The organism is Rhodococcus sp. 14-2470-1a (assembly GCF_002259425.1).
In the GTDB taxonomy this organism is placed as follows: Bacteria; Actinomycetota; Actinomycetes; order Mycobacteriales; family Mycobacteriaceae; genus Rhodococcoides; species Rhodococcoides fascians_E.
In genome coordinates, this window is record NZ_NPFZ01000028.1 from 1 (window position 1) to 112,181 (window position 112,181).

At 64.3% G+C, this 112,181-nt stretch carries 112 protein-coding genes, 1 pseudogene and 1 riboswitch (1 of these 114 running past the window's edge); of the genes and pseudogenes, 65 read left to right on the plus strand and 48 right to left on the minus strand.

All coding sequences use genetic code 11. The features are described 5' to 3' along the window. Positions 1 to 157: 157 nt before the first annotated feature. The 6 genes from CH292_RS15645 to CH292_RS15670 form a co-directional block, all read right to left on the minus strand. A complete protein-coding gene (locus CH292_RS15645) occupies positions 158 to 475 on the minus strand; it encodes a hypothetical protein (protein ID WP_179275287.1) in 318 nt (105 codons plus the stop codon). Between the two features lie 223 nt (positions 476 to 698). Then, positions 699 to 1,580: an alpha/beta fold hydrolase gene (locus CH292_RS15650; protein WP_094655189.1), complete on the minus strand. Its 882-nt coding sequence runs from the start codon at positions 1,578 to 1,580 to the stop codon at positions 699 to 701. Between the two features lie 88 nt (positions 1,581 to 1,668). Next, positions 1,669 to 3,057, minus strand: coding sequence for a dihydropyrimidinase (gene hydA, locus CH292_RS15655; RefSeq protein WP_094655190.1), 1,389 nt, complete (start codon positions 3,055 to 3,057; stop codon positions 1,669 to 1,671). Further along, positions 3,054 to 3,440, minus strand: a complete 387-nt coding sequence (locus CH292_RS15660; RefSeq protein WP_094655191.1) for a gamma-glutamylcyclotransferase — start codon at positions 3,438 to 3,440, stop codon at positions 3,054 to 3,056. Before CH292_RS15660 ends, hydA begins: the two co-directional genes overlap by 4 nt. Positions 3,441 to 3,467: 27 nt before the next feature. After that, complete coding sequence (locus CH292_RS15665; protein WP_256978157.1) at positions 3,468 to 4,616, minus strand: FAD-binding oxidoreductase; 1,149 nt, start codon at positions 4,614 to 4,616, stop codon at positions 3,468 to 3,470. Further along, positions 4,606 to 5,571: a dihydrodipicolinate synthase family protein gene (locus CH292_RS15670; protein WP_037107872.1), complete on the minus strand. Its 966-nt coding sequence runs from the start codon at positions 5,569 to 5,571 to the stop codon at positions 4,606 to 4,608. The genes CH292_RS15665 and CH292_RS15670 overlap by 11 nt, the downstream gene beginning before the upstream one ends. 194 nt (positions 5,572 to 5,765) lie before the next feature. Here CH292_RS15670 and CH292_RS15675 point away from each other — a divergent pair, with 194 nt between their 5' ends. The 4 genes from CH292_RS15675 to CH292_RS15690 all read left to right on the plus strand — a co-directional run bounded on the left by CH292_RS15675 (position 5,766) and on the right by CH292_RS15690 (position 9,397). After that, on the plus strand, positions 5,766 to 6,782 hold the full coding sequence (locus CH292_RS15675) for a LacI family DNA-binding transcriptional regulator (RefSeq protein WP_019667569.1): 1,017 nt from the start codon (positions 5,766 to 5,768) through the stop codon (positions 6,780 to 6,782). A 196-nt stretch (positions 6,783 to 6,978) separates the two neighbouring features. Beyond that, a complete protein-coding gene (locus CH292_RS15680; protein ID WP_094655192.1) occupies positions 6,979 to 7,857 on the plus strand; it encodes an ABC transporter substrate-binding protein in 879 nt (292 codons plus the stop codon). Between the two features lie 5 nt (positions 7,858 to 7,862). Continuing rightward, complete coding sequence (locus tag CH292_RS15685; RefSeq protein WP_019667571.1) at positions 7,863 to 8,603, plus strand: amino acid ABC transporter permease; 741 nt, start codon at positions 7,863 to 7,865, stop codon at positions 8,601 to 8,603. Then, a complete protein-coding gene (locus CH292_RS15690) occupies positions 8,600 to 9,397 on the plus strand; it encodes an amino acid ABC transporter ATP-binding protein (RefSeq protein ID WP_019667572.1) in 798 nt (265 codons plus the stop codon). The genes CH292_RS15685 and CH292_RS15690 overlap by 4 nt, the downstream gene beginning before the upstream one ends. A gap of 156 nt (positions 9,398 to 9,553) precedes the next feature. Here the strand turns inward: CH292_RS15690 and CH292_RS15695 are convergent, their stop codons facing one another. After that, the gene (locus CH292_RS15695) at positions 9,554 to 11,908 is read right to left on the minus strand and encodes a pyruvate dehydrogenase (RefSeq protein WP_094655193.1); all 2,355 of its coding nucleotides are present in this window, start codon (positions 11,906 to 11,908) and stop codon (positions 9,554 to 9,556) included. Positions 11,909 to 12,164: 256 nt separating this feature from the next. On the opposite strand from CH292_RS15695, the gene CH292_RS15700 reads away from it, so the two are divergent. The 5 genes from CH292_RS15700 (at position 12,165) to CH292_RS15720 (ending at position 15,140) form a co-directional block, all read left to right on the plus strand. Further along, on the plus strand, positions 12,165 to 12,437 hold the full coding sequence (locus CH292_RS15700; RefSeq protein ID WP_255122830.1) for a hypothetical protein: 273 nt from the start codon (positions 12,165 to 12,167) through the stop codon (positions 12,435 to 12,437). A gap of 128 nt (positions 12,438 to 12,565) precedes the next feature. Beyond that, positions 12,566 to 13,459 carry an NYN domain-containing protein gene (locus tag CH292_RS15705; protein WP_037108678.1) on the plus strand — a complete coding sequence of 298 codons (894 nt, stop codon included), beginning with the start codon at positions 12,566 to 12,568 and terminating at the stop codon, positions 13,457 to 13,459. A gap of 26 nt (positions 13,460 to 13,485) precedes the next feature. Then, complete coding sequence (locus tag CH292_RS15710; protein ID WP_094627967.1) at positions 13,486 to 13,827, plus strand: DUF2200 domain-containing protein; 342 nt, start codon at positions 13,486 to 13,488, stop codon at positions 13,825 to 13,827. A 49-nt stretch (positions 13,828 to 13,876) separates the two neighbouring features. Then, complete coding sequence (locus tag CH292_RS15715) at positions 13,877 to 14,458, plus strand: FKBP-type peptidyl-prolyl cis-trans isomerase (RefSeq protein ID WP_094627966.1); 582 nt, start codon at positions 13,877 to 13,879, stop codon at positions 14,456 to 14,458. Between the two features lie 112 nt (positions 14,459 to 14,570). Further along, complete coding sequence (locus CH292_RS15720) at positions 14,571 to 15,140, plus strand: hypothetical protein (protein WP_094655338.1); 570 nt, start codon at positions 14,571 to 14,573, stop codon at positions 15,138 to 15,140. Between the two features lies 1 nt (position 15,141). On the opposite strand, the pseudogene CH292_RS15725 reads toward CH292_RS15720, so the two are convergent. Then, positions 15,142 to 15,417 (minus strand): annotated as a pseudogene (locus CH292_RS15725) (MarR family winged helix-turn-helix transcriptional regulator); the annotation flags it as partial. Between the two features lie 504 nt (positions 15,418 to 15,921). Next, positions 15,922 to 16,869 (minus strand): NAD(P)/FAD-dependent oxidoreductase, encoded by a 948-nt coding sequence (locus tag CH292_RS15735; protein ID WP_094655195.1) that lies wholly within the window; start codon positions 16,867 to 16,869, stop codon positions 15,922 to 15,924. Between the two features lie 51 nt (positions 16,870 to 16,920). Here CH292_RS15735 and CH292_RS15740 point away from each other — a divergent pair, with 51 nt between their 5' ends. Continuing rightward, entirely contained in the window at positions 16,921 to 17,409 is a 489-nt protein-coding gene (locus CH292_RS15740; protein ID WP_094655196.1) for a MarR family winged helix-turn-helix transcriptional regulator, read from the plus strand. A 24-nt stretch (positions 17,410 to 17,433) separates the two neighbouring features. Here CH292_RS15740 and CH292_RS15745 read toward each other — a convergent pair whose 3' ends face one another. Both CH292_RS15745 and CH292_RS15750 read right to left on the minus strand, forming a co-directional pair. Then, positions 17,434 to 19,839 carry an ABC transporter permease gene (locus CH292_RS15745; protein ID WP_256978158.1) on the minus strand — a complete coding sequence of 802 codons (2,406 nt, stop codon included), beginning with the start codon at positions 19,837 to 19,839 and terminating at the stop codon, positions 17,434 to 17,436. Then, positions 19,839 to 20,597, minus strand: a complete 759-nt coding sequence (locus CH292_RS15750) for an ABC transporter ATP-binding protein (protein ID WP_094655198.1) — start codon at positions 20,595 to 20,597, stop codon at positions 19,839 to 19,841. The genes CH292_RS15745 and CH292_RS15750 overlap by 1 nt, the downstream gene beginning before the upstream one ends. A 108-nt stretch (positions 20,598 to 20,705) precedes the next feature. On the opposite strand from CH292_RS15750, the gene CH292_RS15755 reads away from it, so the two are divergent. Both CH292_RS15755 and CH292_RS15760 read left to right on the plus strand, forming a co-directional pair. Continuing rightward, complete coding sequence (locus CH292_RS15755) at positions 20,706 to 21,929, plus strand: sensor histidine kinase (protein ID WP_094655339.1); 1,224 nt, start codon at positions 20,706 to 20,708, stop codon at positions 21,927 to 21,929. Beyond that, entirely contained in the window at positions 21,914 to 22,561 is a 648-nt protein-coding gene (locus tag CH292_RS15760; RefSeq protein WP_019667586.1) for a response regulator transcription factor, read from the plus strand. The genes CH292_RS15755 and CH292_RS15760 overlap by 16 nt, the downstream gene beginning before the upstream one ends. Before the next feature lie 118 nt (positions 22,562 to 22,679). Here CH292_RS15760 and CH292_RS15765 read toward each other — a convergent pair whose 3' ends face one another. Beyond that, complete coding sequence (locus CH292_RS15765; protein ID WP_094655199.1) at positions 22,680 to 24,104, minus strand: PLP-dependent aminotransferase family protein; 1,425 nt, start codon at positions 24,102 to 24,104, stop codon at positions 22,680 to 22,682. On the opposite strand from CH292_RS15765, the gene CH292_RS15770 reads away from it, so the two are divergent. Next, on the plus strand, positions 24,103 to 25,044 hold the full coding sequence (locus CH292_RS15770; protein WP_094655200.1) for a DMT family transporter: 942 nt from the start codon (positions 24,103 to 24,105) through the stop codon (positions 25,042 to 25,044). The genes CH292_RS15765 and CH292_RS15770 overlap by 2 nt on opposite strands. Positions 25,045 to 25,046: 2 nt before the next feature. Here CH292_RS15770 and CH292_RS15775 read toward each other — a convergent pair whose 3' ends face one another. Further along, on the minus strand, positions 25,047 to 25,553 hold the full coding sequence (locus tag CH292_RS15775) for a GNAT family N-acetyltransferase (RefSeq protein ID WP_094655201.1): 507 nt from the start codon (positions 25,551 to 25,553) through the stop codon (positions 25,047 to 25,049). Positions 25,554 to 25,577: 24 nt separating this feature from the next. Then, positions 25,578 to 25,658: riboswitch (ZMP/ZTP riboswitch) on the minus strand. Between the two features lie 42 nt (positions 25,659 to 25,700). On the opposite strand from CH292_RS15775, the gene CH292_RS15780 reads away from it, so the two are divergent. From CH292_RS15780 to CH292_RS15790, 3 genes are all read left to right on the plus strand, one after another. Continuing rightward, a complete protein-coding gene (locus tag CH292_RS15780) occupies positions 25,701 to 26,204 on the plus strand; it encodes an N-acetyltransferase (protein WP_256978160.1) in 504 nt (167 codons plus the stop codon). 48 nt (positions 26,205 to 26,252) lie between these two features. Then, the gene (locus CH292_RS15785) at positions 26,253 to 27,611 is read left to right on the plus strand and encodes an FAD-binding oxidoreductase (protein ID WP_094655203.1); all 1,359 of its coding nucleotides are present in this window, start codon (positions 26,253 to 26,255) and stop codon (positions 27,609 to 27,611) included. 143 nt (positions 27,612 to 27,754) lie between these two features. Beyond that, a complete protein-coding gene (locus CH292_RS15790; protein ID WP_094655204.1) occupies positions 27,755 to 28,414 on the plus strand; it encodes a hypothetical protein in 660 nt (219 codons plus the stop codon). A gap of 751 nt (positions 28,415 to 29,165) precedes the next feature. Here CH292_RS15790 and CH292_RS15800 read toward each other — a convergent pair. Further along, the gene (locus CH292_RS15800) at positions 29,166 to 30,035 is read right to left on the minus strand and encodes a helix-turn-helix transcriptional regulator (protein ID WP_256978161.1); all 870 of its coding nucleotides are present in this window, start codon (positions 30,033 to 30,035) and stop codon (positions 29,166 to 29,168) included. Positions 30,036 to 30,159: 124 nt separating this feature from the next. Between CH292_RS15800 and CH292_RS15805 the strand changes: the two genes are divergently transcribed. The 3 genes from CH292_RS15805 to CH292_RS15815 are packed head-to-tail and all read left to right on the plus strand — an operon-like array spanning position 30,160 to position 32,613. Then, positions 30,160 to 31,215 carry an aldo/keto reductase gene (locus CH292_RS15805; protein ID WP_037183290.1) on the plus strand — a complete coding sequence of 352 codons (1,056 nt, stop codon included), beginning with the start codon at positions 30,160 to 30,162 and terminating at the stop codon, positions 31,213 to 31,215. A gap of 42 nt (positions 31,216 to 31,257) precedes the next feature. Then, positions 31,258 to 32,118, plus strand: coding sequence for an SDR family NAD(P)-dependent oxidoreductase (locus tag CH292_RS15810; RefSeq protein ID WP_094655206.1), 861 nt, complete (start codon positions 31,258 to 31,260; stop codon positions 32,116 to 32,118). A gap of 27 nt (positions 32,119 to 32,145) precedes the next feature. Beyond that, complete coding sequence (locus CH292_RS15815) at positions 32,146 to 32,613, plus strand: MerR family transcriptional regulator (RefSeq protein WP_094655207.1); 468 nt, start codon at positions 32,146 to 32,148, stop codon at positions 32,611 to 32,613. A 13-nt stretch (positions 32,614 to 32,626) separates the two neighbouring features. Here CH292_RS15815 and CH292_RS15820 read toward each other — a convergent pair whose 3' ends face one another. Continuing rightward, positions 32,627 to 33,937, minus strand: a complete 1,311-nt coding sequence (locus tag CH292_RS15820) for an aspartate aminotransferase family protein (RefSeq protein WP_094655208.1) — start codon at positions 33,935 to 33,937, stop codon at positions 32,627 to 32,629. A gap of 206 nt (positions 33,938 to 34,143) precedes the next feature. On the opposite strand from CH292_RS15820, the gene CH292_RS15825 reads away from it, so the two are divergent. Continuing rightward, entirely contained in the window at positions 34,144 to 34,428 is a 285-nt protein-coding gene (locus tag CH292_RS15825; RefSeq protein ID WP_094627928.1) for a hypothetical protein, read from the plus strand. Positions 34,429 to 34,554: 126 nt separating this feature from the next. On the opposite strand, the gene CH292_RS15830 is transcribed toward CH292_RS15825, so the two are convergent. After that, positions 34,555 to 35,448, minus strand: a complete 894-nt coding sequence (locus CH292_RS15830; RefSeq protein WP_094655209.1) for a LysR family transcriptional regulator — start codon at positions 35,446 to 35,448, stop codon at positions 34,555 to 34,557. Between the two features lie 73 nt (positions 35,449 to 35,521). Between CH292_RS15830 and dapA the strand changes: the two genes are divergently transcribed. Beyond that, on the plus strand, positions 35,522 to 36,403 hold the full coding sequence (gene dapA / locus CH292_RS15835) for a 4-hydroxy-tetrahydrodipicolinate synthase (RefSeq protein WP_094627926.1): 882 nt from the start codon (positions 35,522 to 35,524) through the stop codon (positions 36,401 to 36,403). 8 nt (positions 36,404 to 36,411) lie between these two features. Here the strand turns inward: dapA and CH292_RS28640 are convergent, their stop codons facing one another. Continuing rightward, entirely contained in the window at positions 36,412 to 36,606 is a 195-nt protein-coding gene (locus tag CH292_RS28640) for a hypothetical protein (protein ID WP_141215417.1), read from the minus strand. A gap of 135 nt (positions 36,607 to 36,741) precedes the next feature. Here CH292_RS28640 and CH292_RS15840 point away from each other — a divergent pair, with 135 nt between their 5' ends. The 4 genes from CH292_RS15840 to CH292_RS15855 all read left to right on the plus strand — a co-directional run bounded on the left by CH292_RS15840 (position 36,742) and on the right by CH292_RS15855 (position 40,590). Next, positions 36,742 to 38,046 carry a lipase family protein gene (locus tag CH292_RS15840; protein ID WP_033190036.1) on the plus strand — a complete coding sequence of 435 codons (1,305 nt, stop codon included), beginning with the start codon at positions 36,742 to 36,744 and terminating at the stop codon, positions 38,044 to 38,046. A gap of 53 nt (positions 38,047 to 38,099) precedes the next feature. Beyond that, complete coding sequence (locus CH292_RS15845) at positions 38,100 to 38,696, plus strand: YoaK family protein (protein ID WP_141217840.1); 597 nt, start codon at positions 38,100 to 38,102, stop codon at positions 38,694 to 38,696. A gap of 68 nt (positions 38,697 to 38,764) precedes the next feature. After that, positions 38,765 to 40,189 (plus strand): MFS transporter, encoded by a 1,425-nt coding sequence (locus CH292_RS15850; protein ID WP_094655210.1) that lies wholly within the window; start codon positions 38,765 to 38,767, stop codon positions 40,187 to 40,189. Next, on the plus strand, positions 40,186 to 40,590 hold the full coding sequence (locus tag CH292_RS15855) for a MarR family winged helix-turn-helix transcriptional regulator (protein ID WP_037183275.1): 405 nt from the start codon (positions 40,186 to 40,188) through the stop codon (positions 40,588 to 40,590). The genes CH292_RS15850 and CH292_RS15855 overlap by 4 nt, the downstream gene beginning before the upstream one ends. A 15-nt stretch (positions 40,591 to 40,605) precedes the next feature. Here CH292_RS15855 and CH292_RS15860 read toward each other — a convergent pair whose 3' ends face one another. From CH292_RS15860 to CH292_RS15875, 4 genes are all read right to left on the minus strand, one after another. Next, positions 40,606 to 42,591, minus strand: coding sequence for a hypothetical protein (locus tag CH292_RS15860; RefSeq protein ID WP_094655211.1), 1,986 nt, complete (start codon positions 42,589 to 42,591; stop codon positions 40,606 to 40,608). Between the two features lie 41 nt (positions 42,592 to 42,632). Further along, a complete protein-coding gene (locus CH292_RS15865) occupies positions 42,633 to 43,874 on the minus strand; it encodes an acetyl-CoA carboxylase biotin carboxylase subunit family protein (protein WP_020111081.1) in 1,242 nt (413 codons plus the stop codon). A 120-nt stretch (positions 43,875 to 43,994) separates the two neighbouring features. Further along, entirely contained in the window at positions 43,995 to 44,336 is a 342-nt protein-coding gene (locus CH292_RS15870; protein WP_020111080.1) for a DUF1801 domain-containing protein, read from the minus strand. Between the two features lie 9 nt (positions 44,337 to 44,345). Continuing rightward, on the minus strand, positions 44,346 to 44,843 hold the full coding sequence (locus CH292_RS15875; RefSeq protein ID WP_094627923.1) for a hypothetical protein: 498 nt from the start codon (positions 44,841 to 44,843) through the stop codon (positions 44,346 to 44,348). Positions 44,844 to 44,922: 79 nt separating this feature from the next. On the opposite strand from CH292_RS15875, the gene CH292_RS15880 reads away from it, so the two are divergent. The 5 genes from CH292_RS15880 (at position 44,923) to CH292_RS15900 (ending at position 50,509) form a co-directional block, all read left to right on the plus strand. Next, positions 44,923 to 46,332: a diguanylate cyclase gene (locus tag CH292_RS15880; RefSeq protein WP_094655212.1), complete on the plus strand. Its 1,410-nt coding sequence runs from the start codon at positions 44,923 to 44,925 to the stop codon at positions 46,330 to 46,332. A gap of 86 nt (positions 46,333 to 46,418) precedes the next feature. Beyond that, positions 46,419 to 47,633 (plus strand): acyl-CoA dehydrogenase family protein, encoded by a 1,215-nt coding sequence (locus CH292_RS15885; RefSeq protein ID WP_019662785.1) that lies wholly within the window; start codon positions 46,419 to 46,421, stop codon positions 47,631 to 47,633. Continuing rightward, positions 47,630 to 48,652: a phosphotransferase family protein gene (locus tag CH292_RS15890; protein ID WP_094655213.1), complete on the plus strand. Its 1,023-nt coding sequence runs from the start codon at positions 47,630 to 47,632 to the stop codon at positions 48,650 to 48,652. Before CH292_RS15885 ends, CH292_RS15890 begins: the two co-directional genes overlap by 4 nt. Then, positions 48,649 to 49,380 carry an SDR family oxidoreductase gene (locus tag CH292_RS15895; protein ID WP_037183266.1) on the plus strand — a complete coding sequence of 244 codons (732 nt, stop codon included), beginning with the start codon at positions 48,649 to 48,651 and terminating at the stop codon, positions 49,378 to 49,380. Before CH292_RS15890 ends, CH292_RS15895 begins: the two co-directional genes overlap by 4 nt. Before the next feature lie 154 nt (positions 49,381 to 49,534). Continuing rightward, a complete protein-coding gene (locus tag CH292_RS15900; RefSeq protein WP_019662788.1) occupies positions 49,535 to 50,509 on the plus strand; it encodes an alpha/beta hydrolase family protein in 975 nt (324 codons plus the stop codon). Here CH292_RS15900 and CH292_RS15905 read toward each other — a convergent pair. After that, positions 50,481 to 51,920 (minus strand): PLP-dependent aminotransferase family protein, encoded by a 1,440-nt coding sequence (locus CH292_RS15905; RefSeq protein WP_218830183.1) that lies wholly within the window; start codon positions 51,918 to 51,920, stop codon positions 50,481 to 50,483. The two genes, CH292_RS15900 and CH292_RS15905, sit on opposite strands and share 29 nt — an antisense overlap. 23 nt (positions 51,921 to 51,943) lie before the next feature. On the opposite strand from CH292_RS15905, the gene CH292_RS15910 reads away from it, so the two are divergent. The 16 genes from CH292_RS15910 to CH292_RS15985 all read left to right on the plus strand — a co-directional run bounded on the left by CH292_RS15910 (position 51,944) and on the right by CH292_RS15985 (position 69,715). After that, the gene (locus tag CH292_RS15910; protein WP_019662790.1) at positions 51,944 to 52,405 is read left to right on the plus strand and encodes a carboxymuconolactone decarboxylase family protein; all 462 of its coding nucleotides are present in this window, start codon (positions 51,944 to 51,946) and stop codon (positions 52,403 to 52,405) included. Positions 52,406 to 52,569: 164 nt separating this feature from the next. Then, the gene (locus tag CH292_RS15915; RefSeq protein ID WP_094627919.1) at positions 52,570 to 53,925 is read left to right on the plus strand and encodes an MFS transporter; all 1,356 of its coding nucleotides are present in this window, start codon (positions 52,570 to 52,572) and stop codon (positions 53,923 to 53,925) included. 115 nt (positions 53,926 to 54,040) lie between these two features. Next, on the plus strand, positions 54,041 to 55,144 hold the full coding sequence (gene pdhA / locus CH292_RS15920; RefSeq protein WP_094655214.1) for a pyruvate dehydrogenase (acetyl-transferring) E1 component subunit alpha: 1,104 nt from the start codon (positions 54,041 to 54,043) through the stop codon (positions 55,142 to 55,144). Further along, complete coding sequence (locus CH292_RS15925) at positions 55,141 to 56,142, plus strand: alpha-ketoacid dehydrogenase subunit beta (RefSeq protein WP_094655215.1); 1,002 nt, start codon at positions 55,141 to 55,143, stop codon at positions 56,140 to 56,142. Before pdhA ends, CH292_RS15925 begins: the two co-directional genes overlap by 4 nt. Beyond that, on the plus strand, positions 56,139 to 57,374 hold the full coding sequence (locus tag CH292_RS15930) for a dihydrolipoamide acetyltransferase family protein (RefSeq protein ID WP_094655216.1): 1,236 nt from the start codon (positions 56,139 to 56,141) through the stop codon (positions 57,372 to 57,374). Before CH292_RS15925 ends, CH292_RS15930 begins: the two co-directional genes overlap by 4 nt. Next, entirely contained in the window at positions 57,371 to 58,711 is a 1,341-nt protein-coding gene (gene lpdA, locus CH292_RS15935) for a dihydrolipoyl dehydrogenase (protein ID WP_094655217.1), read from the plus strand. Before CH292_RS15930 ends, lpdA begins: the two co-directional genes overlap by 4 nt. A 153-nt stretch (positions 58,712 to 58,864) precedes the next feature. Beyond that, a complete protein-coding gene (locus CH292_RS15940; RefSeq protein ID WP_230594343.1) occupies positions 58,865 to 59,584 on the plus strand; it encodes an SDR family NAD(P)-dependent oxidoreductase in 720 nt (239 codons plus the stop codon). Further along, positions 59,581 to 60,336: an SDR family NAD(P)-dependent oxidoreductase gene (locus CH292_RS15945; protein ID WP_230594342.1), complete on the plus strand. Its 756-nt coding sequence runs from the start codon at positions 59,581 to 59,583 to the stop codon at positions 60,334 to 60,336. The genes CH292_RS15940 and CH292_RS15945 overlap by 4 nt, the downstream gene beginning before the upstream one ends. A gap of 25 nt (positions 60,337 to 60,361) precedes the next feature. After that, positions 60,362 to 61,240: a carbon-nitrogen hydrolase family protein gene (locus CH292_RS15950; protein ID WP_094655218.1), complete on the plus strand. Its 879-nt coding sequence runs from the start codon at positions 60,362 to 60,364 to the stop codon at positions 61,238 to 61,240. A gap of 16 nt (positions 61,241 to 61,256) precedes the next feature. Further along, positions 61,257 to 62,099 carry a polysaccharide deacetylase gene (locus tag CH292_RS15955; RefSeq protein ID WP_094655219.1) on the plus strand — a complete coding sequence of 281 codons (843 nt, stop codon included), beginning with the start codon at positions 61,257 to 61,259 and terminating at the stop codon, positions 62,097 to 62,099. 28 nt (positions 62,100 to 62,127) lie between these two features. Next, positions 62,128 to 63,156: a sugar ABC transporter substrate-binding protein gene (locus CH292_RS15960; RefSeq protein ID WP_037107975.1), complete on the plus strand. Its 1,029-nt coding sequence runs from the start codon at positions 62,128 to 62,130 to the stop codon at positions 63,154 to 63,156. 9 nt (positions 63,157 to 63,165) lie between these two features. After that, complete coding sequence (locus CH292_RS15965) at positions 63,166 to 64,674, plus strand: sugar ABC transporter ATP-binding protein (protein WP_094655220.1); 1,509 nt, start codon at positions 63,166 to 63,168, stop codon at positions 64,672 to 64,674. Next, positions 64,671 to 65,672 (plus strand): ABC transporter permease, encoded by a 1,002-nt coding sequence (locus CH292_RS15970; protein ID WP_037107980.1) that lies wholly within the window; start codon positions 64,671 to 64,673, stop codon positions 65,670 to 65,672. Before CH292_RS15965 ends, CH292_RS15970 begins: the two co-directional genes overlap by 4 nt. A gap of 8 nt (positions 65,673 to 65,680) precedes the next feature. Beyond that, entirely contained in the window at positions 65,681 to 67,078 is a 1,398-nt protein-coding gene (eutB, locus tag CH292_RS15975; RefSeq protein ID WP_094655221.1) for an ethanolamine ammonia-lyase subunit EutB, read from the plus strand. Then, positions 67,078 to 67,908: an ethanolamine ammonia-lyase subunit EutC gene (gene eutC / locus CH292_RS15980; RefSeq protein ID WP_080732915.1), complete on the plus strand. Its 831-nt coding sequence runs from the start codon at positions 67,078 to 67,080 to the stop codon at positions 67,906 to 67,908. Before eutB ends, eutC begins: the two co-directional genes overlap by 1 nt. Before the next feature lie 46 nt (positions 67,909 to 67,954). Then, positions 67,955 to 69,715 carry an ABC transporter substrate-binding protein gene (locus CH292_RS15985; protein ID WP_094655222.1) on the plus strand — a complete coding sequence of 587 codons (1,761 nt, stop codon included), beginning with the start codon at positions 67,955 to 67,957 and terminating at the stop codon, positions 69,713 to 69,715. Here CH292_RS15985 and CH292_RS15990 read toward each other — a convergent pair. Continuing rightward, positions 69,705 to 71,078 (minus strand): FAD-binding oxidoreductase, encoded by a 1,374-nt coding sequence (locus CH292_RS15990; protein ID WP_094655340.1) that lies wholly within the window; start codon positions 71,076 to 71,078, stop codon positions 69,705 to 69,707. The two genes, CH292_RS15985 and CH292_RS15990, sit on opposite strands and share 11 nt — an antisense overlap. Positions 71,079 to 71,149: 71 nt before the next feature. Here CH292_RS15990 and CH292_RS15995 point away from each other — a divergent pair, with 71 nt between their 5' ends. Then, positions 71,150 to 72,898: a GAF domain-containing protein gene (locus CH292_RS15995; protein WP_094627916.1), complete on the plus strand. Its 1,749-nt coding sequence runs from the start codon at positions 71,150 to 71,152 to the stop codon at positions 72,896 to 72,898. Here CH292_RS15995 and CH292_RS16000 read toward each other — a convergent pair. Continuing rightward, positions 72,884 to 73,696: an alpha/beta fold hydrolase gene (locus CH292_RS16000; RefSeq protein WP_094627915.1), complete on the minus strand. Its 813-nt coding sequence runs from the start codon at positions 73,694 to 73,696 to the stop codon at positions 72,884 to 72,886. The genes CH292_RS15995 and CH292_RS16000 overlap by 15 nt on opposite strands. A 77-nt stretch (positions 73,697 to 73,773) precedes the next feature. Continuing rightward, positions 73,774 to 74,184: a rhodanese-like domain-containing protein gene (locus CH292_RS16005; protein WP_019662799.1), complete on the minus strand. Its 411-nt coding sequence runs from the start codon at positions 74,182 to 74,184 to the stop codon at positions 73,774 to 73,776. Between the two features lie 94 nt (positions 74,185 to 74,278). Here CH292_RS16005 and CH292_RS16010 point away from each other — a divergent pair, with 94 nt between their 5' ends. Then, positions 74,279 to 74,740, plus strand: coding sequence for an Lrp/AsnC family transcriptional regulator (locus tag CH292_RS16010; RefSeq protein WP_026347373.1), 462 nt, complete (start codon positions 74,279 to 74,281; stop codon positions 74,738 to 74,740). Here the strand turns inward: CH292_RS16010 and CH292_RS16015 are convergent. Genes CH292_RS16015 through CH292_RS16025 form a run of 3 tightly spaced genes read right to left on the minus strand, consistent with a single transcriptional unit; the run spans position 74,721 to position 77,759 of the window. Next, entirely contained in the window at positions 74,721 to 75,677 is a 957-nt protein-coding gene (locus tag CH292_RS16015) for a helix-turn-helix domain-containing protein (protein WP_094655341.1), read from the minus strand. The genes CH292_RS16010 and CH292_RS16015 overlap by 20 nt on opposite strands. A gap of 17 nt (positions 75,678 to 75,694) precedes the next feature. Continuing rightward, positions 75,695 to 76,699 (minus strand): phenylacetaldoxime dehydratase family protein, encoded by a 1,005-nt coding sequence (locus CH292_RS16020; protein ID WP_094655223.1) that lies wholly within the window; start codon positions 76,697 to 76,699, stop codon positions 75,695 to 75,697. Further along, positions 76,692 to 77,759, minus strand: a complete 1,068-nt coding sequence (locus CH292_RS16025; protein WP_094655224.1) for a carbon-nitrogen hydrolase family protein — start codon at positions 77,757 to 77,759, stop codon at positions 76,692 to 76,694. The genes CH292_RS16020 and CH292_RS16025 overlap by 8 nt, the downstream gene beginning before the upstream one ends. 285 nt (positions 77,760 to 78,044) lie before the next feature. Between CH292_RS16025 and CH292_RS16030 the strand changes: the two genes are divergently transcribed. Beyond that, complete coding sequence (locus CH292_RS16030) at positions 78,045 to 79,157, plus strand: NDMA-dependent alcohol dehydrogenase (protein ID WP_094655225.1); 1,113 nt, start codon at positions 78,045 to 78,047, stop codon at positions 79,155 to 79,157. A gap of 13 nt (positions 79,158 to 79,170) precedes the next feature. Beyond that, entirely contained in the window at positions 79,171 to 80,643 is a 1,473-nt protein-coding gene (gene styD, locus CH292_RS16035; protein WP_094655226.1) for a phenylacetaldehyde dehydrogenase StyD, read from the plus strand. Positions 80,644 to 80,685: 42 nt separating this feature from the next. On the opposite strand, the gene CH292_RS16040 is transcribed toward styD, so the two are convergent. From CH292_RS16040 to CH292_RS16090, 11 genes are all read right to left on the minus strand, one after another. Continuing rightward, positions 80,686 to 81,588 (minus strand): helix-turn-helix domain-containing protein, encoded by a 903-nt coding sequence (locus tag CH292_RS16040; RefSeq protein ID WP_019662806.1) that lies wholly within the window; start codon positions 81,586 to 81,588, stop codon positions 80,686 to 80,688. A gap of 11 nt (positions 81,589 to 81,599) precedes the next feature. Then, entirely contained in the window at positions 81,600 to 82,904 is a 1,305-nt protein-coding gene (paaK, locus tag CH292_RS16045) for a phenylacetate--CoA ligase PaaK (RefSeq protein ID WP_094655227.1), read from the minus strand. Positions 82,905 to 82,921: 17 nt separating this feature from the next. After that, positions 82,922 to 84,016 carry a 1,2-phenylacetyl-CoA epoxidase subunit PaaE gene (paaE, locus tag CH292_RS16050; RefSeq protein WP_094655228.1) on the minus strand — a complete coding sequence of 365 codons (1,095 nt, stop codon included), beginning with the start codon at positions 84,014 to 84,016 and terminating at the stop codon, positions 82,922 to 82,924. Continuing rightward, the gene (gene paaD / locus CH292_RS16055) at positions 84,016 to 84,513 is read right to left on the minus strand and encodes a 1,2-phenylacetyl-CoA epoxidase subunit PaaD (RefSeq protein ID WP_094655229.1); all 498 of its coding nucleotides are present in this window, start codon (positions 84,511 to 84,513) and stop codon (positions 84,016 to 84,018) included. Before paaD ends, paaE begins: the two co-directional genes overlap by 1 nt. Before the next feature lie 5 nt (positions 84,514 to 84,518). Further along, positions 84,519 to 85,436, minus strand: coding sequence for a 1,2-phenylacetyl-CoA epoxidase subunit PaaC (gene paaC / locus CH292_RS16060; RefSeq protein WP_094655230.1), 918 nt, complete (start codon positions 85,434 to 85,436; stop codon positions 84,519 to 84,521). Positions 85,437 to 85,444: 8 nt separating this feature from the next. Then, the gene (gene paaB / locus CH292_RS16065) at positions 85,445 to 85,807 is read right to left on the minus strand and encodes a 1,2-phenylacetyl-CoA epoxidase subunit PaaB (protein ID WP_019662811.1); all 363 of its coding nucleotides are present in this window, start codon (positions 85,805 to 85,807) and stop codon (positions 85,445 to 85,447) included. Continuing rightward, entirely contained in the window at positions 85,804 to 86,748 is a 945-nt protein-coding gene (gene paaA, locus CH292_RS16070) for a 1,2-phenylacetyl-CoA epoxidase subunit PaaA (protein ID WP_094655231.1), read from the minus strand. The genes paaB and paaA overlap by 4 nt, the downstream gene beginning before the upstream one ends. Before the next feature lie 82 nt (positions 86,749 to 86,830). Further along, on the minus strand, positions 86,831 to 87,589 hold the full coding sequence (locus CH292_RS16075; RefSeq protein ID WP_094655232.1) for an enoyl-CoA hydratase-related protein: 759 nt from the start codon (positions 87,587 to 87,589) through the stop codon (positions 86,831 to 86,833). Continuing rightward, positions 87,586 to 88,437: a 3-hydroxyacyl-CoA dehydrogenase family protein gene (locus CH292_RS16080; RefSeq protein ID WP_033190550.1), complete on the minus strand. Its 852-nt coding sequence runs from the start codon at positions 88,435 to 88,437 to the stop codon at positions 87,586 to 87,588. The genes CH292_RS16075 and CH292_RS16080 overlap by 4 nt, the downstream gene beginning before the upstream one ends. Beyond that, complete coding sequence (locus tag CH292_RS16085; RefSeq protein ID WP_019662815.1) at positions 88,434 to 89,153, minus strand: enoyl-CoA hydratase/isomerase family protein; 720 nt, start codon at positions 89,151 to 89,153, stop codon at positions 88,434 to 88,436. The genes CH292_RS16080 and CH292_RS16085 overlap by 4 nt, the downstream gene beginning before the upstream one ends. Then, positions 89,150 to 90,328 carry a thiolase family protein gene (locus CH292_RS16090; protein WP_019662816.1) on the minus strand — a complete coding sequence of 393 codons (1,179 nt, stop codon included), beginning with the start codon at positions 90,326 to 90,328 and terminating at the stop codon, positions 89,150 to 89,152. Before CH292_RS16090 ends, CH292_RS16085 begins: the two co-directional genes overlap by 4 nt. 112 nt (positions 90,329 to 90,440) lie before the next feature. Here CH292_RS16090 and CH292_RS16095 point away from each other — a divergent pair, with 112 nt between their 5' ends. The 5 genes from CH292_RS16095 to CH292_RS16115 all read left to right on the plus strand — a co-directional run bounded on the left by CH292_RS16095 (position 90,441) and on the right by CH292_RS16115 (position 94,874). Then, positions 90,441 to 91,058 (plus strand): TetR/AcrR family transcriptional regulator, encoded by a 618-nt coding sequence (locus tag CH292_RS16095; protein WP_026347377.1) that lies wholly within the window; start codon positions 90,441 to 90,443, stop codon positions 91,056 to 91,058. A gap of 75 nt (positions 91,059 to 91,133) precedes the next feature. Next, entirely contained in the window at positions 91,134 to 93,161 is a 2,028-nt protein-coding gene (paaZ, locus tag CH292_RS16100) for a phenylacetic acid degradation bifunctional protein PaaZ (RefSeq protein ID WP_094655233.1), read from the plus strand. Continuing rightward, positions 93,158 to 93,481 carry an EthD family reductase gene (locus tag CH292_RS16105; protein WP_033190554.1) on the plus strand — a complete coding sequence of 108 codons (324 nt, stop codon included), beginning with the start codon at positions 93,158 to 93,160 and terminating at the stop codon, positions 93,479 to 93,481. Before paaZ ends, CH292_RS16105 begins: the two co-directional genes overlap by 4 nt. A gap of 2 nt (positions 93,482 to 93,483) precedes the next feature. Continuing rightward, positions 93,484 to 93,891 carry a hydroxyphenylacetyl-CoA thioesterase PaaI gene (gene paaI, locus CH292_RS16110; RefSeq protein WP_037164484.1) on the plus strand — a complete coding sequence of 136 codons (408 nt, stop codon included), beginning with the start codon at positions 93,484 to 93,486 and terminating at the stop codon, positions 93,889 to 93,891. A gap of 50 nt (positions 93,892 to 93,941) precedes the next feature. Further along, entirely contained in the window at positions 93,942 to 94,874 is a 933-nt protein-coding gene (locus CH292_RS16115) for an aldo/keto reductase (protein ID WP_256978163.1), read from the plus strand. Positions 94,875 to 94,876: 2 nt separating this feature from the next. Here CH292_RS16115 and CH292_RS16120 read toward each other — a convergent pair whose 3' ends face one another. Next, entirely contained in the window at positions 94,877 to 95,485 is a 609-nt protein-coding gene (locus tag CH292_RS16120) for a GNAT family N-acetyltransferase (RefSeq protein ID WP_037143132.1), read from the minus strand. Positions 95,486 to 95,538: 53 nt separating this feature from the next. Here CH292_RS16120 and CH292_RS16125 point away from each other — a divergent pair, with 53 nt between their 5' ends. After that, positions 95,539 to 96,660: a GAF domain-containing protein gene (locus CH292_RS16125; protein WP_020111069.1), complete on the plus strand. Its 1,122-nt coding sequence runs from the start codon at positions 95,539 to 95,541 to the stop codon at positions 96,658 to 96,660. Between the two features lie 64 nt (positions 96,661 to 96,724). After that, a complete protein-coding gene (locus CH292_RS16130) occupies positions 96,725 to 97,249 on the plus strand; it encodes a gamma carbonic anhydrase family protein (RefSeq protein ID WP_094655342.1) in 525 nt (174 codons plus the stop codon). A 14-nt stretch (positions 97,250 to 97,263) separates the two neighbouring features. Here the strand turns inward: CH292_RS16130 and CH292_RS16135 are convergent, their stop codons facing one another. Next, on the minus strand, positions 97,264 to 98,013 hold the full coding sequence (locus CH292_RS16135) for an IclR family transcriptional regulator (RefSeq protein WP_020111067.1): 750 nt from the start codon (positions 98,011 to 98,013) through the stop codon (positions 97,264 to 97,266). A gap of 151 nt (positions 98,014 to 98,164) precedes the next feature. On the opposite strand from CH292_RS16135, the gene CH292_RS16140 reads away from it, so the two are divergent. Genes CH292_RS16140 through CH292_RS16155 form a run of 4 tightly spaced genes read left to right on the plus strand, consistent with a single transcriptional unit; the run spans position 98,165 to position 102,158 of the window. After that, positions 98,165 to 98,926, plus strand: a complete 762-nt coding sequence (locus CH292_RS16140) for a CoA transferase subunit A (RefSeq protein ID WP_026347379.1) — start codon at positions 98,165 to 98,167, stop codon at positions 98,924 to 98,926. Further along, positions 98,923 to 99,552, plus strand: coding sequence for a 3-oxoacid CoA-transferase subunit B (locus CH292_RS16145; RefSeq protein WP_094655235.1), 630 nt, complete (start codon positions 98,923 to 98,925; stop codon positions 99,550 to 99,552). Before CH292_RS16140 ends, CH292_RS16145 begins: the two co-directional genes overlap by 4 nt. A gap of 48 nt (positions 99,553 to 99,600) precedes the next feature. Next, the gene (locus CH292_RS16150) at positions 99,601 to 100,476 is read left to right on the plus strand and encodes a dioxygenase (RefSeq protein ID WP_020111065.1); all 876 of its coding nucleotides are present in this window, start codon (positions 99,601 to 99,603) and stop codon (positions 100,474 to 100,476) included. A gap of 20 nt (positions 100,477 to 100,496) precedes the next feature. Continuing rightward, complete coding sequence (locus CH292_RS16155; protein ID WP_094655236.1) at positions 100,497 to 102,158, plus strand: dihydroxyacetone kinase family protein; 1,662 nt, start codon at positions 100,497 to 100,499, stop codon at positions 102,156 to 102,158. Positions 102,159 to 102,240: 82 nt separating this feature from the next. On the opposite strand, the gene CH292_RS16160 is transcribed toward CH292_RS16155, so the two are convergent. The 5 genes from CH292_RS16160 to CH292_RS16180 form a co-directional block, all read right to left on the minus strand. Next, positions 102,241 to 102,726, minus strand: coding sequence for a GAF domain-containing protein (locus CH292_RS16160; protein ID WP_033190052.1), 486 nt, complete (start codon positions 102,724 to 102,726; stop codon positions 102,241 to 102,243). Positions 102,727 to 102,735: 9 nt separating this feature from the next. Beyond that, positions 102,736 to 103,398, minus strand: coding sequence for a DUF998 domain-containing protein (locus tag CH292_RS16165; RefSeq protein ID WP_094655237.1), 663 nt, complete (start codon positions 103,396 to 103,398; stop codon positions 102,736 to 102,738). 76 nt (positions 103,399 to 103,474) lie between these two features. Further along, positions 103,475 to 103,921, minus strand: a complete 447-nt coding sequence (locus CH292_RS16170; protein ID WP_094655238.1) for a very short patch repair endonuclease — start codon at positions 103,919 to 103,921, stop codon at positions 103,475 to 103,477. A 21-nt stretch (positions 103,922 to 103,942) separates the two neighbouring features. Beyond that, positions 103,943 to 104,770: a hypothetical protein gene (locus CH292_RS16175; protein ID WP_019662833.1), complete on the minus strand. Its 828-nt coding sequence runs from the start codon at positions 104,768 to 104,770 to the stop codon at positions 103,943 to 103,945. After that, positions 104,767 to 105,930: a DNA cytosine methyltransferase gene (locus tag CH292_RS16180; RefSeq protein WP_052062098.1), complete on the minus strand. Its 1,164-nt coding sequence runs from the start codon at positions 105,928 to 105,930 to the stop codon at positions 104,767 to 104,769. The genes CH292_RS16175 and CH292_RS16180 overlap by 4 nt, the downstream gene beginning before the upstream one ends. Before the next feature lie 224 nt (positions 105,931 to 106,154). Between CH292_RS16180 and CH292_RS16185 the strand changes: the two genes are divergently transcribed. Both CH292_RS16185 and CH292_RS16190 read left to right on the plus strand, forming a co-directional pair. Further along, complete coding sequence (locus CH292_RS16185) at positions 106,155 to 107,951, plus strand: ABC transporter ATP-binding protein (RefSeq protein WP_094655239.1); 1,797 nt, start codon at positions 106,155 to 106,157, stop codon at positions 107,949 to 107,951. Continuing rightward, positions 107,944 to 109,788 (plus strand): ABC transporter ATP-binding protein, encoded by a 1,845-nt coding sequence (locus CH292_RS16190; protein ID WP_020111057.1) that lies wholly within the window; start codon positions 107,944 to 107,946, stop codon positions 109,786 to 109,788. The genes CH292_RS16185 and CH292_RS16190 overlap by 8 nt, the downstream gene beginning before the upstream one ends. Positions 109,789 to 109,794: 6 nt before the next feature. Here the strand turns inward: CH292_RS16190 and CH292_RS16195 are convergent, their stop codons facing one another. Further along, a complete protein-coding gene (locus CH292_RS16195; RefSeq protein ID WP_027498681.1) occupies positions 109,795 to 110,118 on the minus strand; it encodes a hypothetical protein in 324 nt (107 codons plus the stop codon). Positions 110,119 to 110,295: 177 nt separating this feature from the next. Here CH292_RS16195 and CH292_RS16200 point away from each other — a divergent pair, with 177 nt between their 5' ends. After that, a complete protein-coding gene (locus CH292_RS16200; RefSeq protein WP_037143148.1) occupies positions 110,296 to 110,811 on the plus strand; it encodes a putative glycolipid-binding domain-containing protein in 516 nt (171 codons plus the stop codon). Here the strand turns inward: CH292_RS16200 and CH292_RS16205 are convergent. Further along, positions 110,784 to 111,752 (minus strand): prephenate dehydrogenase, encoded by a 969-nt coding sequence (locus tag CH292_RS16205; protein ID WP_019662839.1) that lies wholly within the window; start codon positions 111,750 to 111,752, stop codon positions 110,784 to 110,786. The two genes, CH292_RS16200 and CH292_RS16205, sit on opposite strands and share 28 nt — an antisense overlap. A gap of 54 nt (positions 111,753 to 111,806) precedes the next feature. Here CH292_RS16205 and CH292_RS16210 point away from each other — a divergent pair, with 54 nt between their 5' ends. Further along, a protein-coding gene (locus CH292_RS16210; RefSeq protein WP_019662840.1) for a tRNA adenosine deaminase-associated protein crosses the window boundary here: on the plus strand, positions 111,807 to 112,181 show its 5' portion. The gene runs 189 nt beyond the window's last position; the window shows 375 of its 564 coding nt (coding positions 1–375); the start codon lies at positions 111,807 to 111,809; its stop codon lies off the right edge, out of view.

Here is a 112,181-nt window from a genome sequence, read left to right on the forward strand (position 1 = left end):
GGCTACGGCCACCATTCCGCCGCATCACTGACAGCAATGATCTATCTCAACCTCGGCGGAATCGAGGTCAAGCTACCCACACAAAAGTAAGGAGGGGCACATACTTTCGAATATACGGCGGGGGTCCGACAGGTTCACTCAAACAGCTGGTCAGGCATCACTGAAGCACCCGGTCGAGGAGGTGTTCGATGAGTTGCTCAGCGGAATGCCTTGTGCTGTAACCCTGCAGCATGCCTTGTGCGAGTCCGCCGACGGCCATGAGCACGAGGTCGGCATCGAGTTCGGCAGCTACTGAACGAGATTCGGCGTCACCGCGCGCACCTGCGAGCTGGTCGGTGACGAGTGTCGCGAGTGCTCGCGGTGCGGCGAAGGTGTCCTCTGACGCTCCAGTCTTCGCCAGACCGCGGATCGGTCTGCTGCTGAAGTTTTTCTCGGCGGGAATTGCGCCGACGGAGAAGCGGATGCGGAAGCTCATTGAATGGCTTCTACCTCGTACCGTGCTCAGCGACGAGGAATACGCTCTTGCACTGGCCGCGGTGAAGTTTCACGGACGCGGAGTTCGGCGCGATCACTGCACCGAACCTTGTGCTCTTCGGTGCGGAGACGGTCGTCGCCGATCCGAACCTTCTGCGGCCCGGGCTCGTCGACACATCAGGCCTTCACCGATAGCCATGGTCCGGTTCGTGCCTGACCGAGCGTCACCAGTTCCGTAGGTACTCGAGTGCGCGTGCTTGGGCGGCGTCGGATTCGGGGTGGGTGTAGAACGCGAAGTGGGTGCCGCGGTCAAGGGTCAGCAATTCGGACTCGGCGATACCCGCGTGTGCGTGCTCGCTGTTCTCCGGCAGTACGTCCGAATCCGCGCTGCCCTGCACCAGCAAGGTGGGCGCTTCGATCGCTCCCCATCCCGGGTCGGCGGATTTGGCGAATTGCACCAGATCGTTGTCCCAGCCCGCTTTGCGCCTGCCCACCTGTGAGGCGGTGAGGGCCATGTCGAGGACGAACTGCTTCTTCACCGGATCGGAGTCGATGTATTTCACGTGTTCGTCGAATTCGTCACCACTGAGGGAGCTTTCGTCCGACACGGCGCCCTGGATCACCTGAAGCGGTTGATGCGCAACGAGTTTACGCATCAACCAATCACCGATCCTGGTGGTCTGAAAGATGCGCGACGCGATGTCCGGAGTCGGGTTGACCCAGTGTTGGCTCAGGCACGCAATGGCCACGAGCGCACCGGTTCGGTCCGGGTGGGTGGCCGCGAACTGGTAGGCCGACGGCCCGCCTCCCGACCATGCCAGCACGCCCACCTTGGCGATCCCCAACTCGTCGAGCAGCGCGGCGTACAGATCAGCCTGCTCTCGCGGCGTCGCGCGATCGCCCAGTTCGGTTCCGAGGTAGCCGGGCCTCGACACCAAGATCGCCTGGAACTCGTCGACGGGGAGGAAGCCCGCCATCGCGGCGGCGGCGTCGATCCCGCCCGGCGAACCGTGCAGCACCAACACCGGTTTTCCGGAGCCTTTGACTGCGTACTCGATGGGCCCACGCGCAGTGGAGATCACCTTCACATCGACCAGTTGTTCCATGGCTCCTCATCAGCGCTCGGCGACTGAGGATCAATTCTGCTCGCCTGCTGACCTCGTCGCTTCGCCCGAATCGTGTGAGAACAGGGCTCTACATACTGAACGCGCCGCTGAAGTCGAGGGGCGCGGCTTCGACGTGCCGTCCGCGGGGCGTTGCGTCGACCAGTGCACCGCCGTCGACGACGATGTCACCGCGGACGAGGACCGTGACGGGCTTCCCTCGCAGCGGTATCCCTTCGTAGGGTGTGTAGTCGGTTGCCATGTGCAGGGTGTCCGTCCCGGCGGTCCATTCGAGGTCCGGGTCCCAGATGGCGATGTCTGCGTCGGCCCCCGGCATCAACGATCCTTTGCGGGGATACAGGCCGTTGGTGCGGGCGGGATTGGTGGAGGTGAGCTCCACGAATCGGCTCGGGGTGAGTCCATGGCCGTTCACGAACGTCGAGAAGATCACCGGCAATCTCGTTTCGACGCCGGGTAGCCCGTTCGGCATATGCCTGACGTCGTGGCTGTGCACCTGCTTCTGGGCGGTGTCGTAGCAGCAGTGGTCGGATCCGATGGTGGTGATGTGGCCGGTGAACAGGTGCTGTCCCAATTCCTCGACGACATCGGCTGCACGCAACGGAGGGCAGCACACGAAACGTTCCGGGTGCTCGCCCTCGTACGCGGAGTCGTCGAGAATCAGGTGGTGTGCGACGGCTTCGGTGAAGGCGACGAGCCCACGCTTGCGGGCGTCGGCGACGAGTTCCACGGCTGCCGAACTGGATTGGTGGACGAAGTAGACGGGTGCCTGCTGTGACTCTGCAATCGCGAGAACGGCGGCGACCGACGCGGTTTCCGCCAGTTCGGGTCGTGTCTGCGACATGTGGGCCGCGTCCACACCGTCGGATGCCGCGGCAAAGTTCTGGGCGTCGGTGACGATCGCGTCGGATTCGCAGTGGATGATCACCATTCCGCCGAGGTCGCGTGTGGTCTGCATCGTGTTGAGGATGGTGTGTTCGTTCGCCATCGTCTCACCGGCGTAGGTGGTGAACATCTTCACCGTGCGGATGCCGGCGTCGGCCATGGTCGCGAGCTGATCGGCCGTCGTGTCGTTCCAGTCCACGACGCATGCGTGCAGCGCGGAATCGCACACACCTTCCTCGGCTTTGGCGCGTTGCTTCTCCGCTGCATCCAGCGGTTCCTGGCCGGGACGGGGAATGGCGAAGTCGACGATCGTCGTCGTTCCACCGAACACCGCAGCTGTCGTGCATTCGAGATAGGAATCGAGGGAGGTGAACTCACCGGAGGTGAAACCGACGTGGCAGTGCGGATCGACACCGCCCGGCATGACGAGTTTTCCGGTCGCATCGATCGTTTCGGCTGCTTCGTCGACCTCGCTGCCGGGGCTGAGTACGGCGACGATCTTGCCGTCGTCGATGAGTAGGTCCGCCGGGCCCGCCCAATGGGGCTCGACGAGAGTTCCGCCGCGGACGACCTTCATCGCTGTGCCTCCAGGTATGCCAACCAGCCGCCGCGGTCGCTGATGTCGACGACTCCCGCTGCCGTGAGGGAGTTCTCGCGCATCCGCATCGACAACGATCCCGTGCCGTCGACCAATTCGATGACACCGAGTTCCAGTTCGGCGGGCTCACGCGGCAACAGTTCGTCGCGGAGCACGTCGTACTCGACCTCGTACAGTTCGCCTGGGACGACGAAGCCCGCGGTCGTCACCGGATGGAGTCCAGGAAACTCGTCGCGCACGGAGTAGAAGCGATACTTCGGTGCGGTGTCGACCGCGCCGAGAAACTTCGCGCGATTCAAGGCGTCGTTGAGCGTGCCACCGGACATTGCCTGCCCGTTGACGAACATGGTGACCAGAGCCATCGTCTTCCTTCTTTCGGGGTGGAGCGTTCAGTGAGCGGTGAGTTGGGTGAGTCGTGCGGGCGAGAAGGTGGAGACGTCCAGCTGCGGGGTCGATCCGTGCACCAGAGCGGTCAGGACATCCGCCCACAGTGGCGCGAACGTGAACGAATACGTCCCGCCTGCCACGAACAGTCCGGGTGCACCGTCGAGTTCGCCGATGACGGGCATCTCGTCCGGAGTGGTGACGACAGGTCCGGTCCAGGTGTCCGTGGGCGTGTCGCGATGCAGGGACGGCAGCAGCCGCGCGACCTGTGCGAGGTTGCCGACGGTGCTCTCGGCCAGCGTCGGCGCTGCATCATGGTCGTGGAACGGCCCCGCCGGCCAACCGCCTCCGAGGACGAGACGACCACGTCGGTCCTGCTTGATCGACATTCCCTCTCCCACATGCTGAACCAGCACCTCGAGTGTGCCGGGCGCGGCGTCCAGGGAGTGCATCTGAAGGGATGTCGGAACCAGATCGAGCGAGACGCCGGCCATGGCGGCGATCCGAGCCATCCACGGTCCGGCCACATCGACGACGACGGGCGCGGTCCACGTGCCTGACGGGCTGGCGACGTGCCACACACCGTCGACGCGGTCGAGTCCGGTGACCGGGGTCTCGGGGTGCAGGACTGCGCCTTCGGCGACAGCTTGGCGCAGCAATGCCGGTCCGGCGAGGTCCGGTTCGGCGAACCCGTCCCACGCGCACCAGGTGGCTGCCGTGACGCTCGGCCCGAGCAACGGGAGGGCGCGGCGTGCTTCGTCGCCGGTCAGCACCTCGGTCGGGATCCCTGCTGCGTCTTCCCAGGTGTGCTTCGTCTGCAGCGTGAGGGCCTGTTCGTCGGTCTCCGCGACCATGAAACCGCCGCAGCGGTTCAAGCCGAGGCCAGGAACACTCTCGCCGAGAACATCCCACAGTGCGCTGGTCGACTTCTGCAGTGGCAGCAGCTGTTCGACGTCGACGGCCGTTCCCTGACCGGGGCGTCGGGTGTGAATGGTCTGAATGTGCAGATTGCCGGCGGTCGTACCGGATCCAGCGGTGTTGGGCAGCGTTCGATCCAGCACGGCGACGCGGGAGCCGGCCCGCGTGAGTGCAAGGGCTGTCGCGGCGCCGACGATTCCGGCACCGATGACGACCACGTCGACCTCAGAGTGCATGACTTGCCCCTACCGGCCGCGCGTACGCATCTTGAATGCCGGACTGCACGACGATGTTCTGCAGCACGTCGAGGGTCTCGGGATCGGTGACCGGCAACAGTGGGTCGCGAACGTATCCGCCGGGTTGTCCGAGCAGATTCATCACGGCCTTCAGCTGAGGAATCGGAGATGCGTGAATTCCGCTGTAGTCGCCGTTGATCAGGCTTCCGGAGAACGCGCGGTACTTGTCCACCCAGCCGCGTGCGGAGTCGGCGTCACGTTCCGCGACCGCTCGATAGAAGGGAACGGCGAACGGGGCGCCGACGCCACCGCCGTCGATGTTGCCGTCGCCACCGAGCTCGAGCAGCGTGGCCAATCCTCGGCGGTGCAGGAAGCTCCCGAACACGCGCACTCGATCGGATACTGCTTCGACGGTGTCGAGCATCCTCAGCCAGTCGCCGGTGCTGTCCTTGATCGCCACGACGTTGTCCAAGTCGGCGAGGCGTGAGAACAAGCCTGGTACCGCAGCCATGTCGACGGCCACACCGCGTGGCCAGTTGTACGCCATGAACGGTAGTTCGGTTGCTGTGGAGACTTTTTCGTAGAACCGGAAGGTCTCCTCGCCGGAGGTGTGCACGTACGGCGGGGGAGTGGACAGCACACCGTCGGCGCCTGCCGATGCGGCATGCGCCGCGAGTTCACTCGACTCGCGTGCGGTGTAGGCGCTGACGCCGATGACCACGGGAAAGCGTCCGGCGACGGCGTCGATCGCGATCTCGGCGACCTGTCGGCGTTCGTCGTCGGTCTGGCTGAACCATTCACCGGTGCTTCCGTTGACGAGGACTCCGTCCACAGCGACATCGGCGTAGAGGTTCATCAGGTCGCGGAGACCGTCGGCGTCGACGGCGCCGGACTCGGTGAACGGGGTGGGGGATGCGGGCCAGTAGCCGGACCACGCGACATCATCGCGATTCATGATGGAGACCTTTCGAACGAGATCGGTCGGACGAGCGCCCGTCTCGGAGAAGTTTTGGGATCGATTGCATAGACTGCCGTCGGGTGGCCGCGATCGTCAAGCCGGAAACGTACTTGTAACGAGCGCACTGTCCAATATCCCTACCGGCCACCGAGAATGTCCGAGTGAACAGCGAGAGGAAGGTGAGGCGACCGATGGCGGTCACCTTGATCGACGTGGCCGACGCCGCCGGAGTGTCACGGAGTACGGCGTCCCGCGCGCTGAGCGGATCGTCGTTGATCTCGGCCGAGACTCGCGCTGCAGTGCAGGAGGCGGCGCGCTCGCTGGGATATCGACCGAATCGTGCCGCGAGTGCCCTCCGGTCCAATCGTTCGCATCTGATCGGCCTGGTCATGAACAACCTGATCAACGCCTCGTTCCACACTGTTGCCGAAGTGGTGCAGAAGCGTGCGTCGGCGAGCGGCTTCCAGGTTCTGCTGTGCATCACCGACGCTGATCCGGCTCGGGAGAACGACGTGCTCGCGATGCTCGGCGACCACGGAGTCGACGGCACCATCGTCATCGGCAGTGGCCGAAGCGCTGCGGCGTCGAACGCGCTGCTCGCCGAGGGCCGAGCCGTGGTCAACCTCATCAGGTCCGTGCAGGGCAGCAAGGCGTCGACGGTCCTCGCCGACGATCTCGACGGTGCCCGTGATGCCATCGCTCACCTCGTGTCGTTGGGACATCGCCGGATCGGTTACATCGGCGGCACCGAGGACGCGACATCGGGCCGGGAGCGCTACGAGGGATATCGGTCTGCGTTGTTCGACGCGGGCATCGACGTCGACCAGGCCATCGTGAGGAAAGGGCCGTTCACGACCGAGTTCGGCGCCGAGGCCGTGAACTCGCTGTTGGACGGGCCCGAGCCCATGACCGCGCTCTACGCGGCCAACCATGAGGCGGTGTTCGGGATTCTGCCGACCCTGGCGTCGCGAGGGGTTTCCGTGCCCGACGACTTGTCCCTCATCTGCCACGAGGACATGCCCTGGTTGGCGTTGTGGCAGCCGGCGATCACCGTGGTCGACAACGGTGCGGCTCAACTGGCGAATGTGGCGATGGATCTGCTGTTCCAGCAGATCAACGGGGCCGCGGTGCCGGACAGGCGGACCTACAGAGTCGGGGCCCAGCTGGTCGAGCGTGCCTCGTGTGGCGCGGTGACGGGTACAACATGAGCGGCGCGGTACGTAGGGTCGCCACCCTCGAATGGTTAAAACTTCATGTATCGCGTGTCATCCGTGTTAACCACGTTGACGCTGACGAAATGCTCTGAGACGCTTTATGCAATCGATCCCATCGGGATCGGCTCGCACCTCGCGAACATTCGAATGGTCACTGCTGCAGTGCAGTTGACGAACGAAAGGCACACCCATGCGCAGGATCATCACGCGGACTCCGCTCCTCGGAATCGCCGCCGCGGCCGTCGTGGCAGCAGGGCTCACCGGCTGCAGCTCCGCTGCGGACGAGCAGGCAGCGCCGACGGACTGTACGCCGACGCTCGGGGCCTCCGATCTGGCCGAGGAGGGTGCGTTGACGATGGCGACGAACGCCACGCTGCCTCCCATGCAGTACGTCGACGCCAATGGCGACGTCGTCGGAATGCGGGTCGAACTGGGCAAGGAAATCGCCAAGCGTCTGTGCCTGACGCCGAAGTTCGTCAACATCGAGTTCGAGGCGCAGATCCCCGGAGTGCAGAGCGGACGCTGGGACATGATCGACACAGGCATGTTCTACACACCGGCGCGTGCGGAGACGATCGACCTGGTGCCGTACGAGGTTCAGGCGGTGTCGATTTCGGTGCCGTCGGGTAATCCCGAGTCGATTTCCAGCGTCGACGATCTGGCCGGCAAGACCATCGGCGTCGAGGCGCCGGGTTACGAGTTCGACACGCTCACTGCGTTGTCCGAGCAGTTCGCGTCCGAAGGCAAGCCGCCGCTGACGGTCCAGACCTTCAAGACCAATGCCGATGCTTACCAGGCTCTTTCGGCTGGACAGCTCGACGGAACGTCCATCGTGGAATCGGTCACGTCCTTCTACCAGGAGGACGGACGCTTCGAGACGGCCGTCGGTGGAATCAACGAGGCCCCTCTCGCAATGGGATTCGCCAAGGGCAGCGCGTCGTCCGCCGAGGTCGCACGTGTGCTGACGGAGATGCGTGAAGACGGCTACCTTCCCGAGTTGTTCGAGCAGTACGACGTCACCGGGTACGAGAGCGACATCGCCGTCAGTACCGGGCCGCTGGACAGCTGATCCACATGTGGTCCTGGGACGCCTTCTTTTCCATTCTCACCAGCACGCAACTCCTCGAGGGTGCGTGGGTCACGATCTGGCTCACCGTCGTCAGCATGATCCTCGGTTTGATTCTCGCGGTCGTCGTCGCCGCGGCGAGGTCGTCGAAGCTGATGCCGCTGCGCGCGATCGCCGGGTTCTACGTCTGGCTCATGCGCGGAACACCGCTGCTGGTGCAGCTGGTGATCATCTACACCGGCCTACCTCAGGTCGGAATCAAACTCGGTGTCATCGAAGCGGCGTTGCTCGGCTTGGTGCTCAACGAGGCCGCGTACCTGTCGGAAATCGTTCGGTCCGGTTTGCTCTCGGTTCCGACCGGTCAGACCGAAGCAGCGCGTGCGCTGGGAATGTCTCCGACAAAGGTCTTCCGCGTCGTGGTTCTGCCTCAGGCTCTACGGGTGATGATTCCGCCGCTCGGCAACAGTTTCAACGGTCTGCTCAAGACCACGACGCTCGTGTCGGTCATCTCGGTGCAAGAGTTGCTCCGCCGCACCCAGTTCCTGGTGCAGATCAATTTCCGGGTGTTGGAAGGACTGTGTGCCGCCGCGCTGTACTTCCTCGTCCTCACGACGCTGTGGGGCTTGATTCAGCGCATGATCGAGGTCCGTGTGGGTCGGGGCTACGACCGTGACTACCGACGCAAAGGTGGCACGAAGACCGACAAGTTGGACGACAGTGTGATGGAAGCCGAGGCCGTGAACCGATGATCGACGCAGCGAAAGTGATCGACGCCAGGAAAGTCACCACGACGATGGTCGAGGTGCGCAACATGACCAAGGCCTACAACGATCTGGTCGTCCTCGACGACATCGACTTCACCGTCGACAAGGGCGAAGTAGTGCTGCTTCTCGGCCCGTCGGGCAGTGGCAAGAGCACGTTGTTGCGGACGTTGAACTGCCTCGAGACCATCCAGTCCGGCACGGTGCGTGTCTGTGGGGAGATGATGGGCTTCTCCGACAATGCGAATCGAACTCCGTTGTCCGAAGCACAGATTGCGAAGCAACGTCACCACACGGGCATGGTGTTCCAGAGCTTCAACCTGTTTCCGATGATGACGGCACTGGACAACGTGGCGTCCGGCCCTCGGCACGTGCTCGGCACACAGAAGGACCGTGCGCGTCGCCAAGCCCGAGAACTACTCGATCTGGTGGGCTTGGCGGACAAGGGCGAGAACTATCCCTCGCAGCTCTCCGGTGGGCAACAGCAGCGCGTCGCCATCGCCCGAGCACTTGCCATGAAACCCGAAGTGATGCTGTTCGACGAACCGACCTCGGCTCTGGACCCGGAGATGGTCAACGAGGTGCTCGACGTGATGCTTCGCCTGCGCGACGAAGGCATGACGATGGTCGTCGTCAGCCACGAGATGGGTTTCGCCAAAGCCGCAGCGGATCGTGTGGTCTTCATGAGCGACGGCAAGATCGTCGAGGAGGCGCCCCCGAACGAGTTCTTCGACAACCCGAAGAACGCTCGTACCCAACAATTTCTCAGCCGGATTCTCTGACCGCTGAGGAGCCGATGTTTCGATCCGCACGATCGGTGGAAGACAAGACCGAGTTCGGACGTGATCGCCCGGGCACCGCGGTCGAGCCAGGGCCCGGAGGTTCAAAAACTCGTGCCTCCGGGCCCGCCGCTGCGGGTATTCGATCCCCCCGATGAATCAGTGACCGATGACGTCCAAGGCTGCTCCGATGATGGAGTCCGTGTCGATGTGGTGGTACTTGTACACCTCGTCCAGTGAGCCGACCTGACCGAAAGTGCTGACGCCCAACGACGTCGAAGCGACTTTGTTGACGGTGGCCAGAAATGCGAGGGTGTGCGGATGGCCGTCGAGCACGGTCACCAGCGGGGTTGCTCGATCTGCTGGTAGCAGCTGGTCGAGGATCCAGGTGTCGCCCGAACGGTGCCCCTGGCGTGCCTGGAGCGCGCGGTAGAGCTCGCCGGGGCTGGTGATGCACAGGACGTCGGCGACGACGCCGATGCCGTCGAGTCGTGCGGCAGCCTGGAGTGCCTCGGTCATCAGCGCCCCCATCGCGGCGATCGTGACCGTGGCACCGTCGCGCCTGACGAGGGGGTATCCGCCGGCGACGACCTGGCGTCGGCGCCGTTCCCGAGCAGCGGGGTCGGCGGGCACGTCGGCCAGTGTCTGATCGACGGGGCGGGTGGACAACCGCAGGTACGCGGAGCTGCCGTCAGGCCTGCCGAGGCGGCCGATGCTGGCGAGCAGCGTCCACTCGACATCGATGGCGAACGCAGGCTCGTAGGTGATGCACCCCGGTTGTTCCAGGCCGATCGACGGAGTCTTGATCGACTGGTGCGCGCCGCCCTCCGCAGCAAGAGTGACACCGGATGGAGTGCCGACGAGAATCGACTGGCCACCTGCATAGATGCCGTAGGACCAGGGTTCGAGTGCGCGTTCGACGAACGGGTCGTACATGACCCCGATCGGGAACAAGGGCTGTCCCCACCGACTCCACGTGGCGCCGAGTTCGCCCATGAGTCCGACGAGGTTGGTCTCGGCAATGCCCAGTTCCATGTGCTGGCCGGTGGGCTTTTCCCGCCAATGCATGATCGTTTCGGCGTCGTCCTCGAACCAGTCGCGACGCTCGGCCGAGGACCAGACCCCGACCTTGTTCACCCAGCCACCGAGGTTGGTGGTGGAACTGACATCGGGGCTGACGGTGACGACCCTGCTCGCGGCGTCCGGGGCATCCCGCGTCAGATCGATGAGCACGCGCCCCAGTGCAGCCTGAGTGGTGGCTGTGCCCTTCGGTGTCCGGCCGATGTCGACCGGCACGGCGGGAGGCTCGGATACAGGGACGGGATCGCGACGAAGGCGAGCAGCTGCCGCCTCGCACACCAGGTCCGACGGGCTGCCCGGGGCGAACGTCGCCCACGGATCGGCCGGATCGACGCCGAGGGATCTACCCAGAGCCTCGTACTCGTCGACGGTCAGAAGCGACGAATGATTCTGCGGGTGACCCTGGGTCGGCAGGCCGAATCCCTTGACGGTGTAGGCGATGACGACGGTCGGCCTGGTGTCGTCGATGCGGGAGTACGCGTCGCGCAACGCCGCCATGTCGTGGCCGCCGAGATTACGGATGGACTCGGTGAGCAGTGCGTCGTCGAGATCGGAGATCAGGTCCGCGATCGCCGACGCGTCCTGGCCTGTCCCGGGAAGCCGGGATCGGAGTTCGTCCGCGGTGCAGCGGAGGAGCCGCTGGTACTCGGGGTTGGGCATATCGAGAATTCGGCTGCGCAGTGCTTCCCCGTCTGGACGGGCGAAGAGATCCTCGAGGAGGCGGCCGAACTTGACGGTGATCACTTGCCAGCCGGCGGCGTCGAACATCTTCTCGAGGCGCCGTGCGGCGATGTTGGGCACCACCCGATCGAGGGATTGCCGGTTCAGATCGACGATCCACACGATTTCGCCGAGCTCGGCGATGCCCGGATCGATGATCGCCTCCCAGACGGCACCCTCGTCGAGCTCGGCGTCTCCGACGAGTGAGTACTGGCGCCCGGAGAAACCCGACGGTCGTGAAGTGCCGTCGGAGTCACCGAAGCTCGTCTCGACGTATCGACGCGACATCGCACCCCAGATGGGCGCAGTGGCACCGATTCCGACCGAGCCGGTGCTGTAGTCCACCGGGTCGGGGTCCTTGGCTCGCGACGGATAGGACTGCAGTCCACCGAACGATCGCAAGGTGGTGAGGTACTTCTCGTCGAGCTCACCCAGCAGGTAGTTGATCGCGTGGAGGACCGGGGATGCGTGCGGCTTGACCGACACGCGATCCCCGGCTTCCAGCTGCTCGAACCACAGCGAGGTCATGATCGAGACCATCGACGCACAGGAGGCTTGGTGACCACCGACTTTGAGTCCCGACGGGTTGGGCCGAACTCGATTGGCGTGATGGATGATCGACGTCGACAGCCACAGCACCTTCTCGGCGATCTCGTGCAGATCGTCACGAGCGCCCCGGGGCGAATGATGTTCGGCGGGAGTGATGCTGGTCATGACTGCTCAGTCGATCAGACATCGATGTACCGCACAATGCATGAACGGGAGACTGAGCACGATGCACGGTTGCAGGCGTATCAGGCGGCGTCGGATTGGTCGAAGTGGTCAGTAGCGGCTATGACATCTGTCATCACGTTTTCATGGAGAAGTCACTGCACAAGATGATGAGGCGCACTGTTTTTCGTTTCCGATGAACGACAGAGTCGTAGATGGAAAGAGCATCTGGCTCACAGCATCCACGAAGGAGACGAAGATGAGGAATTCGACCAAGTTCGCGTTGACCACCCTGGCCGCTGCAGCACTCTTCGGGACCGCAGGTGCCGTCGGGACTACTGCAGCATCGGCGGACACCATCGAGAACCTGACGCCGCGAGCGAACGACGGCGCGCATTGCGTGGTGGTGGACGACCACGGTCGTGAGCAGGATTTTCTGTACAGCCCCTTCGACTGCTCCAGCGCTCAGTCGGATATCGATCGCGAGGAGCGCCGCGAAGAACGACGCGAGGAGCGCGCGTCCGCGGAGTGAGGCGTGAGGCGTTCACCGTGAGATAGTGGCCCATGCGGCCGACCTGTTCTGTGTACGTCGACACCGGTTATCTCTTGGCATCTGCCGCGACTCGGAGGACAGGCACGTCTCTGCGGAGCGGAATCTTCGTGGATTACGCAACGTTGATCGCCGCTCTGGTCGACGCCGCAGAGACTCGATCGGGGTTACCGATACTCCGTGTGTACTGGTACGACTCCGCGCGGAACGGAGTTCCGGATGCCCAACAGGAGCGGATCGGTGAACTGTCCAAGGTCAAGCTCCGGCTCGGCCGGTTCGGTGTCAACGGGGAACAGAAGGGCGTCGACCTGCGCATCGGACTCGACCTCGTCGCTCATGCGAGAAGCAATGCGTCGGACGTGTTCTTCCTGGTGTCCGGAGACGACGATCTGACCGAGGCCGTCGAGGAGGCACAGGCACACGGTGTGCAGGTGCTGCTTCTGACCGTCCCGACGAACGACGGCAAACCCCACGGCGTCAGTCGCCACTTGATCCGAGCGTCCGACGGGCTCGACTTCTTCGACGGCGCCGCCGTGGATGCGGCCGTCATGAAGATCGATCGGCAGCCCGCTCCCGTCGTCGTCACCGACCCGGTGAGCGTCCCCAAGCCTGCACCCCGGCCGGGACCCAAGCCCGGCCCACGCGTGCCCACCCCGCTCGACGTCGCGTCGACCGCGCAGGCACCCGCTCCCGTTCGACCCGCGAACGTTCTCGTCTACAGCGGAACCACCGGATCAGGTAGCACCGTCCAACCCGAGTACGTCATGGCGGGTGAGGAAACCGAACTGATCGACGAGGTGGTCTCTCGCGTCCTGGCATCGTTGGAAGCGAGCAGCACACCCGAGGACAAGCTGAGCCTGCAACGCACCAGGCCGAACATCCCACCGGACATCGACCGGGCGCTCCTGCTCGACGCCTCCGACGCCATGGGACACCACGACCTCGACGAGGGAATCCGATACCGCCTGCGCGCGCGATTCTGGGAGAAGTACGACGAACAGTGACGGCCGACGGGCCCTACACTCGTCGCATGCATCGCATCTTCACCACCAGCGTCGCTTCGGTGTATCCGCATTACGTCACCAAGCTGGAACGCAAGGGACGCACGGAAGAAGAGTTGCGTGAGGTCGTCGAATGGCTGACCGGATTCGACAGTGTCGCACTGCAACACCACCTCTCCACTGAAACCACGTTCGAGGATTTCTTCGCCGAAGCCCGGCTCAATCCGGGCACGTCGCTCATCACCGGTGTGGTGTGCGGGGTGCGCGTCGAGAACGTCGAGGATCCCCTGATGCAGAAGATTCGTTATCTGGACAAGCTGGTTGACGAGCTGGCCAAGGGAAAGAAGATGGAGAAGGTGCTGCGGACCTGACCGGACGGGTGTATGTACCGTGGCAGCGGTGAAATCAACTCGTGTTTCGGTGTCCGGTGTCCTCGTGTCCAGCGCGGCACTCGTATTGACCTTGGCTGCATGTGGATCCGACTCGGATGCTCCGGCGACCTCGACGACGTCCTCGGCTGCATCGTCGGTAGCGGAGGCAGCGACGTGCCCCACCGCGGAACCCGAAGACGCGGGCGACCCCGAATGGACTCTGGCGGGGGATACCGGCAGTGTGTCGGTCATCGGTTCCACGGATTCTTCGGCCCCCGTGGTGGACATCGAGGCGCCGTTCAGCGTGGCGCAGACACAGGTGCAGACATTGCAGGCCGGTGACGGACCCGTCGTGGCGGACGACGCCGAGGTCTCAGTCTGCTACATGGGCGTCAACGGACGCGACGGATCGGTGTTCGACAGCAGTTACGAGCGCGGCGCGCCCGTGGAGTTCCCGCTGACCGGCGTCGTCCCCGGATTCCAGAAGGCAATCGCAGGCCAGACGACGGGGTCGACCGTGGCTGTGGCGATGAACTCCGCCGACGGCTACCCGGACGGTCAGCCCCGCGCCGGAATCGAGGCAGGCGACAGCCTGGTGTTCGCGATCAAGATTCTGGGCGTCACCGGATAACTTCCCGGTGCGTGGCACGAATAGTTGCGTGCTGTGACCGATGTTCAGCGCCACCTACCCGCGGCAGAATCGAAGATGTCAGATCGAGGACTTCGGCGAAGGGCGGCCCGGGATGCGCTTGCCTGGTCTTGCACTCGGATTAGTGCCGTGGGCGCTGTTCCTCGTGATGCCGCATCGCGGAGGCGACCAGGCGCTGCTCTTCTCGAGCATCCTCACCGGGTTCGTTGCACTGGTGCTCACTCACTGGACTCGTGGGCGGGCGGGAATCAAGTGGCTCGGCGCCGCTGCGGTGCTCACCTTCGTGGGCTTCGCAGCAGCGTCGCTGCTGTCGGTCCCGTCGACGACGTGGCTGCCGGAGTACGCGTCGGGAATCGCGCTGTTCGTGCTCGCAGTCGTGATGGCGACGTCGACCCTCGGCGTCACCTTCACCGAGCAGTACGCGCGTGAAAGTCTGCCGAAGGAGTACTGGGGCGCCCCGCGGCTTCGCTCGCTGAACGTGCGGATCTCGGCCACGTGGGCAGTGTGCACCTTCGCGGCCGCCCTGAGTACGACAGTTGCGGCAGTGGTAACCGACCCGTTCTCGAAGTACTTCGCCCTCACATGGATCGTCCCAGTGTGCTTGGTGCTCTTCGCTTCTCGATACACGGCGACGTCGCTGGGGGCACTCACCTCGCGCACATGAGCAGCGTCGACGCGGCCCCGGCCTGCGCCGTGCCGTCGTCGACCAGGCCGGAACTGACAAACCCGGCTACCGCACTGTGCGCGCTCTGCACAGTGATGCGAGAGCGACGCGCAAGTTCGCTGAACGAAATCCCAGGCGTACCGCGAATATGGCCCAGCAGCCCGTACTTCCGCGTCGTCAGCCCAAGCGGCTTCAGCGCCTCCGCGAACGCCGCATCCCACACCCTCGCCACCGTGAGCAACGTGATCGTGGGACTGAACGGAACGGGCGCGGACATACCGGCAGATTACCGAGGGCCGAGTTGGCCAATGTGGTGCGGTTCGAGAATTCGTGCTCAGTTGGTCAGATGCCTTGTATCACTGAGACGAACTATCTGGCGATTGTGAAAGTAAACGTCTTCGTGCAATGTTCTGGCGCAGAACATCATCGACAGCCGAGTAGACACGGCGGGCAAAGACCTCCATGGTCCCGGCGCCATCGATCCCTTCGTCGTGAGCTGATCGAGCCCCGAATTCCGGGGGCGGTATGAAGCGTTCATCGAGCCAGCTCCGAGGCTTTCCCTCTGCACGACCGTACGACTTCTCCCGAAAGCGCGAATCGAGAGCAAGCGTGCCCCCCAGAACTGCGCAGATCGAACCATCCTCCGACTTTTTGCTCCACGTGATGAGTCGCCTCGGGATGGGTCACCACGAATATTGTTCTCACCGCATCGTCCTCGAAGTGTTCGGTCTCGCTCGGTTGCCATGATGGTCAGGGCGAGGCCGGCCGCAGGTGCAGGGTGTCATGGAGATTGCCGGTCGAGAACTGACATGTCTTGCTCGAGCAACGAGCGATTCACTGCAATTCCTGTCCGTGTTCCCTGCGCCGCAGCGTGAACCAGTTGAGCGAGTGAATCCACGACGTTTCCCGCTGCCCAAACACCCGCCACCGATGTTGCACCGTTCTGGTCGACGGTAATCCACCCGTCGTCGTTGTGCGTGCATCCCAGATCGAACAACAGTGCGTGGTTGGGTGAGAATCGTGGTCCGACGAACACTGCCGTTCGATCCACATCCTCGCCGTTCACGAGTTGGACGGTGAGCTTGCTGTCGACCGAGCGAACGCGTCGAACACGACCGTCGACGATCCGAACCCCCCACTGAGACAGGCTGGCCCGTTCGGATGCTGCGAGATCGATCGCGTCGGGAAAGAAGATCACGTCGTCCGACCAGAGCCGGAGCAACTCTGCCTGATGTAGGGAGAACGAGCGGTTGGGGCCGGCGAGGACACCGATGTGGCCACCACGAACTTCGTATCCGTGACAATAAGGGCAGTGCGCAATATTTCCACCCCACGAATCCTCTATGCCCTCCACTTCGGGTAATTCGTCTCGCAGGCCCGTTGCGACGACAACGGCACGTGCTCGGTGCACGCTGCCACTGCGCTCTACGAGTTCGAAAGTGCCGCCACTGTGCCGCCGGACTGAATCGATGGCTCCGGCTTTCCAGGTGCACCCGTAATGCTCCGCCTCATGACGACCTCGGCGATGCAACTCATCGGGTGAAATTCCGTCTAGTCCGAGGTAGTTGTGCACATGTTCAGCGGATCCGTTCCGGGTTTTTCCAGCATCGACGACCAAGACGCGTCTCATCGAGCGCGCCAGGAGTATCGCTGCGCTTGCACCTGCGGGGCCACCGCCGACGATGATCGCGTCATATGTCGGGGAGGCATTTGTCGGGGAGTTCGGCATGTCTGGCAGACTAGACACTTGTCAACTAGTTAACAAACTTGGTAGGTGTCCATGGCTTCTCTTCGTAAGCGCACCGAGCAAGCGTGGATCAACGCTCGCCCGGACTTGGATCTGAGTCCGATGGAGGTAGTCGGACAAATAAACAGGATTGCCGCGGCGCTCGAGTTGGCAGTGGAGCCGATCTATGCAGACGCAGGCGTGTCAGCTACCGAGGTACAGCTGCTCGTTCCTCTCCGGTATTCCCCAGAACAGACGGCAATTCGGATCGCGGAGCAACTGGGTATGACACGAGCGGGCGTCTCCAAAGCGCTGAGTGGTCTCGAGCGCAGGGGATTCGTGGAACGGATATCGAACCCGTCCGATCGTCGAAGTGCGTTCGTCCGGTTGACTGATTCAGGCAGGGCTGTCATCGACGAAGTGTTCCCCAAGGAAATACGAGCGCACGCGGTTCTGCTGGAGGCGTTGGGTGGTGAGCGCCGCCGAATCCTGTCCTCCTTGAACCTGCTTGCTGACGCGGTGGATGCCGACACAGCGCGATGATCGCGGTTCGTGCGTACTGGGCAACTATCGGAACTTACCCTCTGGCCGAGGCCTCAGGGTGCGCCGCGTGACGATTGCAGTGGAGCCCGATGCCAGTACCAGGCAACCGGTCACGACCCAGGCAATGGTCCGCCAGGGGAGATGCAGTCCAACCTCGGTGCCGGTCAGTTGGCCCAACCCGGCGGCCATGCCCAGCAAGGGTGGGATGGTCACGATCGAACCGAGTGCAGAACCGATGAGGACGATGATTACCGTCTCGAAGACTGCCGTCGACAGCAATTGTCGTGACGAGCCGCCGGAGGCTTGCAGAGCCGAGATGTCCGGCCCACGACGGTACGCTGACACAGCCATGACGTTCGCGACGGCAAGCCCGCAGTAACCAACAGCCATCGCAATGAGTGTCGCTGCAAGCCAATTGGTGAGCCGAGCGTCGACCTCGTAGTCCTGCAGAGCAAAACTGTAGGCATCCTTCACCGTGGCGCCCGGAGGAAGTTGTGAAGGTGTCTTTTCCTGCGGCAGGAAGACGACATCGGTCAGGGCTGATGGATCGTGCTTGCGCACCAGGTCCCGCGGCAAGACAAAGGCCCCACGCGCGGGATCGAGTGGAAGTACCTGCGAGATGGTCACGTTTTCGGACATCCCGTCCGCAAAGCGCACCGTGATCGTCCGACCGACCTGCACATCGAGCAGTGTCGCAGTCGCTTCGTCCACGACAGCGTGTCCTGCTCTGGCATAACGTTCGTCGAGGCTGCCGATGGCGTCGACGACAGTGGTGTTGCCCTGTATTCCAGGCACGAACAACCGGGTCGGTAGGCCTGCTCTAGTCCCGAGCGGGCCCGCTCCTGACTCCGCCACCACCTGGTCGCTGAGGCCCGGGGTGCCGTCGGACGTCACGAGCACCATTCCTTGCAGTTGCTCGGTCTGCTCGGCGGGATATGCCACTGCCATCGTCTCGACCATCCCGCTCAACAGCACCGCGAATCCGACGGCTGCGATGACAGGAGCAGCCGTGCCGGCGGCACGTCGCGTACTCGTGGTGAGTTCTGCTCTGAGGAGCATCGGTCCTGCCGAGCGGGATGAACGCGCGAAGGGCCATGTCACCAGCTGTGCGATCGGACCGATGACGATGGGCGCGAGCAGCGCGGCCGAGACGGTGAACAACATGGCTGCTCCGATTGCGTTGGTTGTCCTGCTGTCCGGTGCCGCGCCCGCGGTCAACGCAGTCGCGCCCACACCGCCGAGGAGTGCGGCGATTCCCGATACCCAGCGCACCTTCGTCATGGGATGTCGCTCGACGGCGGCGGCGAGCAGTGCTTCTATCGGAGCCACCCTGGTTGCGGACTCGGCAGCCGTCCAGGCGCCGATCACCGCCACGGCTACTCCGATGGCCACTGCCACTATCACTGGCCAAGCGGAGATGCGCAGATGAAAGTCAGGAGGCTGAACGTCGAGACTCGACAGCACGATTCGCAGTACCGGAGCAAGTGCGAGACCGACTGTAGCGCCGATGATTCCACCGATACAACCGATGGCAGCAGCTTCACCGAGAACCATGCGCCGAACCTGCCCCGGTGAGGCGCCGACGGTTCGAAGCAAACCGAGTTCCCGACGGCGTTCGGCCGTAGCGAGCGCAAATGTCGAGGCTACGACGAAGACGGTCGTGAACAGCCCGATGGACGACATCGCGATGATCAATTGATTACCGAGGTTCCTCCGGTGGCTGACGAATTCGGGCTCGAGTGCTGCTCGATCCTCGCCGGTGACGATCCGGCCGCGGTCGCCCAAGTACTGTTGCGCCGTAGCGGAGACGGCGTCGATCTGCGTGTCCGTCGAAATCACGAGTCCTATCGCCCGGACACCCGGATCGAGTTGCGCAGCACGCTCGTCGGCGAAATACAGACCAGCACCGCTGAGCGTCCCCGATACGGTGAAGGCCTCCAATCCCGCCGCGAGATTGACCGACACAGAATCTCCGGGTTCGAAGCCCAGCGCATCCGGTACGACGACCTGATTGCCATTGGTCGGCGGTGTTCCGGATGTCAATCGATACGGGCTCAGATCGACACTCGCCCAGCCGTGTCCGGCCTGTTCGGCTCCCTCGTCCTCGATCGGAATGCCGTCGACCACGGGTTGCGCGTAGAACGAACGGTCGGCGACGACGCGCACGTCCGGCAGGGTGCCGAGATCGTCGGCGATCTGTTGGGCTTCGGTCGCACTCCACGGAACGAAATCCGATGTGTTGCCGAACTCGTTGTCGGCTCGAAGGGGTAATGCGAGCGCAGTCGCCTCGGTCAAACGTGGTTGAACCACGGGGCGTGACGAGTCGTAGACGACGAGTGTCGCACTGATCAGCGCAACACCGAAAGTGGTAGCCAGGAGCGCGGCCATATAACTCGGCCAGTGACTGCGTAGGTTGGCCGACGCAAGCATCAGGACTCCAATCCGGTCAACCGAGTAGCGATCGTGGCAACACTGTCGGACCGACCGCGCTGGATGCTCAGTGAGTCCACTATTCGACCGTCCGCCAGGAAGATCGTTGTGTCTGCATAGGAGGCGGCGAGTGGGTCATGGGTGACCATCACGGTGGTCTGCTGTTGCCGGTCCACCAGTTCACGCATCAGCGTCAGAACGTGTTTCGAAGTCCGGGTGTCCACTGCACCTGTCGGTTCGTCCGCGAAGAGAACATCCGGGCGGGTGATGAGGGCACGCGCGAGGGCGACGCGCTGCTGCTGGCCACCGGACAGTTGAGCTGGACGATGAGAGGCACGGTCCGCGAGTCCCACCTCGGCCAGGGCTGCCGCCACGTCCGTAGGGCGTACGCGCCGACCGGCGAATCGTGCAGGCAGTTCGACGTTCTGAGCTGCAGTCAACGAGCCCACCAGGTTGAATGACTGAAACACGAATCCGACGTGTCGTCGACGTAGTTCGGTCCGCGCTTTCTCGTCCATCTCGGTGATGTCGGAACCTGCAATCCTCACGGTGCCACCACTCGGTGTGTCGAGGCCGGCCGCACAGTGCAGCAAGGTCGATTTGCCTGAGCCCGACGGGCCCATGATCGCGGTGAAACTTCCTCGGGCGAAGTCCATCGACACCCCGGAAAGGGCTGTCACCGCGCGGTTGCCTCGACCATGCACCTTGCGGACGTCCTCGAGTTCGATCGCGGCTTCTGCGTCGTGGTGCTTGTACATTCCTTCAGTGAATCGGCTGCTCCTGACTCGCACAGTCACGCGCGCTCTATGCGACAGGGGTATGCCAGCACTACCGCGTCGATCACGTCGAGAATCTACGATCGATACATGCGCGTCACGACGGCCTGGCAGGCACTAGCGCACCATCCTTTACGTTTTCTGCTGACGCCATGGCCATGGCGTAGCCTCCTGTATCTGCTTTCCGGCGGCATCCTCAATCTGATCGTGTTCGTGGTGCTCGCAGCCGCAACCGTCCTGGGCGTGATCTTCTTCGTTGTAGTCGTCGGCATCGTCCTGCTGCTGCTCGTGGCGCTGTCGGGCATCGTCGTCGCCCGGGTGGAGCGAATGCGGATACGGCTGGTCGATCTCGACGGAATCGCCGATCCACACCGTCGGCCCCTTTCCCCCGGTGTGCGCGCCTGGGTGCGTACCCGATTCTCGGAGCCGGTGACCTGGCGTGAGTTCGGTTTTGCGGCGTTCTCCGTGACCGCGCTCTGTTGGCTGGACATCACCGTGCTTGCCTTCGCTTTCGTCCTGCCGGTCCTCAGTTTCCGTGCCCCCATGGACGACCCGTCGGCCTGGCCTTGGTGGTTCATCGGTGTGGTCACACTCGCGGCAGGGCCCTATCTGGTGACGGCCTGGGCAGGTGCGCACGCAGCACTCACACGCATCTTCCTGGCGCCCCGTGACGACGAGATCGGGGTCGACCTCACCGACGTCTCCAAGTCGCGCGAGCGTTTGCTCGACGCCTTCGAGTCCGAGCGTGCCCGAATCGAACGCGACCTGCACGACGGCGCACAGCAGCGCCTGGTGACCCTCGGGATGAACCTCGGGCTGGCAAGACTGGATGCGAACGATCCAGAACTCGACGCACGGTTGTCGGACGCGCAAGGCCAGCTCACTGTCGCGCTCGCGGAGCTCAGGGATCTGGTCCGTGGACTGAATCCGCAGGTGCTTGCCGACAACGGCCTCGCGGCGGCTGTCGCCGACGTCGCCAGTCGGTCCTCCATCGACACCGAGATCGACATCCGTCTGCCCGAGCGTGTTCCCCGCCGCGTCGAGACGACTGCGTACTTCGTTGTCACAGAAGCGCTCACCAACGTCTCGAGGCACAGTGGTGCGACCCGAGCCAGAGTTCACGGTCGCATCCACGCAGACATACTCGTGCTGGAAATTTCCGACGACGGAGTGGGCGGTGCGGATCCACGAGTCGGAACCGGTCTGACCGGGCTTGCCGACCGTCTCGATGTTGTTGCCGGGCAACTGAAACTGTCCAGCCCTGCCGGCGGGCCGACCACGCTCAGAGTGGAGATCCCATGCCGTATCGCGTGATCCTGGCCGAGGATTCCACGCTCATGCGGGAAGGCCTCGTCGGGCTCCTACAACGCTTCGGACACACCGTCGTCGCCGCTGTCGGCAGCGCCGACGAGATCGCTCGTGCGGTCGACGAGCACGAGCCGGACCTTCTCATCACCGACGTCCGGATGCCCCCCGGTCAAGCGGACGACGGTGTGAGGGCGGCCGTCGCCCTGCGCGAGCGCATTCCTGGCTTTCCGGTACTGGTTCTCAGTCAGTACGTCGAGCAGTCCTACGCGTCACAGCTGTTGGGCGCAGAAAACGCCGGCGCAGTGGGTTACCTGCTCAAGGACCGCATCGGTGCAGTCACGGAGTTCAACGACGCGGTGGAACGAATCGCATCGGGCGGGACCATCGTCGATCCCGAGGTGGTCCGTCAACTACTTCACCGACGGACGCGCCCGCTCGACCGCCTCAGCAAACGGGAAAAAGAGGTCCTCGCCCTCATGGCCGAGGGCAGATCGAACTCCGAAATCGAAAGGTCCTTGGAACTCAGCGTCCCCGCTGTGAACAAGCACATCAGAAACGTCTTTCTGAAACTCGACCTTCCCAGCGACATCGACGGGCACCGGCGCGTACTCGCCGTCCTCACCTACCTTCGAGGCTGACGAATTCCCGAAGTGCCGCGGCGAATTTCTCCGGTTGGTCTTCTCGATGGAGAAGTCCAATTCCGTTGCTGTCACGGGCTTCGTCCAGTGCAGCTCGATCGAAGAGTACTGAGCCCGTTCACAATCGGGAGGTCGAAGACCGAGAGCGCTCGACAGCCGAGCCAATTTCGCGTGCGGCAATCGGGTAGTCACCGGGGTTCCGACCTGCGAAGTTGAGGCGAAGATACTTTCCTGTTGGTTCGGCCGGGAAGTAGCCGTCTCCTGCGCCGACGATGACGCCGGCCGACCTGCACTCGGAGACCACGACGTCGAGATCCGTCTCGTCGGGGAGCCTCAGCCACAGGTTCAGTCCACCTGCCGGTATGCCTTCGAGTTTCCCCGTTGGAACGTGCTCTTCGATGCTCGTCACGAGAAGATCGCGGCGGGCGGCCAATTGACTGTGGAGACGAGTGAGATGCGTCCGCCATGCCGGCTGAGTGACGACGTCCAAGGCGACGGTCTGAAGAATCGAACTCACGTACATGGACTCCGCGCTCGTGTCCGCGATGATCCGTTCCCGAGCGGGTCCGCGGGCGATGATTGCTGCAACCCGCACCGCGGGTGACACGCTCTTGGTCAATGCTCGCGAATACACGACACGTCCTGTGTCGTCTCGGGCTGCCAGGGGGCTCGGGTGCGCCGAAATTCCGAAGTCATGAGCAGAGTCGTCTTCGATGATGAACGCCCCATGTTGTTCGGCGATCTTCAGAACCTTCTCCGCGAGTTCCGGTTTCCACAACGCGCCGGTCGGGCTCGCGAAGTTGGGTTGGGCATAGAACGCACGAGCACCGGTGCTCTCGAACGCTCGTCGAAGTTCCTCAGGGTCGGGCCCGGTGAATCCGGAAGGAACAGGAACGACATCGACGCCGGCCTGGGCTGCTGCCAGGATTGCGCCCCAGTACGTCGGCGACTCCATCAGTAAAGGCCGGCCCGCTCCGACCAGTGCTCTGAACGCAGTGCTCAGGCCTGTCTGACTGCCGGGTATCACCGTCACGTCGCTCGACGACGGTGGATTGATTCCGGGGGAAGTGATCGACGCGAGTTCTCGAGCGAACCATGATTGCAGCTCGGGTAGACCTGCGGTCGGTGGTCGATCGACAATGGCGTCACTTCGTGCAGCCCGGGCGAAAGCACTACGTACGAGCTTCTCCGGCAGCAACGTTCGGTCCGGGTAACCCGAGTGAAGTGAGACCACGTCGTTCGACGGCGACTGAAGCGCTGCCGGTAGTTTGAGCCGTGTCACGGGGGCGCCGAGTGCGGCGGTTTGCCAACGATAATCGTTGGCTCGGACCGATGTGTTCTCACGCACGAACGTGCCCACGCCGGGCCTGCTCTCGACCACCCCCTGCGATACCAGGACGCGAAGCGCTTTCTGTACGGTCACCGGACTTGCACTGTGTTCGACGACGAGAGAGCGCGTGGACGGCAGCTGCGCGCCAGGTGGGGCGGAGGCGATCCATCGACGTAGGGATGCAACGATCCGCGAACTGCTATCGTCAGACATGAGTCCCCATAGTAGCGCTACTTGTAACCGCGCATCGGCGATATCGTACGTACCCGGCCCGGGAATTCTGTGGGGGTTAGTCGGTGTCGTGGCGTTCTCCCTGACAGTTCCTCTCACTCGTGTGGCCGTCCTGGGCGGCATGCCGGCGTTGTTCGCGGGGGTAGGGCGCGCCGTAGTCGCTGCCGCGCTCGCCGTCCTGGTGCTGGGAGCTACTCGGCAGCGGCTACCGAACGGGATGCAGTGGGCTCGTCTGGCTGTCATCGCCTCTGGCGTGGTGGTCGGATTTCCACTGCTGACCTCGTATGCCCTGACGACCGCCTCTGCCAGCCACAGCGCAATAGTCATCGCACTTCTGCCCGCCACTACCGCAGTGGTCGCAGTCGCGCGAGGCAAGGAGAAGGTCCGTACAGCATTCTGGCTCATGGCTGTTCTCGGGGCGACGGCGGCGTTGGGGTTCTCTGTCGTGAGGAGCGGAGGATGGTCTGTGCCGCAATGGTCCGACCTACTGCTGCTGGCCGCTGTCGTCAGTGCGGCCATCGGGTACGCCGAAGGCGGGCTACTGTCAAGGGAATTGGGATCGTGGCAGACGGTGTCGTGGGCTTTGATAGTGGCTTTGCCGGTAACGGTCCCGTTGACACTCTTATCGCTCGACGGATTGTCCGAGATCGAGCCGAAGGCCTGGGCTGCGTTCGGCTACTTGGCTTCGATCAGCATGTATCTGGGTTTCTTCGCATGGTACAGAGGCCTCGCCATCGGTCCGATCACCAACGTCAGCCAGGTTCAACTTGTTCAGCCCGTTCTGAGTCTTGGTTGGGCTGCAGTCATTCTTCACGAGTACTTGTCTTGGTCGTCGGCGCTGGGTGGTGCAGTCGTCGTTGTATGCGCAGCGATGACCGTGCGAACGCGATCATCTCCCGAAAGACTGCGAGCGCGAAAGTAGGCCTATGGCCACGTCTTCAGACGTTTCTCGAAGAGTGTCACGCTGAACCATTTTCCGTCCTCGAATTCGCGACGACCGACTTCGGTGAAACCTTGACCGAGGTAGTACCGGCGGAGCGTGGGATTGGTTTCGGCGCAATCCAATCGAACACGCGAGATGCCTGCGTCGGCTGCCGAGCGGGCCGCGTGGTCGAGCATGGCTGCACCCAGGCCGGTGCCCGCATGACAGCGATCGATGACGAGTCCGTGCACGTACAACGCGTTGCCGTCGTCGGGCCAGATCTCGGGGTCCGACCGTATCGTGCGCATTGCGGCCACGATTGGCGACGACCCGGGATACCGAGCGACGACGAACTCACCGCGCGAGACCTGCAGTCTAACGGTGGACAGCGGAACTTCACCCGGAGTCCACTGGTCGATCGAGCGAGATGCCAGCCAGTCCTCGGCTGCATGCCTGAGAGCCAGAATAGCTGGTGCATCGTCTGTTCGGGCGGCCCGCACGTCGAGCATGGGTCCTCTCTTTCACCGGTATCGGTGAAACACCCAGGCGGACGATGTTTCGCGTTCACAGGCTCCCTGATGGTGACCCATCCTTCGCCAGTCGCCTGCAGAAAAATGTAGCAGTGCCGAGGGTGGCGCTCGGTTAGTCTGGTCGCTGTGTCTTTCCGCGTAATGCCTGTCGACGGACGATCCTGGCAGTCGTTCCGCAATCAGCGGTTGGAGATGCTGGCGGATTCACCGAAGGCCTTCGTCGAGACGCTCGACTCCGCGACGGCCCAGACCGACAACCAGTGGCAACAGCGCGCCGAGAGCACGAACTCGGCGTTGTCCTGCGGCTTCGCTGCAGTGGACGACACGGACGCGTGGCTCGGAATCATGCGTGCACGCATCGAGGACGGCAAAGTCTTCCTGCTCGGCGTCTACGTATCGCCGACGGCGCGTGGAGGGGGCGTCGCCGACGCACTGTTGCGCGAAATCGAGCAGTGGGTGTATCGGCAAGGGCACCGTACCTTGACCCTGGAAGTCCACGAGGCGAACGGGCGGGCGCAGGCCTTCTACCGACGCATGGGGTTCGCAACCACAGGTGAGACCGTTCCCTATCCCTTGGCGCCGGACGAGCTCGAGATCGTCATGACGAAGCGGGTCGTGTGCGCAGGTTGAACTCCCGCGTTCGGGCCGTGTAGCGCTCGACGCACTACCCTTCGAAGTATGGAGTTCGATGACGTGCTCGACGCCGCCGCCCCGGGACGGGTTACGCGAGACGCCGACGTCATGGCCTCCTATTCGGTCGATTGGACTCGGCGTTGGAGTGGACGACCGCGTGCGGTGGTGCGCCCCGAGTCTGCAGAGCAAGTTGCGGACGTGTTGAGAGCCTGCACCCAGCACGGGGTTGCGGTGACGGTGCAAGGCGGCAACACCGGGCTCGTCGGAGGTGCTGTTCCGTCCGATGGGAGTGTGGTTCTGTCGACGCGTGCGTTGCGCTCACACGGACCCGTCTCGGCGGACGGTTCCGTCACGGTCGGGGCCGGTGTCACTCTCGTCGAGCTCGAATCGCTTGCCGCCGAGGCGGGTTACACCGCAGGATTGTCACTGGCGTCGGGAGAGTCGGCGACTGTCGGCGGCGCCGCATCGACCAACGCAGGTGGGGCACGCGTGTTGCGCTACGGCTCGGCTCGCCAACGTATCTCGGGGCTGAGAGCAGTCATGCCCAGTGGCGATATCGTCGACCGTCGGACATCGCTGGTGAAGGACAACACGGGCTACGATCTGACGAATCTGCTGATCGGATCCGAAGGAACTCTGGCCGTCATCACCGACGTCACCTGGAAGCTGGTCCGTCCGCTGACCGACCACCTGGTGGTAGCGATGTCGTTCCCCGACGTCCGAGCCGCTGTCGCTGCCCTCCCGACGATCCTGCAGCTGCCCCAGATCGACGCCGTCGAATGGGCCGAAGGTGCCGCAGTGAGCCGCGTTGCGGAACACTCCGGTACACCGACGCCATTACCCGCCGAGGGTTTCTGGGTGTTCGCAGAGATGGGTTCTTCTCTCGTCGGCGCGGAGCCGGTGCTGGAGGCGTTGATGTCCGGCGGGCTGGACAGCAGCAGAATTGCGATCGCGGAATCCGCTGCGGAACGTCGGGCACTGTGGTCGTTCCGTGAGCGAATCACCGAATCGATCTCTACTGCTGGGGTTCCCGTCAAGCTCGACGTCGGTGTACCGGCCGAGCGGTTCGAAGAGTTCGTCGGCTCGATCACAGACGCAGTCCACTCCGTCGACGCCGATGCTGTGCTCGTTCTGTTCGGTCACTTCGCCGAGAGCAACATCCATGTCAACATCCTGCCCGGCGCCGGGACATTCGCAGACGACGTTGCCGGAGCGTTGGAAGATGCTGTCCTGGAACTGGTTTTGAGTCATGACGGCACCATCAGCGCCGAACACGGCATCGGCCGAGCCAAACGTAGATGGCTGATCCGCCAACGTGGTGAAACACAGTTGGCAGCAATGGCGCTGCTCAAGAACGCATGGGACCCACACCGCATCCTCAATCCTGGTGTGCTGCTGGATTGACCGCGGAAGTACGGTCAGGACCAGGTCGATTCCCTCCGGTTCGGGCAACCGTGTACGCACACACGTAACTCACGGTCAGCAGCACTACAAGACCTATGGCCGACGTCGGCCATCAGGCGGGCGGTCACCGATAAGGTCCTTTCATGCGAAGCAATAAAGGACGCAGCGGCGTATGGGTGGATATCGCAGTGGTGGCAGCCATCGTGGGAACGGGAGTGGTGGTTGCGGGGATCACCGACACTTCGTCGTCCACCGATCTGGCGATTCCCGGTTGCGAGGAGATGATTCAGGAAGAGGATCTGGTGCGAATCAACTACGCCTTCACCACGGGCGCTGAAGTTGCTCGTGCAGACGAGTCGTGGATTACCGACAGCAAATTGAATGGAATGGCCGAGGCCCTCGTCGGTGCGTTGCCGGCAGGTACGGTTGTCGAACCGGATTCCGTCACGACGCGATTGGAATTCTCCGGTGACCGAGAGACCTACAGTGTCGCCGGTTCGACCGCCGATGCAGGTGCATCCGGGACGATTACGTCGGACGGGCGAACTGGAATGCTGGATGTAATCGTCGGACGCGCCTACCAGCCACCCGGCCCGTGCTTCGTCGGGATTGTCGATGAGCGCGTCACGTCTCAGGACGGCGCCGTCTTCGATATCCAGGATCGCGGGGATATCCGACGGGTCGTCGCCTTTACACCGGATGAAACGCAAATCGAAGTGACGTCCGTCGGGGTGTTGACGATCGACCAGCTGACCGACATCGCCTCGGCGCCCGGACTCAGAATCAACGCGCCCGGTCGATAGGCGGTTTGCTGGGCGGGGTGTAACACTTGTGCATTCTGCAAGCGGGATTCCGCCTGCACACGACGCAAGTGTTACACCAGAACCGCGAGGAACACGGTGGGCGAGGATTTCGCCTGTCGAATCTCTCGCTTTCTGAGGCGTCAGCTGTTTCCCTGTTCGGTGGCCGGAAGCACGGCCGCAGGGCCGTCTCCTAGGTCTGCGACGAAATAATCGGGGCGTTCCAATGACGCGGGAAGTGCCCACCCGACTCGGGTTTTCGCAATGGGAGTGGAGCTCCTGATCGCTCCAACGTTGACGCCCTGACATGCGACAAGGTTCGGGAATGTCGTTGTGATGACAATCGGACCGACCGCGGTCAAAATTGGGTTCGCGCTGACACTTCGATTGGACTCGAACCCGGGTTTTCTCGATCTGCTGCCTTCCTTGCTTTTGCTTGGTGTTTCCTTTGCTGTCAAGTACGGTCCGCTGACAGCTTCAGCGGTGGAAGGTGTCGAGGCCCGCCATCACGGTGTCGCAGGCGGCATCGTCTGTACCGGCCTTCAATTCGGCGCAGCCCTCGGCGTGTCCATTGCGCACCATTGTTCTCGTTGGGAACGAGCACTTGGTGCTGGACCTGGCCGATTACAGGCGCGCACTGATCGTGCCCTCCGTCGACGGATACTCCACAGGTAGGCGCGAAACGGCTGCTGACCTTCTATCCAGCGTCATCACGAAGACATCTTCTGTTCGATTGCCCTCGCCATAACTCGCTTCAGAGGGTTCGCAGGTGCCTTCGGGTGTGGGAGTGGCGGGTTGTGGCGAGTTGGTCGAGTGCAGCCTGGGAGGCCGGGTCGGCGGCGCGGTAGACGATGAGTCGCAGATTCGCGTCGCCGAGAGGATTGAGGACGTCGTAACTCACGGTGATCGGCCCGACGTTCGGATGGTTCATCGGCTTGTTGCCCTCCGCTCGTACGGCGACGTCCCGCGATTGCCAGTAGGCGGAGAATTCGGCACTACCGGCTTCGAGTTCCTGTATCAGGACTACCAGGTCAGGATCATGCGCGTGGTCGACCCACGCTGCTCTCAGATCGGCAACAGCTCCGCGAATTACGCTGTCGCGGTCGCCGTAAAAGTCAATGAACCGATCGTCCAGGAAGCACATTCTCAGTACATTGCGTTCTCGTGCTGTTGTGCCGTCGAGGTCGAGAAGGAGGGTCGACATCGTGTCGTTCCATGCCAGGATGTCCAGGCGGTAGTTCAGGATCATGGCGGGCAATGGAGAGACATCGTCGAGAAGACGTGCAAGACCCTCGGGGACAGTCGGTTTGGTACTGCGTTCGAGTTGACGATGTCCGGCCAACGTCAGGAGGTAGTCGATCTGGTCATCGGACAGCCTCAGTGCCCTCGACAAGGATTGCACTACCTGGGCCGACGGCCGAACGTCACGCGCCTGCTCCAGACGAATCAGATAGTCCACGCTCACGCCGGCGAGGGCTGCGACTTCCTCTCGTCGCAGCCCAGGCGTCCGGGAGGATCCGAGCCGTGGCGGCAGCCCCACCATCGACGGTTGAAGCGCTTCGCGCCGCGCACGCAGAAAGGCTGCCAACTCGTGGCGGGCGATGGGCTGCGGAGTCGAACTCACGTCCCCAAGGCTATGCCACACCGATGCTGAACAGCCTGGTACTGGTCTTCCCAGGATGTCCTGAGCCTTCACGGACCAGGCGAGCGCAGGCATGGTCGACCACACATCGAACTGAGGAGTAACCGTGGCGGAGTTGACCGATTATCGACTGCTGGGACGATCGGGACTGAGGGTCTCGCCGTTGTCACTGGGCGCCATGACTTTCGGCGACGCGTGGGGTTGGGGTGCGAGCAAAGACGAGGCTCGACGGATCTTCGACACCTACCTCGATCGAGGCGGAAACATGGTGGACACGGCCAACATCTACACCGACGGCCAGTCCGAGAGCTTTCTGGGTGAATTTGTCAGGGATCGAAGAGATTCCGTGGTGATCGCCACGAAGTACGCTGGTACGCGGAACCCATCAGACCCCAATGCGGGAGGTGGTAACCGTAAGAGCCTCGTAACCTCGGTCGAGGCAAGTCTGCGCAACCTGAATACGGACTACATCGATCTGTTGTACCTCCATGCGTGGGACGGGCTGACGCCCGGCGAAGAGGTCATCGCTGCGTTGGGCGAGCTGGTACGCAGCGGCAAGGTGCTCTATCTCGGCATCTCCGACGCGCCGGCTTGGGAGATTTCACGTATGCAGACGATCGCCGAGCTCCGGGGATGGCCGACCCTCTCCGCACTTCAGGTCGAGTACAGCCTCATCGAGCGAACCACCGAGCGTGACCTTCTACCGATGGCGAGCGGATCAGGACTCGGAGTTGTTCCCTGGTCACCGCTGGGTGGGGGAGTGCTGACGGGCAAGTACACACCCGCTGACCTTCCTGAAGATGTGACGGCTATGCCGCGCAGTCGAAGTGATCACGCCGCGGCCGGCAACAGCTTGACCACTCGAGGACTCGAGGTCGCGAACGTCGTAGTCGACGTTGCGCAGCAATTGGGAGTCACCCCGGCTCAGGTCGCCATTGCGTGGACTCTCCACAACCCAGTGGTGACAAGCACTCTCGTGGGTGCGCGAACCGCAGAGCAGTTACAGAGCAACCTTGCTGCGCTGGACGTGGAACTTTCCGACGAGCATCTGACCCAGCTCGACGACGTCAGCGCGCCCGATCTGGGCTTTCCCCACGAGTTCCTGGCGCGTCCCATGGTGCAGGGCGTCATTCATGGGCACACGCGAACCCGCCGGCGGTGATGAGCTTGCGTTCGAGCGCGCTCGAAGTCATAGCGTCGCGGCATGACGAAGAGAAGCTGGATCATCACGGGGGCGTCGTCGGGTTTGGGACGAGCACTCGCAGAAGAGGCTTTGGCAGCCGGTGACACGGTTGTGGGGGCTGTTCGTCGACCGAGCAGGTTGGGCGACATGGTGCGTCGATACCCGGATACTTTGATGGCGGTCGAGTTCGACGTACGCAACACCGCAGCGGCACCACAGCTGATTGCGGCCGCGGCGGAGCGATTCGGAGCGGTCGATGTGCTGGTCAACAACGGTGGGGTCGGGCAGATCGGCGCTGCTGAGGAGGTGACCGATTCCCAGCTGCGCGACATGCTCGACCAGCATCTGTTCGGCCCCGCGGCCCTCACGCGTGCTGTGTTGCCTGGAATGAGGCGGCGGCGAACCGGATCGATCGTGCAGGTCAGCAGTCAGGGCGGCCGAGTGTCGTTCCCCGGAGCGGGCTCGTACTCGGCCGGGAAGTTCGCCTTGGAAGGGTGGTCGGAAGCCCTGGCCGGCGAGGTCGAACAGTTCGGTGTTCGAGTCCTCATCGTCGAACCGAGCAGGTTCCGCACCGGGTTCAACGAAGCTGGCGTCCTCAACCTCGTCGACCCCAGCGACGTCTACGAGGGACTGCTCAGCGCGGTCCGCGCGGACATGCTGGCCGTCGATGGGAAGCAGGAAGGCGATCCGACGCGGGCGGCCCGGATCATCATCGAACTTCTGAACGGAGAATCCGCCCCGCTACGAATCCCGTTGGGAAGAGAAGCGGTTCGGCGATTGTCGGACGGCTACAGGTGGAACCTCGACGAGGTCGAGCGCCTCGCGGAGATATCGGCCAGTGCAGATTATCCGGGGGTTGCCGAGTCCGTCGGTCCAGTCTGAACCGCTGGCCAGGGCTATCGTGACGTCATGGCGACCGTTGATCTGATGGACAAGGCTCTTGCTGCGCTGGCCCAAGCGGATGTATCGATGACGATCGACATCGTCCACGGACTGATCGAACCCGGTGAAGTAACCGAGCCGATCGGGATTTCCGAGGTCGCGCAGCTCTTGGGTGTGTCGGCGCACACCCTCCGGTACTACGAACGGTGCGGGTTGATCGAGGTCGAACGAGACGCGCACGACCACCGCCTGTACGACGCCGCCGCGGTGCGCCGCTTGGTCTTTCTCACTCGAATGCGTCTGTCCGGCATGCCGATGCGTGATCTGCAGCATTACGTGGAGCTGGTCGATCAGGGTGACGATACCGTCCCGGAACGCCTGGACATACTCGTCGAACATCGGGACACCATTCGCAGACAAATGCTCGAGCTGCAATTGTCCTTGGTAGCAACCGAATACAAGATTGCAACCTACGGCGGTGCGGCCGGCGAGTAGGTCTTGCGTCCCGTCAGGAAGAGCTACCGGCCAGGACGGCTGAGATGGAGGCGTCGAGGATGTCGATGCCGTCGTGTAGTTCGGTTTCGGTTGTCGTCAGTGGGGGAGCGATACGGAAGATGCCGCCCATTCCTGGTAGCTGGACGATGTTGAGGTGCAGTCCACGCTCCAGGCAGGCGGTGGTCACTTTCTTGCCCAGGTCGTCGGCGGGGGTCTTCGACTCCTTGTCGGTGACGAATTCGAGTCCGCGTAGCAGGCCACGGCCCCGGACGTCGCCGACGACTTCGTAGGTGTCGCGCAGTGCGTCGGGGCGGTCGGAGAGCTGTTCGCCGAGTTTTGCGGCTTGCTCGACGAGTCCGTCGCGTTCGATGACGTCGAGCACGGTGTGTGCGACGGTGGCAGCCAACGGATCCGATGCGTGGGTGGTCAGGAACAGGAAACCTTTGTCGTTGCAGATGTTCTCGATCTCGTCGCCGGTGATCACCGCGGCGACGGGAAGCCCTGCGCCGAGGGTCTTGGACAGAGTCAGGATGTCCGGGGTGACCCCGTCGCGTTCGAAGGCATACATCCGGCCGGTGCGGCCGAGGCCGGTTTGCGCTTCGTCGAGAATGAGCAGCATTCCGCGTTCGACACAGAGTTCTTTGAGCCGTGCCAGGTAGCCGACGGGCGGATCGATGATGCCGCCGGACGACAGGATGGGTTCGACCAGACAGGCCGCAAGTGCGCCGGTGGACTGTCTGTCGATGAGCGAGAAGCCGTAGTCGAGCTCGGTCTCCCAGTCGTAGGAGCCGTCGGCACGCCGAAACCGAGGCCGGTAGGAATCAGGCGTCGGCAAGGTCAGATTGCCGGGGATCACCGGGCCGTATCCTCGTCGTCCGGCGGAGAAGGTCGCGGCCGCCGCGCCGGACGTCATGCCGTGCCAGGACCGATCGAACGAGACGACCTCGTATCCGCCGGTGTACAACTTGGCCATTTTCAGAGCCGCTTCGTTGGCCTCCGCGCCGGTGGTGAGCAGAAGGGTCCTGCTGAGTTCCGACGGGAGGGTGGCGGCGAGCTTGGTGGCGAGGTCGACCACGGGTCTGCTCAACATTCCGCTGAAGAGGTGGTCCAGCGATCCGACGGACTGCGACACCGCTCGAACGATGTCCGGGTGGGAATGGCCGAGGACTGCGCTCATCTGGCCCGAGGTGAAGTCGAGGATTGCCTGGCCGTCGCTGTCGTACACGTGCGTGCCTTCGGCCCGTTCGATGATGCGGGGAGTGAACGTCACGCCGTAACGAATCAGGTGGCGATCGGCGTCGCTCCAGAAGCTGTCGGTGCTCATGGGCGTCTCCTCGATTCGGCGGCCCTCCGGTCACGCACAGACTAAGCCACGCGGTGCCGATCCGTCGGCCCATGACAAACGTCATCTCGATTCCGTGACGATGTCAGCCGAGCTCATGATTCTGTGCACTGTTGCCGAACAGCGGACTACGACAAGATCGTAAGTGACCGAAAGCCAAGCTGCAGAACATGATAGAAGGAGTCATCATGAAGAAGCTTGCCATTCGCACCGCCACTGTCGCTGCCTTGATCGGAGGGCTCGGTGCTGCCGGCGCAGCAGTCGCCACGGCCGATACGGTGACCGAACTTGTCCCGGCTATGAACGGCGGCGCTTACTGCCTGGTCGTCCAGGACGTCGGGGCAGAGCAGTTGCTGTACAGCGGCTTCCGCTGCGACGAAGTACAGGCCGACATCGACGAGAAGGCCCGCCAGGACGAGCGTCGCGAAGAGCGCAAGGAAGAACGACGCGAAGAGCTCCTTCGCAACGGCTGATCGCACGGCAAGTCCACGAACGAAGTAGCTCTGCCGGAACAGATTTCGATCGAAGGGCTCATCAGCCCGCCCGACCGGCCCGGCGCGTCGATTTCACCACCAGGACTCGGGCACACGCCGCGTCGTTTATGTGGCAACGAGTGTGTCGACGAGTGCTCGGATGGCCGGGCTGGAGTCTGCGCTGCGACGCCAGACGGCGTGCAGTTCACGGGTTGGTGGGCGACGCAGTTCGAGGGATACAAGGTGTTCGCCCAAAGGGGGACGTGCGAGTCGAGGGATGAGTGCGACGGCGTTCGTCGACGCCACCAAGGCGAGTTGGCTGGAGAAGTCGTCGACCAGGTGCCGGACGTCGGGACTGTCCGGTAGGTCGGCGACGACGCGTCGAAACCATTGGTGGCACACGGTTCCCGGTGGACTCGTCACCCAGGTGAGACCGGTCAGTGCGCTGGCGGGCAACGCGTGAGCTTCGCGGGCGAGTGGGTGATCTCGATGTACGACGATGTCGCCGATGTCGGTGTGCAACGACCGTCGGTTCAGAGACGGCGGTATGGGGGCGATGAGTCCGTCTGCGTCGTGCACGAGGGCGACGTCGGCGATACCCGAATCGACGCTGTGAATCGCGCGGTCTGGATCTTGTTCGGTGATCTGCAGGCTCAGCTGTGGGCATGCCGCGCCGAGGGCGCGCATCGCCGGAGCAAGCACACCGCGGATGGCGGTGGAGAAGGCTGCGACCCGCAGAGTGCCGCGCGGTGCACCGTCGGCCACGGAACGTGCGGCTTCGGCGCATCGTTCCAGTGCATCGAAGACGTCGGGAGAGGTGTCGACGAGTGCCTGGCCTGCCGGTGTCAGCACGACACCGCGCCCTGACTGGGCGAGAACCCGAAGTCCCAGCTGGCGTTCGAGTCGCTTGATCTGCTGTGAGACGGCGGAGGCCGTGAAGCCGAGTTCGTCGGCGGCCTTCGCCAGGGTGCCGAGGGTGGCCACCGACTTCAGAGCGTGTAGCGATGCGACGTCGACCATGAAGCGATGCTACGCATTATCGGCGAAAAACCGTCGCTGGACCGAAGGCTTACTGCGTCGCACACTTCTGTGCATGACCACCGAACAGCTCTTCGGCACCAACTGCGTCGCCATGGTGACGCCGATGACCACGGACGGAGAGCTCGACGAGCACTCCCTCGGCAGGCTCGTCGACCATCTCGTCGCCACGGGGTGCGACGGCATCGTCGTCGCAGGCACGGCGGGGGAGGCGCCCACGCTGACGGACGCCGAGACGGAGAAGCTCGTCGCCGCGGTGGTGTCGCGAGTCGACGGACGGGCGAAGGTGACGGCCGGCGTCGGAACCTACGACACCGCGGCCAGCGTCGCGAGGGCTCGTCGCGCGGAAGCGGCGGGCGCCGACGGGCTGCTCGTCGTCTGTCCCTACTACTCGCGGCCTACGCAGGCGGGCATCGTCGCGCACTGCACTGCCGTCGCCGACGCGACGAATCTCCCGGTGATGTTGTACGACGTGCCGGCGCGGTCCGGCACGGCGTTCTCGCCCGAATCGTTGATTCTGCTGGCCGAGCATCCGCGAATCCGAGCGGTCAAGGATGCCAAAGGTGACCTGTACGAGGCCTCGACGGTGATGTCTCGGACATCTCTCGCCTACTACTGCGGAATCGACGAGCTCAACCTGGCGTACTTGGCAATCGGCGCAACAGGACTCGTCAGTGTGGTGGGCAATCTCGTCGGCGATCGGAACGCGGCCCTCGCGGATGCGGTGCGGCGAGGTGACCTCGTCTCAGCTCGTCGAATCCAGAACGAACTGCTCCCGCTCACCGACGCCGTCATGCGTACGTCTCAGGGCGCGATCATGGCCAAGGCAGCGCTGGCGGAGATCGGCGTCATAGACTCTGCGGCAGTGCGACTTCCGCTGCTCGAATCGCCTCCGGAGGATCTTAGACGCCTGTCCGCCGCGACGAGAGAGTGCTGAACGGCGTTCTACAGCTTTCTGAGCCTCGTCAACTGGACAGCGCTGCCGATTGCCACGATGGGCCAACACACGATGGCGATCCACTCGCTGGTGGAACGTTCGCCGTGAGTGATGTCGTAGATCGCCAATACGGTCAGTGCGATACCGATCACGAGGGTGATCCAGTTGAGCCGCATGCGCGTTGCCGTCGACGTGGTTGTCATGGGAAGAAATGTATGACCGGACGGCGGGTTTTGCTCCCGAATTGTCCAGATGAGCGTGCCGGTGCGGTACGCCGACGGCGTGCGGCGTCCGGTCCGGGGTTAGTGTGACCCGGAGACTCGGACAAAGGGTGTGGGATGAGCGTCGTCGACGAAAAAGCCGGTAGATCTCCGTGGGAACCGCAGGAGATGCCGCGGCCGAACCGGGCAGCACGGCCGGATGCGGACCCGTTCTACGTCGCGCCCGACGGCTTCGAGGAGGCTGCGCCGGGTGATGTCCTGCGGTTCCGTGAGGTCGAGGTGGCGCTGTACGGGAAGATTCCGCAGCAGGTCGACGCGTGGCAACTGCTGTATCGGACGTCCGATCTCCACGGATCGCCGCAGGTCAGCGTCACCACCGTCTTGATGCAGCGCGGAGCGGTTGCCGAAACTCCGCGCCTCCTGTCGTATCAGTGCGCGATCGACGCGGTGTCGGCCACGTGCTTTCCGTCGTACGCGCTGCAGCGGGGCGCAAAAGCGTGGGGCGCGGTTCCGCAATTCGAGTTCGTCCTGGTGCTGCATGCGCTGCGCCGCGGCTGGGTCATCTCGATCCCGGACCACGAGGGTCCGGACGGGCACTGGGGCTCGCCCCGTGAGCCCGGCTTCTTCATCCTCGACGGGGTCAGAGCCTCGTTGCGGTTCGCACCGGCCGGACTGACCGACGATACCAAGGTCGGTCTGTGGGGCTACTCGGGCGGAGGGCTCGCGACGTCCTGGGCTGCGGAGATGGCCCCCGAGTACGCACCGGAGATCGCACTGGTCGGGGCGGCCCTCGGCTCACCCGTCGGCGATCCTGCGTCGGCTTTCACCAGGCTGAACGCGACGTTGCACGCCGGTCTGCCCACCTTGGTGGTCGAAGGGTTGCGTAGGACGTACCCGGATCTGGACAGGGTGGTCAGAGCCCACGTCAATGCCGACGGGCTGGCGTTGCTCGAGTCGGTGGACGACCTGACCACCGTCGCTGCCGTGCGCAAGCTCGCGAAGCACGATCTGGACAGGTACATCGACATTCCGCTCGCGGATCTGCTGGCTACACCGGAAATCCTCGAGGTGTTCGAGGCTATTCAGCCCGGTAGAACCGCTCCCACCGTCCCGATGCTCGTGGTGCAGGCCGTCCACGACCAGATCATTGCCGTCGACGATGTGGACGGACAGGTCGACCGCTACCTCGACAACGGGGTCCACGTCACGTACCTGCGGGACCGACTCAGCGAACATCTGTCCCTGCACCCCCTGTCCGCGCCGCTCACCCTCGACTGGCTACAGGACCGGTTCGACGGACGCCCGGTGCCGCCGTCGGGCGTCACCACGGTCTGGTCGACGGCGTCGTCCTTCGGTGCGGTCCGTGACCTTCTCGCGCTGGCGTGGTCGACGACGATGGCGGTCCTGGGCCGCCGGCTGTGAGTGAAAATGTGTCCTGGGGGACACATTTTCACTCACCTGGGGTCTTGCTTCTGATGCTCTCGTTCGGCGCAGGTGCGACGGATGCGTTCGCCTTCCTCGCACTCGGCGGCGTATTCACCGCGAACATGACGGGCAATCTGGTGCTCGTCGGACTGGTCGGCCGGGACGATTACCTTGCCAGCCTGGTCGGGGCCGCGATCGCCATCGCCGTGTTCTTCGTGGTTCTGCTGGCCGGGTTCCGCTACGCGCACCGCTCCGTGCGCGTCCCGACGTTGCCGTTGCTGGGGACGGCTGCGGCCGTCCAGGTGCTCACCCTCGTGGCGTGGTGGCTCGATGTAGGCGCCGTCGTCGCTCTGGTGGCGATGTCCGCGGCGGCGATGGCGTTGCAGACGGTGGTCGCGCGCTCGTCACTCCCCGAGGGAGGATTGTCCTCGACGTTCGTCACCGGAACGATGGTCAACATAGCCGACGACCTGGCCCGGGGCAGGACCGAGCATCTTGCGCTCAGACTGGGCGCAATTGCCGCCTTGGTCGCGGGATCGTTCGCCGGTGCCCTGTCGATTCACGCCGAACCCCGACTCGGTCCCCTCGTGGCCGCGGTCGTCGCCTGTATCGGGTTGGCCCTGGCCGCTTTCGTCGTTCGCCGCTGACTTGCGTTGCGGCCTGCCGAGGTCGATACTCGAACTAATAGTTGTGTATCTACAAGTATTGGATTTCGATGAGCGAACTGACCAAGCGGCACCGCTACCTGGTGCTCGCAATCTGCTGCATGAGCTTGTTTCTCGTCAGCATCGACAACACGATCGTCAACGTCGCGCTGCCGGCGATCGGGTCCGACCTGCGGGCATCGGTGTCGGGTCTCCAGTGGATCATCGACGCATACACCTTGGTGCTGGCGTCGCTGCTGATGCTCGGCGGCTCGAGTGCGGACCGGTTCGGCCGCAAGAAGTTCTTCATGATCGGTACGGCACTGTTCATCGCGGGATCGTTGCTGTGCAGTGTCGCGACGTCGCTGGGCTGGCTCGTCGCGTTCCGCATGGTGCAGGCCGTCGGAGGGTCGATGATGAACCCGGTGGCCATGTCGATCATCACCAACACCTTCACCGATCCGAAAGAACGCGCAGGAGCGATCGGAGTGTGGGGTGGCGTGGTCGGAATCTCGATGGCGGGAGGCCCGCTCATCGGCGGCGCACTGGTCAGGTCGGCGGGTTGGGAGTCGATCTTCTGGGTGAACGTGCCGATCGGCCTGATCGCGCTGTTCATGACGTGGAAATTCGTTCCCGAATCCAAAGCAGCGCATGCACGACGCTTCGACCCGGCCGGGCAGGTGTTGATGATCGTGCTGCTTGCCAGCGTTGTGTTCACCATCATCGAGATGCCGACGAAGGGATGGTCTTCGCCGACGATCCTTGCCACTGCCACCATCGCTGTGGCGTCACTCCTCGGTTTCCTGTACGTGGAGACTCATCGGACCGAACCCCTTGTGGAACTGAGCTTCTTCCGCAGCGTTCCGTTCTCCGGGGCGACCGTCATCGCCGTGTGTGCGTTCGGATCACTCGGCGGATTTCTGTTCCTCAACACGCTGTATCTGCAGGACGTGCGCGGATATTCGCCGCTGCACGCCGGCCTCTACACACTCCCGATGGCGTTGATGACGCTGATCCTCGCGCCGATATCGGGTCGGCTCACCGGTTCTCGCGGACCTCGAACCTCACTGGTGGTGGCAGGAGTCGGCTTCATCGTTTCGTCCCTGATGCTGACCCAGCTGACGGCGACGACGTCCTTCGCGTGGCTTGCTCTTCCCTACCTCGTGTTCGGTATCGGATTCGGGATGGTCAACGCACCCATCACCAACACCGCTGTGTCCGGAATGCCCCGTAGTCAAGCAGGAGTCGCGTCGGCGGTGGCATCGACGTCTCGGCAGGTGGGCCAATCGCTCGGTGTCGCAGTGGTGGGGTCGATCGTCACCGCCGGTCTCGTCGGCACCTTCGCCGACGGGTTCGTCGACGCCGCCCGTTCGGCGTGGTTCGTCATGACTGGTGCCGGAATCATCGTCCTCGCACTTGCTTTCGTCACGACCGGTTCGTGGGCTCGCGGCACAGCAGAGCGGGTTGCGGATCGGTCGTCGGAGCTCGTGGCATGAGCGCGGAGGACGTGTGGGGTGACATCCGTACGCTTGTCTTCGACCGAGCCGATCCGCACCGCGCCGTGGTCGCGGCGACAGGAGAGAGCTTCTATCGGTGCAAGGTACTTCGGCGACTGGTGCCCGGCCCTCTGTCGGCCGGAGCGCTCGCGGAACGACTGAACACCGACCCGCCGTATCTCTCGGTGACGCTGAAAGAGTTGGAATCTCGTGGATACGTGGTACGCACCGAAGACCCTGCCGACCGGAGGCGCCGAGTCGTCGAACTCACCGACTCCGGACGTGAGCTGGCCGACCGGGCGAATGCTGCACTGAACGCACCGCCCGCGGAGTTCGCGAATCTATCGGCCGACGAATTGGGGCAACTCGAGACGTTGATGGGTAGGCTGCTCCGAAGCTGACAGGCAAACCCGGTGCTAACTCTCGGTACCCGGCATCCGGTCTGCACCCCAGCTGCGTTCGATGTAGCCGATGGTGTCCTGCACTGCCGATGCGGGAACTCTGTCCGGCTCGCCGTTCTCCAGCGGATCGGTGTGGAAGATGTACAGCCGAGACGCGAACTGCTCGAACGGAAGTGAGCCTTCGCCCGCTTTCTCGCCGTTACCGGCCGTGCCGACGACGACGCCGTCGCCCCAGTCCTGACCGCTGTCGTTGTTAGGGTTGAAGAAGTAGACCCGCATGACAGCGTCGGGGTCGGGGGCGACGCGCAGGATCGTGATGGCGTGCCACCCGATGTACCGTGCGGCGCTGTCGGTGACGGCGACACCCGCAGGCTGGGGGTGCACCAGCGGTTGGCCCCCGTTGTATTCGAGATGGTACGACGCGTAGAACTGCCGAACGAAGTCGTCCAGGTCGATCAGGTTGCCCGTTGCGACATCGACGTCGATGTTGAATCCGCGTGCGGACCACCAGCCGTGGAACTCCGGGTTGACCCACTTGTGCGGATCCCCGGGGCGGTCGGCGCACCTACGAATCATCTCTGCGTAGATGCGATCCAGATGCGGAACCAGGAGCTGCGACACAGGATCCAGGTCGAGGGGAGCAGTGGTGGCCACGCCACCGGAGCTGTCCTTCGACGACAGTGGCTGCCCCTCGAAGTGCATGACGATCTCGTCGTCGCGCGCGGCCCACACCACCATCTGCAGGAGGTAGTCCGGGTCGTTGTACGCCCACATCGACAGCGCGCGAGCGGACTGGCACGTTGGATTGTCGCCCTGCCCGACGCCCAGCGGTTGCCCGAGCATCGACAGAAGCCCACCGAGCAAACGGGATTCGGGCTCCGGCGTCGGGCCGAACACGTCGACGAGCCGCTGACGTACGCCTGGTTCCAGTCGAAGCGCCAGCTGCCGCCACAGCGACGGCACGATCGGCGGTTGGTGCAGGATGCCGCGGTCGAGCATCAGGGCGATGCCGTACAGGCATTGCGCGGCATCGGGATGCACGGCTTCGACGATCAAGCAGTGGACCAGCTCCGGGTACCGCTGAAGGCAGGTTCGTCCGGTCTCGGAGACGCCGAGTGCTTCACCGAGCAGATAGGTGTTGTGCTCGATCAGGAATCGAACCAGCGTCGCGTGGTACGGCGAGACCAGACCGGTGTCGTGCATGGCCCGGGCGAACCCGCGAGCCTCGAACTCGAGACCCTCGGCGTCCATGGCGTCGAGGCGTGAGCGATACACGTCGACGCCCGGATCCTCGCGGCACGCCTCCGTCGGACCGAACAACGCCGAGATCAATCGATCGAGACCTTGCCCCGATGCCCCGAGATCCACCTCGGGGTCTTCGCGGTACACCGCGATGCGGGTCACCATGGCTTTGATGTGGTCGACCTGAATGGGCCTCTGCCGCAGTACCCGCCAGATCTCGTCGCCCAATTTGTCGAGGACGCTGTCGTATCCGATCTGGTCGGCGACGTAGCCGAACAGATCTCGGATGAGGTGCGCGACCCGGCCGAGCTTCACGCGCTCGGCCTCCGACGGTGCGGAGAACAGCACCTCGAGGTTCATCGCCAACACTTGCGACAGAAAGTGTTTCGCGTCCTCGGCACTGACCGCGGGGTGCGTGTACTCGCCTGCAGCGATTGCTACCAGCCGAAGCTCGCTCGTTGCCTCGAGGACGACGGTATCGATCACACCACTGCGCAGGGACGGCCCGACGAAACCGGGCACCAGGATGTCCGGATGCGCCCAGTCGGTACCGGTGAACAGCCCCGCTTCGTCCAACGCTGCGGCACGTTCACGGACTGCTGCGCATCCACCGCGTTGCAACAGAACTCGATGCAGCGCGTCGAGGACACGTTTGACCTTGGTGGTCTTGGAGAATTCAGGGGCCCCCGCCAATGCTTCGGTGGCGTGGTCGAGTTGTGCGACGCGACTGACCAGCGCCTGGTCGACGGGTGGGTCCAATGTCTGTGACGGACCGGTCGAGAAGTCCCCGAAGTCTTGCCTCACACGTAGAAGTCCAGTTCTTCCTGATGCTTCAGCAGGTCACGCATGCGGTACGGGTCGTCGCCGAAGAAGTACAGCAGACCCCAGTGCGTGCCGAAAGCTGTTCGCTTGGTGACGGTTTCCTCGACGGGTGCCGAGAGGTCGTTGGTTTCGTAGTAGTCGTGCTCGGCGGTTTCGGCAGGAATCTCGAGGTGGCTGACGACGCGCCGGCGTGGGTACACGCCGAAACAGCCGGCGATGCCGGTGGCGTCCTCGACCTCGGTCGGGAAGAACGCGTCGATCTCTTCCTCGGTGGTCTTGGGGTCGAACGCCAGCGCGAGCCCTTGGTAGGCGTTGAAGCCGTAGGCACGCTCGAGGAGCTCGAACACCTTGAAGCCCGGTGGCCGGTACGCGACTTCACCGAAGTACATCTCGCCGTCGCTGGTGACGAAGTATTCCGGATGCACGAATCCGAACTCGATGTCGAAGGTCTTGATGAGCTTCTCGATCTGCGCGGTGATCTGCGGCCGGTACTTCTCGAGCTCCGGAGTTGCGGGCACGAACACCGAGTACCCGAGCGTCACGTACTCGGAGATGTTGAGGAACTTGATCTTTCCGTTGTGGATCCACGCTTCGACGGCGAATTCCCAACCGTCCAGATGCGATTCCATCAGTACCGGGAACTCGTCGTCGGGGATGGAGTCGACCTCGTCGGGAGTGCGGATGACGCGGTGCCCGAGGCATCCGGCCTTGTCGAAGGCCTTGAGGTGGATGGGATCGTTGGGGTCACCGTCGAGTTTGAGCAGTGTCTGATTGACCCGGCGGAGGAATCGGACGACGTCCTCTCGGTCGTGCGCCTCCTCGAAGATGCCGACGCGGATGCCGCCGAGCTGCGCGCGACGTTTCATCAGCGCTTTGTCTCGCAGCAACATCGCTTGACCGAACAACCGTGGATTACCGAGCAGAACGGAGTTGATGGCACCCGCCCACTCGACAGTTTCCTCGTACAGCGGGATCGCGACGTCGACACCGCGATCCTGCAGTGCCTCGGCGATCTCGAGCGAACGGTCGTTGATGCGCTCGAAGTTCCAGGAGATGTACGGAATGTCGTGTTCGGTGCAGTACTGCTCGGCCCATTCGGGTGCCACGACCACGTATCGACGGTCGAATGCATCCAGGGCCTCCACCGCGGCGAGACTCCAGCCCAGTAGTGCGACGTAGCCCTTCTCCGGATTCTTCTCCAGTCGTGTGGGCTGCGGCATACATGGTCCTTTCCGTCGGAAACGTGTCGTCAGGTCGTCCCGTCCACCGTACAGAGGGCAGTGCGCAGGGCAAATCGCGCACGCGTGTCCCCGTCGCGACGTGCGGTGGTCACCGCCGGGCTAGCGCTGGTTGACGTCGACGGCGCCGCGGACGAGGTCCGAGAAGCCTTTCTCGTCGACGACGTCTCCGGAGTGGATGTCGATCGCACGGCGCGTTCCGGCGTCGAGGCTGGCGTTGAAGATGCCCGACGGATCGGCTACGGACGCGCCCTTCGCGAAGGTCACCTTGACTTTGTCCTTGTAGGTCTCGAGCGTGCAGAGCAGCCCGTCGAGGCTGAACGTGGGCACGCCGTCGGGGTTGGACGGCTTGCGCCACTTCACTTCCTCGGTGACGCCTGGGGCCGCGGCGAGAATCAGTCCTCGGAGGGTGTCCACGGTGTCGATCCGCCAGTCTGCGCTCATGGCGAAAGACTACTGGCGTCGGCGCCACAATCGCAGGACGACGTACGTGTTCGCGACGAGAACCGCGATGTACGGCACCACGAACAACGGCGTGCCCGACGGTGTCAACGCCGAGACCCAGTCGGCCGGGTCGCCGTCGACGACGGGGCGGAACAGGTCGGTGATCTCGGCGGTGACGAGAACGGTCATGCCGAGGATTGCAGTGATGTTGCCGAACGTCGACACCGCCCGGCCGGCCCGAAAATCGCCGATCATCACCAGTGCCGCCACGCAGGCGACGGTCATGATGGGAGCGAACACCGTCAGGCCGAACACCGCATACAGATTCCAGTCGCCCAGTGCGCCGGGAAGAAGATCCTGATGGTCGATCAGTGCTACGACCGGCATCGTCAGAACCAGAACGAGTAGCGGCGCAACTCCGACGGTCAATACCCATTCGATATCGCGAGGGCTGCGGGTGCGGTGCCCGACGGCCGTCGTTTGGGGGTATTTGTCCGCTTCGTGCACGGACCTACAGTGCCATACGCGCAGGTGAGATCGAAACGGTTCTCCGCAGGCCAGGCCCGGGATCTGCAAGAATCGACCGATGATCGACGACGTAGGGCTACGACGGGATTCGCTCGTGCGGATCCTGGAGGTCGTGCGCGGCCTGGGCGTCGGCGAGGGATTGGAAGTCACCCTCGCGCGCGTCGCTGCAGCCGTCGTCGATGTGCTGGGTTTCGGTGCCGTCGTCGTCAACGTCAAGGTTCCGGGCGGCGGCCTCGTCGTCTCGACGGCGACAGGCCCTCCCGAGGTCCGCGACATGGTCGGCGAGACGATGACGCACGAGGTGTGGCTGGGTCTGCTGGACGCATGCGAGCGGTGGGGAGAACTACGGTTCCACGAGAACCTGGCGGAGGTCGATGCTCTCGGAGGCGTGTCCTATCGTGACCCGCACCGAACTCACTACCTCTCCGCATCGCCGGATGGTGAGCGGAGGATCTGGCAGCCCGAGTACGCGCTTCTGGCACCGATGTGGGCCGGGGAGAACGCGCTGCTCGGTGTTCTGAGCGTCGATCTCCCGATCTCCGGGCTGATCCCGGACGCCGAGCAGTGTGCGATGTTGGAATTGTTCGCAGGCCAGGCCGGCGCAGCCATCGCGGAAGCGGCGAGGATCGGTGATGCCGAGGACCAGCAACTGCAGTACCGCGCAGTGTTTCTCGATTCGCCGATTCCGACGGCGATGCTCGGGCTCGACTCCACCGTCGTCGAGGTCAACAGGGCGTTCGAGGAGCTCACGGGGCGGATCGAGTGCGAGCTCCGCGGTCTCGATCTGACCGCGGTGTTCGGCGCCGAGACCAGGCACGCAGGCGTCGAGGACCGTCGCGTGTTACGTGTGGACGACGAGGAACGATGGGCGCACGTCCGGGTCCAGCGCATCGAAAGTGCTTACGGCACAAGGTTCGTGTGCACTGCCGAGGATCGCAGCGCATCACACCTCGCTCTCGACCACCTGCGCCTGCGCGCGGAGCGCGACGACCTCACCGGACTCGGGGTCAAGAGCCTCGCGATGACGGAACTTCGTGATCGGCTCGAGCATCAGGCCGAGGACGACCTCGTCGCATTCCTGTTCTGCGATCTCGACGGCTTCAAAGCCGTCAACGACGGGCACGGCCACCTCGTCGGCGACCGCGTTCTGACGGAAATTGCTGCGTGCCTGCGTGAATGCGTCGAGGACGGTGACCTCGTGTGCAGACTCGGCGGCGACGAATTCGGGATCGTCGCCACCAGGACAACGGTGGACGGCATCGAGGATCTCGCGCGCCGCTGCGTCGGGAAGCAGAGTTCCGTCCACGGCAGGATGTCCGTCGGAGTGTGCATCGTGCCGGCGGGGAGCGGCAGGACGGCCGAGGCGGTGGTCGAGGCCGCCGATTCGATGCTCTATCGGACCAAGGGCGACGGTGGTGGCACCTGGCGGAGCACCGTGCTCGGGCCGGCTGTCGGGAAGCTCAGCTGATTTCTTGACTCCTCTCGGCGGGCTGTGCGAACCTGAAACGGTGACCGAGCGATCGCTCGGTCGGCCCAACTTCGAGGAGCGCGCCGGTGTCGATCGATCTGACGTATTCGCCCCAGGTCCAGACCGTGATCGACAAGACTCGGACGTTCGTTCGTGAGACGGTGTTGCCGATCGAGGACAAGTTCCTCGGAAACATCGCCGATGCGGGTGGAGACGAACTGCGGATTTCTTTGCAGCAGGCAGCCAAGGACGCAGGCGTCTTCGCGCCGCACGCGCCCGTCGAATACGGCGGGCTCGGACTGAACATGAGCGATCGCGCTCCCGTGTTCGAAGAGGGCGGCTACTCGCTGTTCGGTCCCGCTGCACTGAACATCGGCGCCCCCGACGAAGGCAACGTGCACATGCTCGCCCACATCGCATCCCAGGGCCAGAAGGAACAGTTCCTCGCGCCCCTGGCGTCCGGCGACGTGCGCTCCGCGTTCGCGATGACCGAGCCGGCCCCCGGTGCAGGCTCCGACCCGTCGGCCTTGACCACGGCCGCAGTCAAAGTCGACGGCGGATGGAAGGTCGACGGGCAGAAGTACTTCATCACGGGCGCGGACGGCGCCGGGTTCTTCATCATCATGGCCAGGACCGCGGGCAAGCCGGGTGACCGCGGCGGTGCGACGATGTTCCTCGCGCCGGCCGACACCCCCGGCATCAAGGTCGGCAGGCACATCGGAACCCTGGACAAAGCGATGATCGGTGGACACTGCGAGGTGTTCTTCGACAGCGTCTTCGTCCCCGACGAGAACGTGCTCGGTGCCGTCGACGAAGGCTTCTCCTACGCGCAGGTCCGCCTGGGACCGGCGCGCATGACCCACGTGATGCGATGGCTCGGTGCCGCCCGCCGCGGCCACGACATCGCCGTCGATCACGTTGCGCGTCGAGAGGGATTCGGATCCACGCTCGGCGATCTCGGTATGGTGCAGAAAATGGTCGCGGACAACGAGATCGACATCGCCGCGACGCGCGCGCTGCTGGTGCAGGCCTGCTTCGCTCTCGACCAGGGATCACACGCTGGGAACGAGACGTCGATCGCCAAAACCTACGCGGCCGAGGCTATTTTCCGCATCGTCGACCGCAGCATTCAGATGTGCGGCGGCCTCGGAGTGTCCGACGACCTGCCGTTGGCCAGGTTGTCCAGGGAAGTCCGCCCGTTCCGCGTCTACGACGGACCCTCCGAGGTGCACCGCTGGGCCATCGCCAAACGAGTCGTCGGCGCAGCCAAGAAGGCAGCGCGTCAGGCCGCCGACAAATGACCGAACTCCCAGGAATGAACACTCCCGCTCTCGCCGTGTTTCTCGGCGAGAACGGCGTGGCACTCGACGGCGAGCTGCGCGTCGAACTGATCAGTGGCGGCCGATCGAACCTCACCTACAAGGCGTTCGACGACACGAACGCCTGGGTCGTTCGCCGTCCCCCGACGAGCGGTCTCACCCCGTCGGCACACGACATGGCCCGCGAGTGGGCAGTGACCAGTGCGCTGCAATCCACCGACGTACCCGTCGCCAGGACCGTGGCCTTCGACCGCGACGGAGATGTATTGGGCGCTCCGGCAACTGTTGTCGAGTTCGACCCGGGTACGGTCATCAGAACCCGCGAGGACCTGGACGCCCTGTCCGACGACGACGTCGCGGCCAACACGTCCGAACTGATCCGCGTACTCGCCCGCCTGCACCACGTGGACTACGACGCAGCGGGCCTCGGCTCGTTCGGCAAGCCCGCGGGATTCGTCGGGCGCCAGGTCAAGACATGGGCTCGCCAGTGGGAAGCCGTCAAGACGCGCGACCTCCCCGATGTCGAGAAGTTACGGGACAAACTGGAAGCGGCGGTACCGTCGTCGTCCGGTGCGTCCATCGTGCACGGCGACTACCGGGTCGACAACGTCATCCTCCGGCGCGAGAATCCAGGTTCCGTTGCCGCAGTGGTGGACTGGGAGATGTCCACCCTCGGCGACCCGCTCACCGACGTCGCCCTGATGTGCGTGTACCGGCAACCGGTGTTCGACGCGGTCCTCGGCACGGCTGCGGCGTGGACCAGTGACCGCTACCCGTCCGCGGACGAACTCGCCGAGATGTACAGCCGAGAAACCGGTTCCGGATTGTCCGACTGGAACTTCTACCTTGCCCTCGCCAACTTCAAACTCGGCGTCATCGGCGAAGGCATCACGCACCGAGCGTTGTCCGGCTCCGACTCCGGGCCGGGGGCAGCGTCGGCAGCAGAAGCAACACAGGAATTCATGGCGTCGGGACTCCGCGCGATCGAGGGGAAGAAGTGAAATCTGCACTGGTCACCGGTGGATCGCGCGGCATCGGTCTGGGAATCGCCACTCGCATGGCGCACCTGGGCTACTCGTTGACGATCACGGCGCGCGATGCCGCCGCTCTCGAGGAGGTCGCCGAAGACCTCGGGAAGGCAGGTGCTCCCCAGGTGGTGACGGTGGCCGCCGACCTCGCCGACCGGGACGCCGCCGACCGAATCACCGGCGCGCACGCGAACGCGTACGGATCCATGAACGCACTGGTCCTCAACGCAGGCGTCGGAACGGCAGGCCGCATCGAGGACTACCCGATGCGCCGCTTCGACAAAACACTCGACGTCAACCTCCGGGCGCCGTTCCACGTGCTGCAGAACTCGATCCCGCTCATGCGCACTGCCGTCGACGCCGACCCGGACAACGGAGCCAAGGTCATCGCCCTCGCATCCATGGCGGGCGTCTACTCCGAAGCAGGACTCGCCGTCTACGGCGCCACCAAGGCGGCCATGCTGTCGCTCGTCGAAACCCTGAACGCCGAGGAAAGCGCCAACGGCATCAGCGGAACGTCCATCGCGCCCGGTTACGTCGACACCGACATGAGTGACTGGACCAAGGACAAGATCCCCGGCGAATCCATGATTCGGGTCGACGACATCGTCGAACTCGCGGCCGGCATCCTGTCCCTCTCCTCCCGTGCAGTCGTACCTCGCCTGGTGGTCACCCGCGCCGGGGCCGGGCTGGGAGCGTAGCCGATAACAATCGAATGGATTGGTACACCCGCTTTCGATTGAAGACTCGCCGGTTTGCCACCCGGTCTGTGGACGAAGTTGCCCCACAATCGTTTTGGTGTGCAAAACTGCCGGTGGACACGGTCGTCGGAGCCGTCTCGAGCGCGGGGGTTTCATGGTTCACGCATGGCGTTTCGTTGTGTTCTGCGCGGTCCTCGTCGTGGGCTGGGCCGGTATCCCCACCCTCGCTGCCGCGGAACCGTCGGCCCCGAGGATCGACAGTCGAGTGGACGTCAGCACCACCCTCACCCAGCTCGCGGTGTACTCGCCGAGCATGGATCGAATCATCGACGTCCAGGTGTTGACCCCGGAGACCGAGAGCGGCCCCCGTCCGTCGCTGTACATGCTCAGCGGCATCGGTGAGGAGGACCCGACCAACAGCATGTGGCTGCGCAAGGGGGGAGCTGCCGAGTTCTTCCGCGACAAGAACGTCAACGTCGTGCTTCCGCTCGCCGGGCCGGGAAGCTTCTACGCCGACTGGCAGCGCGACGACCCGAAGCTCGGGCGGTACAAGTGGGAAACCTTTCTGACGCAGGAGCTTCCGCCGCTGATCGACGAGGAGTTCGACGGCAACGGCCGCAACGGTATCGCCGGCTTGTCGATGGGTGCGCAGTCGGCGATGATGCTGGCGTCGCGTAACCCGAGTCTCTACTCGGCCGTCGGTGCGTACAGTGGCTGCTTCGCCTCGGCGGAACTGTTGGGCCAGGGCAGTATGCGCGGGATCGTCACGGCCTTCGGTGGCAACGCGGACAACATGTTCGGGGGACCGCTCGACCCGGCCTGGGCGGCTCACGACGTATTGGTCAACGCCGAAGCGCTGCGTGGCACATCGATCTACGTCTCCGTCGGAACCGGGTTGCCGGGGCCGCACGAGAAATTCGAGACCGCCAAGGACTGGGACGTCGTTGTGGTGGGTGGCCTCATCGAGGTGGGATCGAACTTCTGCACGCATCGACTGGACGACCGGTTGCGTGAGCTCGCCATCCCCGCCACTTTCGATTTCGAGGACGTCGGCACCCACTCGTGGGCGTACTGGGTCGATCAACTGCCCAAGAGCTGGCCTACCCTCGCCGCCGGCCTCGGGTTGTGAGTTCGAGAACCGAGACCAACGTCTCCACTGCGCGAGGGAAGGCACGGTCGCTCGGTGCGGAGAATCCCACCAGGATTCCGTCGGGCATGACGTCGGACTCGACCTCGGCGGCGCTTGGATGCCTGAACCAGCCGAGACCCTCGACGGCGAGGCCGGCCTCACTCGCACCGGCCAGCACGTCGGACTCCGAGCCGGGAGGAAGCGTCAGGACGGCCTGTAGGCCGGCGGCGATTCCCATCGTTCCGATTTCGGGTACCCGCTCCCGCAGGGCATCGACGAGCGCGTCTCTTCGTCTGCGATATTTCAGTCTCATCGCCCGAACGTGACGGTCGTAGGCGCCGGTGGTGATCAAGTCCGCGAGGGTCAACTGATCCAGAGCACTCACCGTTGCCTCCCTGACGCCTTTCGCGTCCAGAATCGGGTCGAGCAGGTGCTCCGGCACCGCCATCCACCCAACACGTACGCCGGGTGAGAGAGACTTCGAGATCGAGCCTGCGTAGAGCACCCGATCCGGATCCAGGCCCTGCATTGCTCCCACCGGCGTTCGGTCGTAGCGGAATTCGCCATCGTAGTCGTCCTCGACGACAAGTCCGTCGGTGGCGCGGGCCCAGTCCACCGCCGCGGTTCTTCGCTGCGGGTGGAGGGAGACGCCCGTCGGGAACTGGTGGCTTGGCGTGAGCACCAGCGCAGCTGCCTCGATCGGCTCATGGGTTCGGCCACCGTGCTCGTCGACGCCGATCGGCACGGTCGGGCCCGAGGTGTCGAACAGGCGCCGGTGGAACGGCAGGCCGTACGACTCGACCGCGAACGGTCCGGAGACGACCGACGTGAGGATCTGCGCTGTCTGAGAGAAGCCGGAACACACGAGAATTCGTCGCGGATCACTGCGAACTCCGCGGGTACGGGCGAGGTACCCGGCCAGTGCGCGTCTCAGTTCGAGTCGGCCGTGCGGATCGCCCGGGCCGAACGCGTCGACGGGCGCGCCGCTGACCGCTCGGCGTGCCGCGGCCATCCACGCCGCGCGCGGAAACGCTGACTGATCAGGACGGCCCGGCCGAAGGTCGTGCTCGGGACGCAACTCCGGCCGCACCGTCGACGACGCCGCGCGCACCGATGCCGCTCCGCGATGCGCGACGCGGGTACCCGAGCCTCGGCGGGCGTCGAGCCACCCTTCGGACACGAGCTCACCGTAGGTCTCGGCGACCGTGTTGCGGGCGACGCCGAGATCGGCTGCCAACGCGCGGTACGACGGTAACCGGGTGCCCGGCTGCAGCCGCCCGGTCGCGATGGCGTCGCGCAGGGCGCGTCCGAGCGCGGACCGCCGCGAGCCGGTCGGGGCGAGATCCAGGTGAAGGTCGATCCCCGAATCGACCACGATTTCTGCCACGGAATTGAACCTTATTGCGGTCATCGAGGCGTCGTAGCGTTCCGGTCATGACAACACGCATCAACTTCGCATCCGCATCCCCGGCCGTGCGCACGGCGCTCGTCGCTCTCGACGTCGCCGGCCGCAACGGCATCGACCCAGCCTTGGCCGAACTGATCAAGATCCGAGCGTCACAGCTCAACGGCTGCGCGTTCTGCCTGCACATGCACACCACCGACGCCAGGAAGGCAGGCGAGAGCGAGGAGCGCTTGGCTCTCGTCGCGGTGTGGCGAGACGCGAGCAACTTCTTCGACGAGAAGGAACAGGCGGTACTCGCGCTGACCGAACAGGTCACGCTCATCTCGCAGGGAGGAGTGTCCGACGAGGTGTACGAGCGTGTCGCGCAGCACTTCGACGAGCACCAGATCGGTCAGCTGCTGGCTCAGATCTTCACGATCAACGCCTGGAACCGCATCGGCGTGTCCACCCACCTGGTGCCGGGTGTGAACAATCCGGGCCGCTCCGCCTGAGGGCGAGTGGGAATCGACGTAGTCGCTCAAGGGGAGCACGGAGATCGGAAAGGACAAACTGCACGTGTCGACGCCACGGGAATGGTCGATTTCTCCATAGGCCAAGCGCCCACCAACCCATAACGTGTCCCAGGTCACTCTCACCACCGAGAAAGCCGAGACACATGCCTGCAGACGCACCGAAACCCGAGATCGAAACGCGGGTGGTCAAGAAGGTCGCCCGACGGATCATTCCGTTCCTGGGCCTGGCCTACTTCGTCAACTACCTCGACCGAACGAACATCGGGCTCGCGAAACTCACCATGAGCGACGAGCTCGGCCTGACCGAGACGATGTTCGGGTTGGCGTCCGGACTGTTCTTCATCGGCTACCTGCTCTTCGAGGTGCCGAGCAACCTGGCGCTGCACAGGTTCGGTGCCAGGCGCTGGATTGCCCGCATCATGCTGACGTGGGGAGTGATCGCCGCGGGCATGGCCTTCGTGCCCACCGCGGGCTGGCTCTACGGTTTGCGCATTCTGCTGGGTATCGCGGAAGCCGGCTTCTTCCCCGGCGTGCTGCTCTACATGACGATGTGGTTCCCGCGTGCGTACCGCGTGCGGTTGATGGGCCTCTTCCTGCTGGCGCTCCCGATCTCCTCGGCTCTGGGGGCGCCACTGTCCAGCGCGATCATCCAGTACTGGGACGGGCTGTTCGGGCTCTCGGGATGGCGCGTGATGTTCCTCGTCGAAGGCCTTCCCGCGGTTCTGCTCGCCGTCGTCACCTGGTTCTACCTGACCGACCGGCCTGCTCAGGCGAAGTGGCTCGACGACGACGAAAAAGCATGGCTGACGGCCGAACTGGAGTCCGAGGACTCCGCGAAGGGTGGACACGTCAGTGGCTCGGTGACTCGAGCACTGCGCGATGCAAGGGTGTGGATGCTCGGCCTCGTCTATTTCGGTATCACCTACGGGCTGTACTCGCTCAGTTTCTTCCTGCCCAGCATCGTCGCCGGGTTCAAACAGACGTTCGACACCGACTTCTCGCTCGTCACAACCGGTCTGATCGTCGCCGTTCCGTTCGCCGTCGGTGCGGTGGCCATGGTGCTGTGGAGCAGGCACAGTGACCGGACCGGTGAACGTACCTGGCACGTCGCGATTCCAACCCTCGTCGGCGCTGTCTCCATCCCGTTCGCGCTGTACATGGACTCACCGTTCACGACGATGCTGGCGGTGACGGTCAATGCCGTCGGTGTCTTCTGCGCGCTCCCCGTGTTCTGGTACCTCCCGAGCACGTTCCTGACGGGGGCGGGTGCCGCCGCTGGAATCGCGATCATCAACTCGGTCGGCAACATGTCCGGCTTCGGCGCTCCCTACGTGACGGGGTGGCTGCTCGACACCACCGGAAACGCGCGCGCAGGGCTGTGGGTAGTGGGCGCGGTGATGCTCTTGGCCGTCGCGTTGGTTCTGATACTTCGCGGTCGTGTGGGCGCCCGACCCAGCCCCGTCGCCGCACCGCGCGAGGAATCAATGCGCACAAGGTAAGCACGTTTTCGTGACCAGGAAACGTGCAACGTGCTCAATTCGAATCCGAACTATTGATCCTTCTGATGATTCTTGATTGTGTTCCAGGTAACAGTGCAACTGTACGGAGGCCGAGATGGACACCGCAATTTCACGAGCGAGCGATGACGACCTCATCCAGCTCGTCACAGCCGAAGGCACGCGAACCGAGCCTTCCGAATTCACCGGCCTCGTCGAGGACATCACGACGGACAAGCTCCGCGACCTCTACGAGGACCTGATCGTCGTACGACGGATCGACGCAGAGGCCACCGCGCTCCAGCGGCAGGGAGAACTCGGGCTCTGGGCACCTCTGCTGGGACAGGAAGCCGCCCAGGTCGGATCCGCCCGCGCACTGCACCCCGACGATTTCGTCTTCGGCAGCTACCGCGAGCACGGGGTCGCGTACTGCCGCGGCGTCGACCCGACGGAAATGTTGCGGTTCTGGCGCGGTTCCACCCAATCCGGCTGGAACCCGTACGAGTACAACATGACAACGCCGGCCATCATCGTCGGATCTCAGGCCCTGCACGCCACCGGATACGGGCTGGGAATTAAATTCGACGGAGCCGACGGCGCCGTCATCACCTACTTCGGTGACGGCGCCACGAGCCAAGGCGACATCTCCGAAGCATTCGGATTCGCGGCAAGTTTCAACGCCCCTGTCGTGTTCTTCTGCCAGAACAACCAGTGGGCAATCTCCGAGCCGGTGACTCTGCAGACGCACATCACGATCGCCGAACGTGGCCGTGGATTCGGTGTTCCCGCGCTACGCGTCGACGGCAACGACGTGCTGGCCGTCCTTGCGGCCACCCGGATGGCATTGACTCGCGCACGCGAAGGCAGCGGACCGATGCTGATCGAAGCCGTCACCTACCGAATGGGACCGCACACCACTTCCGACGATCCCACCCGCTACCGGTCGGCGGCAGTCGACGACGAATGGAAGAAGAAGGACCCCATCGACCGCATCGAGCGACTGCTCGACGCCGAAGGAGCGATGGACGACGCGCTCCGCGCACGCGTCAAGGATCGGGCCGACTGGACCGCAGCCGAACTCCGCCGCGGATGCCTCGGCACCGTGGAGCCGACGGCGATGTCGGTGTTCGACAACGTGTACGCAGACCCCCATCCGTTGATCGCCGAGGAACGAGACGCCTACGCCACCTATCTCGCCGGATTCGAAGGAGCTCAGTCATGACCGCGACACTTGCCGCCCCGCAGCTTCCGCTCGGTAAAGCGCTGAACGCAGGCTTGCGTCGGGCGATGGAAGACGACCCCAAAGTAGTGCTGCTCGGCGAAGACATCGGCAAACTCGGCGGGGTCTTCCGCATCACCGACGGCCTGCAGAAGGACTTCGGACCCAACCGCGTCATCGACACTCCACTGGCCGAGTCCGGAATCATGGGCACCGCAGTCGGACTCGCCTTCCGCGGATACCGGCCGGTCGTCGAAATCCAGTTCGACGGCTTCATCTACCCGGCGTTCGATCAGATCGTGTCGCAGGTGGCCAAGCTGCACTACCGCACCGGTGGCAACGTCACGATGCCCCTGACCATCAGAGTGCCGTACGGCGGCGGAATCGGTGCCGTCGAACATCACTCCGAATCCCCGGAAGGCTACTTCGCGCAAACAGCCGGCCTACGCGTCGTCAGCTGCAGCAATGCCGCCGACGCCAACGTCATGCTGCGCCAGGCCATTGCGTCGGACGACCCGGTTCTGTTCTTCGAGCCCAAGCGACGCTACTGGCAGAAGGGCGAGGTCGACGTCACTGCGCCGATCGACGATGCGTACCCGCTGCACCGAGCTCGGGTCGTCCGTGAGGGCACGGACGCGACGATCATCGCGTACGGCCCACTGGTCGTCACCGCCCTCCAAGCAGCGGATGTCGCTGCGGGCGAGGGTCGGTCGCTCGAGGTGATCGATCTGCGTTCGCTCTCGCCACTGGACATGGACACCATCGCGGAATCGGTCCGCAAGACCGGCAGGCTCGTCATCACCCACGAGGCAGCGACGTTCATGGGTATCGGCGCAGAAATCGCTGCGCGAGTGCAGGATCAGTGCTTCTACAGTCTGGAAGCGCCCATCCAGCGCGTCGGCGGATTCTCGACCCCGTATCCGGCGGCGAAGCTCGAAGAATTCTTCCTCCCCGACGCCGACCGAATTCTCGACGCAGTGGACAGGACGTTCCCGGTATGACGAACAGCTTCCGCCTACCCGATCTCGGCGAAGGACTCACCGAGGCCGAACTGATCAGCTGGTCGGTGAAGGTCGGTGACACCATCGCACTCAACCAGGTGATAGCCGAGGTGGAAACCGCCAAGGCATCGGTCGAACTGCCGTCGCCGTTCGCCGGTACGGTCACGGCACTGCGCGCCGACGAAGGCTCGACAGTCCAGGTGGGCAGCGTCATCATCGAGATATCCGAAGGCTCGACCGAGATCGTGACCGAAGAGCCAGCCGAGAAGGAAGAACGTGTCCCGGTTCTCGTCGGATACGGCGTTGCCGGCGAAGGCGTGAGCCGACGCGGCAACCGTCGCCCGGCGGCCCCCGCGTCGCCGCCGCCGTCGAACGGTAGACCGCTCGCGTCCCCACCGGTCCGATTCGTCGCCAAGCAGCAGGGAATCGACCTTGCGGACGTATCGGCGACCGGTGCACACGGCGAGGTGACCCGCGATGATCTGGCTGCGTACACCGAGCGCGACACAGCCCCGGTCTCGGGCACGGTGAAGAACGAAACCCGCACTCCCATCAAGGGAGTTCGCAAGCACACGGCGGCAGCCATGGTGTCGAGCGCCTTCACCGCGCCGCACGTCACCGAGTTCATCACCGTCGACGTGACACCGTCGGTGGAACTGTTGGAAAAACTACGCGGCACCAAGCACTTCCGCGACATCAAACTCACCCCGCTGGCGCTCGTCGCCAAAGCACTGCTGGTCGCTCTGCGCTCCAATCCGAGTCTCAACTCCGAGTGGGACGAACAGAATCAGGAAATCGTCACCAAGAACTACGTCAATCTGGGCATCGCTGCCGCGACACCCAGAGGGCTGATGGTCCCGAACATCAAGGACGCACACACCCTCGGTCTGAAAGACCTCGCGCACGCGCTGACCCAACTGACCGTGACGGCCAAGGAAGGCAAGACCGGCCAGGCCGACCTCGCCGACGGCACCATCACGATCACCAATGTCGGTGTCTTCGGTGTGGATTCGGGGACCCCGATCCTCAACCCAGGGGAGGCAGCGATCCTCTGCTTCGGCGCGATCCGTCGTCAGCCGTGGGAGTTCGAGGGAGAGATCGCTCTGCGCTCGGTCACGACGCTGAGCCTGTCGTTCGATCACCGTCTGGTCGACGGTGAGCAAGGATCGAGATTCCTGGCCGACATCGCGTCGATCCTCGCCGACCCGATGAACCTGGTGGCGTTGGCATGAGCGACGTCGTCGTCCTCGGAGGCGGATCGGGCGGGTACGCAGCTGCATTTCGTGCTGCGCAACTGGGACTTTCGGTCACCCTGGTGGAGAAGGACAAGGTCGGAGGAACCTGCCTGCACCGCGGGTGCATCCCGACCAAAGCCCTCCTGCACGCGGCGGAGGTGGCGGACACCGCCCGGGAGAGCTCGTCGGTGGGGGTTCGTGCGAACTTCGAGGGTATCGACATCGGCGGCGTCCACGCGTACAAGGACGGCGTGGTCTCCAAGCTGTACAAGGGCTTGCAGGGCCTCGTCAAGGCTCACAAAATCGAATTCGTCAGCGGTACAGGTAAATACGTCGGAAACAGGACCGTCGACGTGGACGGCCGCAGGATCACCGGATCATCGGTTGTCCTCGCGACTGGGTCGTACGCGAAGGTGCTCCCCGGAATCGAACTCGGGCCGCGAGTGCTGACCAGCGACCAGGCGTTGACCCTCGACTACGTCCCTAAGCGGGCCATCGTGCTGGGCGGGGGAGTCATCGGCGTCGAATTCGCCAGTGTGTGGGCATCGTTCGGCGTCGAGGTGACCATCGTCGAAGCACTGCCCCGACTGGTTGCAGCCGAGGACGAGTGGGCGTCCAAACAGCTCACCCGCGCCTTCAAAAAACGCGGCATCGTCGCACGGACATCGTCGCCGTTCACCGGCGTCAAGGAAACCCCCGACGGTGTGACGGTGACCCTCGACTCCGGGGAGACGCTCGATGCCGATGTTCTGTTGGTCGCGGTCGGGCGCGGGCCCACTACGTCCGACCTCGGCGGCGTCTCGATGGATTCGGGATTCGTCGGCGTCGACGGCAACCTGATGACCTCGGACGACGGAGTCTACGCCGTCGGTGACATCGTGCGCGGACCACAGCTGGCGCACAGAGGATTTCAGCATGGCATCTTCGTCGCCGAGCACATCGCGGGTCTGAAGCCCGCTGCAGTCCCCGACGAGAACATCCCCCGGGTCACGTACTCGAACCCCGAAATCGCGTCCGTCGGACTGACGGAAGCGCAGGCGATCGAGCGTCACGGTTCTGCGGATTCCGTCGTCTACGACCTCGCCGGCAACGGCAAGAGTCAGATCCTCGGCGCGTCGGGCGGGGTCAAGCTGGTGCGGGCCGGGGGCTCAGTCGTCGGCATTCACATGGTCGGCGCACGCGTCGGCGAACTGATCGGTGAGGCGCAGTTGGTCGTCAACTGGGGCGCATACCCCGAGGAAGTCGCGCACCTGATCCACGCTCACCCAACGCAGTCCGAGGCCTTCGGCGAAGCTCACCTCGCACTGGCGGGGAAGCCGCTGCATTCCCACTGAGGTGTCTTCTGTTACGCCCGTGAAAACTAATCCTCCCAGCGTCCCGCATACGTAAATCTACGGACGTGCCCACTGCCGAGTAGTTCCTACTGTTCAGCCATCGCATCAATCGGATGCGCATCACCGATCTCGGTGAGGCAAGCAGAAGGAGGCATGATGGGACGTCTGTCCGGATCAGTGGCCATCGTGACCGGTGCGGCGGGCGGTATCGGGTTGGGTATCGCCGAGCGTTTCGCCTTGGAGGGCGCAACCGTCGTCGCGACCGACGTCCAAGGCCTGACCAGGGACAGTGCGGTTGCGATCCGTCAGCACGACGTGACCGACAGAGGCCAGTGGTCGGCACTGTTGGAGGACGTGCTGGCCGCCCACGGCAAGGTCGACGTACTCGTCAACAATGCGGGCGTCGCCGGCTACCACGACATTGTGGAGACACCCGTCGACGAGTGGCAACGCATCGTCGCTATCAACCAGACCGGCGTGCTGTTCGGTATGCAGTCCGTCATTCCGGCGATGCGCGCCAACGGCGCAGGGTCGATCGTGAACGTGTCCTCGATCTGTGGATCGACAGCTGTGCCCGGTGTCGCGGCCTACCACGCCACCAAGGGCGCGGTGATCACCATGACCAAGAACGCGGCCGTGAGCTACGCCCGCGACGGGATCCGCGCCAACGTGATTCTTCCCGGCTGGATCAAGACGCCGATGACCGTCGGGCAGACCGACGAACTCAACGCTCGCTACCTCGACGCCACACCGCTCGGACACGGTGCAGATCCCGAGGATGTCGCCTGGGGCGCCGTCTATCTCGCGTCGCGCGAATCAGCCTTCGTCACCGGCGTCGAACTGCCTATCGACGGCGGATACCTCGCGCAATGAGCGCCCCTACCCGAGAAAGCGAACGCTCCACCATGAACAGGTTGCACGGCAAGGTCGCGCTGGTCACCGGCGCGCAACAGGGAATCGGACGCGCGACGGCCGAAGCGTTCGTGGCCGAAGGTGCCACTGTCTACGCGGCCGACCTGACCGACAGTTTCGAACGGATCGACGGTGCACACTCCATCGCCCTCGACGTCTCGCAGGAGGCGGCCTGGCAGCGCGCAGTCGAGGCCATCCTCGCCGAGCACGGCAGCATCGACGTACTGGTCAACAACGCAGGCGTCATCGCATACTCCGGGATCGAGGAGATCGATGTCGACGAGTGGGACCGAGTCATCGGCGTCGATCAGACCGGTGTGTGGCTCGGTATGCGCGCGGTCGTTCCGTCCATGCTCGCGGCAGGCGCAGGCTCGATCATCAACCTGTCCTCGGCATGGGGGGTTGTCGGTGGCGTCGGCGTCGCGGCGTACCAGGCTGCCAAGGGAGCCGTACGGTCCATGACCCGAAATGCGGCAATCACTTATGCGCAGCAGGGAATTCGAGTGAACTCGATCGTGCCCGGGTGGATTCGAACGCCTCTCGCCGAAGCTCAGGATCCGGAGATCAACGCACGCGTCATCGGTGGAACGCCGATGGGACGGGGCGCGGAACCGAGCGAAATTGCCTACGGCTGTGTCTATCTCGCCAGCGACGAGTCCTCCTACGTCACCGGAACCGATCTGGTCATCGACGGCGGCCTGCTCGCTCGCTAGAGCCCGAACGAGAAAGAGATTCATTATGAGCAGGACAGTCACCGTTTCCGCGGTGCAATTCGAAATGCGCGAGCTCGACGGTTTCGACGCCTTCGCCGCACAGGTCCGAGGGCTGACAGAGCAGACGGACGGTAGCGACATCGTCGTGTTCCCGGAGCTCGTCACCGAGCCGCTGTTCACCGTCAAGCCCGGGTGGCAGTCCGATCCGATCTCCGAACTCGGACGTATCTCGGAGTACACCGACGACTACCGCGCCTTGTTCGCGGACCTCGCCCGCACTCGTGGTCAGAACATCCTCGCCGGCACACATCTCGTGCGCACCGAGGAGGGGCTGCTGAACACGGCCTTTCTGTTCACTCCGGACGGTACCGAATACCGGCACGAGAAGACTCATATCTTCCCGGCCGAGGCCGACTGGGGAACGGGTGAAGGAGACCGACTCGATCCGATCGATCTCGGCAACGTCACCGTCGGAATCGCGGTCTGCTACGAGGCCGAGATACCGGAGGTCAGCACGGTTCTGTCACGGCGCGGAGCCGAACTTCTGCTGATGCCGTCGTACACGTTCACCGAGGCCGGCTTCTATCGCGTCCGGCACACCGCGGCAGCGAGATGCATCGAGAACCAGGTCTACGCAGTACACGCACCGATCGCAGGTTTCGCCGGAGCACCACTGTCACCGGGCTGGGCGAGGGCGTCGATCCTGAGCCCGTGTGATCTGGACTTCCCCGCTGACGGTGTGGTGGCCGAGGCCCGGACGAACGTCGAGGACGTCATCACGGCCACGTTGGACCTGGACCTGCTTGCGGAGAACCGAAAGACGGGAGCGGCGACGACGTTCTTCGATCGGCAGCGCCGGAACCCGCTGTATCGCACATTTTCCGCAGACCTACTCCCCGAATAGAAGGAGACCTCGACAAATGCCTCTGAACCTGCCCGAAGGTAAGAAGATCGCCGTCAACATCGGCTGCGATTTCGACGCACACAGTGTCTGGATGGGAACGTTCGGCAAGACCAGCCCCAGCTACCTCTCCCGCGGTGAGTTCTGCGCCGAGGTCGGTGTGCCGCGGATTCTCTCACTGTTCGATCGCTACAAGATCGCCGGAACCTGGTGCACCCCCACACATTCCATGGAGACGTTTCCCGACGCCTTCCAGAGCATCGTCGACGCAGGACAGGAAGTCGCTGCTCACGGGTGCTACCACGAATCGGTGCCGTCGCTCGATCTCGACACCGAACGGCACCTCATGGACAAGACCCTGAAGCTGCACGAGAAGTACGTCGGAAAGCGCCCGCGCGGATACCGTTCGCCGGCTTGGGACTTCACCGAGCACACCATGTCGATCCTCGAAGAGCACGGTTTCGAATGGGACTCCTCGCTCATGGGCCGCGATTTCGAGCCGTACCATCCGCGTCCGGTGGAGGTGCGCTGGGAAGAGGGAAGCGTCCTCGGCGCCCCGTCACCGATTCTCGAGTTCCCCGTGTCCTGGTTCCTCGACGACTTCCCCGCGGCCGAGTACATCCCCGGCGTCAACCAGGGCTTCGAGTCGACAGCGTCGATGTACGAGCGCTGGAAGGACCACTTCGACTACTGCTACGACAACGTCCCAGGCGGAGTCATGGCCCTGACGGTGCATCCGCAGACCATTGCTCGCGCGCACCACATCATCATGTTCGAGAAGCTCCTCGACTACATGTCCGGTCACGACGGCGTCTGGTTCGCGTCCCTCAGCGACATCTACGACACGTGGACCGAGAACTGAACGCCCCTTCCAAACTCAAAGGACCATCATGAAGCTTCGCACCATGAGCATCGCAGCCGCGGCAGCAGTGCTCACCGTATTGCCCGCCTGTTCGGTCGACGCAGTCGCCGACTCCTCCGGCGAAGGGCGCGAGCAGACAGTTCCCACTGTCGACTCGGCATCCGATCTGAAGATCGCGTACTTCTCCGCCGGAGCGAGCAACGCCTACCTGCAGGCCTCCATCGACGAGGCGAAGAAGACAGCCGACGAACTCGGCGCCGAACTCGATGTCTTCGACGGACAGTTCAACGCCCAGACTCAGTTCGATCAGATGCAGAATGCGATCACGAGCGGAAAGTACAACGCGTTCGCTGTCGAGCCGAACGACGGAAACCTCGTGTGCAACATGCTGACTCAGCAGGCACCCGAAAAGAACATCATCGTCTCGGTGTTCAACCTCCCCATCTGCGGCCGCGCCACCAACAGTGGCGAGGAGACTTGGGAGCCCGGCACCGTCAACTACGTAGGCGGGCAGACCCTCGACGTCTACGAAGCATGGGTGGAGAAGGTCAAAGCCGACCATCCCGACGGCGCCAAGATCGCGCTGATCTCCGGACCCGACCTCAACGCGAACACGCTGTGCTTCTTCGATGCAGCACAGGCGTTCGACGGTGACGGCCGGTACCAGGTCGTCGCCAAGCAGACCACCGACTACACCACTCCCAAGGGTTTCCAAGCCGCACAGACGATTCTGCAGGCCAACCCTGATCTCGACGTCGTGATGTCGAACTTCTCCGGCATGACGCGTGGGGTCGTGCAGGCGACCGCAGGCCGCGATGTCTCGGTGTACGACTTCGGTGGCGATCAGTGGGCGCTCGACAACGTCTCTTCCGGTGCCATCACCAGCAGCGTGATGATGCTTCCGCGTCTCGAGACCCGCATGGCGATCCAGGGACTCGCCGACACCGTCGAGAAGCGCGACACCGCGCGGTTCGTCGATCTGTCCACGTCGGACTCCCTCCCCGGTACACCGTTCGCCGAGCGCAGCAACGTCGCCGACTTCACGGCCGAGTACTAGAGGCGCGAGATGACTGTGAACGAAACGCGGTCGACCGCGATCGACTGCATCGAGGTGAGCAAGACCTACGGCGCCAATCGCGCAGTGAAGTCGGCGACGGTGCAGATCGAAGCAGGCAGTGTGCACGCTCTGGTGGGGGAGAACGGCGCAGGCAAGTCCACTCTCCTCGGCATGATCAGCGGCCGTGTGGAAGCCAGTTCGGGTTCCATCACGGTGTTCGGCACCGAACTGCACGGTGGCAACCCCCGGGAAGTACGCCAACTCGGTCTTGCGGCCGTCTACCAGGAACTGACGATGGTGCCCGCGCTCGACGCGGTGGCCAATGTATTCCTCGGACAGAATCTCACCCGGCGGGGCATTCTCGACGGGAAGGCGATGCGAGCCCGATTCACCGAGATGTGCGTCGACTTCGACGTCGACATCCCGGCGGGCGTCCCGGTGCGTGAGTTGTCGGTGTCCACCCAGCAGATTCTCGAGATCATGCGCGGTGTCCAGGCGGACAGCAAGGTGTTGATGCTCGACGAACCCAGCGCGGCTCTGGCCGAGCACGAGCGGGATACGTTGTACCGGGTGCTCGACCGCCTACGTTCACAGGGCACGACGATCATCTTCGTAAGCCACAACTTGGAAGAAGTTCTGGCACTTGCGGACCGCATCACCGTGCTGCGAGAAGGAACGATCGTACGCACCGCGGACCGTGCCGAATGGGATCGAAAGCGTCTCATCCAGGAAATGGTGGGCCGCGACGTCGAGGTCGCTGTGCGTGCCGAACGCCGGCCGCTGGGCGAGGCAGTGCTGCAAGCACAGGACGTGTCGTTGCCGAACGTCCTGCACGGTCTCGACATCACCGTCCGCCAGGGCGAGATAGTCGGGTTGTGGGGACTCGTCGGGTCCGGCCGGACGACGTTCATGCGCTCCATCTGCGGCATGGAACCGGCAGCCACAGGTCGGATGACACTCGACGGTGCCGAGATCGCCTGGCCCAAGAGTCCTCGCGCGGCCATCGACGCAGGGCTGGTTCTGGTTCCGGAGAGTCGACGTGCCGGCCTCGTACTCAACATGGACGGTGCCAGCAACTACTGGCTCGGCCGCTCGACACGCACGTTCGGATGGCTACGTCCGGGACGAGAGCGTGATGGTGCGTCGGAACCGGTGCGGTACTTCGGATTCGACCCCGGTCGTCTCGGCGAACCGGTGGTCCACCTCTCCGGCGGCAACCAGCAGAAGGTGTTGCTCGCCAAGTGGGCTGGGCACACACCGAAGGTCCTGTTCGTCGACGAACCGACGCGCGGTATCGATATCGGTGCCAAGTCCGAGGTGCTCGCCTCGCTCGTCAACTTGGCCGAGGAAGGCGCATCCGTCGTGGTCACGTCCTCCGAACTCGAGGAAGTTCTCGCAGTCGCCGACCGACTGCTCGTGTTCGCGCACGGGCGGATCGTCGACGACATTCCAGCAGGTTCACCGACATTCACGGTGGCCGACATCGTCAAGCTCGGCTTTCGAGAGGATGCAGCATGAGTACGTCAATCGACACCAACCCGGTCGCGAGCAGTCCCGCTCCCGACAAGTCTTCGAAGAAGAAGACCAGTCCCAGCACCTTCCTGGTGAAGTACAGCATGCTGGTCGTGCTGGTTCTTCTCGTCGTCGTCGCGACGTTCCTGTACGACGGGTTCCTGGCGCCGGCGAACATCCGGGACATCCTGGTCCAGAACGCAGCCGTCGGAATCATCGCTGTCGGTATGACATTCGTGATCATCTCGGGTGGATTCGACCTGTCCGTGGGCGCAACGTATGCACTCGGTTCGACAGTGTTCGCCGGCGTCACGATCTCCACCGGTTCGGTGGCATTGGCCGGCGCGGCAGCGTTGGCCGCGGGTCTACTGTGCGGATTGGCCAATGGATTGTTGGTGGCGAAACTTCACATCAACCCATTCGTCGCGACGCTCGGTTCTGCGTCGGTGATCTCGGGGTTGGCCTACATCTACTCCAACTCCGCACCGTTCATCGTCTCCCAACCCGGTTTCCAGGCACTCTCGAAGTCGCACACGCTCGGCATCCCGACTCCGATCTTCATCCTGATCCTGACGATGGTCGTCGGCGGCATCGTGTTGGCCAAGACGACGATCGGACGAAACGTGCAGGCCGTCGGTGGTAACACCGAAGCCGGCTGGTTGTCGGGACTGAGGGTTCCGTCGATCACTGCGAGCGTGTACGTGCTCACCGGCGCGCTTGCCGCGATCGCGGGGATGATCGACGCGTCGCGCCTAGCCGTCGGGCAGGCGGATGTCGGTGCGAACATCGCGCTCGACGCCATTGCAATCGTTGTCGTCGGTGGAACGTCGCTGCGCGGCGGAGAGGGCGCGATGTGGCGCTCCGCGGTCGGTCTGCTGATCCTCGCGACGCTGACCAACGTGTTCTACAGCCTCAACGTCAGTCAGCATTGGCAGCTCATCGCCAAGGGTCTGATCGTGATCGCCGCTGTCGCTCTCGATTCCGCTGCACGACGCCGATCCTAGGGAGTTCCATGTACAAGGCTCTGGTGGGCGGGGAGCGATTTCGATTCGATTCGCTGAAAGAGGTGTTGGCGAAAGCGAACGAGATCAAATCCGGTGACGAGCTTGCCGGCATCGCGGCTCGATCCGACAGCGAACGGATAGCAGCGAAGATCGCATTGTCCGAGGAGACCCTGGCGAGGATCCATGGTGAGCCCGTCATCGAGGACGCGATCACCGACGCCGTCCACGCCGCGCACGACGAAGTGGGCTTCCGTTCCATCTCGGCGTTGACCGTGGGCGAGTTTCGTGAGGTCGTTCTGTCCGAGAGTTTTCCGACGGAATGGAACGGCGGACTGGCGTCGGCGATCGGTCCTGAAATCGCCGCAGCAACAGCAAAACTGATGAGTGACCTCGATTTGATCGTCGCAGCATCGAGGCTGCAGGTGGTGACCAAGTGCCGCAACACGCAGGGTGAACGCGGCGTCTTCGGGTGTCGAATTCAACCGAATCATCCGACCGACGACGTCACTGGAATCATGTTGTCGGCGCTGGACGGTCTGATGTACGGCTGCGGCGACGCCGTCATCGGTGTGAACCCGGCGACCGAGTCGCCCGATACCGTCGGCCGGGTACTGCACGCGATTCACGACCTGATCGAACTGACCGGAGCACCGACCCAGTCCTGTGTGTTGTCGCACATCACGACCCAACTCGCAGCGCTGGAACGCGGCGCCCCCGTCGATCTGCTGTTCCAATCGGTAGCGGGCAGCGAGGCAGCGAATCGGAGCTTCGGGATCTCGCTCGACATGTTGGCCGAAGGGCGCGACGCCGTGGCGGAATCCCATCGGCGTCGCGCACACGAGTTCGTCGGCGAGCAGTTCATGTACTTCGAGACCGGACAGGGGAGCGCGCTGTCCGCCGACGCACACCACGGCGTCGACCAACTGACGTTGGAAGCCCGGGCGCAGTCCGTCGCGCGACTCTACGACCCGTTCCTGGTGAACTCCGTGGTGGGATTCATCGGCCCCGAGTATCTGGCCAACTCGCGTCAGATCACCCGAGCCGGACTGGAGGATCACTTCGTCGGCAAGCTCATGGGACTCCCGATGGGGTGCGATGTCTGCTACACCAACCACGTCGACTCCGACCAGAACGACAACGACAACCTCCTGGCCCTGCTGGGCCTGGCCGGGTGCATGTTCGTGATGGGCGTCCCGGCAGGGGACGACGTGATGCTCAATTATCAGTCGACCAGTTACCACGACGTCGCGAGCGTCCGGAAGCTGCTCGGGAGCGGCCCCGCTCCGGAGTTCGCGTCGTGGCTGTCCGAGCAACGTGGCTGGGACCCGGCGCAGGGGATCCTCGAGCTACCGGAGCAGTGGTGGGCGGCAGTCGGTGCGCGCAGCCTTCCAGCGATCGGCGCGTGATGGACGACCTCGTCGAGAACGGTGGGGCGGCGGCTCGGCAAGCCCTGGAAACCGTGACTCCTGCGCGAATCCGAGTGGGACGGGCCGGTACGTCGTACCCGACCTCGCTGTTGTTGCAGCTTCGAGCCGACCACGCCAGTGCCCGCGACGCGGTCCATTCCGCGGTCGACTACCGCTCCGGGGAACTCGAGCGGGTGCTGGCAGGTCGAGATCCCATCCACCTCGTCAGTGCGGCCGGATCCCGCGAGCGATACCTGGTGCGTCCCGATCTCGGACGCGTACTCGACACCGAGTCACGGTCCGAACTGCGGCATCGAGGAACGAAAGACGCCGACATCCAGATCGTTCTGGGTGACGGTCTTTCCGGGACTGCCGTCGCCCGCCAGGTCCCACTCGTTCTGCCCGGTCTGCTGGACGGTGCGAGTGCGCGAGGATGGACAGTCGGGAGGGTGATCACCGTCGAGAACTGCCGCGTCGGGATCATGAACGATATCGGCGCTTCGCTCGGCTCGGGCGTGGTGGTTCTCCTCATCGGTGAGCGACCAGGGCTGCGTGCGGCGGACAGTCTGTCTGCGTACATGGCGTGGCGACCGGGGCCGGGCAACACCGACGCCGACCGCAACCTCGTCGCGAACATCCATGCACGTGGGGTGGGCCCGGTCGATTCGGTCGCTCGGATCCTCGACTTGGCCGCCCAGATGCACAGCCGTCGCTACAGCGGAGTGGCGATCAAGGAAAATCTCGCGCTCGCCGCGGAAGATCACACTGCTGGTCGAACGGATTTAACTCGTTCGACACAACTGACGCCGGTTTCCGGATTAGTGTCCTGACCAGGGCGGGGAAGCTCGAGTTCTAGGTCGGAAAGGCTCTTCGCCAGTGAAGCTACATCATCATGCGGACACCACTGTCGCGGCGAGCTATCTGGTTCGTCCCGACGGCACCGTCGAACATTCCTGGGTGACCGAGCCGGGACCGCTGTCGACGATTCCCGGTGACGTCGCGGCCATCGCCGTCGGAGTCATGCGTGACGACCTCCTCGAGGCGCGCTTTCGGTGGATGTCGCCGAAGAAGCAGCTGCTCGCCGTGTGCATCTCCCTCGTCGATGCCGGTGCGGAGGCACGCGCCGAGGTGTCGATACGCGAGGACGCAGAACTCGTGTGGGGGCTCACCGCACGGGAGGTCGACGTCGTCACCCTCCTGGCCGGTGGCCTGACGAACCAGGACATCGCCGACCGACTGTGGCTCAGTCCGAGGACGGTCACCACTCACGTCGACCGAGTTCTCGCGAAGCTCGGGGTCAAGAGTCGAACCGCGGCCGCGACCAAGGCATTGGACGAGGGCATGACGCGGTTGCCCGTGCCTGGCGGGACCGACGGTTTCGAGCATCTCGCTCTCGTCCGGGCATCCGCCACGGTGCCGGGCAGAAGGCTGGTCCCTGCATCGCGACGTATCCGTTTGCAGCCACTCGTGATCGGCTCGGCTGTTCCGATCACCGGAATCGCACGTGCCGACGGCGAGGAAATGGTGCGCGGCACCGAACTGGCACTCGCGGAGATCAACGCCCGTGGTGGTGTCTGCGGTCGACGTGTCGAACTGGCCACCGCCGATGTGGACATCGTGTCGGAGTCGAGCATCGAGAAGGGCATGCTCGAATTGGCAGGCAAAGGCGTCGACGCCATTACCTCGGGTTATTTCGCGTGGCAGGAAGTGGCGCACGAAGTCGCAGCCGATTACGGGGCACCCTATCTGCACGCTGCGACGCTCGACGCGATGGTCCAACGTGTTGAGCACGACCCGTCGCGGTACGGACGGATCTTCCAGGTCTGCCCGAGTGACACCAACTACGGCCCCGGGTTCGTGGAATTTCTTGCAGGCCTGAAGAGGCGGGGACAGTGGAACCCGTCGTCCAAGCGGTTGGTGGTGTTGCTCGGAGCGTGGAAGGTGTCCAACTTGGGACTCGATCGAGCTGCCGACCTGGCTCAGGAACAGGGGTGGTCGCTCGACATCGTCCGGGTCGGTCCCAGCACGCAGGACTGGGTCGACGCCGCCAGCCGTGTGCGGTCTCTCGCTCCTGCAGCACTGTTGATCGGCCACTACTTCGTCGACGGCACCGTCGCGACCATCCGAGCACTCCTGGACAACATGCCGGATACGTTGATCTACAGCCTCTACGCGCCGTCGATCCCGGAGTTTCGAGAGCAGTTGGGCGAGCGTGCCAACGGGATCCTGTGGGCGACGGTGACCGGAACGTACTCGGATCCGGTGAGCAAAGGCTTCGCCGAGCGTTACAAGCGCGCCTACGGAGTGTTCCCCGGACGGTCGCACGCCGGAATTTCCTATGACCGCACGATGATTCTCGCCGACGCGTGGTCTCGGTCGGCATCTCCGCGGGACTACGGAAAGGTCTCGCACGAGATACGCAGTCTCGTGCACCGCGGTGTCAACGGCTCGTACTGCCTCGGCGGCAAAGGGCAGGCTGCCGTCGCGTACCCGTTGGCGTCGGCGGATGCCTCGTTGGCCCAGGCGCATCTGGTGTATCAGATCCAGGACGGCAAGCACCGAATCCTCAGTCCGGACCCGCAGGCGGACAGTGCGTTCCAGCTTCCACCGTGGTTCAGGCAGTCGCCTACCCGGTGAAAACCTTGCCCGGATTCAAGATGCAGTGTGGGTCGAGGGCGTTCTTCACCGAGCGATGCATGTCGAGGACGATCGGGTCGAGTTCCTGAACCAGTCCGTCCATCTTGAGCAACCCGACGCCGTGTTCACCGGTGACGGTGCCGCCGAGTTCCAATGCTGCGTCGATGATCTCGGCGAAAGCAGTCTGCGCGCGTTCGCGCGCAGGAAGATCGTCGTGCGGGGTGATCAGCAGAGGGTGCAGGTTGCCGTCGCCCGCGTGGGCGATGTTGGCGATCGTGGTCTCGTACCGCCGGCCGATCTGCTCGATCCGTGAGAGCATTTCCGGCACATGTCTCTTCGGGACACACACGTCCTCGGTGAGGACCGGTCCGAGACGCTCCATCGCGGGGTAGGCCAGTCGCCGTGCTGCGAACAAGGCGTCGGCCTCCTCCTGGTCGGTCGAGACGGCCGACCACGTGGCACCTGCTTCCTCGAAGCAGGACAGCATCTTCTCTGCTTCTTGGTCCCCGACGATTCCTGGGTCGTCGATCCGGCCGAGCAGGACGACGTTCGCTTCGACCGAGAGGCCCATGTTCTTCCAGGCGTCGACGGCGATGAGGCATTGTTTGTCGATCAGTTCCAGCGCGGACGGCGTGAGTCCCGCTGCGGCAACGGCAGCTACGGCTCTTCCCGCGTCGACGATCGAGTCGAAGTATCCGGCGATCGTCCGCTGGGGATCTTGCAGGGGCCGCAGTTTGACGGTGACCTCGGTGATGATGCCGAGGGTTCCTTCCGACCCGACCATCAGTCCGGCAAGATCGTATCCGGCAACACCTTTGGCGGTCTTGCGTCCGAGCCGGACCAGCTCGCCGGTTCCGGTGACCACCTGCATGCCCATGACGTAATCGCGGGTGACGCCGTATTTGACGCAGCACAGGCCTCCGGCGTTGGTGGCGACGTTGCCGCCGATGGTGGACCAGGGTGCGCTGGCCGGGTCCGGCGGATACCACAGTCCCTGTTCTGCACAGGCGGCCCGCAGGTGGTCGTTGACGACGCCCGGTTCGACGACGGCGTACCGCTCCAGCGGATCTATCTCCTTGATGGCGTCCATACCGTCGAGGGCGAGAACGACGCACCCTTCGGTCGCGTTGGCTCCGCCGGACAGTCCGGTGCCGGCGCCGCGCGTGACGACGGGGGCGCCGTGCGTCAGACAGGCTCGTACGACGGCCTGGACTTCTTCTGCGGTACGCGGCCGGACGACCGCCACCGGCACGGCGTACGGAGCCCACTCGGCCTCGTCGTGTTGGTAGGACGCGATCACGTCCGGATCGACGACGATGCGGTCCGTGGGAAGGGAGTCCAACAGCTGTTCGACGAGCGTCATGTCTCCGAGTTTATCTGTGAGCTGGGTCTCCACCAATGTAGGTTCTGTCCATGGGGTCGGATAGATCATGGATGGATTTGCTGCTCGACGACGCTTCGATCGACGAGCTCGAGGCGCATCGCCTCGCCTTCCCCGGTCCCGACGCGCACGCTGCCCTGCGGCTTCGTGCGTTGCTGGACCAGCGTCGCCAACGCAGCACCGAGCTGGCGGCTCTGAACGACATCGCAGTGCGGTTGACGACGGCACGTGACGACCGTGTCCTGCTTCAGGAGGTCGTCGACCAGGCGCGCCGGTTGTTGGGAGTCGATCTCGCCTACATGGGCTCGGTGTACGACGACGAATTCGTCATCGAGGTCACCAGCGGTGCTCTGACTCCGAATCTGATCGGGATCCGGTTGGCTCAGGACGAGGGGTTGGTGGGCGTCATCGTGCGCGGAGCGTCTCCGTCGTGGACGCCCGACTATCAGAGTGAGCCGGCGTTCCGGCACATCACCGGTGCGGACAGCGCGGCGCGGTCGGAGAACATGCGGGGGCTGCTCGGGGTACCGCTGAAGGTAGGGGATCGGGTCATCGGTGCGTTGTTCGCGTGCAAGCGTCAGGAGCGTGACTTCGCGGACAGTGAGATCGCATTGCTGTCCGCTCTTGCCGCGCACGCTGCGATTGCCATCGAGAACGTCCGCGCCATCGAACGGCTCGAAGTGGTGAACGCCGAGCTGTCGGCACGGACCGCCGAACTGGAACAGACACTGCAGTGGGACAGGACGCTGACTCAGGTGGTGCTGCGCGGGGGTGGGGTGGGTCGTCTCGTTCGGGAGGTGGCGACACTGTCCGGTCGACCGGCGTTCTTTCTCACCGACGCCTCGTCTGTTCCGGAGTCTCTGGAGGAACGGGTCGTTCCAGTCGAGATCCTGTTCGGGCAATGCCGCGACGGCGCCGACATCGTCGCCGACGACTTTGTCATTGCCCACCGTGTTGCCGCTGCGGGCGAGTTTCTCGGTGTCCTTATCTCGGTGGGTCCGGACGATCAGCAGACGCGGCTGCTCCTGGACCGCGCGGTGCCCGCCATCGCGTTGTCGCTCGCCGAGGAGCGCGCGGCGGCCGAAGCTGCCAGGCGGGCGCAGGACGCGTTTCTGGTCGATCTGCTCTCTCATCCGGCGTCGACCACCGACGACGAGCGACGGCAACTTCGCCTTGCCGGCCTGTCCCCGGGCGCTTCGTACTGCATCGCCGTCGCGCAGGGAATGGTGTCCCGTACCGAGATCGGCAGATCGGAATTCCCGGTGGGTACGGTTGTGGCAGAACATGGTTCGAGGGTGCTGGTCGCGGTGCCCGCGCAGGAATCGGCTGTGGTTCGGCCGATGTTCACGACGGGTGCAACGGTGGGGATCTCGGAGCCTGCCCGTGGGGCGGTCGCGCTGGCGGCTGCCTACCGCGAGGCCCAGCAGACCGTCGACGTGTTGATCACGCTCGGACGAGATGGCGAGGTGTCGTCGGCACGCGGACTCGGTATCTACCGAATCCTGCTGAGCCACATGGCTCGTGAGCATCTCGACGAACTGACCGAGGAGCAATTGGGTCCGCTGATGGCCGAGCAGAGCAAGCGGGGCGTTCCGTTGCTCGAATCGCTGTCGGTGTACCTCGCCCACGGGCGTCACCATTCGGCCACCGCCGCAAGCCTTGGAGTGCACGTCAACACGCTCTACCAACGACTCGACGCCATCGACCGGCTCATCGGTTCCCAATGGCGTGACCCGGACAAGGCACTGGACCTGCAGGTGCTGATGCGACTCCGACGAAGCGCGGATCTATTGGGGAAGTGAACCGAGAAAGTCCAGCAGTGCAGCGTTGAATTCCATGGGGCGGTCCATGTTGGACGCGTGACCGCAGTTTTCGAGCACCACGGAGCGTCCGAGTGGGTTTCCGGCAATGGAGTCCGCTGCGTGCGTACACGGCCAGAACTGGCTCTCCCTACCGGCGACCATCAGTACCGGGACGTCGACGGTGGCAACGACCTCGCGCCAGTCCGCTACTGCGTGATCGTGCAGAAGGGCTTTCATCGGTGGCGTATCGGGTGAGACCATCTTCGGCATCGCGCGGAGCTTCGCGACGAGCTTCAGAATTGGCAACGCGGACTTCCACTTCGGCAGACCCTTTCCCGTGTCCGGTACCCCGTCGGCGAAGAACGTGTCCTTGTTGGAGTCGGTCAATCCGAAGAACCCGTTGGACCATTCGGCATCGTTGATCATCTTCGGGGTCTGATCCACCGACACGACGGCCTTCACACGGCCGGTGCCGAACTGCGAGACGTACGACCAGATGGTGCTCGCGCCCATGGAGCCACCACACAGCACAGCATCGTCGACGCCAAGCGACGCGAGGATATTCTCGACGTCCTGACCGTGCCTGGCCATCGTGGCACCGTGCTCGGGAGACTCCGAGTCACCATGCCCTCGGCGGTCCAGAGCAAGAACTCGATATCCGGCTTTCACCAGTGCGTCCTGCTGCATCACCCACGTCGTCGCGGGAGCGCAAAAACCTGCGATCAGAACGATCACGGGCCCGGCGCCCTCGTCGATGTAGTTCAGAGTCACATTGTCGTTGGTGACGACGGTGGGCATGGGCACTCCTTCGGGTCGCTCCCGATGCAACCACGGATCAGGCACCTACGACATGGAGGATTCCTCTACCGAGCGCATCACACCGGCGCGGTCAGGTCGTCGATCGGGCGACGGCTGCGGCCGGATGCTGTTTCGATCGCCAGCCCCTCACGTGCCCAGTACTCGAAACCTCCGATGAGCTCGCGGACGTGGGTGTAGCCCAGTCGAGTGAGAGCCAGCGCAGCTCTCGTCGAGCCATTGCACCCCGGACCCCAGCAGTAGACGACGATGTCCGCGTCGCGATCAGGAAGTGCGCGCGAAGCATGTTCCTGCATGTCGAGTGTCGGTATGTGCAGTGCTCCAGGGATATGGCCTTGATCCCACGACTGTCGGTTTCGGGTGTCCACCACGATGGGGGCACTTCCGGCCGCACGTGCAGCGGCAAGGTCGGAGGGGTCGGTCTCGAAGGCGAGCTTCGCGGAGAAGTAGTCCCGGGCGGCTGTGTTCATGATCTTCAGTCCACTGCATTCACGAACTCAGCGGAACGGCGTACCCACGGCAATCGGGGGTCGATGGACTGGATTCGACGGTATTCTTCCGTTCATGCCGTCGAAAGCACAGCTCGTTCTCGATGACACCGATTGCGCGATCATCGCCGAGCTGCAACGAGACGGCCGACAGAGCGTCGCCGACCTCGGACGCGTGATCTCCCTGTCGGCCAGCGCCACCGCGGACCGAATCCGACGGCTCACCGACCACGGCGTCCTGACGGGGTACGTCGCGACGGTCTCGGCCGAGGCGCTCGGGTACGACATCGCGGCCTTCGTGCGGCTCGCGTATCCGTCGGGCAACTACAAACCCTTGCACGAGGTCATCGACACCACCCCGGAAATCATCGAGGCCCACCACACCACCGGGGACGACTGCTTCGTGTTCAAAGTCGTCGCCCGCACCATGCGTGACCTCGAACGGATCACGGGTCGTCTGGCCACCCTCGGCAGCATCACCACGAGCGTCGTCTACTCGAGCACCTTGCCCGGTCGTCCTATCGCACCGGCTCGATAGCATCCCTGAATTCCCGCGGCGAGCACCCGAACCGGCTCCGGAACGCGCGGCTGAAGTGCGCCGGGTCGGTGAACCCCCACGACGCTGCGAGAGCACCGATGGTCGTGTGAGCGTTCTGAGGTTCGCACAACGCACGCTTGACGCCGTCGAGTCGCTGCATCCAGATCCATTCGCTTGCGGTGCACGGCTCACCGGCGAAGGCGCGGTGCACTGTGCTGAGCGACAGATGCAGTGCGGCAGCTACTTTTGCCACCGTCAGGTCGGGATCACGCAGGCCGGCCGTCATCGCACGCTTGATCTCGTCGAGGCGTTGCGATGCCGCGTGCGGCGCGGGCTTCTCGACACCGGTGAGCCCGACGAGACCGGCGACGAGGATGTACTCGACACTCTGCGAGACGGCCTCGGCGGAGGCCGCGCTCATGTCGACGTCGTCCATGATCGAGGAGATCATGCTGACCAGAAGTTTGCCGGCACCGTGACGACCGGACACCGCTCTCGCGGTCAGCTCGTTGGTGTCCCGCACGAGGGTGCGCAGCGTGGCCCCGGGAAGCATGAGGACGTACTGCGCGAACGGGTCGTCGAAGTGCAGGCTGTAGGGCCGGGTGCTGTCGTAGAGGGCGAAGTCGCCGGGTTCGAGAATCGCCGTCCGATCGTCCTGCGCGATGATCCCCGTTCCCGACGTCTGCACGCTCACCAGGAAGTAGTCGGCGCTCGTGCGGGAGATACCGGCTGGGGTACGCAGCACGTTCTGGGCCGTCGCCGCCACTCTGGACAGACCGAGCGTCGCCAGATCCGTCGACTCGATCTTCCCGGATATCGCCGACGCATCCTGGGGCACCGTGCAGTCCAGGTCGACGTAGGTGCGGCTCACCGCCGCCGTCCAGAAATCGATGCTGTCTGCCTGGTCGACGGAATCCGTGCGCAGAGCGTCAGCCATGTGGGGTACCTCCAGTCTCATCCCAGCGTAGATCGCGCCGACGCCGTACGCAGGAGACCGGTGCGATCATGGCAGCCGACGTACTCGAAGAACTGCTCGTCGGCGGACGCGACCGTGACCTCGTGGTAGAGCCGTAGCTGCGCGGCCGGCCCCATCGTGGACAGGTAATTCAGTGCCGCGCCGAAGATGGCGACGTGCGTCGGATGGGACTCCGCCCAGGCCTCCAACTCGGCCAACGAGCGCCACCAACTCATGCCGAACGACTTGTCGAGATCGTATCCGTGCTCGTCGACGACGGTCATGTACCGGCTGGCGAAGCATCCGATGCTCAGGCCGTCGTCGCGCAGGAAGTCCATCCCGGGCCGCAGGACCGGTTCGACGTCCCGCAGGTACATCTCACGTTCGGTGCCCGCGGTGTCCGCCCAGTCCTGTCCGGACCTGATGAGGCAGATGTTGTCGTGCGGAACGATCCGAACCTTGTTGCCGTCGCGGACGATCTCCGGCATACCGGACGGTTTCAGAGCATCATGCTGCGACCGGGGAATTCGATCGCGAACGCCGCCCCAGTAGGCATGTTCCTCGATCTGTCCGCTCAGGGAATCAGTGAGCGTAGCAACGCCTTCCAATCGTCCGGTCGACGAGAACAGTGTCTCGTAGCGGTCGACCGTCGGACGGATGACCTCGACGAACCGTCCCGGCGTGTCCGTCCACGCGATGCCCTTGGACAGATACCAGCGGTCGAAGGTCAAGGTGTCGTCCCAGTAGCCGATGAACACCGTCGTGTCGATGCCTTCCTCGTCGACGTACCGTGCACGATCGCTGCGCGGCGGCCCGTCGACTCCCCATGGGCTGTCATCCGGAGTGCCTTGTATACCGAAGTACGCCATGACCACTCGCGTCGTCGAGACCGGGAATCGAGCGACGTACGACGGGAACGGCGGTTGGTAGGACTCGGGTGTCCGGCGGGGGCAGGTGCGTTCTCTGGCCAAATGCTCCGGGATCGCGGATTCCAGATCAGACATGTGCCGGGGCCTCGTCACGAGCGAGTTGCTCGACGATTTCCAGGCGAACTTCAGCGGTGACGTCTTCGGCATTTGCGACGACGTCGTAGCGGGTGGCGGTGGTCTGCTGAGCGCCGGAGACGACTCGATCACCAGGAGTCTTGTTGAGCCACAGTCGAGTAACGTCCGGCCGGGAGTAATGTCCGGCCGGATCGGCCGCTGCCTTGGCGATCGAGATGAGGCTGGTGTCGATGTCGGCGAAGACGAGTCCTTCTTCGTCGTGTGCGAGAGGTTCGTGCATCAGCTGGCCGTCGGGCGCGAAGATCCTGGCGTGTCCTCCGCCCGCGGTGAGCATTGCGCGTTTGGCGTCGTCGGTGCACATGATCTCGATCATCTCGGGGGAGACCGTCGCGCACGGGCTGATGACGAAACAACCACCTTCGACGGCGTAGATGCGGCTCGCCGCGGTATTGACCTCCGGTCCGAGGGCGTACGCGGCGCCGGTGTACAACGAGAAGCTGGGCCAGGCGCCGACGTGGACCTGCTCGTTCTGCGAGTACATCGCGTACTTCGACAGTGGCTGCAGGTGCTCCCAGCAGCACAGTGCGCCGACGCGTCCTAGATCGGTGTCGTATACCGAGAGGTCGGAACCGTCGCCCTCGCCGTAGACGGTCCGCTCGACGTGGGTCGGCTTGAGCTTGCGACGCATCGCGACGGTCTTGCCCTCGGCGTCGATGATCCATTGCGCGATGTAGAGGCTGGCCTTGTAGCGTTCGCTGAGGCCCATCACGACCATGATGTGGTTGTCCTTGGCGGCCTGCGCGATTCGGTCTGCCTGCGGTGTTCCGTACTCGAGCGAATTGTCGAAGTAGCGCTGCGTGAACTGAAAGCCCCAGGCGGGGGCGTCGAGCCAGATGTACCAGGGGTAGCCGGGCAGGTAGGTCTCGGGGAAAGCGACGAGCTCTGCCCCAGCACGTGCGGCGTCCTCGATCAGGCCGATGGCCTTGTCGATGGAGGCATCCAGATCGAGGAATATCGGTGCTGCCTGGACGGCTGCGGCGCGGAACTGATGGTGCGTCATTGGTTGGCCTTTCATTGGGGGAGTGCCCTAGTTTTGCCTGCGAGAAGGCCCTCGGATGGCCTGAGAATGTCGAGAAATTTGACTCTGCGTTGCACGCGGACGCGCCGAAACAGAGCGGTAATCGCTGAGGTAGATCCCGGGAAACAACTCGGCTGAATTGGACAGCTGCGGCCGATGGATGGCCGAGTGCGCATAACGACAACATCTGTGCGCGCAGCGACAAGTCTTTGCGGGGTGCCCGAGACGAAGCTATGACCTAGGACACACTCGGAAAGAAGGTCAGCAATGACGTTGCAAGCAGCAGTTCTCTGGGAAGCCGGTCAGGACTGGAAGATCGAGGACCTCACCCTCGATGCCCCGAAGTACGGCGAAGTGAAGGTCGAGTTGGCCGCGTCGGGCTTGTGTCACTCCGACGAACACGTACGAGACGGCAGCGTGCCCGTCGGACTGCTTCCGTTCATCGGCGGACACGAGGGCGCAGGGATCGTCACCGAAATCGGACCGGGCGTGACCTCCGTCGAGGTAGGAGACCACGTCGCACTCGGCTTCATCCCCGCTTGTGGTCGATGCAGGGCCTGCGCGAACGGCCAGTCCAGCATCTGCGACCTGGGCGCTCACCTGCTCGAGGGCTACCAGGTCAGCGACGGTACGGCCCGCCATCATGTGCGAGGCCAAGACGCAGGCATCCAGTGCCTCCTCGGCACGTTCGCGCCGCAGACCGTGGTCAACGAAGCGTCGTGCGTCAAGATCACCAACGACATCCCACTCGACAAGGCCGCGCTCGTCGGCTGCGGCGTCACCACCGGCTGGGGTTCCGCTGTCTACGCCGCGGGAATCTCCGCAGGCGAGACCGTCGTGATCCTGGGCATGGGTGGCGTCGGCTGTGGCGCTGTTCAGGGTGCTGCTTTGGCGGGCGCACGCCACGTGGTCGTGGTCGACCCGTCGCCGTTCAAGCGTGAACAGGCCAAGATCTTCGGTGCGACGCATACCGCAGCCAGCATCGACGAGGCGCTGCCTCTCGTGAACGACCTGACCTGGGGAGCGCTCGCGGACAAGGTACTCATCACCATCGACGTGGCGAGCGGCGCGATCATCGCACCTGCCATGAGCCTGGTGGCCAAGGGTGGAACCTGCGTGAACGTCTCGGTCGGAGACGTAACCCAGACCGAGACCTCGCTCAGCCTGTTCGACCTGACGGCCATGCGCAAGACGCTCAAGGGTGCGTGGTTCGGCAACGCGAACATCCGCTTCGACATCCCGCACCTGCTGCGCCTGTACATGGAGGGTCAGCTGAAGCTCGACGAGATGATCACGCGCACCTACACACTCGACCAGGTCAACGACGGGTACGCGGCCATGCGCAACGCCGAAAACGTCCGCGGACTCATCTTGTACTAGGAAGGCTCGACACATGACTGCAGTACTCACGACTCTTCCCGACAACACCGCCACGCAGCTGTTCGTCGCCGGCAACTGGCACGACGCGTCCGACGGTGGAACCTTCGCGGACCTGAATCCCACTACGGGTCAGCTGCTCGTCGACATTGCCTCCGCAACGGCTCAGGACGTCGATGCCGCGGTACGAGCTGCCCGCGCACAGCTCAGCCGTGAGTGGGGATCGACTCCAGGAGTCATCCGCGGAAAGCTGCTGAACAAGATCGCCGACCTGATCGAACGCGACGGCGATCTGCTTGCCCGCCTCGAAGCTCATGACGTGGGCAAGCCCGTCGGACAGCCCGCAATGCTGGACATCCCCAACGCGGCATCCACATTCCGGCACTTCGCTGGCTGGGCCGACAAGATCCAGGGCACGACGATCCCGACGGCCGGCTACTTCGGGCAGCCGACGCACTCGTACACCGTGCGTGAGCCTGTCGGAGTGATCGGTGCGATCATCCCGTGGAACACCCCGCTGATGATCGCAGCCTGGAAGTTGGCTCCCGCGTTGGCGGCCGGCAACACGCTGGTCGTGAAGCCGCCGGAGGACGCGCCGCTGTCGATCCTGCATCTGGCGCGACTAATCGACGAGGCAGGAGTGCCCGCCGGCGTCGTGAATGTCGTTCCAGGCCTGGGCGAGGTGACCGGCGACGCGCTCGTCGGACATCCCGGCGTCGACAAGATCAGCTTCACCGGAAGCCCGCGCGTAGGCCGGATCATCGCCAAGAAGGCCGCCGATACGTTCAAGAGAACCACACTCGAGCTCGGTGGTAAGTCGCCGCAGATCATTCTGGAGGACGCCGACCTCGACGCTGCCATCAACGGCACCGCGATGGGACTGTTCTTCAATCAAGGTCAGGTCTGTGCCGCGGGTACCCGTGTGTTGGTGCACCGTTCGCTGTACTCGCAGGTGGTCGACGGCCTCTCCGCGGCAGCGTCGGCGCAGGTGCTCGGAGATCCGTTCGACCCCGCCACCACGATGGGTGCGCTCGTCAACGCCAAGCAACGCGACTCGGTGATGGGATACATCCAGGCAGGGCGTGACGGTGGGGCCAGGGTTGCCGCCGGTGGTGGGAGTCCGGAGCGTGACGGATTCTTCGTCGAGCCGACGATTTTCGCGGACGCGAACAACGACATGAAGATCGCTCAGGAGGAAATCTTCGGTCCTGTCGGCACGGTCATCCCGTTCGACACTCCCGAAGAGGCGATCAGCATCGCCAATGCGACGGATTACGGCTTGGCGGCGTCGATCTGGACGCGCGACGTCTCGCGTGCGCATTCGCTGGCGGCGCAGGTTCGCTCCGGCGCAGTGTGGGTGAACGGTTGGGCTGCAATCGATCCGGCACTTCCCTGGGGCGGCATGAAGAGCAGTGGCACCGGCCGTGAGCTGGGTTGGGCCGGTATCGAAGCCAACACCGAGGAGAAGGTCGTCACCATCGTCCTGTGACCCGCTGTGAGTGGAAATGCGTCCTACAGGGCGCATTTCCATTCACAGACTGGCGAGGCGCGCCTGCCGTGGTGACATTCCGTAGGCCTCTTTGAACACTCTCGAAAAATGAGCCGAGTCCACCAGACCGTGACGTGCGCAGATGGTTCCGATGCTGTCCCGCGCGTGCCGAGGATCTTCGAGGTCCCGTCGACAACACTCCAGCCGGCGAGACCTGATCCATGCTGCGACACCGCCGTCCGATTCGAACAGTTTCTGCAGGTAGCGCGGGGAAATGTGTTGGGCTGCTGCGACCATCGCCGTATTGAGGCCGGGATCGTTCAGGTTGGCCTCGATGAACGACTGCGCTCCGGCCAAGATCACCGCACCCGGTGACTGGTTCTCGTGCGGAGCTCGCTCGTCCAGTGCTGCGCTGACGAGATCGAGAACGGCATCCTCGAACAACCTGGTCGACGGGGAGAAGCCGTCGGACAGGCCTTTTCGCAGTCCGGCGAGGAACGGCGAGACGAGCGACCCGACGCCGTCGTCGCCCTTGATTCTGAGTGCAGACACATGCGATAGATCGTTGGGCCTGATCTTGAGCGACTCACGCGGAAACATCAGGACGAACATCGCGAAGTCGCTTGCGAAGTGCAGGTCGTAGGGCTCGCTGGTGTCGTACACGGCGAAGTCGCCTGGTTCCAGCACCGCTTCACGATCTCGCTGGACCACGACGCCTCGGCCGCGTAGCTGCACACCGACCTTCACCAGGCCCGGATCGCTGCGTCGAATCACCGCACGAGTTCTGCGGACGTCGACGCATCGACCGGATACTTCGCTGATGTGCAACGACCCCATCGATCCGGAGTGCAACCCGCCGTCGAAGCAACCGTCGGACGCGGACGAGGAGGCGTCGAGCGGCACGAACGCCGCCGACACCTCCTCACGCCACCTGTCGAACTGCACTCACGTCACCTTTAGCTCGGACGGTTGTCGATCAGACGACGAGCTTTGCCGATGGAACGCTCGAGAGCCGCGGGCGCAACCACGTTCACCTGCACCGTGACGCCGATGCGGTCCTTCACCAGCTTCCTGAGCGTCGCGGCCGCCACCGGATGGGCCTCGGGTGTGGCATCCGGGCGAGCCTCGACGAGCACCGTCAGCGAATCCATGCGACCCGCACGCTCCAGCACACACTGGAACTGCGGGGCCAGCGACGGAACCGTCAGGATGAGCTCCTCGATCTGTGTCGGAAACAGGTTCACTCCGCGCAGGATGATCATGTCGTCGGTGCGGCCGGTGACCTTCTGCATCCGGCGCATCGTGCGAGCGGTGCCCGGCAGCAGCCGCGTCAGGTCGCGGGTGCGGTAGCGGATGATCGGCATCGCCTCCTTGGACAGCGACGTGAACACCAACTCACCCTCCTCGCCGTCGGGCAGGACTTCGCCGGTCACCGGGTCGATGACTTCCGGGTAGAAATGATCCTCCCAAATATGTAGTCCGTCCTTGGTTTCTACACATTCCATCGCAACACCCGGTCCCATGACCTCGGACAGGCCGTAGATGTCGACGGCGTCCATGTCGAGGGTCTTCTCGATCTCCTTGCGCATCTCCTCGGTCCACGGCTCGGCACCGAAGACTCCGGTCTTCAAGGATGTCTTGGCCGGGTCGATGCCCTTCTTGATCATCGCGTCGACGATCGTGAGCATGTACGACGGCGTGACCATGATCGCGTCGGGCTCGAAGTCCTCGATGAGCTGGATCTGACGATCGGTCATTCCGCCCGACATCGGAATGACTGTGCAGCCCAAACGCTCTGCGCCGTAATGGGCGCCGAGACCGCCGGTGAACAGGCCGTAACCGTAGGCAACGTGAACTTTGTCCGACGGCTTGACGCCACCCGCGCGTAGGCTTCGAGCGATGAGGTCGGCCCAGTTGCTGATGTCGTTCGCGGTGTAGCCGACCACCGTGGCTTTGCCGGTCGTTCCCGAGGACGCGTGGATCCGCGAGACCTTGTCCTGGGGAACCGCGAACATGCCGAACGGGTAGTTTTCGCGCAGATCCTTCTTCGCGGTGAACGGGAATTTGGCGAGGTCGGATAGGTCCTTCAGATCCGTCGGGTGAACTCCGGCGTCGTCGAATGCCTTCTTGTAGTGCGGCACGTTGTCGTACGCGTGCTGAAGCGACCATCGAAGCCGTTCGAGCTGGAGTGTCGAAATGCGATCACGTGATGCGAACTCGATGTCGGGGGTATCGGTCGGGGCGGACAAGACGCTGGTCATGGCGGTCTCCGGAGGGGTCAGGCGTCGAAGTCGACGGTCACGGTGTCGCTGAGGGGGAATGTCTGGCAGGTGAGCACGAAGCCGGCGGCGACCTCGTTCTCCTCCAGGGCGTAGTTGCGGCGCATGTCGACGTCACCGCAGGTCACCTTGGCGCGGCACGTGCCGCAGACGCCGCCCTTGCAGGCGAATGGCAGGTCCGATCGCAGCAGTTCCGCGGAATCGAGGATCGACTCGTCCTGCGGGAGAGTGCCCGTGACGCTTCGGCCGTCGAGGGTGATGGTGACCTCGCTGCTGGGTCCGGTCACGCCGGGCTCGCGATGCTTCTCCTGCGGTGGGGGAACGTCGTCGACGTAGAAGAGTTCGGCGTGTACGTTGGATTTGGCGACGCCGAGTTCACCGAGAACGGCTTGCGCATCGGTCACCATCCCGAACGGACCGCACAGCCAGAAATGATCTATCTCGGGTGTCGCGACGACCGAGTCGAGGATGGCGCGGAGCCTGTCGGCGTCGAGCCTGCCGCTGAACAGTTCGACCTCGCGAGGCTCCCTGGACAGGACATGGATGACGTCGAACCGACTGCCGTACTGGTCTTTCAGATCGGCGATTTCCTCGGCGAACATCACCGATCTGGTGCGCCGGTTGCCGTACAGCAGAACCACTTCGGCGTTCGGGTTGGCCAGAACGGATGCGGCAATCGACAGCATGGGGGTGATCCCGGAGCCTGCCGCGATGAGTACGTGCCTGCCGCCTGCGGCAGGATCGGCGTGAAAGTTCCCGGTGGGGCCTTGGACGTCGATGCGGTCGCCCGCCTTGACCTCGTGTACGAGCCACGACGAGAACAGTCCGTCGGTCACCTCACGAACGCCGACGCGGGGGCGTGCACCCGCCGGAGCGCAGATGGAGTAGGACCGCCGATGTTCGACACCGTCCACCGTGCGCGAGAGCATCAGGGACTGGCCTGGGCGGAAATCGAATTCGTCGCGCAGGTCTTCTGGTACGTCGAACGTCACGGCAACGGCGTCGTCGCACAGTGATTCGACGTCGGCAACGGTCAGCGTGTGGAAGGGCCTGTTGCGATTGGGGGCGACGACGGGCTCGGCGGTCACAGTCATCAGATCTCCTTCACGTGGTCGAAGGGTTCGAGGCAGTCGTCGCATCGGTACTGGGCTTTGCACAGGGTTGCGCCGAACTCGGAGGTCAGTCGGGTGTTCATCGACCCACACCGAGGACACGCGAGCTGGCGTGGCTTGACGGTGAGGGTAAGGGGCACCGGACCCGACGTCCGCGCGGGCGCAGGCCCCGGCGTCGAATAGCCGGTTTCCCGGAGCTTCCGGAGGCCGTCCTCGGAGATCCAGTCCGTGCTCCACGGCGGAGTCAGGCTGGTGACGATCTCGACGTCGGTGTAACCGTGGTCTTCGAGCTTGTGGGCGATGTCGTCGCGCATCGTGGCCATCGCCGGGCAGCCCGAGTAGGTGGGGGTGATGGTGACGAGCACGCTGCCGTTCTCGCGGACCTCGACGTCGCGCAGTACGCCCAGATCGTCGAGGGTGAGCAGCGGCATCTCGGGGTCCAGGACGGTCGCCGCGATGTCGCGAGCAGAAAGTTCCATTGTCGTCACCAGACTCCCTCCGGATGTGCACGGGCGACGACCTGCATCTCCGCGATCAACGGGCCGAATACCTCGGTGTGGATTCCGCGTCGGCCGCCGCGGCCGCCGATGGTGCCGACTGACTTGCCCTCCGGCGCTTGCAACTCTGCCGCGTGCAGGACCTGCGCGATCACGGAGTCGAATTCCTCGCGCACATCACGCGGATCCACTGCGACGCCGACCGTCGCCAGGGCGATCTCCTCGTCGGTGGGGACGAACAGCTCGGAGACGTACGGCCAGATGCGGGTGATGGCCTCACGGACTCGACGCTTGGATTCGTCGGTCCCGCACCCGAGGGTCACGACCCAGCGTGCTGCGTAGTCGCGGTGGTAGGTGAGCTCTTTGACACCCTTGTCGGCGACGGCCGCGAGGACCGGATCCCGTGAGTCCTTCAGACGCGAGAACACAGCGAGGCGCCATGTCGAGAACATCAGCAGACGAACGAGGGACTTCGCGAAGTCGCCGTTGTCGAGCTCGGTGAGCCGGACGTTACGGAAGTCCGCTTCGTCACGGAAGAACGCCAGAGCGTCCTCCGCGGGCGCGGGCGAGCTCTCGGAGACGAACGGGATCACGGCCGGATCGGCCTTGGCGGCGCGAGCGAGCAGGAGACGTGCCTGCCCGAGCAAGTCCAGCCCGACGTTGGCCAGCGCCACTTCTTCTTCGAGTTCCGGTGCGCGTGTGCTCCACTGAGCCAGGCGCTGTGAGCTGATCAGCGCATCGTCCCCGAGCATGAGGCAGTACGCGGCCAGAGCTTCGAGGTCGACGTCGTCCGGAACCGTGGTGTCGACGCCGGCGAGCGGGTCGTCGAAACTGGTACCGAATGCCCACTGCCCATGTGAATCCTCGTCGACGAGGCCCTCGTAGGCGTTGTCATGATCTGTCATTGCAGGCCTCACATGTGGGGAACGTTGTCGGGAATCTCGTAGAACGTCGGGTGCCGGTAGACCTTGTCTCCGCTCGGAGCGAAGAACGGATCCTTCTCCGACGGAGACGATGCGACGATCGAGTTGGACGGCACCACCCAGATGCTGACGCCTTCGTTGCGGCGGGTGTAGACGTCCCGTGCATGACGCAGTGCCATGTGGTCGTCGGCGGCGTGCAAGGATCCGACGTGCACATGATTGAGCCCCCGCTTGCCACGGAGAAACACTTCGTACAGGGGCCAATCAGCTTTGACCTGAGCCGGTTTGGGCTCTACCGGAACGTTCTCGGTCGGAACCGCGCCGTGGCCGCCCTCGGCAGTGAATTCAGTCATGATGCATTCCTTTCGGCGAAGGCCGTCGCTGCCTCGCGAACCCATGCACCGTCTTCGTGAGCTGCGCGACGGTTCGCGATGCGCTCGACGTTGGAGGCGCCGTTGCCCTTGATGACCTGCATGAACTCGCTCCAGTCGGGCTCGCCGAAGTCATGCGACTTGCGCTCGTCGTTCCACTTCAGGTCGGGATCGGGGAACGTGACGCCGAGTGCTTCGGCCTGAGGGATGGACATGTCCACGAACCGTTGGCGCAGTTCGTCATTGGTGTGGCGCTTGATTCCCCACTTCATGGACTGCTCGGTGTTGGGGCTCTCGTCGTCAGGCGGGCCGAACATCATCAGAGCAGGCCACCACCACCGGTTCACCGATTCCTGGACCATGGCGCGCTGCTCGTCGGTGCCGCGCATCATCGTCGCAAGCAGTTCGTATCCCTGGCGCTGGTGGAACGACTCTTCTTTGCAGACGCGGATCATCGCGCGCGCATACGGTCCGAAGCTGCTGCGGCACAGAGGAACCTGGTTGCAGATGGCGGCGCCGTCGACGAGCCACCCGATGGTGCCGACGTCCGCGTACGTCAGGGTGGGGTAATTGAAGATCGACGAGTACTTCTGCTTGCCCTCGATGAGCTTGACCGTGAGGTCTGCGCGATCGGCCCCGAGCGTCTCCGCGGCCGAGTACAGGTACAGGCCGTGGCCTGCCTCGTCCTGCACCTTGGCCATCAAGATGACCTTGCGGCGCAGCGACGGCGCGCGGGTGAGCCAGTTGCCCTCCGGCTGCATCCCGATGATCTCGGAGTGCGCGTGCTGGGCGATCTGGCGGATGAGCGACTTACGGTAGCCGTCGGGCATCCAATCGCGGGGTTCGACGCGCTGCTCGCGGGCGATGGTCTCGTCGAAACCGTCCTGAAGCGCATCGGCTTGCAGGGTCTCTGACGTGGTCATAAGTCCTACTTTCATTACCGAATGATCGGTCGAAAACTAGTATGCAACGAAGTGGCGTGGATTACAAGGGGAAGCGGAGCCGCTAGTGACCCTGAAACACCGGCTTCGCCTTGGCGAGGAACGCGTCCACAGCGGCCTTGTGGTCGACGGTCTGGCCGAGGGCGGTCTGCGCCCGAGCCTCGCGATCCAGTGCGTCGAACAGGCCGGAAGCAGAGGCGCGCACGAGAGATTTCACGTGCCGATATGCCTCGGTGGGGCCTGTCGCGAGTCTCCTGGCGATCTGCGCGGCCGCGTCCCGCACCTCCTCGTCGGGAACCACGCGGTGCACCAGGCCCCAGTCGAGAGCCTGCTCGGCGGTGATCTTGTCACCGAGCAACATCAACGCGCCGGCCCGTGAGCTGCCGAGCGACTCCACCAAGGAATAGCTGAGCCCGGAATCGCTGGCCAACCCGATTCCCGTGAAGGCGGTCGCGAACGACGATCCCGTGCCGGCAACTCGAACGTCCCCGGCCAACGCGATGCCGAGGCCGGCTCCGACGCAGGCTCCGGGGATGGCGACGACGACGGGAACGTCGAGATTCTTCAGCGACCTGATCAGAGGGTTGTAGTGAATTCCGACGGTGTCCATAGCGGTCTTGGGATCTGCCTGCAGGGCTTCGACGTGCTCAGCCAAGTCCTGGCCGACGCAGAAGTTCTTTCCCTCGGCGGTGACGAGCACGGCGCGAGCGCCTGACACCCCGTCGACAGCCTCTTGGAACGCCACCTTGGTCTCGACGTTCAGCGAGGACCGCTCCAGGGTGATGGTCGCCAACCCGTCGGATATGTCCAGTCGTACGGTCATTTCTTCTCCCAGTCGTGGAATCCCTTACCTGACTTACGTCCGAGCTCACCACGCGCCACCTTGTCCCGCAGCAACCGAGGTGGAGTGAAACGGTCGCCCAGAGTCGACGCGAGGTGTTCGGCGATCGCCAGCCGCACGTCGAGGCCGACGAGGTCCGTCGAACGTAGCGGCCCCATCGGGTGCTTGTATCCGAGTTCCATTGCTCGGTCGATGGACTCGGCATCGGCGACGCCTTCCTCGAGCATGCGGATTGCTTCGAGCCCCAAGCACACTCCGAGCCGGGACGTCGCGAACCCGGGGGAGTCGTTGACGAGCACCTCGGTCTTGCCGAGCAACGAGACCCATTCGCGGACGTGCTCCACGACGGCCGCCGACGTGGCCGGCGCTCGGACGATCTCCACCAACGTCGACGCCGGAACCGGATTGAAGAAGTGCATACCGATGAAGCGCGAAGGATCGTTCACCGCCGCACCGAGCTCGGCGATCGAAATCGAGCTGGTATTCGACGCGATCACCGTGCTTGCCGACACGGTCTTGTCGATCAGCGCAAGCACCTCGACCTTGAGCGACGGGATTTCCGGTACGGCCTCGACGACGAGTTCGAGATCGGTGGGCAGATCGGTCGGGCCCGCGACGGTGGTGACACGCGCAAGGATCGCGGCGGGATCCTCGTCCAGCTTTCCGCGCTCGTGAGCCCGGGCCAACCCGGTCTCGACGCGGCCGAGCGCCGCTGCCTGGTCTGCCGCTTCGGCTATGGTCACGGGGGCGCCGAGAGCGGCGAAGACCTGGGCGATTCCCGCGCCCATCCTGCCACCACCGACGACACCGACGCTTACGGGAACTGTCATTTCTTCTCCAAGAATGCCGTCATGCGGCGTTGTTTGTCCTCGGTCTCGAACAGAACGGCTTGAGCGATGTCGTCGGCCCACGGGTGCGAACCGGGTGCATCGAGGATCGTCTTGGTCAGTTTCAGGGCCAATGGTGCTTGCTTGACGATGCGATCGGCGAGCGTGTGTGCCGAAGCCAGCGGATCGTCCACGATCTCCATCACCAACCCCGATTTCGACGCTGCGTCGGCGTCGAGCAAGCGGCCTCCCAGGAGGACCTGTTTGGCGACGGACACCCCCACCAACGTCGGCAGCCGGTAGCTCGCTCCCGCGGCCGCCATGATTCCGAGGCCCGGCTCGGGATTACCGAAAACAGCCGTAGCGGAAGCGATTCTGATGTCGCAGGCATACGACAGTTCGGCGCCGCCGCCCAAGGCGTAACCGCGGATGGCGGCGATCGTCGGCAGCGGAAGAGAAGCGATGCGGTCGAACAGGTTTCGGTTGATGCCACGCAGAGCGTCGTCGCGCGTGCGTCGACGGAGCTGGTTGATGTCAGCACCGCCGGCGAAGTGCTCACCGCGCCCGGTCAGGATCAGTACACGAGGATCCCGCTCGATCAGCGCGCACACGTCGTGCAGCTCCGAGATCATGTCGGAGTCGATCGCGTTGCGCTGCTTCTCTCGTGCCAGCGTGACGACGACGCGATCCGCACGTTCGTCGACGACGATGGTGTTCACGGCGCCTCGATCAACATCGACACACCCTGCCCGACGCCGACACACAGCGTCGCCAGTCCCCGCGACGCCTTCTCGCGTTCCATTCGGCCCAGGAGAGTCAACAGGATGCGCGCTCCCGATGCCCCGAGTGGATGTCCCAGTGCGATGGCACCGCCGTCGGCGTTGACGATCGTCTCGTCGAGCTTCAACTGTCGGATGACGCCGAGAGATTGCGCGGCGAAGGCCTCGTTGAGTTCGACGGCGCCGAGGTCGTCGATCGCCCACCCCGCACGTGCGAGTGCTTTGTGGGTCGAGGGCACGGGTCCGAGGCCCATGACGTGGGGTTCGACGCCTGCGCTCGCGCTGGTGACGATGCGGCCCCGCACGTCGAGGCCGTACTTGTTCACTGCCTCTTCGGATGCGACGACCAGCGCTGTGGCGCCGTCGGTGAACGGCGACGAGGTTCCGGCGGTGACGATGCCGTCCTGCCGAAACACCGTCTTCAGTGTGCCGAGCTTGTCCAGAGTTGTTCCACGCCTCGGTGTTTCGTCCTCGCTGACGTCTCCGGTCTTCGTGGATACCGACACGATCTCGTCGACGAATCGTCCTGCATCCTGCGCGGCGACCGCGCGCTCTTGGCTGCGGAGGGCGAAGGCGTCGGACTCCTCGCGGGTGATGCCCTCCTGGCGGGCCACCTCCTCCGCGGTCTCGCCCATGGACAACGTCGTCTTGTCGTCGAAGCGAGGATTCGTGAAACGCCAGCCGAGGGCCGTGTCGAAGATCTGGCCGGGCTTGGCCCACGGCGTGCCGGGCTTGGCCATCACCCATGGGGCACGAGTCATCGATTCGACACCGCCCGCGACGATGACGTCTGCTTCTCCGCTGCGGATGGTGGACGCGGCACTCGCGACCGCGGTGAGCCCGCTCGCGCACAACCGGTTGACGGTGTAGCCGGGCACGGTGTTCGGCAGGCCCGCGAGAAGTACCGCCATGCGTGCGACGTCGCGGTTGTCCTCGCCGGCCTGGTTGGCTGCGCCGAGGATGACCTCGTCGATCCTGTCCGCGGGGACGCCCGCTCGGCGCACTGCCTCGGCGACGACGCACCCGGCGAGGTCGTCCGGACGGACCGTCGCGAGCGCGCCGCCGTATCGACCGTGCGGTGTACGCGCGCCCGCTACCAGAAATACTTCGCCCACTGTTCGCTCCTTCTTCAGTTCCTTTCAATTAATAACCGAACATTCGGTCGTCACGCAAGGGTGGGCGGCGTCGGTGCTGTGGAATGGGGCAGCGCCTGGGAGGATGTTCGACATGACAACTGCACGGACTCCGCGCCGGACCGGTCTCCCGGGACGCCCGGGTTACGACCTCGACTCGTTGCTTGCCGTCGCAGTCAAGGTCTTCAACGACAAGGGGTACGACGGCACGTCGATGGAGGTCTTGGCCGGACGGCTCGGTATCACCAAGTCGTCCATCTACCACCACGTGTCCGGCAAGTCCGAGCTTCTCGAGCTGGCCCTGTCGCGAGCGCTCAATGCGTTGTTCGCTGTCACCACGGAGGAGCGGGCCACTACCGGTCGATACATCGATCGGCTCGAGTACCTGGTCCGGCGTAGCGTCGAGATCCTTGTCGCCGAGTTGCCGTACGTCACGCTGTTGCTGCGGGTGCGTGGGAACACCGAGGTGGAGCGTCGTGCCCTGGCCAGGCGCCGCGAGTTCGACGCCTTCGTCAGTGGCCTCGTGGTCGCGGCCGCGGAGGAGGGGGACCTGCGCGGCGACATCGATCCCGCTCTGGTCTCGCGCTTGCTCTTCGGCACGGTCAACTCGCTGATCGAATGGTACAAGCCCCGGACCGGCGGGTCCGCCGACGCCCTGGCCGACGCCGTCGTCGCCTTGACCTTCGACGGTTTGCGTCACCGCCCCGCGTGAGACGTTCCTTGACATCTCCGCGCCGGAGCGCGATGGTAATTACCGACCGAACGTACGGTGAGACGGAGAGATGCTGTGAGCAGATTGCTGGAAAGCTACGCACAAGGTCGCTGGTTCGCCGCGAGTGACGAGGGCACTCCGTTGCTCAGCGCGATCGATGGAACCGAGGTCGCTCGGATTTCGTCCACCGGCCTCGATGTCGCAGGCATGGTGGACTACGCCCGCACGGTAGGTGGCCCGGCGCTCGCCGCGCTGACGTTCCACGATCGCGCCGGTCTGCTCAAACAGGTCGGTCTGACGTTGATGGCAGGGAAGGGCGAGTTCTACGAGGTGTCGACCCTCACGGGCGCCACCGAGCGCGATTCCGGCGTCGACATCGACGGAGGATTCGGGACCGTGCTGAGTTACGCGAGCAAGGCTCGGCGTGAACTCCCCAACGACACCGTCTATCTCGACGGCGCCGTCGAGCAACTCGGCAAGAAGGGCACGTTCCTCGGCCAGCACATCTACACGTCCCGTCGCGGCGTAGCGGTGCAGATCAACGCGTTCAACTTCCCGGTGTGGGGGTTCCTCGAGAAATTGGCGCCTGCGTTCATCGCGGGCGTGCCGTCCATCGTGAAGCCGGCGAGCCAGACCGCCTACCTGACAGAACTCGTCTTCCGGCGCATCATCGAGAGCGGAATTCTGCCCGAGGGATCCGTACAACTGCTGGCCGGCAGCGCCAGGGGAATCATCGATCACCTGGGCGGGCAGGATTCCGTCGCGTTCACCGGTTCTGCCGACACAGCGACGCAGCTGCGTGCGCACCCGAACGTTGTCGGCGAGGGTGTGCACTTCACCGCCGAAGCCGATTCGCTCAATGCGTCGATTCTCGGCACCGATGTGACGCAGCAGGATCCAGAATTCGACCTGTTCGTCAAGGGTGTCTTCACCGAGATGACGGTCAAGGCCGGACAGAAATGCACCGCCATTCGGCGCGTCCTGGTCCCACAGGCGCAGGTCGACCCGGTCATCGACGCGCTGGCGGCCAAGCTGGGGAAGGTCGTCGTCGGCGATCCCCGCGACGACGGCGTCACGATGGGTGCGCTCGCCAGCATCGATCAGCGCGACGAAGTCCTCGAATCGATTCGTGGCCTGACCAAATCGGCCTCGGTTGTCTTCGGTGCCCCCGAGGCCGTCGACCCGCGCCCGGGCGCATTCATGGCGCCGGTCCTGTTGAAGGCCGGAGACTCGTCTGCACCCGAGCCGCACGAAATCGAAGCATTCGGCCCCGTGTCCACGGTGATCGGATACGACGACACCGCGGATCTCCTTGACCTCGTTGCCCGCGGCAAGGGCTCCCTCGTCGCCTCGCTCGTCACCAAGGATTCGGCACTCGCCCGCGAGATCGTGCTGGGATCAGCGCCGTACCACGGTCGCATCCTGGTGCTCAACACGGGCGACGCCCGAGAGTCCACCGGCCACGGATCCCCCCTGCCGGTTCTGGTGCACGGCGGACCTGGTCGAGCGGGTGGCGGTGAAGAACTCGGCGGCATGCGAGGCGTGCTGCATCACATGCAGCGCACAGCGATCCAGGGCACACCGGATGTGTTGACAGCCGTCGGCAACAAGTGGGTGGCTGGTTCGGCTCGGATCACCGGTGACATTCATCCCTTCCGTAAAGACCTCGGTGAGCTGCAGCTCGGCGACACCATCGTCGGAGGTCCTCGTCAGGTCACCCGTGCGGACATCGACCATTTCGCCGAGTTCACCGGCGACACGTTCTATGCCCACACCGATCCCGAAGCGGCATCAGCCAATCCACTGTTCGGTGGCATCGTCGCGCACGGGTACCTCGTCGTCTCGCTGGCGGCCGGACTGTTCGTCGACCCCGCGCCCGGCCCTGTTCTCGCGAACTTCGGCGTCGACAACCTGCGGTTCCTGACACCGGTGAAAGCCGAGGACTCGCTCACCGTGACGCTCACGGCGAAACTGATAACACCTCGTCAGAGTGCGGACTACGGTGAAGTGCGTTGGGATGCAGTGGTAGTGAATCAGGAGGGTGACCCCGTCGCGACATACGACGTGCTCACACTCGTCGCGAAGCCGGAGGGAGACAAGTGACTGCCCGAGTAGTCGTGTGTTACGGCACACCAGAAGATCCGGCCGCATTCGACGAGCACTACACCTCGGTGCATGTCCCGCTTGCTGCCGCGGTGCCGGGATTGATCGAATTCACCTACGGCAAAGCCAGTTCCATGGACGGATCCGAGCCGCCGTACTACATGATCGCGTACCTGGTCTTCGCGGACGAGGCGTCCCTGAAGGTCGGTCTGGGATCAGCCGAGATGAAGGCCGCAGGCAAGGACGTCCGCAACTTCGCCACCGGTGGAGCGACGATGTTCACGCAGGAGGACGTGCGGGTCTCATCGGTGGATCGGTAGTGATGGGACAGAACAGGATCGCTCACGAGATGTTCGCCGCCGACGTCGCATCCCGCACACTCGGAATCGAGTTGCTCGAGCTGAGGGACGGCCACGCCAGGATGTCGATGGTCGTCACCGAGGACATGGTCAACGGTCACGCCATCACGCACGGAGGATACGTGTTCATCCTTGCCGACACGACGTTCGCGATGGCGTGCAACAGTTACGACGATGCCGCAGTGGCGGCGCGTTGCGATATCCGCTATCTGCGGCCGACGAAGGCCGGAGACGTTCTCGTCGCCGACGCCGTCGAGCGTGCACGCTTCGGCAAGAACGGGATCTACGACGTCACCGTCACCAGCGGTGAACGAGTAGTTGCGGAGTTTCGAGGCGACAGCAGGACGGTTCCGTCCTCGAGGGGAATTTGAGGGACTGTGACGTTGCGAATGCGGTGATCGGCGCTGAATACTTGCTCACCATGCGCTACAACAAGCTGGGTCGGACCGACCTCGAGGTGTCCGAGGTGTCCTTCGGGACCGCGCCGCTCGGAGACATGTTCGGATCTGCCGACGAGGATCAGGCCATCGCGTCGGTGCACCATGCCCTGGATGCCGGGATCAATTTCTTCGACTCGTCGCCGTACTACGGCGGGGGCCTGGCGGAGGAACGGCTCGGCGCAGCCTTGGCGGGCAGGCGCGAGGACGTCCTGATCGGCACGAAGGCCGGCCGATACGGCAACGAGGACTTCGACTTCTCGCCACGGAAACTACGGGAAAGCATCCACACCAGCCTGAAGCTGCTCCGCACGGACTACATGGATGTGCTGCAACTCCACGACATCGAATTCGTGCCGTTGTCCCCGGTGTTCGAGGACTCCTACGCGGAACTGGTGAAGCTGAAGGACGAGGGATTGTGCCGCTACATCGGCATGACCGGGTACCCGATGCACACGTTGACGCGCGCTGTCACCGAGACCGACCTCGACGTCATTCTGTCCTACGCGCACTACACGCTGCTCAACACCGAACTCGCGACCGCATTGAAGCCCGTGTGCGACGAGCGAGGCGTCGGCGTGATCAACGCTGCGGCAGTGGGATTGGGCCTGCTGACACCCGGAGGCGTCAAGCCGCACATTCCCGCGACCGACGACGTCAAGGCGGCGGCCGCACGGGCTCGCCAGTGGGCGGCGGACAACGGACAGGACATCTCGTTCCTCGCCAATCAGTTCTCGCTGCAACGATCCGGCTGCCCGACAACCGTGATCGGCACGACCAAAGTCCATCACCTCGATTCCGCTATCCGCGCCGCGACGGAACCCATCGACACCGACGTCCTCGATGCAGTGCTGGCTCTGACCGCAGATGTGCACGACGTGTCCTGGCAGAGCGGACTTCCCGAGAACAACGGCTGACCTCAGCTCCCGGCCGGGCGCCGCCACATCGACGTCATCACGGCGCCCGACGCCAACGGGAACGTCTCGGTCACCTCGAACCCGAACTTCTCGTAGAAGGTGACGTTGTCGGCCGACGTGCACACGAGATAGGCGTCGTCGCCGTCCGAATCGCAGCGCGCGAGCCGGTCGAGCAGGAGCGTCGAGACGAAGCCCCGGCCCCGAGCCGACTGGGTACTACCCAGATTCGCCAGATACCACGCCGGTTCGGAAGGATGATGGGCATCGAGCGTCGACCTGACTCCCACCGCCGCGCCGACTCGGGTCCGCAACGCGGGAAGCAGCGCCGGCAACGCGCGCGCGGTGCGCAGCAGCGACGAGTGCTGCCGACCGGGCGGATCCCACACCTCGACGGCAACGGCTGCCCCGTCCTCCTCGACGAACCGCACCCCGCCTCCGGCGATGTGAAAGTGCCGCAGCGACGCGGTGAAGTAGCCGGTCAAAGCCGCGTGCCGTCGCGCGCGGCCGGGCCAGATGGACGCCATCAACGGATCGTCGCGGAAGGCGTCGGCCAGAACCGAGGCGCAGGTGGCGGCGTCGGCGATGGTCGCGGTGACGATTCGGCCAGTCAAGAGTCCCCCCGGGGAAATCATTCGGAACAGTCGGTTCGCACTAGGGTGGCTGTGTGAAATCGAAACCGGATGCCGCGGCGCCGCAGCGCAACGTCGACGCGGGGGCACAGCCATGGATGCTGGTGGAGACGCTACATCAGGACAGAGCGACTCTGGTCTCCCTCGGCGGACGACTACGCGAGATGTCGTCCTTGCCGCGCGCCGTCAGGTCGACGGTCGGTGGTCGATCGTCGGCACAGGTCTGGGCGGAAGTCGCCCGGTCGATCGACGTCGTCCGTGAACACGCCGCCTCGCGAGACGTCACGATCCCCACCGGCAGCGGACGCACCCGCGTCGTACTGCATCCCGTCGTCGGCCCGTCGGGTGCCGTGCACGGCATTGCGTTGTGGGTCGGCGACGCAGAGTCCGCCGTCCCGCAGCGGCCCGAGGACGCGCTCGCCGTGACGTTCGAGTCCGAGCGCCGCGCGTTCGTCGTCGACGCGGACTGCCTCCGCGCACTTGCCACGGACCTGCCCTCCGACATCCGAACCAGCTTCACCTCGCCCGAAGTGTTCCGGAAGATCGACGTCGACGACGCGGTGGGCGCCATCGGCGCGCTTCTCCAACCCGCTCCCGACGACGGCGCGACCTGGACCGGCCTGGCGTCGACGACGCACCTGCCCGGCGTTTCCCGCCTCGACCTCGTGTTCACCGCCGACGACGACGGGTCGACATGGCGGGGCCTGGTCCACGCCGTCGAGTCCGAGACGGTGGCACAGCCGCGGCTCGAGACCGCGGCGTTCGCCGCTCTGGGGCAGGTGTCTCCGCAGATGGCGCTGGTCCTGATGGACGTCACCCACAACCGACTGATTCGGTGGCTGACCGATCCGGTGCCACAGATCCAGTGGAAAGGCATCGTCGACGACAGAGACACTCCGCACCCGGACGACGTCACACGCATCTTCGCCGCCGCGTCGGGGATGTACGCGGGCACGGAAACCAGTACCTCCGTCGACGGCATCCGCCTCCGTCGCATCGGCGGAGGATGGACCGTCGTCGACGCTCGCGCGGCGCTGCTGCCGCGGGAGAAGTCGAGCCCGCGATTGATGCTGGTGCAGATGACCGTCGTCGGACACACCGACGACCCGGATCCTGTTCCCGTCGACGACACCGGGCACCCCAGCCTGCTCGACTGAACCCGGCAGAGTGGCCATGGTGCAGAGTGGTCGACACAACGGTGTACTAGAAAAGGATGTGACGATGGCAGGACAGCTGTGGGCACTCGAAGGGGGAAGCCCGGACATCGACCAGGACGCGTGGATCGCGCCGACGGCTACCGTGGTGGGCCGCGTGAAGGTCGGCCCGACGTCGGGAATCTGGTACGGCGCGGTGCTGCGTGCCGAGTTCGAGGACATCACCATCGGCGCGGGCAGCAATCTGCAGGACGGCGTCGCCGCCCACGTCGACCCAGGCTTTCCGCTGACGGTCGGTGAGAACGTCAGCGTCGGCCACAATGCTGTGCTCCACGGCTGCACCATCGGCGACGGCAGCCTCGTCGGAATGGGCGCGATCGTCATGAACGGCGCCGTCATCGGCGAGGGCAGCCTGGTGGCAGCCGGTGCATTGGTGCTCGAAGGGACCCAGGTGCCGCCGCGTTCACTGGTCGCGGGTGTGCCCGCGAAAGTTCGGCGCGAACTCACCGACGACGAGGTGAACCACAACGGACTCAACGCCGCCGTCTACCGCGAACTACTGAAGCAGCACGGCGGAGCCCGTCCGTTGTGACACTCATAGGAGCATCACCTGAGGAGGCCGGTCAGTGCGTGGGCATGTTCCAGCAGGAGGGTGCCCAGTTCGTGGTGCCGATCCGGGCGAAAGCGAGTCTCGACGCCGGTGAGACTGAGGGCCCATGCGGGCTTTCCTGATCGGTCGAACACCGCGGCACCGATGCCCCAGCTGCCTTCGACGAGCAGCGCGGGGTTGACGGCATAACCCGTCGTTCGTGTTGCGACGATGCGCCGCCGGAGCTCGGCAGTCGCGTGTTGCGGGCCCCACGCCGGCTCCAGGTCGACACTCGTCAGGTACTGATCGATGTCGCGATCCGGTAGATGCGACAGGATCACCAGGCCCGCCGACGCCACTCCGAGCGGCAGCCGAATCCCCTCGTACAACACGTGTGACCGCAGGGGAAAGCTGCCGTCCTCGCGGAGAAGGCAGACGGTCTCGTCTCCACGCCGAGCAGACAGGAATGCACTCTCACCGCTGGCCGCAGCCAGAGCATGTACGACGCCGCGCGCTGGGCCGGTGATGTCGTATCTGCTGGCGGCCGCAGCGCCGAGGAGATACATCTCGGGTCCGAGGGTCCACGAACCGGTGGCGGAGTCGCGGTCGAGAAACCCCTCGTGGGCGAGCGAAGTGAGCAACCTGTGCGCAGTCGGTCGGGCGAGGTCGGTGGCGCGTGCAAGTTCCGTGGTCGACGCCCCGGCCGGTTCGGCCGCACCGACGGCTTTCAGAAGCGCGGTCGAGCGCGCGACGACGTTGGGTTGCATAGGGGCAACCCTACCCGCTGCGTTCATTCAACGAACGCAATGCTCGACGCTTTTCGGTGAACGAGCAGTTTCGGACAACCTTTACGGATCATCACCACGTCAGGGTCTACTGAAGGTGCGTTTACTGAATGAACACGTGAGGAGTATTCGGATGGCAAGGAAGGTGTACCGGTCGGCCGCCGCTGCCGTGGCCGACATCGGCACAGGCGCGCGGATCGCGGTCGGAGGATTCGGACTGTGCGGAATCCCGGACGCACTGATCGACGCGATCAGCGAGACGGACGCCTCCGAACTCGAGGTCTTCTCCAACAACTGCGGCGTCGACGACCACGGATTGGGCATCTTGCTGTCCCTCGGCAGAATCCGCCGAGTCACCGCGTCCTACGTCGGCGAGAACAAAGAATTCGCGCGGCAATACCTCGCAGGCGAACTCGAAGTCGAACTGACCCCCCAGGGCACCCTCGCCGAGCGACTGCGCGCCGGAGGCACCGGCATCCCCGCATTCTTCACACCCGCAGGCGTCGGAACCCCCATCGCCGACGGCGGAATGCCGTGGCGCTACGACGCCGACGGCGGCATCGCCGTGGCGTCGCCGCCGAAGGAAACCCGGGTGTTCGGGAACAAGCGCTACGTCCTCGAAGAAGCCATCGATGCGGACTACGCGCTCGTGCACGCCGAGATCGGTGACACCGAGGGCAATCTCGTGTTCGACAAGACGGCGATGAACTTCAACCCTCTGGCCGCGATGGCGGGAAGAATCACCATCGCCCAAGTGGAGACGCTCGTCGAACCCGGTGAGATCGACCCGGGCGCAGTGCATCTGCCCGGCGTGTTCGTCCAGCGCATCGTCCACACAGGACCGCAGAACAAACGCATCGAAAAGCGCACCGTCACTGCAGGAGGACAGGCATGAGCTGGACACGAGACCAGATGGCTCAACGCGCAGCAGCGGAGATGGTCGACGGTGAATATGTGAACCTCGGAATCGGCTTGCCCACACTGATACCCGCCTATCTGACCGACGACGTCACAGTGGTCCTGCACTCGGAGAACGGCATCCTCGGCACAGGCCCGTACCCGACGGAGGAGAACGTCGACGCCAACCTCATCAACGCAGGCAAGGAAACCGTGACGGTCAATCCCGGTGCCGCCTACTTCGATTCGTCGTTGTCCTTCGGCATGATCCGCGGCGGTCACATCGACACGGCCGTCCTCGGCGGCATGCAGGTCTCGCGCACCGGCGATCTCGCCAACTGGATGGTCCCCGGCAAAATGGTCAAGGGCATGGGCGGCGCCATGGACCTCGTGCACGGTGCACGCCGAGTCATCGTCGTCATGGAGCACACCGACCGCGAGGGCAACCCCAAGATCCTCGACGCCTGCACCCTGCCGCTGACCGGCCAAGGCGTCGTGAACCGCATCATCACCGACCTCGCAGTCCTCGACGTCGTCGGTGACGGGACACTTTCGCTCGTCGAGTTGGCGCCCGACGTTACGCGTGCTCAGGTGGAGCACGCAACGGGAGTAGCGCTCGTCTGAATTCGTGCTAAGGTTGAACCTTCAACTTAAGTAGTCGAAGGACAGCCCATGACGTCTGTGATGAATCCGCCGGTCGCCGGCGGTGCGTTCGATGCGTTTCTCGCCGACACAGCCCCCGCGAGTCTCGGCCAGAAGCTGTGGACAGCCGCCGACGGACCGCTTCCCGCGCTGTACATCAGCCACGGTGCACCGCCGGTGTTCGACGACCCCCTGTGGATCGACCAGCTCTTCACCTGGTCACAGGCCATGCCCAAGCCCAGAGCCATCCTCATCGTCAGTGCGCACTGGGAAGAAGCGCCGCTGAGTCTGTCCGCCATCGACGCACCGCTGGTCTACGACTTCGGCGGCTTCGCGGAGCGATACTTCTCGATGACCTACGCGACGCCCGACGCCACCGCGCTGGCCGACCGAGTGGCCGCGATGATTCCGGCATCGGCGAACCTGCACAGGCATTCGTCGCGTGGACTCGACCACGGTGCGTGGGTTCCGCTGAAGGTCATGTACCCGTACGGCGACGTGCCGGTCCTCCAGCTGAGCCTGCCGACGGATTCTCCCGACGCCCTGCTGGACATCGGGCGACGGCTGAAAGCGCTTCGCGCAGAAGGTGTACTCGTCGTCGGTTCCGGATTCATGACCCACGGGTTGCCGTTCCTCTCACGCGAGAACTTCTTCACCAACACCGTTCCGACCTGGTCACGCGACTTCGATCAATGGTCCGCCGAGGCGCTGGCCCGGGGCGACGTCGACGCGCTGGCGAACTTCCGCACCCGAGCTCCAGGAATGCCGTACGCGCACCCCACCGTCGAGCACTTCACACCGCTGTTCGTCACGCTCGGGGCCGCATCGGATCCGGAAGCCCCTGTGCACACCGAGATCACGGGCTTCCAATTCGGTTTGGCGAAACGCTCCTTCGCGGTCTCCTGACGGATCGTTAGGGTGGAGGAATGTTCGTCAACTCCGCCCGAACGTTCGTCGCCGACGCCATTCGAGGGCTCGTCGCCTCCACCGCAGACATCTCCTGGCATCCCGATCCAGGCTTCCTGACCCGGGAAGAACCACTCGCAGCGGGACAGGTAGCTCTCCTGTCCGGCGGCGGTAGCGGCCACGAACCGATGCACGCCGGATTCATCGGAGCCGGAATGCTCGCCGGGGTCTGCCCGGGGCTGGTGTTCACCTCACCCAACGCACTCCAAGTGCACGAGGCATCGAAGTCCGTGAGCGTCGGAGGCGGCGTGGTGCACATCGTCAAGAACTACACCGGTGACGTCATGAACTTCTCGATCGCGCGAGAGCTGTTGCGCGAGGACAACATCGAATCCGACTACGTACTGATCGACGACGATGTCGCGACCGAGCGGGCCGATGGTGACGGGCCGGGCAGACGCGGAACCGCAGCGACGGTGATCGTGGAGAAGATCTGCGGCGCCGCGGCCGAACGCGGAGACACACTCGCCGACGTCGTGGCACTCGGACGCCGAGTCGCGGCGAACTCACGAAGTATGGCGGTGGCACTTCGGGCATGCACGGCACCGGGCTCGAACGAACCCTCCTTCGACCTGCCCGACGGCGAAATCGAACTCGGCATCGGAATCCACGGCGAACGGGGCACCTCACGCGTACCCGACATGCCCGCCCAGGACATCGTTGCTGCACTGACGCAACCGGTAATCGATTCGCTGGGCTTGGAACGCGGCGAATCCGTCATCGCCTTCGTCAACGGACTCGGGGCAACCCACCCGATGGAGCTGCACCTGCTGTACGGCGAACTGGCGGAGTACCTGTCCGACAAAGGAATCGAGGTGGCGCGTCCACTCGTCGGCAGCCTGGTCACCGCCCTGAACATGGCCGGCGCATCGATCACACTCGTCCGCGTCGACGACTCCGTTCTCGAACTTTTCGACGCCCCGACCGACGCTCCGGCATGGCCCGCTCTGGTGCGTGACACAGTGCTGGGGGAGCGTACGGGATTCGGCCCGAGCTTCGCCCCGAGCGAAAACGACTCGCCGCGAAGCGAGTGGGTGTCGGACTGGATGGCGTCGTGGGTGCAGCGAGTGCTCACCGAAGAACCCGCACTGACCGATCTCGACCGCCGCGCGGGTGACGGAGACTTCGGGACCAACATGGTGTCCGCGCTCGAACAGGTGGATCTGGCGCAGATCCGTGAAACCTATTCTGCGCAGACGATCTTCGAAGCCGTGTCCGCTGCGTACCTCGGCCATGCGGGCGGCACCTCCGGAGCACTGTTCGGTATCTGGTTCCGACAGTTCTACCTCGCACTGCACGCCGAAGACCTCGCCGCGATCACCACCGCCGCACGCAACGGACTGGAGAGAATCACCGAACTCGGGGGCGCCCGCGTCGGCGACAAGACCATGGTCGACGCCATCGCCCCGGCAGTCGACGCCCTCGACAACGCGACGGACTTGCGCACAGGTCTGACCGACGCAGCTCGCGCCGCGACCGAAGGAGCGCAGTCGACCGAGAACTTCACCGCCAACAGGGGGCGAGCGTCCTACGTCGGTGACGCCGCCCGAGGCGTCGTCGATCCGGGTGCGCTGGTCATTGCGTGGTTCTTCGAAGCGGCCGCGGACGCTGTTCGGGGCTAGGGGTTGGGTGTGGCGTAACAGTTGCGCATTCCCCAGGCGGGATCCCGCCTGTCAGAGGCGCGATTGTCACACCACACCCGGGTCAGGCGAGGGATTCGACGAAGACCGCGGCGATCTGTTCGAGACCGGCCTGGTCGTCGGCATCGAAGCGGGCGAGCAGGGGACTATCCAGGTCGAATACTCCGACGAGTGTGTCCCCGTCGTACAGCGGCACCACCAGTTCGGATCGGGTCGCACCGTCACACGCGATGTGACCGGGGAACGCGTGCACGTCTTCCACGCGCTGGGTCTGTCGCGACGACGCCGCGGTACCGCACACTCCCTTGCCGAGCGCGATCCGCACACATGCAGGCAGACCCTGGAACGGTCCGACGACCAGCTCTGTGCCGTCGAACAGATAGAACCCGACCCAGTTGACATCCGGGACGGAGTTGAAAACAAGGGCAGACAGGTTGGCGGCGTTGGCAATCCGATCCGACTCGCCGTCGACCAGTGCCCGCGCCTGCTGCGTCAGCTGTGCGTACTGCTCGGACTTCGTACCTTCGAGTGCAGTTGCGGTGAACGACATGGCCCGATTCTAGGTATCGGCGCTTCGGAGCCTCGCGCGCACCGCGAAACCGAGCGTCAGGAGGTAGAGCGACATGCCGGTCACCTGCAGCCGCTGAGCGATACCGAGGCCGTACGAGCCCGGAAGATTGTCGGCGATCATCAACCACGCTGTCGCCAGCGACGTCACGATCAACACGACGAGTCCCACCGTGCGCAGCAGCGCAAGAATGCGGTACCGGAACGCCGCAACGGTGAACGCAACCATGGCAGTGAACACCGCGAACACAGCAACTGTGCTGGTCAACGCGTGAATGTGATGCAACTGAGGAAACAGCCCACTCGGTTCCACCGGGCAGGACGGATCGTTCCCCGCAACACACTCGATCGGCAACTGTGAATCGGCAATCGTCGCTGCCCCGAAAACAACCAGCGCACTCCACCCGACATTCGTCAACCGACGACGAGGCAACGTCAACCCCGCCGCACCCGCAACGATCAGCAGAACCCCGGTGACCAAATCCGCCGTGCTGAAAAAATGCCGATACGGCTGATCAGCCGCATCGAGTTCACTGAGGAACGAATGCGCAGGGTCCAATCCCGTATCGAGAAAGAACTCCGCCACCCACGCCGAATACAACACCCCCGCCAGCACCAGCAACACCGTCAGCGCAGTGATCCTCCGTCGTTCCACTCGATCGACAGTAGTTCCACGCTCACCCGCTGTGGTGGGTGCACCTTTTCCCGGACCGAACGTGGCGTTCGGTCAGTCAGACTGACCGAACGCCACGTTCGCTCCCGAAGGGGGGCGAGGATTCGAGGGCGTGCAGGACGAGTGCTGCGGCGTCGGTGACGGGTTCGTGCTCCCAGACTCGGACGACGGTCCACCCTTCGGCTTCGAGGCGCGCGTCGGTGTCGCGATCACGCGCGACGTTCGCGGCGAGTTTGTCCGCCCACCACTGGGCGTTGTTGCGCGGTTCCGTCGCATGAACGGGGCAGCTGTGCCAGAAGCAGCCATCGACGTACACGGCAACCTTTCGGCGAGGAAAAACAACGTCGGCCCGACGCCTCATACCCTTCAGCGGGGCACGGTCGACGAAATATCGCAGGCCGAGCCGGTGCAGTTCTCGTCGAAGCGCAACCTCAGGCTTGGTGTCGCGTCGCCGTTGCTTGCTCAGCCGCGCACTCGTAGCGGCATCGGTGACCGGTCTCCCCACACCCCCACGTTACGGTCTCACCTAGCCGTCTTCGCTGTCCTCGGGCTCGGACCAGGTGGGCGCGAATTTGTTGCGGCGCTCGACTTCGCCGTGGACGACGGAGACGAAGTCGTCGAAGGACAAGGTCTGAGTGTCCGACGGCCTGCCGTTGCGGGGAGGGGATTCGTCGACGTCGAAGAACCGGACTTCACCGTCGGGGTCGTAGAGGCCGATGAAGACTTTTTCGAACAGGTCGTACCGAGTGTCCTCGGCGCCGAGGTCGACCCACATCTTGCCGGTTCCGCCGACGACAGCGCGTTTGCCGCGACCCGACCGCTTGGACAGCGTCGTGACGTGGTGCGCGAAGGAGGACTTGCCGATGTCGCTGGCCTTGGAGGCGTCACCGTCGTCGCACGTGGCGAAGGGCTCGAACATCACGGCGATCAGCACGCTGTACGGCTGGCGCTGGTGCAGGACCATGGCCTCACCGCGCAACTCGTGGTCGTTGCGGACGATGTTCTTGGTCCAGCGGCCGAACTTGCCGGTCCGGGGGCTGAAGTCCCGGAAGCTGTACGTCTTGATGGAGACGCACAGAATCAGTCCCAGCGTGGGGTCGAGCGCTTTCACGTCCAGCCGCTTGCGGCCTTTCGCGACGTCGACCTGTGCTTCCTGGCCGACGCCCATCGCGTCGGGAGTGATGTTGGGATAGTGCGGGCGCAGGGCGTCGGCGACGGTTTGCGCCAGGTGGTTCGAGAGCCGCTGCGCGTAGTTCTTCTTGTCGCTGCGATCGGCGTCCGGTGCAGGCTTGTCGCCGGCGAGGGCAAGCGGCCGGGCCAGTGCCGGTGGATCGGGGAACAGATGGTCGCTCATGCGGCCGGGACTGCACGAGACGTCGGGCTGGGATGCCCGCCCATACGGTCGAGGTGGGACTCGACGTCGTCGAGAAATCCCGGTTGGAACCGAAGATTGCCCATCCGAGCGCGCTTGAGGAATCCGGCCGTCGCCCGGGCCGAGAGCAGCTGGGAATCGTCGAGAAAGTCGCTGAGGTTCTCGTAGGGCTCGTGCACCGGCCACGTCGAGCGGTGCACGCGGTACGCCGAGCCCTTCGCGCCCCACGCGGCGGCGGGCCAGGCTTGACCGGGGAGGATCTGAACGTCGTCGGAGTCGTCGTGGACCTGCGGGCGCTCGATCTGCGCGGCGACCCACGACGCCATCCGAACGCTCACCGCGTTGCCGACGAGCTTCCATCGGTGCCCGGCCCTGACCCCCGGCAGACCGAGCGCCGGTGCAGTCCAGTCCGGGTCGAACCCCTGCAGTCGCTCCGCGCCGATGATCCCCGGCGTGACGATCTCGCCCGACGGCAACCGAACAGCCGGGGGACTGGCGATACCGAGGGACGAGCCGCCCTTCAGCGTCGGAACGGCGTTGACTGCCCAGCCGAGCCCACGGGTGCCCTCGGTCCAGTAGAAACCGCACGGCTGCTCCGACGGGTCACCGTCGGGAAGCGGGCCTTCGTCCTGCGCGAACAGGATTTCGCGGGGGTCCTCGGTGCGGGATGCGAGCATGAGGACTCGCTGACGGCGTTGCGGAAGACCGAACGACCTGGCGTCGACGACGCGGTAGGCCCACATGTACCCGAGATCCGACAGGGCGTCGGTGATGTGACGCATCGCGGCGCCGCGGCCGAGTTGCAGCATGAAGGGAACGTTCTCGATCAACAACCATCGAGGCCCGTTCCGGCGCTTGACCAGACGGAAAACCTCGTCGACGAGCCCGGAGCGTTCCCCGGTGATGCCCGCCGTGCGCCCCGCCTGCGACAGGTCCTGGCACGGAAATCCGGCTGCGACGAGCTCGGTGCCCGACGGCAGCGCTCGGAGCTTGGTGACATCACGGTGAAGCGGCACATCGGGAAAGTGAGCAGCGAGAACCGCGCCGGCGCCGGGGTCGATTTCGCACAGCAATTCCGTCGACCAGCCCTGCTCCGAGAGCCCCAACTCGAGCCCGCCGATCCCGGCGAACAGCCCGACCATCGATCGCGAACCCACGTGCACCCTTCTCTCCCGTAACCGAAACTCGTGGAGAACGTTACTCGAGAAGTGCGACAGGTTTTCGCAGGCGCACGGTAGCAGGGCCGAGGCGTGCTTGACCTGAACAATGGTTCAGGTTCGACGATGGAATCCAGCAGTCGAAAAATCGGTTGGTCGAAGTGCTGTCGCGATGAAACCATTCACGCACGGCCGAGTAGGGAGCAAACGTGTCGACGGGTGTACTGGAAACGCAGGAGACGACGGCTGCAGTGCCGAACCTTCGGCAGGACGCACCCAGTTCGCTGGCGAGGTTCGTACCGTTTCTGGCCCCGTACAGGTGGTACTTCATCGGGTCGATCGCTGCGTCCATCGTCGCCACGCTGACGGGTCTGGTGATTCCGCTGGTGCTGCAGGGCGTCATCGACGGCCCCATCACCGACGGCAATTTCGCCGGTGTGTGGTGGCCGGCGGCGTTGGTGCTGTTGCTGGGCACGATCGATGCCGTGGGTATCTGGATCCGGCGCTACTTGGTGTCCGGGCCGTCGAGTCAGTTCGAGATATCGGCCAGAGCAACGGTTTTCGAGAAGTTGCAGCGGTTGTCGGTATCCGCTCACGAGGGCTGGGAATCGGGTCAGCTGCTTTCCCGCGCCATCGCCGACCTGTCCTCGCTGCGACGGTTCGTCGCGTTCGTCGGGCCGTTCATCATCATCAACAGCGTCACGTTGGTGGTCGGCCTCGGAGTGCTGTTTCTCCAGTCCTGGCAGCTCGGGCTGATCATGTTGGTCACGTCCGTTCCGCTGGTCGTGATCTGCACCAGGTTCGAGACGCTGTACCGGGTCGTCGCCCGCGATGCGCAGGATCAGGCAGGCGACGTGACCACCACCGTCGAGGAGTCCATCCAGGGCATCCGGGTGCTGAAGGCGTTCGGCCGCAGCGCCCACCTCGGGCGTCGCTTCCTGCGAGAGGCCGCGACGTTGCGTGGGACGGAGATGAAAAAGGTTCGCTACCTTGCCATTCTGTGGTCCTTGATCGTCGGGATTCCACCGCTCGGGATCGGTGCGATGCTGGCGTTCGGCGCGTATTCGATCGTCCAGGGGACGATGACGGCGGGCATGCTCGTCGCGGCCATGGCAATCGTCGCGTTCCTGCTCTGGCCGATCGAAGCATTCGGGTTCCTGCTGGCCGAGCTGAACAACGCGCGCACTGCCGCGGACAGGTACTGGGAAATAATGGACACGGCGGAGACCATCACCGAACCCGACGACCCGGTCACCCTCCCGCAGGACACGCGCGGTGTCCTCGAATTCCGCCGCGTCGGATTCGCGTTCCCCGACTCCGACTCCGACGCAGCGCTGCTCACCGACGTCGACTTCCGGATCGATCCGGGTGAGACGGTTGCCCTCGTCGGCGTCACCGGTAGCGGCAAGACCGCGCTGACCAATCTGGTTCCCCGGTTGTTCGACGTCACCTCGGGTTCCATCACTGTCGACGGCATCGACATCAGAACCATGTCGCTCGCGGATCTTCGGTCGGTGGTGTCGGTCGCGTTCGAGGACCCGGTGCTGTTCTCGGCAAGTGTCCGCGAGAACGTCGCGTTGGGTCGACCCGATGCGACCGACGCCGACGTCGACGAGGCTCTCGGCGTCGCGCACGCACGCGAGTTCGTCGACGCACTGCCGTGGGGACTCGACACCCGGATCGGTGAGCAGGGAATGAGCCTGTCCGGCGGACAGCGTCAGCGACTCGCGCTGGCCAGAGCCGTTCTCGGCAAGCCTCGAATCCTCGTGCTCGACGACCCGCTGTCCGCGCTGGATGTGGGCACCGAGGCGCTCGTGCAACGCGATCTACGACGCGTACTGACGCACTCGACGACTCTGCTCGTCGCGCACAGGCCGTCGACTGCCGCACTCGCAGACCGAGTGCTCTATCTGGAGAACGGAACAATCGTGGAGCAGGGTACGCACGAGCGCCTGTTGGCGACGTCGACGCGGTACCGCCACGTGATGGGGTCCCTCGATGACTGACGAGAACGAGAACGATCAGAGCCCGCACGACGACACGGTCGATTGGCGCGGAGTTGCGAACGAGGAATCCGACATCGACCGCACCGGCAACTCGATTCTCGCCGGCCGATCGAGGCAGTTGTTGGCGTCGCTGGTGAGGCCGTACCGGAAGCAGGCGTTGCTGGCGCTCGCGATCATCGTCGTCGACAACATCGCGTTCGTCGCCGGTCCGTTGTTCATCGCGTACGCGTTGGACCACGGAGTGTCGGCTGCGATCGAGGGTAGGTGGGCGCCGCTGGCGTGGACCGTCTTCGGCTACATCGCATTCGGCATCCTCGGAACGATCACCACGTACACGTTCCTGATGGTGTCCGGACGGCTGAGCCAGGCAATTCTGTTCGACCTCCGCGGCCGTGTGTTCGATCATGCCCAGCGGTTGAGCTTGTCCTTCCACGAGCGTTACACGTCGGGCAAGCTCATCTCGCGGCTGACGAGCGACGTCGAGTCGCTGCAGACGCTGCTCGAAAGTGCCCTGAACGATGCATTGTCCGCGGTGCTGTCCATCGTCAGTATCGCGATCATCCTGGTGTATCTCGATGTGCCGCTTGCGTTGGTGGTGCTCGCGGGGTTCGTGCCGCTGGTGTTGATCACTCGGTGGTCGCAGCGTAGGCAGCGCACCGGTTACCGGCGGACGCGAGTGGCCATCGCGAAGGTCGTCGTCCACTTCGTCGAGTCGATGGGCGGTATTCGCGCCGTTCAGGTCTTCCGGCGTGAGAGAAGAAACAACACGATCCTGAACACCGAGGACACCGAATACCGCGACGCGACGACGGCTGCCCTGCGGGGAATGGCCACCTACACCGGCGCCGTCCGATGGATCGGAAACGTCACTCTCGCGATCATCCTCGTGTTCGGCAGCTACCGAGTGATCAACGGACACTTGGACATCGGAGTGCTCGCCGCGTACGTACTGTATCTGCGTCGGTTCTACGGCCCGCTCGACGAACTCGCCATGGTCTTCAACGCCTACCAGTCGGCAGCGGCCGCGCTGGAGAAGATCTCGGGTGTGCTGGAAGAAGAACCGTCGGTGCACGCGCCGACGGATCCGGTCGAATTGCACAGTGCGCGAGGGGACATCGAATTCGACGCGGTCCGCTTCGCCTACACCGGCGACCGCGTCGTGCTACCGGAATTCTCGCTGCACATCCCGGCCGGGCAGGTGGTCGCGATGGTCGGTGCCACCGGCGCCGGAAAGTCCACGCTCGCCAAGCTGCTCGCGCGGTTCTACGACCCGACGCAGGGAACTGTCCGTCTCGACGGCGTCGACCTCCGAGAACTGGGCGACGAGAACATGCGTCGACACATCGTGATGGTCACGCAGGAGTCGTTCCTGTTCTCCGGATCGGTCGCGGACAACATCCGCCTCGGCAAACCGTCGGCGACGGACGACGAGGTGGCGGCCGCAGCCGACGCCGTCGGGCTCACGGAATTCATCTCCACGTTGCCGGACGGAATCGACACCGACGTCCGCAAACGCGGTGGACGGCTTTCCTCCGGTCAACGTCAACTCGTCGCGTTCGCGCGGGTGTTCCTGGCGGCGCCCGCGGTGATCGTGCTCGACGAGGCCACCTCCAGCCTCGACATCCCCAGCGAGCGGCTGGTCCAGCGTGCGCTGGAGACGATTCTGCAGGGCCGTACGGCGCTGATCATCGCGCACCGGCTTTCCACCGTCGCCATTGCCGACAGGGTGCTGGTGATGGAGAACGGACGGATCGTCGAGGACGGAACGCCGTCGGAACTCATCGAGGAGAAGGGGCGATTCGCCGACCTGCACGAGCTCGCGGTGGCGTCGACCTGAGTGTCGTCACCAGGGTGCGATGGGCGGCTTGACCCACATGATCTTCTCGTCGGCGTGCTTCGGGGAGGCCGACGGGTGACTCGAATTCGACGCCGCCCACTCGTTCTTGCGGTCGAGGAGTTCCGCGGTCATCGTCCACGTCTCCAGCGTGCTCGGGGGAGTGATGTCCGCGGCCCTCGCGAGCTTGCGTCGGGCGGCGTCGGTCATCGCGAGCAGTTCGCTGCCGTCGATACCGCGCTCCCAGATGTAGCGCGCCAACGCCGTTGCCTTGTCCTGTCGAGATTTCGCGGCCTGTTCGGAGTGCGCGAAGTCGAAGCCACCTCCAGTCATGTCGATCACAATAATGCGCCTCGAGAACGAAAAATCACCACAGCTTGTTCCGATGGCCCCCCTGTCGCTTAACGTAGTCGGGTGACCACTCCAACTTCGGGTGCAGAAGCCGCCCCTTCCGTGACCACTTCGACCTGGCCGGCGATTCTGACCTGGCGAGCACACGACGTACCCCGCATGGAGTCGGTCCGCGTCCAGCTGAACGGAAACCGAATCAAGGCGTCGGGCCGCATCATCGGCGGGGCCTGCGACGAACATCCGGCGTTCAGTGCGTCGTACGACCTGGTGACCGACGAGAACGGCATCACTCGCAGGCTTTCCCTGCGCACCGCGGTCGCCGGCGGCGAGAAGCAGGCATCGGTCAGCCGCGACAACGAGGGCTACTGGATGATCGAGGGGTCGCACGCGTCGCAGCGTTCCACCTACAACGGTGCGCTCGACGTCGACGTTGTCCTGAGCCCGTTCTTCAACACCTTGCCGATCCGCAGGCTCGGTCTGCACACCGACTCGTCGGACATCGTCGTACCGGTCGTGTACGTCAATCTTCTGGACCTGAGCATCCAGGAAGCAGGCTTGACCTACAGCAGCGGCGCCGACGGCATTCACGTGCTGTCGCCGGTGTCCAGTTCGTCGGTGACAGTGGACGCCGACGGCTTCGTTCTCGACTACCCGGGGCTCGCCGAACGGATCTGACGCACGACGCCGCCCCGTCGGCCGGCTGCCCGGAATTCTTCGATCCAGTTCTCGTCGCCCGGCTCGATGCCGGTGATGTCGAAACGTTCGTGCTGCTCGTACTGTCCGCGCGCGGCATGGCCGGCGGTGACCAGCGTGCGGGTCGACCCTTCGTCGACGAGTTCCCTACGGGCTGCAGTCAGCAGGTCCAGAGCCGCATCGAGCGCGTCGGTGAGGGCGACGGCGTTGCCTTCGCACATGGCCCGAACCAGATCGGGCGCCGACGACGCCACTCGCGTCCCGTCTCGGAACGAGCCGGCGGCCAACCCCAGCGCGAGGGGGTTGGCTGCCCCGACCTGGGCCAATGCCTCGGCCAGCAGGTGAGGCAGGTGCGAGATGCGTGCGACGGCGCGATCGTGTTCCACGCTCTCGACCGGGATCACGACGGATCCGCAGTCCACGGCGAGCGACGCGACCTGACGCCACACATCGGGATCGGCCCCGTCGTCGACGCCGACGACCCACACCGCGTCCTGGAAGAGGTCGGGATCGGCCGCCGCCCAGCCGGACCGATTCGTTCCCGCCATCGGGTGCCCGCCCACGTAACGCGACGACAGCCCGCGACGCGCGACCGCCGCGGCGACCTCTGCTTTGACGCTGACGACGTCGGTGATCGGGTTGTTCGGGGCGTGCTCGGCAATGGCGGCGAGAATGCCGTCGACGGCGGGCATCGGCACCCCGACGACGATCAATGCGCCGGTCTCCGCCGCCCGGGTGAGTGCTGCCGTCAGGTCGGTGCCGGTGTCGAACCCGGCGTCGGCCGAGCCGGCGATGGCGTCGGCGGAACGGTTGTATCCCCACGCGGTTCGTCCCGCACGAACAGCAGCCTGCAGGACCGATCCGCCGATCAGCCCGAGCCCGAGTACACAGACATCAGTGTTGGTCACGGCACCCAGTTTCACAGGTGGACACGGTGGACTTCATTTCGAGGCGGTAAGGCGACTACCGTTGCGCGCATGGCTGCACAGCGCGGGAGTAACAACTCCGCCAAGGCGAAGAAGTTCGACGGTCCGAGCAAGGAGACATTCGACGACCTCGAAGGGTTCGGCGTTGCCGTCGTCCGCGAGGACGGCAAGTGGCGCGTGACCCCGTTGACCACGGCTGCGTTGTCCTCCCTGTCGACAGCTGAGACCGAACTGCGGGAAATGCGCAGCTCCGGGGCGGTCTTCGGACTCCTGGACGTCGACGACGAATGCTTCGTGGTGCTGCGGCCCGCACCGTCGGGCACCCGTCTTCTTCTGTCCGACGCCAGTCTTGCAGGCGAGTACGACATCGCCGCCGACGTTCTCGACGAACTCAACATCGAGATTCCTGACTTCGACCCGGACGAA

Excerpts from the sequence above, each read along its gene's own strand:
- styD (WP_094655226.1), top strand. The coding sequence starts at position 79,171 with ATGACTGCAGTACTCACGACTCTTCCCGACAACACCGCCACGCAGCTG.
- CH292_RS15765 (WP_094655199.1), bottom strand. The coding sequence starts at position 24,104 with ATGTCTGACGATAGCAGTTCGCGGATCGTTGCATCCCTACGTCGATGG.
- CH292_RS16190 (WP_020111057.1), top strand. The coding sequence starts at position 107,944 with ATGACTGACGAGAACGAGAACGATCAGAGCCCGCACGACGACACGGTC.
- CH292_RS15680 (WP_094655192.1), top strand. The coding sequence starts at position 6,979 with ATGCGCAGGATCATCACGCGGACTCCGCTCCTCGGAATCGCCGCCGCG.
- eutB (WP_094655221.1), top strand. The coding sequence starts at position 65,681 with ATGTACAAGGCTCTGGTGGGCGGGGAGCGATTTCGATTCGATTCGCTG.
- CH292_RS16000 (WP_094627915.1), bottom strand. The coding sequence starts at position 73,696 with ATGCCCACCGTCGTCACCAACGACAATGTGACTCTGAACTACATCGAC.
- paaD (WP_094655229.1), bottom strand. The coding sequence starts at position 84,513 with ATGGAACTTTCTGCTCGCGACATCGCGGCGACCGTCCTGGACCCCGAG.
- lpdA (WP_094655217.1), top strand. The coding sequence starts at position 57,371 with ATGAGCGACGTCGTCGTCCTCGGAGGCGGATCGGGCGGGTACGCAGCT.
- CH292_RS15650 (WP_094655189.1), bottom strand. The coding sequence starts at position 1,580 with ATGGAACAACTGGTCGATGTGAAGGTGATCTCCACTGCGCGTGGGCCC.
- paaC (WP_094655230.1), bottom strand. The coding sequence starts at position 85,436 with ATGACAGATCATGACAACGCCTACGAGGGCCTCGTCGACGAGGATTCA.
- CH292_RS16095 (WP_026347377.1), top strand. The coding sequence starts at position 90,441 with ATGACAACTGCACGGACTCCGCGCCGGACCGGTCTCCCGGGACGCCCG.
- CH292_RS15660 (WP_094655191.1), bottom strand. The coding sequence starts at position 3,440 with ATGGCTCTGGTCACCATGTTCGTCAACGGGCAGGCAATGTCCGGTGGC.
- paaE (WP_094655228.1), bottom strand. The coding sequence starts at position 84,016 with ATGACTGTGACCGCCGAGCCCGTCGTCGCCCCCAATCGCAACAGGCCC.
- CH292_RS15850 (WP_094655210.1), top strand. The coding sequence starts at position 38,765 with ATGAGCGAACTGACCAAGCGGCACCGCTACCTGGTGCTCGCAATCTGC.
- CH292_RS15990 (WP_094655340.1), bottom strand. The coding sequence starts at position 71,078 with ATGACGCTCGTCGAACAGCTGTTGGACTCCCTTCCCACGGACCGCATC.
- CH292_RS15790 (WP_094655204.1), top strand. The coding sequence starts at position 27,755 with ATGCGAAGCAATAAAGGACGCAGCGGCGTATGGGTGGATATCGCAGTG.
- paaI (WP_037164484.1), top strand. The coding sequence starts at position 93,484 with ATGGGACAGAACAGGATCGCTCACGAGATGTTCGCCGCCGACGTCGCA.
- CH292_RS15845 (WP_141217840.1), top strand. The coding sequence starts at position 38,100 with ATGCTCTCGTTCGGCGCAGGTGCGACGGATGCGTTCGCCTTCCTCGCA.
- CH292_RS15995 (WP_094627916.1), top strand. The coding sequence starts at position 71,150 with ATGGATTTGCTGCTCGACGACGCTTCGATCGACGAGCTCGAGGCGCAT.
- CH292_RS15940 (WP_230594343.1), top strand. The coding sequence starts at position 58,865 with ATGATGGGACGTCTGTCCGGATCAGTGGCCATCGTGACCGGTGCGGCG.
- CH292_RS15870 (WP_020111080.1), bottom strand. The coding sequence starts at position 44,336 with ATGAGCGCAGACTGGCGGATCGACACCGTGGACACCCTCCGAGGACTG.
- CH292_RS15740 (WP_094655196.1), top strand. The coding sequence starts at position 16,921 with ATGGCTTCTCTTCGTAAGCGCACCGAGCAAGCGTGGATCAACGCTCGC.
- CH292_RS16145 (WP_094655235.1), top strand. The coding sequence starts at position 98,923 with ATGAGCTGGACACGAGACCAGATGGCTCAACGCGCAGCAGCGGAGATG.
- CH292_RS16025 (WP_094655224.1), bottom strand. The coding sequence starts at position 77,759 with ATGACGCACCATCAGTTCCGCGCCGCAGCCGTCCAGGCAGCACCGATA.
- CH292_RS15855 (WP_037183275.1), top strand. The coding sequence starts at position 40,186 with ATGAGCGCGGAGGACGTGTGGGGTGACATCCGTACGCTTGTCTTCGAC.
- CH292_RS15675 (WP_019667569.1), top strand. The coding sequence starts at position 5,766 with ATGGCGGTCACCTTGATCGACGTGGCCGACGCCGCCGGAGTGTCACGG.
- CH292_RS16160 (WP_033190052.1), bottom strand. The coding sequence starts at position 102,726 with ATGTCGTTCACCGCAACTGCACTCGAAGGTACGAAGTCCGAGCAGTAC.
- CH292_RS15685 (WP_019667571.1), top strand. The coding sequence starts at position 7,863 with ATGTGGTCCTGGGACGCCTTCTTTTCCATTCTCACCAGCACGCAACTC.
- CH292_RS15815 (WP_094655207.1), top strand. The coding sequence starts at position 32,146 with ATGGCGACCGTTGATCTGATGGACAAGGCTCTTGCTGCGCTGGCCCAA.
- paaK (WP_094655227.1), bottom strand. The coding sequence starts at position 82,904 with ATGACCAGCGTCTTGTCCGCCCCGACCGATACCCCCGACATCGAGTTC.
- CH292_RS16075 (WP_094655232.1), bottom strand. The coding sequence starts at position 87,589 with ATGACCGTACGACTGGACATATCCGACGGGTTGGCGACCATCACCCTG.
- CH292_RS15820 (WP_094655208.1), bottom strand. The coding sequence starts at position 33,937 with ATGAGCACCGACAGCTTCTGGAGCGACGCCGATCGCCACCTGATTCGT.
- CH292_RS15670 (WP_037107872.1), bottom strand. The coding sequence starts at position 5,571 with ATGAATCGCGATGATGTCGCGTGGTCCGGCTACTGGCCCGCATCCCCC.
- CH292_RS15690 (WP_019667572.1), top strand. The coding sequence starts at position 8,600 with ATGATCGACGCAGCGAAAGTGATCGACGCCAGGAAAGTCACCACGACG.
- pdhA (WP_094655214.1), top strand. The coding sequence starts at position 54,041 with ATGGACACCGCAATTTCACGAGCGAGCGATGACGACCTCATCCAGCTC.
- paaA (WP_094655231.1), bottom strand. The coding sequence starts at position 86,748 with ATGACCACGTCAGAGACCCTGCAAGCCGATGCGCTTCAGGACGGTTTC.
- CH292_RS15915 (WP_094627919.1), top strand. The coding sequence starts at position 52,570 with ATGCCTGCAGACGCACCGAAACCCGAGATCGAAACGCGGGTGGTCAAG.
- CH292_RS16030 (WP_094655225.1), top strand. The coding sequence starts at position 78,045 with ATGACGTTGCAAGCAGCAGTTCTCTGGGAAGCCGGTCAGGACTGGAAG.
- CH292_RS16180 (WP_052062098.1), bottom strand. The coding sequence starts at position 105,930 with ATGGTCGGGCTGTTCGCCGGGATCGGCGGGCTCGAGTTGGGGCTCTCG.
- CH292_RS15710 (WP_094627967.1), top strand. The coding sequence starts at position 13,486 with ATGCATCGCATCTTCACCACCAGCGTCGCTTCGGTGTATCCGCATTAC.
- CH292_RS16200 (WP_037143148.1), top strand. The coding sequence starts at position 110,296 with ATGGAGTCGGTCCGCGTCCAGCTGAACGGAAACCGAATCAAGGCGTCG.
- CH292_RS16140 (WP_026347379.1), top strand. The coding sequence starts at position 98,165 with ATGGCAAGGAAGGTGTACCGGTCGGCCGCCGCTGCCGTGGCCGACATC.
- CH292_RS15775 (WP_094655201.1), bottom strand. The coding sequence starts at position 25,553 with ATGCTCGACGTGCGGGCCGCCCGAACAGACGATGCACCAGCTATTCTG.
- CH292_RS15825 (WP_094627928.1), top strand. The coding sequence starts at position 34,144 with ATGAAGAAGCTTGCCATTCGCACCGCCACTGTCGCTGCCTTGATCGGA.
- CH292_RS15910 (WP_019662790.1), top strand. The coding sequence starts at position 51,944 with ATGACAACACGCATCAACTTCGCATCCGCATCCCCGGCCGTGCGCACG.
- CH292_RS15950 (WP_094655218.1), top strand. The coding sequence starts at position 60,362 with ATGAGCAGGACAGTCACCGTTTCCGCGGTGCAATTCGAAATGCGCGAG.
- CH292_RS15665 (WP_256978157.1), bottom strand. The coding sequence starts at position 4,616 with ATGCACTCTGAGGTCGACGTGGTCGTCATCGGTGCCGGAATCGTCGGC.
- CH292_RS15755 (WP_094655339.1), top strand. The coding sequence starts at position 20,706 with ATGCGCGTCACGACGGCCTGGCAGGCACTAGCGCACCATCCTTTACGT.
- CH292_RS15900 (WP_019662788.1), top strand. The coding sequence starts at position 49,535 with ATGGTTCACGCATGGCGTTTCGTTGTGTTCTGCGCGGTCCTCGTCGTG.
- CH292_RS15735 (WP_094655195.1), bottom strand. The coding sequence starts at position 16,869 with ATGCCGAACTCCCCGACAAATGCCTCCCCGACATATGACGCGATCATC.
- CH292_RS15965 (WP_094655220.1), top strand. The coding sequence starts at position 63,166 with ATGACTGTGAACGAAACGCGGTCGACCGCGATCGACTGCATCGAGGTG.
- CH292_RS15830 (WP_094655209.1), bottom strand. The coding sequence starts at position 35,448 with ATGGTCGACGTCGCATCGCTACACGCTCTGAAGTCGGTGGCCACCCTC.
- CH292_RS15745 (WP_256978158.1), bottom strand. The coding sequence starts at position 19,839 with ATGCTTGCGTCGGCCAACCTACGCAGTCACTGGCCGAGTTATATGGCC.
- CH292_RS15720 (WP_094655338.1), top strand. The coding sequence starts at position 14,571 with ATGCGCTTGCCTGGTCTTGCACTCGGATTAGTGCCGTGGGCGCTGTTC.
- CH292_RS15945 (WP_230594342.1), top strand. The coding sequence starts at position 59,581 with ATGAGCGCCCCTACCCGAGAAAGCGAACGCTCCACCATGAACAGGTTG.
- CH292_RS28640 (WP_141215417.1), bottom strand. The coding sequence starts at position 36,606 with ATGACAACCACGTCGACGGCAACGCGCATGCGGCTCAACTGGATCACC.
- dapA (WP_094627926.1), top strand. The coding sequence starts at position 35,522 with ATGACCACCGAACAGCTCTTCGGCACCAACTGCGTCGCCATGGTGACG.
- paaB (WP_019662811.1), bottom strand. The coding sequence starts at position 85,807 with ATGACTGAATTCACTGCCGAGGGCGGCCACGGCGCGGTTCCGACCGAG.
- CH292_RS15695 (WP_094655193.1), bottom strand. The coding sequence starts at position 11,908 with ATGACCAGCATCACTCCCGCCGAACATCATTCGCCCCGGGGCGCTCGT.
- CH292_RS16135 (WP_020111067.1), bottom strand. The coding sequence starts at position 98,013 with ATGCAACCCAACGTCGTCGCGCGCTCGACCGCGCTTCTGAAAGCCGTC.
- CH292_RS15785 (WP_094655203.1), top strand. The coding sequence starts at position 26,253 with ATGGAGTTCGATGACGTGCTCGACGCCGCCGCCCCGGGACGGGTTACG.
- hydA (WP_094655190.1), bottom strand. The coding sequence starts at position 3,057 with ATGAAGGTCGTCCGCGGCGGAACTCTCGTCGAGCCCCATTGGGCGGGC.
- CH292_RS16010 (WP_026347373.1), top strand. The coding sequence starts at position 74,279 with ATGCCGTCGAAAGCACAGCTCGTTCTCGATGACACCGATTGCGCGATC.
- CH292_RS16130 (WP_094655342.1), top strand. The coding sequence starts at position 96,725 with ATGGCAGGACAGCTGTGGGCACTCGAAGGGGGAAGCCCGGACATCGAC.
- CH292_RS15970 (WP_037107980.1), top strand. The coding sequence starts at position 64,671 with ATGAGTACGTCAATCGACACCAACCCGGTCGCGAGCAGTCCCGCTCCC.
- CH292_RS15770 (WP_094655200.1), top strand. The coding sequence starts at position 24,103 with ATGAGTCCCCATAGTAGCGCTACTTGTAACCGCGCATCGGCGATATCG.
- CH292_RS16005 (WP_019662799.1), bottom strand. The coding sequence starts at position 74,184 with ATGAACACAGCCGCCCGGGACTACTTCTCCGCGAAGCTCGCCTTCGAG.
- CH292_RS16150 (WP_020111065.1), top strand. The coding sequence starts at position 99,601 with ATGACGTCTGTGATGAATCCGCCGGTCGCCGGCGGTGCGTTCGATGCG.
- CH292_RS15930 (WP_094655216.1), top strand. The coding sequence starts at position 56,139 with ATGACGAACAGCTTCCGCCTACCCGATCTCGGCGAAGGACTCACCGAG.
- CH292_RS15760 (WP_019667586.1), top strand. The coding sequence starts at position 21,914 with ATGCCGTATCGCGTGATCCTGGCCGAGGATTCCACGCTCATGCGGGAA.
- CH292_RS15840 (WP_033190036.1), top strand. The coding sequence starts at position 36,742 with ATGAGCGTCGTCGACGAAAAAGCCGGTAGATCTCCGTGGGAACCGCAG.
- CH292_RS15700 (WP_255122830.1), top strand. The coding sequence starts at position 12,165 with ATGAGGAATTCGACCAAGTTCGCGTTGACCACCCTGGCCGCTGCAGCA.
- CH292_RS16020 (WP_094655223.1), bottom strand. The coding sequence starts at position 76,699 with ATGTCTGATCTGGAATCCGCGATCCCGGAGCATTTGGCCAGAGAACGC.
- eutC (WP_080732915.1), top strand. The coding sequence starts at position 67,078 with ATGGACGACCTCGTCGAGAACGGTGGGGCGGCGGCTCGGCAAGCCCTG.
- CH292_RS15810 (WP_094655206.1), top strand. The coding sequence starts at position 31,258 with ATGACGAAGAGAAGCTGGATCATCACGGGGGCGTCGTCGGGTTTGGGA.
- CH292_RS15865 (WP_020111081.1), bottom strand. The coding sequence starts at position 43,874 with ATGCCGCAGCCCACACGACTGGAGAAGAATCCGGAGAAGGGCTACGTC.
- CH292_RS15880 (WP_094655212.1), top strand. The coding sequence starts at position 44,923 with ATGATCGACGACGTAGGGCTACGACGGGATTCGCTCGTGCGGATCCTG.
- CH292_RS15905 (WP_218830183.1), bottom strand. The coding sequence starts at position 51,920 with ATGACCGCAATAAGGTTCAATTCCGTGGCAGAAATCGTGGTCGATTCG.
- CH292_RS16080 (WP_033190550.1), bottom strand. The coding sequence starts at position 88,437 with ATGACAGTTCCCGTAAGCGTCGGTGTCGTCGGTGGTGGCAGGATGGGC.
- CH292_RS15645 (WP_179275287.1), bottom strand. The coding sequence starts at position 475 with ATGAGCTTCCGCATCCGCTTCTCCGTCGGCGCAATTCCCGCCGAGAAA.
- CH292_RS16115 (WP_256978163.1), top strand. The coding sequence starts at position 93,942 with ATGCGCTACAACAAGCTGGGTCGGACCGACCTCGAGGTGTCCGAGGTG.
- CH292_RS16175 (WP_019662833.1), bottom strand. The coding sequence starts at position 104,770 with ATGAGCGACCATCTGTTCCCCGATCCACCGGCACTGGCCCGGCCGCTT.
- CH292_RS15960 (WP_037107975.1), top strand. The coding sequence starts at position 62,128 with ATGAAGCTTCGCACCATGAGCATCGCAGCCGCGGCAGCAGTGCTCACC.
- CH292_RS16015 (WP_094655341.1), bottom strand. The coding sequence starts at position 75,677 with ATGGCTGACGCTCTGCGCACGGATTCCGTCGACCAGGCAGACAGCATC.
- CH292_RS15925 (WP_094655215.1), top strand. The coding sequence starts at position 55,141 with ATGACCGCGACACTTGCCGCCCCGCAGCTTCCGCTCGGTAAAGCGCTG.
- CH292_RS16155 (WP_094655236.1), top strand. The coding sequence starts at position 100,497 with ATGTTCGTCAACTCCGCCCGAACGTTCGTCGCCGACGCCATTCGAGGG.
- CH292_RS15890 (WP_094655213.1), top strand. The coding sequence starts at position 47,630 with ATGACCGAACTCCCAGGAATGAACACTCCCGCTCTCGCCGTGTTTCTC.
- CH292_RS15750 (WP_094655198.1), bottom strand. The coding sequence starts at position 20,597 with ATGTACAAGCACCACGACGCAGAAGCCGCGATCGAACTCGAGGACGTC.
- CH292_RS16195 (WP_027498681.1), bottom strand. The coding sequence starts at position 110,118 with ATGACTGGAGGTGGCTTCGACTTCGCGCACTCCGAACAGGCCGCGAAA.
- CH292_RS15955 (WP_094655219.1), top strand. The coding sequence starts at position 61,257 with ATGCCTCTGAACCTGCCCGAAGGTAAGAAGATCGCCGTCAACATCGGC.